Source organism: Olivibacter sp. SA151 (genome assembly GCF_054130995.1).
This window is the reverse complement of the sequence record NZ_CP096391.1, coordinates 1,211,104-1,326,446: the sequence shown is the minus strand read 5'-3', so window position 1 is coordinate 1,326,446 and position 115,343 is coordinate 1,211,104. Positions and strand designations below refer to the sequence as shown.

87 protein-coding genes, 4 tRNA genes, 3 rRNA genes and 1 riboswitch (1 of these 95 running past the window's edge) are annotated in these 115,343 nt (G+C 41.9%); of the genes, 46 read left to right on the top strand and 48 right to left on the bottom strand.

Features of this window, described 5'->3' with window-relative positions; all coding sequences use genetic code 11:
- Positions 1–27: 27 nt before the first annotated feature.
- The 7 genes from M1D52_RS05095 to panB form a co-directional block, all read right to left on the bottom strand.
- The gene (locus tag M1D52_RS05095) at positions 28–903 is read right to left on the bottom strand and encodes a DUF808 domain-containing protein (protein ID WP_130857977.1); all 876 of its coding nucleotides are present in this window, start codon (positions 901–903) and stop codon (positions 28–30) included.
- A gap of 236 nt (positions 904–1,139) precedes the next feature.
- Positions 1,140–1,211: transfer RNA gene (locus M1D52_RS05090), tRNA-Glu, on the bottom strand.
- Between the two features lie 142 nt (positions 1,212–1,353).
- Complete coding sequence (gene treY / locus M1D52_RS05085; RefSeq protein WP_437394446.1) at positions 1,354–5,580, bottom strand: malto-oligosyltrehalose synthase; 4,227 nt, start codon at positions 5,578–5,580, stop codon at positions 1,354–1,356.
- 1 nt (position 5,581) lies between these two features.
- On the bottom strand, positions 5,582–7,411 hold the full coding sequence (gene treZ / locus M1D52_RS05080; RefSeq protein ID WP_437394447.1) for a malto-oligosyltrehalose trehalohydrolase: 1,830 nt from the start codon (positions 7,409–7,411) through the stop codon (positions 5,582–5,584).
- A gap of 15 nt (positions 7,412–7,426) precedes the next feature.
- A complete protein-coding gene (gene glgX, locus M1D52_RS05075) occupies positions 7,427–9,553 on the bottom strand; it encodes a glycogen debranching protein GlgX (RefSeq protein WP_437394448.1) in 2,127 nt (708 codons plus the stop codon).
- Positions 9,554–9,810: 257 nt separating this feature from the next.
- Positions 9,811–11,289 (bottom strand): S10 family peptidase, encoded by a 1,479-nt coding sequence (locus tag M1D52_RS05070; protein ID WP_013663629.1) that lies wholly within the window; start codon positions 11,287–11,289, stop codon positions 9,811–9,813.
- Between the two features lie 113 nt (positions 11,290–11,402).
- Complete coding sequence (gene panB, locus M1D52_RS05065; RefSeq protein WP_013663630.1) at positions 11,403–12,218, bottom strand: 3-methyl-2-oxobutanoate hydroxymethyltransferase; 816 nt, start codon at positions 12,216–12,218, stop codon at positions 11,403–11,405.
- 58 nt (positions 12,219–12,276) lie between these two features.
- Here panB and M1D52_RS05060 point away from each other — a divergent pair, with 58 nt between their 5' ends.
- Complete coding sequence (locus tag M1D52_RS05060; RefSeq protein WP_013663631.1) at positions 12,277–12,933, top strand: metal-dependent transcriptional regulator; 657 nt, start codon at positions 12,277–12,279, stop codon at positions 12,931–12,933.
- 16 nt (positions 12,934–12,949) lie between these two features.
- A complete protein-coding gene (gene smpB / locus M1D52_RS05055) occupies positions 12,950–13,399 on the top strand; it encodes an SsrA-binding protein (RefSeq protein ID WP_130857894.1) in 450 nt (149 codons plus the stop codon).
- Between the two features lie 48 nt (positions 13,400–13,447).
- Here the strand turns inward: smpB and M1D52_RS05050 are convergent, their stop codons facing one another.
- Positions 13,448–14,104 (bottom strand): protein-L-isoaspartate(D-aspartate) O-methyltransferase, encoded by a 657-nt coding sequence (locus tag M1D52_RS05050; protein WP_013663633.1) that lies wholly within the window; start codon positions 14,102–14,104, stop codon positions 13,448–13,450.
- A 160-nt stretch (positions 14,105–14,264) separates the two neighbouring features.
- On the opposite strand from M1D52_RS05050, the gene M1D52_RS05045 reads away from it, so the two are divergent.
- Positions 14,265–14,996, top strand: a complete 732-nt coding sequence (locus tag M1D52_RS05045; RefSeq protein WP_130857892.1) for a hypothetical protein — start codon at positions 14,265–14,267, stop codon at positions 14,994–14,996.
- Here the strand turns inward: M1D52_RS05045 and priA are convergent.
- Both priA and M1D52_RS05035 read right to left on the bottom strand, forming a co-directional pair.
- Positions 14,993–17,482: a replication restart helicase PriA gene (gene priA / locus M1D52_RS05040; protein ID WP_130857891.1), complete on the bottom strand. Its 2,490-nt coding sequence runs from the start codon at positions 17,480–17,482 to the stop codon at positions 14,993–14,995. The genes M1D52_RS05045 and priA overlap by 4 nt on opposite strands.
- A 31-nt stretch (positions 17,483–17,513) precedes the next feature.
- Positions 17,514–17,900 (bottom strand): DUF423 domain-containing protein, encoded by a 387-nt coding sequence (locus M1D52_RS05035; RefSeq protein WP_013663636.1) that lies wholly within the window; start codon positions 17,898–17,900, stop codon positions 17,514–17,516.
- Positions 17,901–17,989: 89 nt separating this feature from the next.
- On the opposite strand from M1D52_RS05035, the gene M1D52_RS05030 reads away from it, so the two are divergent.
- On the top strand, positions 17,990–20,644 hold the full coding sequence (locus tag M1D52_RS05030) for a hypothetical protein (protein ID WP_437394449.1): 2,655 nt from the start codon (positions 17,990–17,992) through the stop codon (positions 20,642–20,644).
- Here the strand turns inward: M1D52_RS05030 and tsaB are convergent.
- The 5 genes from tsaB to mscL all read right to left on the bottom strand — a co-directional run bounded on the left by tsaB (position 20,641) and on the right by mscL (position 23,077).
- On the bottom strand, positions 20,641–21,348 hold the full coding sequence (gene tsaB / locus M1D52_RS05025; RefSeq protein WP_130857889.1) for a tRNA (adenosine(37)-N6)-threonylcarbamoyltransferase complex dimerization subunit type 1 TsaB: 708 nt from the start codon (positions 21,346–21,348) through the stop codon (positions 20,641–20,643). The genes M1D52_RS05030 and tsaB overlap by 4 nt on opposite strands.
- Positions 21,349–21,375: 27 nt before the next feature.
- Positions 21,376–21,630 (bottom strand): membrane protein insertion efficiency factor YidD, encoded by a 255-nt coding sequence (yidD, locus tag M1D52_RS05020; protein ID WP_013663639.1) that lies wholly within the window; start codon positions 21,628–21,630, stop codon positions 21,376–21,378.
- Positions 21,593–21,997 (bottom strand): ribonuclease P protein component, encoded by a 405-nt coding sequence (locus M1D52_RS05015; protein ID WP_130857888.1) that lies wholly within the window; start codon positions 21,995–21,997, stop codon positions 21,593–21,595. Before M1D52_RS05015 ends, yidD begins: the two co-directional genes overlap by 38 nt.
- 79 nt (positions 21,998–22,076) lie before the next feature.
- The gene (rpmH, locus tag M1D52_RS05010; RefSeq protein ID WP_041387836.1) at positions 22,077–22,235 is read right to left on the bottom strand and encodes a 50S ribosomal protein L34; all 159 of its coding nucleotides are present in this window, start codon (positions 22,233–22,235) and stop codon (positions 22,077–22,079) included.
- Positions 22,236–22,687: 452 nt separating this feature from the next.
- On the bottom strand, positions 22,688–23,077 hold the full coding sequence (gene mscL / locus M1D52_RS05005; RefSeq protein ID WP_013663642.1) for a large-conductance mechanosensitive channel protein MscL: 390 nt from the start codon (positions 23,075–23,077) through the stop codon (positions 22,688–22,690).
- A gap of 183 nt (positions 23,078–23,260) precedes the next feature.
- Here mscL and rpoN point away from each other — a divergent pair, with 183 nt between their 5' ends.
- The 7 genes from rpoN to M1D52_RS04970 all read left to right on the top strand — a co-directional run bounded on the left by rpoN (position 23,261) and on the right by M1D52_RS04970 (position 30,314).
- Complete coding sequence (gene rpoN, locus M1D52_RS05000; RefSeq protein ID WP_013663643.1) at positions 23,261–24,733, top strand: RNA polymerase factor sigma-54; 1,473 nt, start codon at positions 23,261–23,263, stop codon at positions 24,731–24,733.
- Positions 24,734–24,822: 89 nt separating this feature from the next.
- A complete protein-coding gene (locus tag M1D52_RS04995; protein ID WP_013663644.1) occupies positions 24,823–25,692 on the top strand; it encodes a carbon-nitrogen hydrolase in 870 nt (289 codons plus the stop codon).
- Position 25,693: 1 nt separating this feature from the next.
- Entirely contained in the window at positions 25,694–26,734 is a 1,041-nt protein-coding gene (locus tag M1D52_RS04990; protein WP_437394451.1) for an agmatine deiminase family protein, read from the top strand.
- Positions 26,735–26,756: 22 nt separating this feature from the next.
- Positions 26,757–27,188, top strand: a complete 432-nt coding sequence (locus M1D52_RS04985) for a Dabb family protein (protein WP_013663646.1) — start codon at positions 26,757–26,759, stop codon at positions 27,186–27,188.
- A gap of 216 nt (positions 27,189–27,404) precedes the next feature.
- Positions 27,405–28,505 (top strand): glutamine-hydrolyzing carbamoyl-phosphate synthase small subunit, encoded by a 1,101-nt coding sequence (carA, locus tag M1D52_RS04980; protein ID WP_013663647.1) that lies wholly within the window; start codon positions 27,405–27,407, stop codon positions 28,503–28,505.
- Between the two features lie 114 nt (positions 28,506–28,619).
- Positions 28,620–29,912: a phosphopyruvate hydratase gene (gene eno / locus M1D52_RS04975; protein ID WP_437394452.1), complete on the top strand. Its 1,293-nt coding sequence runs from the start codon at positions 28,620–28,622 to the stop codon at positions 29,910–29,912.
- A gap of 102 nt (positions 29,913–30,014) precedes the next feature.
- Positions 30,015–30,314 (top strand): FtsB family cell division protein, encoded by a 300-nt coding sequence (locus M1D52_RS04970; RefSeq protein ID WP_041387025.1) that lies wholly within the window; start codon positions 30,015–30,017, stop codon positions 30,312–30,314.
- Between the two features lie 38 nt (positions 30,315–30,352).
- Here the strand turns inward: M1D52_RS04970 and fabG are convergent, their stop codons facing one another.
- The 7 genes from fabG to M1D52_RS04935 form a co-directional block, all read right to left on the bottom strand.
- On the bottom strand, positions 30,353–31,096 hold the full coding sequence (fabG, locus tag M1D52_RS04965; RefSeq protein WP_130857885.1) for a 3-oxoacyl-[acyl-carrier-protein] reductase: 744 nt from the start codon (positions 31,094–31,096) through the stop codon (positions 30,353–30,355).
- 142 nt (positions 31,097–31,238) lie between these two features.
- Positions 31,239–31,625: an acyl-CoA thioesterase gene (locus tag M1D52_RS04960; protein WP_041387838.1), complete on the bottom strand. Its 387-nt coding sequence runs from the start codon at positions 31,623–31,625 to the stop codon at positions 31,239–31,241.
- 1 nt (position 31,626) lies between these two features.
- Positions 31,627–31,842 carry a cysteine-rich CWC family protein gene (locus M1D52_RS04955; RefSeq protein WP_246860328.1) on the bottom strand — a complete coding sequence of 72 codons (216 nt, stop codon included), beginning with the start codon at positions 31,840–31,842 and terminating at the stop codon, positions 31,627–31,629.
- Between the two features lie 165 nt (positions 31,843–32,007).
- Positions 32,008–34,386: a ribonucleoside-diphosphate reductase subunit alpha gene (locus M1D52_RS04950; protein ID WP_013663652.1), complete on the bottom strand. Its 2,379-nt coding sequence runs from the start codon at positions 34,384–34,386 to the stop codon at positions 32,008–32,010.
- 95 nt (positions 34,387–34,481) lie between these two features.
- The gene (locus M1D52_RS04945) at positions 34,482–35,453 is read right to left on the bottom strand and encodes a ribonucleoside-diphosphate reductase small subunit (RefSeq protein WP_013663653.1); all 972 of its coding nucleotides are present in this window, start codon (positions 35,451–35,453) and stop codon (positions 34,482–34,484) included.
- A 334-nt stretch (positions 35,454–35,787) separates the two neighbouring features.
- Positions 35,788–37,605, bottom strand: a complete 1,818-nt coding sequence (locus M1D52_RS04940; RefSeq protein WP_437394453.1) for a MutS-related protein — start codon at positions 37,603–37,605, stop codon at positions 35,788–35,790.
- A 112-nt stretch (positions 37,606–37,717) separates the two neighbouring features.
- The gene (locus M1D52_RS04935) at positions 37,718–38,608 is read right to left on the bottom strand and encodes a DUF3078 domain-containing protein (RefSeq protein ID WP_130857882.1); all 891 of its coding nucleotides are present in this window, start codon (positions 38,606–38,608) and stop codon (positions 37,718–37,720) included.
- A 256-nt stretch (positions 38,609–38,864) separates the two neighbouring features.
- Between M1D52_RS04935 and rlmH the strand changes: the two genes are divergently transcribed.
- The gene (rlmH, locus tag M1D52_RS04930; RefSeq protein WP_013663657.1) at positions 38,865–39,341 is read left to right on the top strand and encodes a 23S rRNA (pseudouridine(1915)-N(3))-methyltransferase RlmH; all 477 of its coding nucleotides are present in this window, start codon (positions 38,865–38,867) and stop codon (positions 39,339–39,341) included.
- A 316-nt stretch (positions 39,342–39,657) separates the two neighbouring features.
- Here the strand turns inward: rlmH and M1D52_RS04925 are convergent, their stop codons facing one another.
- The 5 genes from M1D52_RS04925 to lpxK all read right to left on the bottom strand — a co-directional run bounded on the left by M1D52_RS04925 (position 39,658) and on the right by lpxK (position 44,642).
- Positions 39,658–40,113: a DUF5606 family protein gene (locus M1D52_RS04925; protein WP_437394454.1), complete on the bottom strand. Its 456-nt coding sequence runs from the start codon at positions 40,111–40,113 to the stop codon at positions 39,658–39,660.
- Between the two features lie 33 nt (positions 40,114–40,146).
- Positions 40,147–40,584, bottom strand: coding sequence for a peptidylprolyl isomerase (locus tag M1D52_RS04920; protein ID WP_013663660.1), 438 nt, complete (start codon positions 40,582–40,584; stop codon positions 40,147–40,149).
- Positions 40,585–40,685: 101 nt separating this feature from the next.
- A complete protein-coding gene (locus M1D52_RS04915) occupies positions 40,686–42,755 on the bottom strand; it encodes a putative porin (protein WP_013663661.1) in 2,070 nt (689 codons plus the stop codon).
- Positions 42,752–43,570 (bottom strand): purine-nucleoside phosphorylase, encoded by an 819-nt coding sequence (locus M1D52_RS04910; protein ID WP_437394456.1) that lies wholly within the window; start codon positions 43,568–43,570, stop codon positions 42,752–42,754. Before M1D52_RS04910 ends, M1D52_RS04915 begins: the two co-directional genes overlap by 4 nt.
- 31 nt (positions 43,571–43,601) lie before the next feature.
- Positions 43,602–44,642 carry a tetraacyldisaccharide 4'-kinase gene (gene lpxK / locus M1D52_RS04905; RefSeq protein WP_437394457.1) on the bottom strand — a complete coding sequence of 347 codons (1,041 nt, stop codon included), beginning with the start codon at positions 44,640–44,642 and terminating at the stop codon, positions 43,602–43,604.
- 120 nt (positions 44,643–44,762) lie between these two features.
- Here lpxK and pruA point away from each other — a divergent pair, with 120 nt between their 5' ends.
- On the top strand, positions 44,763–46,397 hold the full coding sequence (gene pruA, locus M1D52_RS04900; RefSeq protein WP_013663664.1) for an L-glutamate gamma-semialdehyde dehydrogenase: 1,635 nt from the start codon (positions 44,763–44,765) through the stop codon (positions 46,395–46,397).
- Positions 46,398–46,455: 58 nt separating this feature from the next.
- On the opposite strand, the gene M1D52_RS04895 is transcribed toward pruA, so the two are convergent.
- Positions 46,456–47,664, bottom strand: a complete 1,209-nt coding sequence (locus M1D52_RS04895) for a porin (protein WP_013663665.1) — start codon at positions 47,662–47,664, stop codon at positions 46,456–46,458.
- Positions 47,665–47,864: 200 nt separating this feature from the next.
- Between M1D52_RS04895 and M1D52_RS04890 the strand changes: the two genes are divergently transcribed.
- From M1D52_RS04890 to M1D52_RS04880, 3 genes are all read left to right on the top strand, one after another.
- Positions 47,865–48,281, top strand: a complete 417-nt coding sequence (locus M1D52_RS04890) for a GNAT family N-acetyltransferase (RefSeq protein ID WP_013663666.1) — start codon at positions 47,865–47,867, stop codon at positions 48,279–48,281.
- A gap of 39 nt (positions 48,282–48,320) precedes the next feature.
- Positions 48,321–48,941: a hypothetical protein gene (locus M1D52_RS04885; RefSeq protein ID WP_013663667.1), complete on the top strand. Its 621-nt coding sequence runs from the start codon at positions 48,321–48,323 to the stop codon at positions 48,939–48,941.
- Positions 48,942–49,003: 62 nt separating this feature from the next.
- On the top strand, positions 49,004–49,387 hold the full coding sequence (locus M1D52_RS04880; protein ID WP_437365503.1) for an SRPBCC domain-containing protein: 384 nt from the start codon (positions 49,004–49,006) through the stop codon (positions 49,385–49,387).
- A gap of 245 nt (positions 49,388–49,632) precedes the next feature.
- On the opposite strand, the gene rrf is transcribed toward M1D52_RS04880, so the two are convergent.
- The 6 genes from rrf to M1D52_RS04850 all read right to left on the bottom strand — a co-directional run bounded on the left by rrf (position 49,633) and on the right by M1D52_RS04850 (position 55,069).
- Positions 49,633–49,744: ribosomal RNA gene (rrf, locus tag M1D52_RS04875) — 5S ribosomal RNA — on the bottom strand.
- Positions 49,745–49,878: 134 nt separating this feature from the next.
- Positions 49,879–52,755: ribosomal RNA gene (locus M1D52_RS04870) — 23S ribosomal RNA — on the bottom strand.
- A gap of 197 nt (positions 52,756–52,952) precedes the next feature.
- Positions 52,953–53,027: transfer RNA gene (locus M1D52_RS04865), tRNA-Ile, on the bottom strand.
- Positions 53,028–53,035: 8 nt separating this feature from the next.
- Positions 53,036–53,109: transfer RNA gene (locus tag M1D52_RS04860), tRNA-Ile, on the bottom strand.
- A 114-nt stretch (positions 53,110–53,223) separates the two neighbouring features.
- Positions 53,224–54,745: ribosomal RNA gene (locus M1D52_RS04855) — 16S ribosomal RNA — on the bottom strand.
- Together the 16S, 23S and 5S rRNA genes with 2 tRNA genes alongside form the textbook arrangement of a ribosomal RNA operon.
- A gap of 162 nt (positions 54,746–54,907) precedes the next feature.
- Positions 54,908–55,069, bottom strand: coding sequence for a hypothetical protein (locus M1D52_RS04850; protein ID WP_157622172.1), 162 nt, complete (start codon positions 55,067–55,069; stop codon positions 54,908–54,910).
- Between the two features lie 489 nt (positions 55,070–55,558).
- Between M1D52_RS04850 and M1D52_RS04845 the strand changes: the two genes are divergently transcribed.
- Positions 55,559–56,590 carry a mechanosensitive ion channel family protein gene (locus M1D52_RS04845; protein ID WP_437364762.1) on the top strand — a complete coding sequence of 344 codons (1,032 nt, stop codon included), beginning with the start codon at positions 55,559–55,561 and terminating at the stop codon, positions 56,588–56,590.
- Between the two features lie 20 nt (positions 56,591–56,610).
- Here M1D52_RS04845 and M1D52_RS04840 read toward each other — a convergent pair whose 3' ends face one another.
- Positions 56,611–57,171, bottom strand: coding sequence for a type 1 glutamine amidotransferase domain-containing protein (locus tag M1D52_RS04840; RefSeq protein ID WP_437364764.1), 561 nt, complete (start codon positions 57,169–57,171; stop codon positions 56,611–56,613).
- A gap of 169 nt (positions 57,172–57,340) precedes the next feature.
- Complete coding sequence (locus M1D52_RS04835) at positions 57,341–57,637, bottom strand: SRPBCC family protein (RefSeq protein WP_437394208.1); 297 nt, start codon at positions 57,635–57,637, stop codon at positions 57,341–57,343.
- A gap of 354 nt (positions 57,638–57,991) precedes the next feature.
- On the opposite strand from M1D52_RS04835, the gene M1D52_RS04830 reads away from it, so the two are divergent.
- The 3 genes from M1D52_RS04830 to M1D52_RS04820 all read left to right on the top strand — a co-directional run bounded on the left by M1D52_RS04830 (position 57,992) and on the right by M1D52_RS04820 (position 61,714).
- The gene (locus M1D52_RS04830; RefSeq protein ID WP_437364766.1) at positions 57,992–59,638 is read left to right on the top strand and encodes a L,D-transpeptidase family protein; all 1,647 of its coding nucleotides are present in this window, start codon (positions 57,992–57,994) and stop codon (positions 59,636–59,638) included.
- Positions 59,639–59,709: 71 nt separating this feature from the next.
- A complete protein-coding gene (locus tag M1D52_RS04825) occupies positions 59,710–60,207 on the top strand; it encodes a DinB family protein (protein WP_289552503.1) in 498 nt (165 codons plus the stop codon).
- A 298-nt stretch (positions 60,208–60,505) separates the two neighbouring features.
- Positions 60,506–61,714, top strand: coding sequence for a TCR/Tet family MFS transporter (locus M1D52_RS04820; protein WP_437394209.1), 1,209 nt, complete (start codon positions 60,506–60,508; stop codon positions 61,712–61,714).
- Between the two features lie 67 nt (positions 61,715–61,781).
- Here the strand turns inward: M1D52_RS04820 and era are convergent, their stop codons facing one another.
- On the bottom strand, positions 61,782–62,660 hold the full coding sequence (gene era, locus M1D52_RS04815; protein WP_437394210.1) for a GTPase Era: 879 nt from the start codon (positions 62,658–62,660) through the stop codon (positions 61,782–61,784).
- A gap of 115 nt (positions 62,661–62,775) precedes the next feature.
- On the opposite strand from era, the gene M1D52_RS04810 reads away from it, so the two are divergent.
- The 6 genes from M1D52_RS04810 to M1D52_RS04785 all read left to right on the top strand — a co-directional run bounded on the left by M1D52_RS04810 (position 62,776) and on the right by M1D52_RS04785 (position 69,376).
- Positions 62,776–62,848, top strand: a tRNA-Met gene (locus M1D52_RS04810).
- Between the two features lie 189 nt (positions 62,849–63,037).
- On the top strand, positions 63,038–65,272 hold the full coding sequence (locus M1D52_RS04805) for an NADP-dependent isocitrate dehydrogenase (protein WP_437364770.1): 2,235 nt from the start codon (positions 63,038–63,040) through the stop codon (positions 65,270–65,272).
- Between the two features lie 139 nt (positions 65,273–65,411).
- Positions 65,412–66,248, top strand: a complete 837-nt coding sequence (locus tag M1D52_RS04800; protein ID WP_377612883.1) for a universal stress protein — start codon at positions 65,412–65,414, stop codon at positions 66,246–66,248.
- A 137-nt stretch (positions 66,249–66,385) separates the two neighbouring features.
- Entirely contained in the window at positions 66,386–66,646 is a 261-nt protein-coding gene (locus M1D52_RS04795; protein ID WP_013663679.1) for a hypothetical protein, read from the top strand.
- Positions 66,647–66,922: 276 nt separating this feature from the next.
- Positions 66,923–68,224: a ribosome biogenesis GTPase Der gene (gene der, locus M1D52_RS04790; RefSeq protein ID WP_437394211.1), complete on the top strand. Its 1,302-nt coding sequence runs from the start codon at positions 66,923–66,925 to the stop codon at positions 68,222–68,224.
- Between the two features lie 138 nt (positions 68,225–68,362).
- Positions 68,363–69,376, top strand: coding sequence for a LacI family DNA-binding transcriptional regulator (locus M1D52_RS04785; RefSeq protein ID WP_437394212.1), 1,014 nt, complete (start codon positions 68,363–68,365; stop codon positions 69,374–69,376).
- 14 nt (positions 69,377–69,390) lie between these two features.
- Here the strand turns inward: M1D52_RS04785 and M1D52_RS04780 are convergent, their stop codons facing one another.
- From M1D52_RS04780 to M1D52_RS04755, 6 genes are all read right to left on the bottom strand, one after another.
- Positions 69,391–70,122, bottom strand: a complete 732-nt coding sequence (locus tag M1D52_RS04780) for a glucosamine-6-phosphate deaminase (protein ID WP_289552509.1) — start codon at positions 70,120–70,122, stop codon at positions 69,391–69,393.
- A gap of 45 nt (positions 70,123–70,167) precedes the next feature.
- Positions 70,168–71,616 (bottom strand): Gfo/Idh/MocA family protein, encoded by a 1,449-nt coding sequence (locus M1D52_RS04775; protein ID WP_437394213.1) that lies wholly within the window; start codon positions 71,614–71,616, stop codon positions 70,168–70,170.
- Between the two features lie 19 nt (positions 71,617–71,635).
- The gene (locus M1D52_RS04770; RefSeq protein ID WP_437364779.1) at positions 71,636–73,624 is read right to left on the bottom strand and encodes an alpha/beta hydrolase family protein; all 1,989 of its coding nucleotides are present in this window, start codon (positions 73,622–73,624) and stop codon (positions 71,636–71,638) included.
- Positions 73,625–73,654: 30 nt separating this feature from the next.
- Entirely contained in the window at positions 73,655–75,214 is a 1,560-nt protein-coding gene (locus tag M1D52_RS04765; RefSeq protein WP_437394214.1) for a SusD/RagB family nutrient-binding outer membrane lipoprotein, read from the bottom strand.
- An 18-nt stretch (positions 75,215–75,232) separates the two neighbouring features.
- The gene (locus tag M1D52_RS04760) at positions 75,233–78,346 is read right to left on the bottom strand and encodes a SusC/RagA family TonB-linked outer membrane protein (protein ID WP_437364781.1); all 3,114 of its coding nucleotides are present in this window, start codon (positions 78,344–78,346) and stop codon (positions 75,233–75,235) included.
- Between the two features lie 125 nt (positions 78,347–78,471).
- Complete coding sequence (locus M1D52_RS04755) at positions 78,472–80,091, bottom strand: S41 family peptidase (protein ID WP_013663687.1); 1,620 nt, start codon at positions 80,089–80,091, stop codon at positions 78,472–78,474.
- A 436-nt stretch (positions 80,092–80,527) separates the two neighbouring features.
- Between M1D52_RS04755 and M1D52_RS04750 the strand changes: the two genes are divergently transcribed.
- From M1D52_RS04750 to metF, 5 genes are all read left to right on the top strand, one after another.
- Positions 80,528–81,094, top strand: coding sequence for a hypothetical protein (locus M1D52_RS04750; protein WP_013663688.1), 567 nt, complete (start codon positions 80,528–80,530; stop codon positions 81,092–81,094).
- Between the two features lie 197 nt (positions 81,095–81,291).
- Positions 81,292–81,846 (top strand): DUF4833 domain-containing protein, encoded by a 555-nt coding sequence (locus tag M1D52_RS04745; protein WP_013663689.1) that lies wholly within the window; start codon positions 81,292–81,294, stop codon positions 81,844–81,846.
- Between the two features lie 98 nt (positions 81,847–81,944).
- Positions 81,945–82,047, top strand: a riboswitch (SAM riboswitch).
- A 100-nt stretch (positions 82,048–82,147) separates the two neighbouring features.
- Entirely contained in the window at positions 82,148–85,840 is a 3,693-nt protein-coding gene (metH, locus tag M1D52_RS04740) for a methionine synthase (RefSeq protein ID WP_437394215.1), read from the top strand.
- Positions 85,841–86,014: 174 nt separating this feature from the next.
- The gene (locus tag M1D52_RS04735) at positions 86,015–86,392 is read left to right on the top strand and encodes a four helix bundle protein (RefSeq protein ID WP_013663691.1); all 378 of its coding nucleotides are present in this window, start codon (positions 86,015–86,017) and stop codon (positions 86,390–86,392) included.
- A gap of 7 nt (positions 86,393–86,399) precedes the next feature.
- Positions 86,400–87,356 (top strand): methylenetetrahydrofolate reductase [NAD(P)H], encoded by a 957-nt coding sequence (gene metF / locus M1D52_RS04730; RefSeq protein ID WP_437394216.1) that lies wholly within the window; start codon positions 86,400–86,402, stop codon positions 87,354–87,356.
- Between the two features lie 4 nt (positions 87,357–87,360).
- Here the strand turns inward: metF and M1D52_RS04725 are convergent, their stop codons facing one another.
- Entirely contained in the window at positions 87,361–87,888 is a 528-nt protein-coding gene (locus M1D52_RS04725) for a hypothetical protein (RefSeq protein ID WP_013663693.1), read from the bottom strand.
- 177 nt (positions 87,889–88,065) lie between these two features.
- On the opposite strand from M1D52_RS04725, the gene M1D52_RS04720 reads away from it, so the two are divergent.
- From M1D52_RS04720 to M1D52_RS04710, 3 genes are all read left to right on the top strand, one after another.
- Entirely contained in the window at positions 88,066–88,479 is a 414-nt protein-coding gene (locus M1D52_RS04720; protein WP_013663694.1) for an OsmC family peroxiredoxin, read from the top strand.
- A 758-nt stretch (positions 88,480–89,237) separates the two neighbouring features.
- Positions 89,238–92,306, top strand: a complete 3,069-nt coding sequence (locus M1D52_RS04715) for a SusC/RagA family TonB-linked outer membrane protein (protein WP_437394217.1) — start codon at positions 89,238–89,240, stop codon at positions 92,304–92,306.
- A complete protein-coding gene (locus tag M1D52_RS04710) occupies positions 92,306–93,967 on the top strand; it encodes a RagB/SusD family nutrient uptake outer membrane protein (RefSeq protein ID WP_013663696.1) in 1,662 nt (553 codons plus the stop codon). The genes M1D52_RS04715 and M1D52_RS04710 overlap by 1 nt, the downstream gene beginning before the upstream one ends.
- A 60-nt stretch (positions 93,968–94,027) precedes the next feature.
- Here the strand turns inward: M1D52_RS04710 and M1D52_RS04705 are convergent, their stop codons facing one another.
- The gene (locus M1D52_RS04705; RefSeq protein ID WP_013663697.1) at positions 94,028–94,903 is read right to left on the bottom strand and encodes a thioredoxin domain-containing protein; all 876 of its coding nucleotides are present in this window, start codon (positions 94,901–94,903) and stop codon (positions 94,028–94,030) included.
- A 156-nt stretch (positions 94,904–95,059) separates the two neighbouring features.
- On the opposite strand from M1D52_RS04705, the gene M1D52_RS04700 reads away from it, so the two are divergent.
- The 8 genes from M1D52_RS04700 to M1D52_RS04665 all read left to right on the top strand — a co-directional run bounded on the left by M1D52_RS04700 (position 95,060) and on the right by M1D52_RS04665 (position 108,045).
- Positions 95,060–96,499: a phytoene desaturase family protein gene (locus M1D52_RS04700; protein WP_437394218.1), complete on the top strand. Its 1,440-nt coding sequence runs from the start codon at positions 95,060–95,062 to the stop codon at positions 96,497–96,499.
- Between the two features lie 386 nt (positions 96,500–96,885).
- A complete protein-coding gene (locus tag M1D52_RS04695) occupies positions 96,886–100,002 on the top strand; it encodes a SusC/RagA family TonB-linked outer membrane protein (RefSeq protein WP_437394219.1) in 3,117 nt (1,038 codons plus the stop codon).
- A gap of 14 nt (positions 100,003–100,016) precedes the next feature.
- Complete coding sequence (locus tag M1D52_RS04690) at positions 100,017–101,582, top strand: RagB/SusD family nutrient uptake outer membrane protein (protein ID WP_437394220.1); 1,566 nt, start codon at positions 100,017–100,019, stop codon at positions 101,580–101,582.
- A gap of 49 nt (positions 101,583–101,631) precedes the next feature.
- The gene (locus M1D52_RS04685) at positions 101,632–103,464 is read left to right on the top strand and encodes an arylsulfatase (protein ID WP_437394221.1); all 1,833 of its coding nucleotides are present in this window, start codon (positions 101,632–101,634) and stop codon (positions 103,462–103,464) included.
- Positions 103,465–103,497: 33 nt separating this feature from the next.
- Complete coding sequence (locus tag M1D52_RS04680; protein WP_437394222.1) at positions 103,498–104,202, top strand: thioredoxin domain-containing protein; 705 nt, start codon at positions 103,498–103,500, stop codon at positions 104,200–104,202.
- 312 nt (positions 104,203–104,514) lie between these two features.
- A complete protein-coding gene (locus M1D52_RS04675; protein ID WP_130858538.1) occupies positions 104,515–105,471 on the top strand; it encodes a sterol desaturase family protein in 957 nt (318 codons plus the stop codon).
- Positions 105,472–105,568: 97 nt separating this feature from the next.
- Positions 105,569–106,885, top strand: coding sequence for a YeiH family protein (locus M1D52_RS04670; RefSeq protein ID WP_013663705.1), 1,317 nt, complete (start codon positions 105,569–105,571; stop codon positions 106,883–106,885).
- Between the two features lie 65 nt (positions 106,886–106,950).
- Positions 106,951–108,045, top strand: coding sequence for a formylglycine-generating enzyme family protein (locus tag M1D52_RS04665; RefSeq protein ID WP_437394223.1), 1,095 nt, complete (start codon positions 106,951–106,953; stop codon positions 108,043–108,045).
- Positions 108,046–108,112: 67 nt separating this feature from the next.
- Here M1D52_RS04665 and recN read toward each other — a convergent pair whose 3' ends face one another.
- Positions 108,113–109,768: a DNA repair protein RecN gene (recN, locus tag M1D52_RS04660; RefSeq protein WP_437394224.1), complete on the bottom strand. Its 1,656-nt coding sequence runs from the start codon at positions 109,766–109,768 to the stop codon at positions 108,113–108,115.
- 21 nt (positions 109,769–109,789) lie between these two features.
- Complete coding sequence (gene porD / locus M1D52_RS04655) at positions 109,790–110,692, bottom strand: type IX secretion system protein PorD (protein WP_437394225.1); 903 nt, start codon at positions 110,690–110,692, stop codon at positions 109,790–109,792.
- 259 nt (positions 110,693–110,951) lie between these two features.
- Between porD and M1D52_RS04650 the strand changes: the two genes are divergently transcribed.
- The 4 genes from M1D52_RS04650 (at position 110,952) to M1D52_RS04635 (ending at position 114,794) form a co-directional block, all read left to right on the top strand.
- Positions 110,952–111,770, top strand: a complete 819-nt coding sequence (locus M1D52_RS04650) for an enoyl-ACP reductase FabI (RefSeq protein WP_013663709.1) — start codon at positions 110,952–110,954, stop codon at positions 111,768–111,770.
- A gap of 665 nt (positions 111,771–112,435) precedes the next feature.
- Complete coding sequence (locus M1D52_RS04645) at positions 112,436–112,666, top strand: hypothetical protein (protein WP_437394226.1); 231 nt, start codon at positions 112,436–112,438, stop codon at positions 112,664–112,666.
- The gene (locus M1D52_RS04640) at positions 112,663–113,598 is read left to right on the top strand and encodes an IS3 family transposase (RefSeq protein ID WP_437394227.1); all 936 of its coding nucleotides are present in this window, start codon (positions 112,663–112,665) and stop codon (positions 113,596–113,598) included. The genes M1D52_RS04645 and M1D52_RS04640 overlap by 4 nt, the downstream gene beginning before the upstream one ends.
- 287 nt (positions 113,599–113,885) lie before the next feature.
- The gene (locus M1D52_RS04635; protein WP_437394228.1) at positions 113,886–114,794 is read left to right on the top strand and encodes a hypothetical protein; all 909 of its coding nucleotides are present in this window, start codon (positions 113,886–113,888) and stop codon (positions 114,792–114,794) included.
- Positions 114,795–114,960: 166 nt separating this feature from the next.
- Here the strand turns inward: M1D52_RS04635 and M1D52_RS04630 are convergent, their stop codons facing one another.
- Positions 114,961–115,343, bottom strand: the 3' portion of a protein-coding gene (locus tag M1D52_RS04630; protein ID WP_377612920.1) for a hypothetical protein. 22 nt of this gene lie beyond the right edge of the window; the window shows 383 of its 405 coding nt (coding positions 23–405); the start codon falls outside the window, past its right edge — the gene reads right to left on this strand; it ends in the stop codon at positions 114,961–114,963.

The following is a 115,343-nucleotide window of genomic DNA, read 5'->3' as shown; positions in this document are numbered from 1 at the left end:
TCAATCCAATTGGCTTTATGTATAGGATCAGTGATTGGTGGCTGTTCCGGAAGAAAACATCCTTTTAGCGACCGTAAAAATTCCCACTGCGATTAAGCCTACTGCTAACCCAATTACAAATTCTTTGAGAATGGATGGTATGTTCGGCAAAATATGGTGCAAATATTCAATATTGTGAACAAAGATACCACCTGAAACCAATATAAGGGCGATTGTACCAATCACACTCAAGAACTTGATAACCAAGGGAAGCGACTTAACCAATAAGTGCCCAAGCGTCGACCATAATCCCTTATCATTGGAATACTTGATTAACCTGTACCCCGTGTCATCCATCCTAACAATGAGCGCAACGATGCCATAAACTCCTATGGTTGCCAAAAGAGCTACAACCGAAACGGTTAAAATTTGGATGGTTAGACTTCTATCTAAAACAGCACCTAATGCTATAATTACAATCTCTATTGAAAGAATGAAATCGGTAGTGATGGCGGATTTAATTTTTGCTTTTTCAACATCTCCATTTTTTTCTTCACGTTCTTCAATTACCTCATGTCCTGGTTTCTTTCGATGAAAAAAGTACTCAACTATTTTTTCAGCACCTTCAAATGCTAAATAAATGCCGCCCAACACCAGGAATACTTTTATCGCAATGGGAAAAAACACATTTAAGGTCAATGCAATTGGAACAATAATGAGCTTGTTGATCAAAGAACCTTTCGTAATAGCCCACAGCACCGGTAATTCACGTGTTGAAAGAAAGCCCGTTGCTTTTTCGGCATTGACCGCTAAATCGTCGCCCAATATACCGGCTGTTTTACGCGTTGCTATTTTACTGGTTACCGCAACATCGTCCATTAATGAAGCTATATCATCTAAAATCGCAAAAAAACCTGATGCCATATGTGTTTGTCTATAAAGCTATAAAAATATAAATTAAATTCAATTCTTGGTTAACCAATATTAGGCGCGAGCTATAACTTGCCTCGTCTCGCCCATACGCCGAGGATCTTTTCGGACAACCATTCATCATAATGAAAATATGGCGCTCTATTACCTTTAAAAACAAACACCTTTTAATTCTTTCAATTAGAAGAAACAACAAAAAAGGGAAAGATTCGTTTTGAATCTTTCCCTTGTAGCCCGTAGGGGAATCGAACCCCTGTTTCAAGAATGAAAATCTTGCGTCCTAACCCCTAGACGAACGGGCCATCATTGCTTTCTCCGTTTCGGGACTGCAAAAATACATCTAAGATTTATAATTCAAAAAAAAATTTAAATTATTTCCAAACCTTCGCAATAGCCCACTTATTATCAACCATTTATTTTTTCTCCTGCCTAATATTTGCACGCTTACCGGGCGTATGTTTTAGCAAGTTCTCTGAGCCATTTAATATGCTTTAAGCGGAATTGACTGTCTAAAAGCCGCCACTTCCAATTTATTCCTGTTGTTGCCGGTGTATTCATTCTTGCCTCTTTGCCCAAGCCAAGCACATCTTGCATAGGGATAATAGCCAGCTTAGCGACAGAGGCATAAGCCATTCTGATCATTTCTTCATGGATGTTAGCGCCCTTAACCTTATGACCTTGATAATACTGCAAGCGGTCTTTTCCTGCTCGATCAAGCTCTTCCTGATACCAGCCAATGACCGTGTTGTTATCGTGTGTGCCTGTATAAACAACACTGTTTATCGAATACTGATGAGGAATATGAAGCGAATAAGGCGCATCCTCTCCAAAAGCGAACTGTAAAACCCGCATCCCCGGGAGACCAAGCCGGTCTCGCAGTTCGTAGACGCCTGGACTTATATCGCCCAAGTCTTCAGCTATTAACGCAACGGCTCCAAGCTTTTCTTTCACTAATTTAAAGAGTTTCTCACGTGGCCCAATTTTCCAAGTGCCCTCCACGGCATTTTCTTTAGATGCCGGGACTTCCCAATAATCATAGAAAGCTCTGAAATGATCTAAACGAATGGAATGATACCACTCGAGATTTTTTTTAAATCTGGCTAGCCACCAAGCATACTTCTCTTGCTCGTGGGCTTTCCAGTTAAAGGTTGGCATTCCCCATAGCTGTCCTTCGGCATTAAAGTAATCGGGAGGTACGCCGGCAACTCCGCGCAAGTTTCCGTTCTCGCCTAAACTAAACAGGTGCCGGTTGGTCCAAACATCAACTGAATCGTAATTAACATATATCGGAAGATCACCCAACAATTGGATTGACAATGCTTCGCATTGCGCTTTCAGAGCTTTCCACTCGTTAAAAAATTCATATTGTTGCCATTTCAGCTCCAAGAGGTCCATCTTATACTTCTTTGCAAGATCAGCGAGGGTTTGTCTATCTCGTAATTTCAATTTATCGGGCCACTTATACCAAGGTTGTCCCTCTTGCTGTTTTTTCAGTAAGAGATAAATTGCAAAATCATCTAACCAATCACGCTCAGTCCGCATGAAACGCTCAAAGCCTTCCTGATAGCTATTTCGTTTCCCTTCAATAAAGCGTAAAAATGCTGCATGAAGCAGCTTTTGTTTGCTTGCTGAAACTTCATCATACGAGACTTGGGAATGCATAGGTAGCCTTGCATCTGCCAATTCCTTAACCGTTAGTAAGCCTTTTTGAACCAATACTTCCGGGCTGATTAAAATCGGGTTCCCTGCAAATACCGAATAAGCGCTGTAAGGAGAATAATATTCCTTCGCTCCGGTAGGATTTAATGGAAGTAACTGCCAAAAGCGTTGGCCCGCACGCGAAAGCTGTGAAGCAAAGCGTTGAGCCTCTGGCCCTAAATCGCCTATACCGAACGCAGAGGGGAGAGAAGTGAGCGACAACAAAATGCCAGCGGCTCGCGTTTTCTCCTCTTCTTCTATATGCAAAACTGTTAGCGGCAAGCGGTTCTTAAACAGATCAGCCAAATGCAGCGCTCGCTCTACTTGTCCATTTTCATTATTTAATACATCAACAAAATCGAGGGGAATATCTTCAGGCCAGTCGATCCTAGTGTCTTTCCAATTAATATCCTCAATTGGGCAAGCTTGATCTATACATAACTCAGCGATATATAAAGGGATAATGGCAATACTCCATTGTTGGCCGAATCGACGACAAAAAGCTAGTATATGATTCCGATACCGCCCTCTAACCTTCAATGGCAAATAAAGTCCTTGCTCAAACAACTTAGCGTATTGTGATCGATAATGGAGCAACTTTACGATCATCGCCATTTTTATATTGCCATTGGGATGTTCGCGCCAATATGTGAGCAAATCAATATCTTTCTTCTCAATCGACTTTAAAAATCGGTAGCGTAGCTTGTAGTCAACCTTGCGTCTGTTGTCGGGATCAACAAAACTAAGGTCTTGGTATTCCGTACCTTGGTAAAAATCCGGGACTCCAGGAGCTGTTGTTTTTAACAATACCTGTCCCAGTGAATTAAGCATTCCATACCTATCCACTTCTTCCAATAGCGATGCCCATAGCGGCCATAAACCTGCTTCCTCATCGAGCATGGAAAGAGCAAAATTAATACACTTTTCTTCGTATTCCTGATCTGGTTCCGCCCAATCGCTATGCACTTTCCCTTCTCTTAGTGCCTTTTCCAGATAGGCTGATAACCTTGTAGGATAATCCTCACGTTCTTCTTCAATGAGTGGATAAGTCGCCAATAACGTTTGATAAATAAAATAGCGGTCATTCACTTCAGGAACGACGATCTGCCTTGACTTTACCGCATTCTCCAGATTCGATACCGTTGTCTGCCATTTTTTGGGCAAACAGCTCAATGCTTGCAGTCTAGCCCGCGCATCCTCTCCGCGCTTGGTATCATGCGTGGCTGTTCCGTTCATGGCCAGCGGCCAATGTCGCTGCCGTTCTTCCATCTCCATATGGAAAGCTTTCTTTGAAAACCCGAAAGTTGACAACGAACTCCCCACTTCATTGTGGCCGATAAAGCGGTTATACGTATACATCAGCGTATCTTCCACACCTTTTGCCATCAAAGGGCCGGAAAACTGCATGAGTCGTTGATAAAAATATAATAGCCGCTCGTTAAAACGTTTATTATTGTTTTTCGGCACTGTCAACAGGAGTTCTTCCAAAACGTCAAGCGCAGCAATGAGATTTGGCTTGTTAGCTCGAATAGCCTGAAAAAGTGCTTTTAATTGCTTTCTTTCGCTTGACTCTAATGGAAAGCTGTTACCATAAAATCTATAGACTGGACAAAAAATTAGGATGGAAGAGATCGCTTCTTTCAGCAGGGTAACATCAAGCGATTCGAGTTCCACATCCGATAAAAACTTAGACCGTCGAAAAAATTCAAATAGATTGGCGGCCTCACCCTGCATATGTTGGTGCAAAATATAAGACTTCTTTTCTATCGTCTGTTGACAAATATCATCGTTATGACGACCAACCACTTGGTTGTAAATTTTATTGAAAGCACGTTCCCTGTCTGCGGTGAAAAGTTTGTTTGAAAGGGCTAAATAATCGTAGCCGGAAGTCCCTTGGATAGGCCAGACGGCCGGAAGCTTCTCCTTATCTTCAAGAATCTTTTCAACAACAATGTATACCTCGGGTCCTACAAGCTTTCTTAAATCGTACAAATACTTTTCCGGATCGAAAAGTCCGTCAATATGGTCTACACGCAAGCCTTGAAAGCAGGCCTCGTCAACCATTTGTTTTATGAATTGATGTGTTAGCGTAAATACATCATCTCGTTGCACTTGTGTGCAGATCAAACTATTAACTGTAAAAAAACGACGATAATTAATTTTTAAATCCGTTTCCTCCCAGCTGCACAGGCGGTAGTATTGCTGCTCACATACCGCGATGAGTGCCTCCTGGTCATGATTTATCTGCTCAAGTAAACGTTTCAATCGGCTTTGCACTCCCGGCGCTTGCGTATATTTATTCCATTCATCCAAAAAGTTCAGCCATGATGTTTCAAACCCCGACGCACTCCCTTTTCTTGTTTGTTCTGCTTTATCCAAAGCACTTTTCGCTGATTTTGCTTCATTTGGACTGCGTTTGAGTAAACGATCCATTATTGCTCGATAGGCATTCAAGTTTACAGGATAAAGCTGATCATAGTAAGCTAACCATAATTTGCTTTTCTTCCATACCAATTTAATTTCCTTTTGATCGATGGCTTTTTCTAAAGTCGACCCTAAGAAGGGCACCATAATAGCTCCCTGAAAAAAAACATTACCGAGCCCGGTATCAAACACATTGGCAAAGGGCGAGTTAGTCCCCTTTTCCATAACATCCATTAGCCAAGTGTTTGCATCATGAAAAGCCATATGATTAGGAACAATATCTTGTATCCACGCAAGTCCATGCGCTTTACATTTTGCCGTGAGTGTTCGCAATTCATCGAGCGTTCCTATTTCCGGATTTACTGTAAGCGGGTTTATGACATCATATCCATGGGTACTTCCAGGCACCGCTTCGAAAATGGGAGATGCATAAAGACTTTTTACACCCAAAGCTTGCCAATAAGGAACTAATTGCAGTGCATCTTTGAAGGTAAATCCTTTATGGAACTGAACACGATAAGTAGCTACAGGATTAAAAACAGTATACATGTTATTTGCTTGTTTGGTAATAAATAGATGCGCTCTGCGGAGCTAAGTGCAAAATTGGTGGGCTTGGTATTACAAAATCGTTCTGGAAGAACCGGGAATCAGAAGTATCAAAAATTTTAGCACTGGGATATTGCAGAAAGTGATCCTTTCTTTCTTGGATCTTATCACTGAAATTAAAATAAAAAAATAACGACTCCCGATCGGTCCATCGATTTAACAGCAAAACACCTGAATCGCTGCAGACCTCAACATTTATATGCTTACGGTCTAATCGATGCCATGCTTCGTATTTCTTTCTTAATTGAATTAATCGTTTATAAAAGGTAAAAATTTCCCGATGGTTCGATTCATCTAAGGCTGACCAGTTAAGCTTCGACTGTTCATAGGTAGCCACGGCCATTGGATCAGGAGCATCTTCTTCGCCATGAAAGTCCTTAAATTCAGCACGTCTACCCTTTCTTACGGCCTCTGCAAGTTCTTCATCGGTATGACTGACGAAATATAGGAAAGGTTTTTTCTCCCCATATTCTTCCCCCATAAATAACATAGGAATATAAGGGGACGCCAACACAGCAGTAGCCATTACCTTCTGCAATCCCTCACTGTATAAGGCACTACTGCGTTCGCCCAACATACGATTGCCAATTTGATCATGATTTTGAGAAAAAACGACAAACTGACTTCCACTAGCTTCGGACGCTTTATTGCCGAATGTTTTTTTTCGATGAGGTGAATACGTCCCGTCATAAACATACCCATCGCGAAAAGACTTTGCCAAGTGAATTAGCGGTTCGAAATCGGCATAGTATCCGTTTCGGGGCTCGCCCACGGTAACTCTCAAGGCATGATGAAACTCATCGATCCATTGCGCATGCAGTCCATAACCGCCCTCGTTTACCGGAGTTATATAACGGACATCATTTAAATCGCACTCGCCGATAAGGTAATACGGCTTTCCACTGACGGCTGAAAGCTCATCCAGCTGTTCACGCATGGCTGCCAAAATATGCTTTGCTCCGTAATCCTTGATAGCATGTACGGCATCCAGTCGAAGTGCGTCAATATGAAAATCGCGAAACCACATCCGCATATTCTCAAGAATAAATTGCCGTACGCCATCGCAATAAGCATCATCCACATTGATGGCTTTTCCCCATGGCGTATGGTATTTATCGGTAAAAAAAGGCCCATATGATTCGAGATAATTCCCTTCCGGTCCGACATGGTTATAAACGACGTCTAGAATAACGGCTATCCCTTTGCGATGACAGGCGTCAACTAAGCGTTGCAAAGCGCGCGGCCCACCGTAACTTGCTTGGACAGCAAAAGGAAAGACACCGTCATAGCCCCAGTTTCTTTCACCGGGAAATTGGGCTACCGGCATGATCTCAATCGCGTTTACACCTAATTCAATTAAGTGATCAAGCTTGCCGACAATCCCGTCAAAAGTTCCATCAGAAGTAAACGTACCCACATGAAGCTCATAAATAAGATAGTCTTCCAATGCCAGGTTATGCCATTGTTGGTCTGACCAATTGTGTTTGCTTAGGTCGATAGCCTGAGAATACCCTTGGACGCCCTGAGGCTGAAAACGAGAGGCAGGATCCGGCAAAGCGGATTCCTGATCTAAAGCTACCTTGTATAAGGTACCATCTTTTATTTTTTCGGTATTGGCAGACCAAAAACCAAAGCCGGCCTCCTTCAGGTCGATTACGTCACCATTTTCGATATGTACGCGGACTTCCTTACTACTCGGTGCCCATACTCCTATTGTGGTTTGACCGGTATGAATATCTACTCCAAAAGCATTAAAATTAAGTGATCGGCTCATAATATAATCGTGAAGTTAACCCTGTAAAGGGGCATGAAAAAGAACAACGGAACGCCCGGCCACTTTGATGACATCACCCGGTTGATAACCATTCTCATCTTCTACCTGTGCATCGTCGGTATTTAATACTTTAGTCCACTTACTTCCATATTTTTCATTTGGAAGCTTATAATCAATCGGCTCATGATGAGCATTGAAGATTACATAAAAATGATCGTCGTAAATTTTATTGCCTTTAGGGTCTACCGACCTAATTCCTCTACCATCTAGATAAACCGCGAGCGATTTAGCAGTATCATTATCCCATGCTTCGTCCGGCATAATATTACCTTCCGGCAAAAACCAAACGATATCTTCAACACCGGCACCCTTTATCTTCTGTCCCATGAACCATTTTCGGCGGCAAAAGGTTGGATGACTTTTTCTTAAGTTTATTAACTTTTTGGTAAAGGCTAACAAGTCCTGATCTGCCTCTTTCCAATTATACCATGATATTTCATTATCCTGGCAATAGCCATTGTTGTTCCCTTGTTGTGTACGTCCCAATTCATCGCCACCCAATAACATAGGAATACCTTGAGATAAAAACAAGGTGGTTAAAAAATTCCGTTTTTGTTTAGACCGCAACGCCAAAACTTCCAAATTATCAGTTGGACCTTCTTCTCCACAGTTCCAAGAGCGATTATGGCTCTCCCCATCGTTGTTATCCTCGCCATTGGCTTCGTTATGTTTTTCGTTATAAGAAACCAAATCATTCAGGGTAAAACCGTCGTGCGCAGTAATAAAGTTTACACTGGCTGTCGGTGTTCTGTAATCATCCCGATACAAATCGGAGCTACCGGTAAATCGAGAGGCAAATTCACCTAATTTACTTTCCTCTCCGCGCCAGTAATCGCGTATACAATCACGATATTTTCCATTCCATTCCACCCAGCCTGCAGGAAAGTTACCTACCTGGTACCCCCCTTCTCCGATATCCCAAGGCTCTGCAATCAACTTTACCTGCGAGATAATTGGATCTTGGTGGATAATATCAAAAAATGCGCTCAGCTTATTTACGTCATGAAACTCGCGCGCTAACGTTGATGCCAAATCAAAACGGAAGCCGTCAACACGCATTTCTAAAATCCAATAACGAAGACTATCCATAATCAGTTGCAGCACATTTGGCAGATTGGCATTCAAAGTATTTCCGGTACCGGTATAATCTACGTAATAACGACCATCTTCAGTAAGCCGATAATAAGAGCTATTATCAATGCCACGAAAACTTAGCGTTGGCCCTAATTCGTTGCCCTCAGCTGTGTGATTGTATACTACATCTAAAATCACTTCGATACCTGCTTCATGTAGATTTTTTACCATCTGTTTAAACTCTGTAACCTGCTCACCATTCATGCCACTGGAGCTATACTTTACATCAGGTGCAAAGAAACCTATCGTATTGTAGCCCCAATAATTGCTTAGGCCAATATCCTGGAGATGCCAGTCATTTACAAAATGGTGAATGGGCAAGAGTTCTATGGAAGTAATTCCAAGATCTTTTAGATATTGAACAGTTGTGGGATGACCGATAGCTGCATAGCTACCTCGGATATTATCCGGGATATCGGGATGTGTATAAGTGAACCCCTTAACATGTGCTTCATAGATGATGGTCTGATGGTACATAACATTAGGCTTTCGATCGTTCCCCCAATCGAAGGAATCATCGATAACAACCGATTTGGGAACATATGGGGCACTATCCTGTTCGTTAAAACTTAGGTCTTTTTCGTCATCTTTGATATTGTATCCAAAAATAGACTCGTGCCACTTGATAACACCGGCTATTGCCTTGGCGTAGGGATCCATCAAAAGCTTATTTGGATTAAAGCGATGTCCTTCATCCGGTTTATAGGGGCCATGGACCCGATAGCCGTATTTCTGTCCGGGTTTCACATCCGGAAGGTAGATATGCCAAATATCATGGGTTCTTTCTTTGATAGGTATTCGTTCTTCATTGGCATCTGATTGATCTGAATCAAAGAGGCAAAGTTCAACGCCTTCTGCGTGTCTGGCAAATAAAGCGAAGTTCGTTCCTTTGCCATCATAGGTGGCCCCTTGCGGATAGGGACTACCAGGGTAGACTTTTCGTTCCATAGTTTTTAAATCTCATTATATCTGTAACAAGGATTCTGCGTAAGCTTCTTCGATATCCTGCAAATAATTGCCGTGGTGACGAACTTCTTAAGATATCGACTCTCATTGAACAAGCGTATCGGGCTTTTGTTTAGGGAATACGGACTACTGGGGCGCTTTTTTTTTCAACTCCCGAAAGGTGTTCAATTCTATATCACCTTCAAAAAAAAACGCCTGAACAGCATGTTCAGGCGTTTGTATTATTTTTAATAATATTATTAATATTTTGCAGGAACGCCGCTCTTTACGGTCGACTTAGCAATAAATTCCCGCAGATCATCATTTGCTTTTTCTAAATCCACCTGCCGCATGTAAATCATATGCCCTGTGCGATATCCCTTAAAAGACATTCTATCCTGAAACTTCCCGGCAGGATCCATTTGCCACAAATTATATTTAGCATTAAAATAGTCGCAAGCACCGTCATAATAGCCGGATTGCACCATGACATGCAGATAAGGGTTTTCTGCCATGGCTTGTTGTAGATCGTTGCCTGTATGATCATCACTACGATCCCAAGGATATACAGAACCAAAGACATTATACTTTACGTCGGTTTTGAAATTCAGTTCGTTGCGAACATAATAGTTGATTGCGGGAGTAAAGGAGTGCATCCAGGAGCTAAGCTCAGCATTATAGTCCGGCCGCTCGCCCCCATCTTTTTTATCTTTACCAAGATAGCGCGAATCCAAACGTCCAATGGTTAAACCTCTATCACGCAACAGTTCTTTCCAAAAAAACTGAGTAGATATGTCGAAATTATTCTGAAGTATTAACTTTTCCGATATTCCTGCATATCGCGCCATTTTCGACGCAATTTGTTGTTTCTCGGCCATCGGTACCGAACCACCTCGCGTTACCGTGGGCAACAATTCGTTTACGGTGAATTCTTCAACTTCAGGCAGTAATTGATCCAAGTCTTTTTGCTGCATATCGCTTCCAAGCGCCTTATGATACCAAGCCGTAGCCGCAAAATAAGGGAGCCGCAAGGCAAGGTCTACCGGCCCTTCTCTTTTTAATCCGAGGTCGGTTGGAGACACCAAAACGACTCCATTAAGATACATCCATTGCGCATCCTGAAGCTCAAGTGCCAAGCCCGATACACGCGTTGTTCCGTAACTCTCTCCAATTAGATATTTGGGAGACTGCCACCTATTGATTCTGGTAACAAAGGTATTCAACCAGGCAGCCAAGTATTTGATATCGGCATTTACTCCGAAAAACAGTGACTTATCTGTTTTTTTATCCAGAATTCTTGAATAGCCGGTGTTTACAGGATTAATGTAAACGATATCGGCTACATCTAAAATAGAATAGGGATTATCGCGCATCTCTCCATATGGCTGCACCGGATAGCCCTCATCATCCAAAGTCAGAATCCGCGGTCCTGTATAACCAATTTCCATCCATAAGGACGCCGAACCGGGCCCTCCGTTAAACGAGATCACCAAGGGTCGATGCTTTTTGTCGTTTACGTCCGATCGTTCATAATAGGTATAGTTGACCGTTGCAATGGCTTTGCCTTCGTCATTCCATATCGGCTGCATACCGATGCTTGTATTATAAGCAATTTTGCTCCCTTTAATGACGGTGGTATGCTTCGTGGAGATAACCGTATCGGCCGGTGGATCCGGTTGCGCAAAGGATTTACTAAAAAATAGATACAGGCATAAAGCAAGTAGACAGATTTTTTTCATGTAAGCTGATTTGATTGCTATAAAAATAGCGATTAGTTCAAAAAGGCTGTGTGTTCTACAACAATATTACAAACTATCTTAACACCTTTGGTTACGAAGCAGCTTATTCATACTTAATACTGCTCACTATCATTCGGAAATTCTACGGCCTTTACATCCGCGATGTATTGTTGAACCGCGGAGGTAATCAGTTGATCAAGTTGCAAATACTGGCGAACGAATTTCGGTTTAAAATGCTTATTCAACCCTAATAAGTCATGAACAACCAGCACTTGTCCATCCGTTGCCGAACCTGCGCCTATACCAATGGTTGGTATACGCAAATGATCCGTTACTTCTTTCGCCAGTTTGGCGGGAATTTTTTCTAACACAACGGCAAAACAACCCAACTCATGCAAAAGTTGCGCATCTGTATTCAATTTATGCGCTTCATGTACACCGGTCGCCCTTAAACCGTAACCACCATACGTGTTTATCGACTGAGGCATAAGTCCGAGATGTCCCATTACCGGTATACCGGCATTGATAATTAATTTGATAGCTTCTTTGATTTCTATCCCGCCTTCCAATTTCAGCGCATGGGCGCCCGTTTCTTTCATAACCCGTACGGCTGCTTTTAGAGCATCATATGGGTCTCCCTGGTAGCTTCCAAAAGGTAAATCAACCACCAGCATGGCTCGTTTGATTGCCCGGGAAACTGAGGCGGCATGGTATATCATCTGATCTAAGGTTATTGGTAACGTGGTATCGTAACCTGCCATTACATTGGCAGCCGAGTCACCCACTAAGATTATATCAACACCCGCTGCATCTAAAATACTTGCCATGGTATAATCATAAGCCGTTAATACCGAAATTTTTTCACCGGTAGCTTTCATCTCTAAGATGCTATTTACCGTAACTTTTCTAACTTCTTTATGTATCGACATATAGCAAAGGTAATAATAGGTAGGTATAGTTGACCACTTTTTCTTTACCTTTGCCCCTATGTTATCGATTACTGAAGAGAATTATCTGAAAGTATTGTTGCATATTGCAGAGGACAGCAATGGCCAACAAGAAGCTGGCACGAATCAAATTGCCTCACAGCTTCACGTGCGACCTGCTACCGCCACAGATATGCTAAAGAAATTAAAGGAAAAGGGCTTAGTAGATTACCAAAAATATGGCAAAATCTCCTTAACGGATCAAGGACGCGCTCATGCAATTGCCGTGGTGCGAAAACATCGCCTTTGGGAAACGTTTTTATTTGATAAATTAGGGTTTAGTTGGGACGAAGTACATGAAGTTGCTGAACAACTTGAACACATCAAATCTGAAAAACTGATTGAGCGATTGGACAAGTATCTCGGTTGTCCACAATTTGATCCTCATGGTGATGCAATTCCCTCTGCTAAAGGGGTGCTGGTTACAGAAAAAAGAAAGACCCTGGCAGAAGCCACGTTGGGAAGCAAGAAAAAGGTAAATGCAGTGAAAGATAACAGTCCTGAATTTTTACAATATGTCTCTCAACTGGGCATAGCTATTGGTGACCCCATCCTGATCAAGAAGCGCTTCGCTTTTGATGGATCAATGGAGATTGAAATAGATGGGAAAACGACTACCATTTCGCAAAAGGTTGCCGAGAACATTTTTATTAAATAGATTAAGATAAAGAGTTATGTCTAACGACATTAATATAAGGAATAAAAAGGCTTATTATGAATACCATATCCTTGAAAAGTATATTGCCGGTATTCAATTATTGGGAACCGAGATAAAATCGATCCGGCAGTCCAAGGCGAATATAGGGGATGCGTTTTGCGCGTTCTTAAATGATGGCTTGTATATTCGGAATATGCATATAGCTGAGTATTCACATGGCTCCTTTTATAATCATGAATCAAAGCGCGACAGAAAACTTCTGTTGACCAAAAAAGAGTTAGCTAAATTAAAAATTAAAGGGGAAGAAAAGGGCTTCACGATAATTCCGCTAAAGATTTTCGTAAATGAGCGGGGGTATGCGAAAGTCGAAATTGCACTTGCTCAAGGAAAAAAAGATTACGACAAAAGGGAAAGTATCAAAGAACGGGATACAAAAAGGGAATTGTCACGAACTTATAAGCTGTAACATCGGTAACCACGCCTTTGCATCCTGACGGCGCACAGGATGTAAAACCTACCAGGCCTGATCGCCAACAAGCGGAACGAATCGAAAGGTATCAAGTTCGATCTTCTCAAAATCTTGTTCACCTGTACGAATAACCGTCACCATTTTTTGCGTCTTTGCATCACCTACCGGAATAACCAATATACCTCCAATCGCCAATTGTTTTAACATGATTTCGGGCACAAAGGGTGCACCTGCTGTTACAATAATTTTGTGATAAGGAGCATGTTGAGGCAATCCTTTTGAACCATCTCCTAAAAAAAAGTGGGCTTGGTATCCCATGTAGGGAAGCACTTTAATAGTCCTATTATAAAGATTAGTTTGCCGTTCAATGGTAAAAACTTCGGCTCCAAGTTCGAGTAAAATACATGTTTGGTAACCTGAACCCGTTCCAATTTCAAGCACCTTATCCCCTCTCCTAATATGCAACAGCTCCGTTTGATAGGCTACCGTGTAAGGTTGAGAGATTGTCTGTCCGTCGCCTATAGGAAAAGCGATGTCTTTGTACGCTTGTGTCCAAAAGGTCTCATCAAAAAAAAAGTGGCGTGGCACCTTTCCAACAGCGCTCAATACGGCCTCATCAGCAATACCTCTTTTTCTTAGTGTTTCAACCAGTTGCTTTCTGGCACCTTTTTCCCGATAGTTGTCTACAAATTTATAAGCCATTACTCTTCCAAAAATACGTTTGTTTTGGCATTAAAAGAAGCTCGTTTGGATGGTCTAATCCTAATTAATTCAGGACTTGGGTATTATTTTTTACTTTTTTGGCGCATTCGACAAAATCTTCATATCTTTCTAGCGTCTTTGGATCGTTAAATGTAATAACATGAGGAAAGTACTTTTGGCCTTAGTATTCTTTAGTATAAGTTTTCCATTGTGTGCGCAAATTACACGTATTGATACGCTAGCATACAAACCGATTCATATCCCCCAAAAGCAAGGACCTCGTTTTTCCGAGTTTTTATATTCAGTTGGATTACGAGCCTTCGCCTACGAACAATTCCCCAAAATACTGGACCAAACTACACGTGAACATTTTTATTCATCGGCATTTAATGGTTTATTTTTCAAGTTTAATGACAACCAAATAAGCTACCGAATCGCCGGCTCGTATTTCGACAAAGATGTTTCGCTCAATGGCAATTGCATCAATTGCAGTGGCAACGGAAACTTAAAAAACACAACCATCAAGATTGGGTTTGAAAAAAATATAACCTATACGCGTTTACAGCCTTACTTTGGTCTGGATCTCGGTTATACATACCAGAAATACAAAGGCTCATACATGAATGGCAGCGATATAAACGTTACAAATGATGCTGTTATCGATCGGAAAGATGCGATATTGGCATCTCCCTTTATCGGCCTAAAATTTAATATTATCCCTACAGTGACCATAGCCGCCGAGAGCAACCTAACCGTTGCTTACAGTTTTCAAAAGATAGAAATTGCCCACGATGAAACGACTGAAAAAAGACCAACTGAAAAAGGTTGGGAGTATTATTTCGGCCCTGTTGGCATCCTGAGTGTACAATTTAATTTTGGCAATCTATATTAATAAGGATCCACATCCAGTTGCACAAAAACTCCTTTATTTGCCTTGTTACTTTCAAAAGTGATGAGTAGCTGGCGAAGAGCCGTCTTTACTTTTTGTATACTGGTTCCATCACGTTCGACTTTAATCAGCAGGGTATTAATAAAATAATTTCTGATGCGCGAAATGAGTGGCGTTTCGGGACCTAAAACCCGATTACCGAAGGCCTCCTTCAGTAAGGTACCCAAACGTTGGGCAGCATTATACGCCTCGTTTTGATCTTTGTGTTTTACGTCAATCTTAATCAATCGATAAAAAGGTGGGTAAGCATAATGTTTCCGCTCTTGAACCTCAGTCATAAACATCCCTTCATAATCATGATGTACGACCTGCTCGAGTACGCGATGCTGGGTTGCGTAAGCCTGTATAATAACATTTCCTGCGGAACTTCTCCTTCCGGCACGACCGCTTACTTGCGACAACAAAGAAAAGCTTCTTTCAAAAGCTCTGAAGTCGGGATAATTAATCAAGGCGTCTGCATTGATAATTCCAATAACGGTAACCTTACCAAAGTCCAATCCTTTTGCTACCATTTGGGTACCAACAAGCACATTGAACTGCTGCTCATCGAAGTCGGTAATTATCCGTTCGAAGCTATCCTTCCCCCTTGTGGAATCCAAATCTAGACGGCCGATTTTGGCTTCCGGAATCAACATGGACAGTTCCTCTTCAATCCGCTCCGTGCCAAAACCTTTATTCTCTAAGTGCGTGGATCCGCAAGCAGGACATACCTGGATCTGCTCTTCTTTAAATCCACAGTAATGACAATGTAATTTACCTGTACTCTTATGAAAAGTTAAACTAACATCACAGTTTGTACATTTCGGAGTGTATCCACAAGTGCGGCACAACAGCATCGGGGTATACCCTCTTCTATTCTGGAAAAGAATTACCTGCTCTTTATTATTTATTGCCTGCTTAATCTCATTTAATAACACTTCACTGAAATAAGACTGCAGTCGCTTATCACGACCTTCTTCCTTTAAGCTCACAATACGGATCGTCGGAAGCTTAGATTCACCATATCGTTGCGACAAGGTCACTAATCCATATTTGTTTGACTTGGCATTGTAATAGGTCTCAATAGAAGGTGTAGCTGACCCTAACAGCACTTTTGCATGATGTAAATGTCCAAGATAGACCGCTGTGTCCCTGGCATGATAACGAGGGGCGGGATCGAATTGCTTAAAAGAAATTTCGTGTTCTTCGTCTATAATGATCAAGCCCAGGTTTTGAAAAGGTAAAAAGACGGCCGATCGAGCACCTAAAATTACTCTAATCTCGCCCTTTAAAACTTTTTGCCATACTTCTGCCCGCTCATTATCATTAAAACGGGAATGATAGACCCCCACTTCCTGTCCGAAGTATATCCGGAGACGTTCTACTATTTGTGAAGTTAAAGCGATTTCGGGTAGAAGATACAGGATCGTGTTTCCTTGTGTAAGCGCCGCTTCAATAAGGCGAATATATAGCTGGGTCTTACCGGAAGCGGTAATACCGTGAAGTAACACGACGTCTTTTTCTAAAAATTGACGCTGTATTGATTCAATCGCCTCTTGCTGCGCTGCACTTAAATCAAAACCGGACTCCACGAAAACATCTTCACCATATAACCGGCTTACAACGCGCTCCTCAATGATAAAAACGCCTTTATCTATCAAAGCCTTTAAGGCCGACTGCCCACAGCCGCTTGCTTCCAATAATTCACTCTTTGCTATGTGCTCTTGTCTTTTACGCAACTGTAAATAAGCTAATACGGCATCTTGCTGTTTAGGGGCACGCTCTAAACTATCCAAAAGCAGATGCCGCTCCTCGCCCTGATCAAAAAAGGAGCTGAGAACGACGAACGCCTTTTTCTTTGGCTTGTAGCGTTCCCGCAGCTCTTCAGATATGACAATGGCATCTTTATTAAACAGGCTTTTTAATATAGGGAACACCGTTTTTTGTCCTAACAACTTCATGATGTCGCTCACCTTCAGCTCGCCGGCCAAATCAAGAGCATCCAATATTAGAAATTCTTTATCATTGAGGGAAGTTCTGTCTACCAAAGCCAATCGATCGGATGCCATTACTTTCGTCTCGGAGGCCAGTTTGAAAACGGCCGGCATGGCAGCCTGCATGACCTCGCCTATATGACACATGTAATAGTCGCTCACCCAATCCCAAAGCTTCAACTGATCTGCAGTAACGACCGGTGAATCATCTAAAACATCCAATATATATTTCGCCTCATAGCGTTCGGGTGCTTTTGATGATATAGCATAGACAATTGCAGCGTATATCTTACTTTTTCCAAATTGTACGATAACCCTTTTCCCAACAGCCACCGACGACGTCAGTTCATAAGGTACACGATAAGTGTAAGTTTTCGAAATAGCTAATGGCAGTATAACATCAACAAACTTTGTAGTTCTTTCCTGTTGATGTCCTTCCGCCTGAAGTTCTAACATAAATAATAAGATTATAAAAATGTGGAGCCAACTACCTCCCTTTCAGGGTAGCTAAAAACAAACTGGCCCAACCTAAGATGAAGGCCAATCCTCCCAAGGGTGTTATAGGCCCCAAAATATGTGTGGCACTGATTCCTGTTAGCTCACGTGTAGATAACAAATACAATGAGCCCGAGAAGAAAAATATACCGATTGTAAAAGCAATATAGGAAAGATTGATCAATATGTTCTTTGCGCGCGAAAAAGTAGCTAAAAAGAGAAGGGCTAACGTATGGTAAAATTGATAGTTAACGGCCGTATGCCAATTATCCAGGCTCTGGTCGCTTATTCGACCCGAAAGACCATGTGCACCAAATGCCCCCAAAACAACCGCTATCATCCCAAAAAAAGCAGCTGTAAGTATAATACGTTTGTTCATGTAGTCAGTTCAGTTTTATCCGCTAATTTAATAAACCTATTACATATTCGCTTGGTGCGATGTTAATTTTTTAACTTTGCTTATATCCCATGAGAAAGCTAATAATAATTACCAGCATATTATTCGTTGCAGTAATTGCAGCGGCCATACTATATTTTACAAGTTTACAAAGTAATAGTCGCAATCAAAACAACGCTTTGGCCTATATCCCGGCAGATGCCGCTTTTTTGGTATCTTTCCAAAACGATAAGTCTTTCTATAACATCTTCAACGATTTTAAAATCTTTGAAGCAATCCTTGGCAAGGAAACACAACATGAACTTAGCTATCTACATAAACAGTTTTTAAAGAGTCCTGACTTTTCGGAACCTACGACGAAGCAAACGCTCTATTTTTCTTTTCATCCCACAAAGGACCGCATCAACTGGCTATTGACGATTCCTTTTAAAACAAAATTGACGCCCGAAAACGCCGCCTCAATGTTGCAGAAAAACCTGGAAGGTGTGGGAACAATTACAGCCGATTCAACATCTTCTTATCTCTATAGCATTAAAATACGAGCGCTTGACAATTCCTTTTACGTCGCCTTTAGATCAGGAGTAGCGTTTTTCAGCCATCAACGTGATTTAATTGCTCGGGCCACAGACGATAAAGCGACACATCTATCGGCCGATTTTCTTCAAGAATTAGCCAAAAATGGGCATAAGAACGACAATTCCATACTTAACCTTCATTTGAACCATAGCGAAGTGTTTAAGTTCGTTAATAACTTAATAAGAACAAAACCGGGCAATAACATACAATTATTGGAAGGACTGAAGGGCATGTCATCGCTGAATATGAATTTCAAAAGTGATGCCCTCATGTTTAGCGGGTTGAGTAGTATGGACCATGCCATGGCGAAGGGTAATTACCTATCGATCTACGCCAAGCAGTCGGCTGTAGAAGGCGAGCTGAAGCGAGTGCTCCCGGCAAACACCGCAGCTTATGCCGCCTTTGCCCTTTCTAACTATAAGGGCTTCCATCAAGAATTGACTGAACTGCTAAAAAAACGCAATCAATTAAATCGAATCAATGACCAACTAGCACTGATAAAGTCGTCTAAAAAAATCGATCTCGATACAGCCTTATTAAATCAGTGGGGCAATGAATTCGCATCGATTGAGTTAAACACAAGGGAAACTTTAGGAATTATTAAAGTGAAGGACTCACTTATTTTCGAAAGAAATATGGAAAAACTCACCACTGCCGTTACAGAAGATATACGCAGGTTCGACAATTCCAATCTATTGTATTATTCGTTTGGTGATCCGATGCTTCCCTTTCAACGGCCATACTTCACCTTAATCAATAATTATTTAATTTGTGCGAACACCATTAGCACGCTTCAGCAACTCAGAAAACAATACGAAGAAAAGCAACTCTTAATAAATACCATTCCCTTTATAGAATTCAGCCGACTGCAGGCAAACAAATCTAATGTCACGTTCTTTATTCATAACGAAAACGCAAAACTGAATATCAAGCGACTTTTAAAGCCGGCATTTGAGAAGGTGTACAACGATACGGCAAATTTCAATTTTAAAGATTTTCAGGCATTTTCTTTTCAACTGAGCGGATACAATGGGAATTTCTACAGCAATTTAAGCGCAAAATATCTTTCTGCTGATAAGTCGAATTTACAAGCGGAGTGGGTTGCCGATTTGAGCAGTGAAATTGCCTATCCCCCCAGCGTTTGGACTTATACCGACAGTACGAACTTTATTGTTACGCAGGATAAAAGCAATAGATTGTACGCCTTCTCAACCGAAGGTAAAGAGTTGTGGAGAACTGCTTTGTCAGGACCGATCCTTGGGCCTATTTCCCAGCTTCCTGATAAAAGTTTGGTTTTCAACACAGCGGAACGACTGTATAGATTTGCTCCCAATGGCTCTCCTATGTTTGGCTTCCCCATTGTGCTAAACCATCCCGCAACGGCTGGTATGACCCTATTTCGTGTCAATAAGGATTATGAAAAAATATTCATTCCAGCCGAGCAACGGATTCTTGGCTATGACAGTAATGGAAAAGAATTACCCGAATGGAAGAACAAAACTGTTAAGGGTCATATTTTATTTAACTTGAAAACGGCACTTTTAGAAGACTTCAATTATGTAATAGCGCTGACAAGCAGTGGCCAGGTCTACTTATTCAATCATAACGGCAATTTAGTTTCGTTACTTGAAAGCACCGGCAACGATGTTTTTCGGAATAACTTTGGCGTAGAAACAAACCCAAGCGACCAATCTGAATCACGAATTGTTACAACCGATACAAGCGGCATGCTAGTAAGTTTTTACTTCGATAAAAGACAAACCAAAACGAGCCTCGGAAAATGGACGGAAAACTTTCATTTTGCTACTGAAAACATACAGGGCGACAGCATTCCTGAGCTTATATTTGCTGATGATCGACAGCTTTATGCCTACTCAAGTAAAGACAGTACGCTCTTATTCAGTCATAATTTCAATACCGAAATTGCAGGACCTCCCTTATTTTTTCCGTCAGCCAACAAAACGCATACCATTGGTATAACCACTAATGCCAAGCTTTTGTACGTATTTGAAGACGATGGCTCAATCGCTAAGGGCTTTCCGTTGGAAGGGTATGCTCCGTTCTATTTTGGCGGATTGAAGAACGATGGACATAGGTACGCGCTAATCAGTAAGGATGGCCGTAAATTAGCAGCTTATAAGTTAGACTAAGACTTTAAGTGCTTTTTTGGCGTGGTCGGAATAAAATCTTTTAAGTAAAAAGGTTCAAAATACGCGACATCTTCGAATGCCTCACAGTGCCACTTTCGACAAGATTCATCAACAAGATATTTTGCCGAGTTCAGAAAATTACCGGACACTACGACCGTTTCGTTTCCTTCAAACAGCGATGAAAATTTGTTAGCGCCATCACCAAAAAGAACAATCTTTTGTTGTCGCTCCGAGAACTCCTCAAAAGAATCCGCGCCAATAATCCGAGCCTCAACAGGTCGGATTTGATTCCCTTGCCCACTGTAGATGGCTGAGTAAACTTCCATCCTTCGTGCATCAATCATTGGACAAAAGAAAAGATCCGATTGTCCGCTCGTTTTAGCAACCGTTGAGCTGAATCCTTTAAACATCGCTTCCAAGGTATCAACAGCAATTAGCGGGATGTCTAAGGCAAAACAAATGCCCTTTGCCGTGGACACGCCAATACGCAAACCCGTATAAGATCCTGGGCCCTTACTGATTGCCACAGCATCCAAATCGTTAATTTTACAATTCGCTTGGTTTAAAACCTGGTGAATAAAAACCGTTAATTTCGAAGCATGAATATTAGGTTCATGCCGGTCTATAGAGGCTCGCACTACCCCATCAGTGCTTAGCGCTACAGAGCAAACCGATGTTGCCGTTTCAATATGTAAAATATTCATTTTCTAAAAAACATTCAAGCTATTCCGTCAAGGTACAGGATCATGTCCATGCCCACCCCAAGGATGACATCGGCCAATACGTTTTAATGTCAACCACCCACCTTTAAATGGGCCATGTTTTTTAATTGCATCTATACCATACTGAGAACAGGTGGGTGTATACCTACAAGTTCCGGGAAATAAAGGAGAAATAAATAATCGGTACGCTTTGATTAACATTAAAAAAATGAAACCTATTATGCTTTTAATTCCCCTTTGCCATATGATGCGTATTATATTCATGCTGAATTTTCGCTAATGCAATCCCCATTCGCTTATGAATAGTTTGATAATCGAGGATTTCCTTGCCTATATATTGGAAAGCAAGCAATAGTTCCTCCTCATGGTGCGTGATAAAAGTATGCAGAATATGCTTTTGTAGCCTATACGCCTCCCTGGTACGTCGCTTTAAAAGATTTCGGTCAACCGCTCGTTTAAAACGACGCTTTGGAACGGAAACAACAATTTGAATAGGATGTGGAAGGTGTTGGCTTGGTAAAAAAGAAATTCTGTATGGGTATAAAATAAAGGAAGAACCACTTTGAAAAAGCTTCGTTAGAAGTTTTTTGTTACAAAGTCGTTCTTCCTTTTTGAATGTGTATCTCACCATAAATACCAAATGCTATTTATTATACAGCGAAACCGGCGCTGGCTTCGGCGTAAAAAAGCAAGGTACCGGAGAAATAAACTTATGCTTTGTGACGACGTTCGTCAGAAACAGTCAATTTTTTTCTGCCTTTTGCTCTTCTGGAAGCTAATACTCTACGACCATTAGCAGTGGCCATACGCTCCCTAAAACCGTGCTTATTTCTTCTTTTACGTTGCGAAGGTTGAAATGTTCTTTTCATTACTATTAATTTTATATTTTTAAGCTGCCCCTGTATTATGAGGAGTAGCACCCTATACATCTTTCTGTTCTTAAAACAAGATCGCAAAGGTAAGGCTTATTCCTTAATATTCAAACCTAAATAAATTTATTTTTCATGCAAAACAATGGCTTCTACATAGAAAATGAATTTATTTTGCTCTTTTCCGCTATTTGAAGGCTATTTTATAGCGGAAATATATTATTAAAATAGATTCCTATACTGGCTATCCATACCTGTCGAGCTGAAATATGTGAGCGAAAAATACCCGGTCGATCCGTCATCAAATTATCTTGCCTGCTTTATTTATATTATCTTAAGCGCCGAGCAGGATCTTACACCGTCATCATTATCTACCAGGCTGGAGCCGGCGGGCAATGATGGGCTTTTATCAGTCCACTATGCGTCTTGGGTGCTTCAAAGTATAAAAAACATCAATTCTTAGTTTTTAATATATCCCTGATTTCTGCCAAAAGAACTTCCTCCTTGCTAGGTACAGGCGGTGCGGACGGGGCAGCTTCTTCCTTCTTCTTCAACGAATTAATTCCCTTTATGATTAGGAAAAGGGCAAAAGCAACAATAATAAAGGAAATTACCTGCGACAAAAAGTTGCCATATTTAATTGCCGTCCCCGGAATCACCAGTTCAGACAAATTTTTCAAATTGGCGGCCTCCAAAGCCGGGGTAAGAATAGCGGGTGTAATGATATCTTCCACCAGGGAACTTACGATTTTTCCAAATGCTCCTCCGATGATAACACCGACAGCTAAATCAACCACATTGCCACGCATGGCAAATTCTTTAAATTCTTTTGCGAAACCCATATTTCGTGTTTTTAGTTCAACATTTCTGTAACACTAAAGTAAATATTTTTGTTTATTCAAATAAAAATTTAAGCAAATAAATAGTATTTTAATACCAAAGGGATCGCCTTATCGTTTAAAAAATCTGTACTTTTGCACCAAAGGGTGCTGATCATAAAGCAATAATGTACCCATTAATTTGATATGCTAAAACAAAGTTTACAGCAAAAATTACTTCAAAAATTATCACCGCAGCAAATCCAGTTCATTAAGCTGCTGCAGGTACCAACGGTATCATTGGACGCCCGTATTAAGGAAGAGCTTGAGGAAAATCCTGCACTGGAAGACATGAGCTTAACGAACATGAACGAACCGGCAGAAGAATACCCCGACAAAGATCCCGAGGACAATTATAATGAAGAAGAACAAGGAAGTGAAGGGGACGAGTTTAACGTAGATGATTACCTGCAAGAAGAAGATGTTAACGATTATGGAAATAATCTTAACAATAGCAGCGATGATGAGGAAGACCGAAAAGAAATGCCCATTGCTATTCAAAATTCTTTTTTTGAAAATCTGCAACAACAACTTGATTTGCTGGCACTGAACGACAAAGACTTTTTAATTGGCCAACAGATAATCGGCAGCCTAGACGACGACGGTTATCTTCGGAGACCTATACTATCTTTAATAGATGACTTGGCATTTTCACAAAACGTCATGGCAACAGAGGAGGAGGTTGAAGAAATTCTAAAAATCATTCAAACATTTGATCCTGCCGGTGTAGGCGCCCGTGATTTGCAAGAATGTCTACTAATCCAACTCAGAAAAAAAGATCAGGACAACCCCGTCATTCGGGAAGCTATTTTAGTGGTAGAGAATTATCTAGATGAGTTTACAAGAAAACACTATGATAAGCTTGAAAAAGCGTTGAACATCAATTCCGACGAATTAAAAAAAATTGTAGATGAAATTTTAAAGCTAAACCCAAAACCTGGTGACGCCGGATCTGCTTCTGAAAAGCAACTGCATATTATACCTGATTTTCATATTACGAACAATGACGGTATACTGATTCTTACGCTGAACGCGCAAAATGCCCCCGAGCTGCGCGTAAGCCGATCGTATCAGGAAATGTTCGAACACTACGACAAGGCAGCGCAAAAGGATAAAAAAATGAAGGAGGCTGTTCAGTTTGTAAAACAAAAGCTCGATTCTGCAAAATGGTTCATTGATGCTATTAAGCAGCGTCAACAGACCTTATTGAAAACCATGAATGCGATTATGAATTATCAATACACCTATTTTCTGACGGGTGACGAGCGTAACTTGAAGCCAATGATCTTGAAAGATATTGCTGATAAAATCGACATGGATATTTCAACGGTTTCGAGAGTAGCCAATTCAAAGTATGTTCAGACAGAATTTGGCACTTTTTTATTAAAGTCGTTCTTTTCAGAGGCCATTCAAACGGATAGCGGTGAAGAGGTATCAAATAAGGAAGTTAAGAAAATCCTCGAGGAGTGCATAGCTAATGAAGACAAAAGAAAACCTTTAGCCGATGAAAAGTTAACGGAGATTTTGAAAGAAAAGGGTTATACAATTGCTCGCCGGACAGTAGCCAAATATCGCGAAGCAATGAATATTCCAGTTGCTAGGTTGCGAAAAAAGCTTTAAAATCACCCGTGGCATAGGAAAAAAAACTGGCTTCGGGAAACTAAAAGCATGCTTTAAACACGATTTAGAATTCAAAAAAATATCATTACATGTCTAAGGTTAAAATAGGAACTGTTCAAATGAGCTGTGTAGCCGATAAAGCTACCAACTTGGCAAAAGCCATTGAACAAGTAAAAGTGGCAGCGGAAAAAGGGGCACAAATTATATGTTTACAGGAGTTGTTCACATCACTGTACTTTTGTGATGAAGAAAACTATGATAACTTCGTCTTGGCTGAAGCAATCCCGGGACCATCTACCGATGCATTGAGTAAAGTAGCAGCCGAATATCAGGTTGTTATCATCGCTTCACTCTTTGAAAAAAGAGCGCAGGGTCTTTACCATAACACAACCGCGGTAATCGATGCAGATGGAACCTATCTAGGCAAATACCGCAAAATGCATATTCCGGACGATCCGGGTTTCTACGAAAAATTTTACTTTACTCCCGGAGACCTCGGCTACAAAGTTTTTAAAACGAAATTTGCAAAAATAGGCATTTTAATTTGCTGGGATCAGTGGTATCCGGAGGCTGCTAGAATCACTGCGCTGATGGGTGCTGAATTACTTTTTTATCCAACGGCAATTGGTTGGGCTCTTACGCAGGATGCGGGGACCAATGAAGAACAATATAATGCGTGGCAAACGATACAACGCTCGCACGCTATAGCAAACGGCATCCCGGTGGTTTCCGTTAACCGCGTTGGAATTGAGGCGGGTGTTCGCTTTTGGGGAGGTTCTTTTATTGCCAACCCTTTCGGTGCTTTAGTTTATAAGGCCTCGCATGAAGATGAAGAGACGGTTGTAACGGAAGTCGACCTCAATCAATCTGATTATTATCGATCCCATTGGCCATTTTTGCGAGACAGAAGGATTGACAGCTACGAATCGATAACAAAAAGATTTATTGACGAAGAGTAAAATGAATTACCCTAAAGATAAAGGCTATTTTTTTCCTGCCGAATGGCATAAACATCGGGCAACATGGTTGAGCTGGCCGCATAAGGAAGCTAGCTGGCCGGGCAAAATAGACACTATATATAGACCCTACTGCAAATTCATCAAGGCGATATCAGCAGGAGAACAGGTATGCATCAATGTCGGGAGTGAAAAGCTAAAACAAGAGGCTACAGAACAATTAGAAAAAGAAGGCGTTGATCTAAGTAAGATTTCGTTTTTTGACCACCCCACTAATGATGCTTGGTGCCGCGACCATGGGCCTGCGTTCCTGATCAACCCGCATGCAGACATACCCAAAGTCATTGTAGATTGGGGATACAATGCCTGGGGCGGCAAATATCCGCCTTTTGATTTAGACGATGTTATACCTACCCTTATTGGGAAAGCGTTAAACCTTCCCGTAGTTCATCCACAAATCGTCATGGAGGGTGGTTCAGTAGACTTTAATGGTACAGGGACCTTATTAACGACTACATCTTGTTTGTTAAACCCAAATAGAAACCCGCATCTCAATCAACATGAAATTGAAGCGTATCTCTATCAGTATTACGGTGTGGAGCAAGTCCTTTGGCTGGGAGATGGTATCGTTGGAGACGATACAGACGGACATATTGATGATATTACCCGTTTTGTGAATGATAGTACCGTTGTTACCGTAATAGAAGAAAACAAAAGTGATGAGAATTATGCTCTTTTGCAGGATAATTTAAATCTTTTGAAGGAGATGCGTTTACTCAACGGAAAACAGTTGGATATCATCGAATTGCCTATGCCCGCTCCTGTCATTCATGAAGATCAGCGCTTGCCTGCGTCCTATGCTAATTTTTATATCAGCAATGCAGCGGTTGTTGTGCCTACCTACCATGACAAGAATGATCAAAAGGCACTGGATATCTTAGCTGATTGCTTCCCACACCATCATGTAATCGGTATTGACAGTACGGATGTAATATGGGGGCTTGGTAGCTGGCATTGCCTTAGCCAACAAGAACCGGAAGTATAACATGGCAACTAATAAATAAATAATGAAAAGGCGTCTCTTTATTAAACGATCATCGGGCTTAGTAGCAGCCATAGCTGCGACTCCTATGCTAACACAAGCCGGCATTAATAACCATATCAGTAAAAACATGAGCAAAAACAAACAGGAAGTTATTACGCACTACGTTCTTTTCTGGTTAAAAAAAGGACTATCTGAAAAAGAAATTAATGATTTCACCGGATTTTTCGAAGAACTGCGAAAAGTGCCGAATATCAAATCGCTCCACTATGGCAAAGCAGCAAATAGCACACCACGGGATGTAGTGGACAATAGCTTTACCTATAATTTATTGGTATATTTTAATTCGCTTGAAGATTTGGAGACCTATGGAACGCATCCAATTCATTTGAAAGCAATTGAACAATACAGTCAATATTGGGAAAAGGTGGTCGTACATGATTCGGTTCTTAAATAGCTTTTTATTTTTTTCGCGGATATGATAAATTTTGCGTATCTTTGTCCCTCGTGAAAATTGAAGTAAGCGGCTTCATATCCTTATCGATTTTAACCGGATTTATTCCGGCACACCCATTATTTTTTATTCATATTAAAAGTCTATCGGCCTCTAAAGGCCGTTTTTTTTGTATGGATGATCAGAAGGAAACAAAGAACATAAATCAGTATATAAAAAATGAGTAATTACACTAAACTGCCTGCAATTTTACTTTTAGAAGATGGCACAGTTTACCATGGTAAAGCTGCCGGAAAAATTGGCACCACTACCGGAGAAATCTGTTTTAATACCGGTATGACAGGTTACCAGGAAATTTTTACGGATCCTTCTTACTTTGGCCAAATCATGGTAACCACAAATGCGCACATTGGTAACTACGGAACCGCTGAGGAAGAGATCGAGTCAAATCAAATACAGATTGCAGGACTTGTTTGTAAAAATTACAGTGTGCCCTTTAGTCGTAAACTTGCAAAGGAATCAATACAGGGTTATTTCCAGGATGGAAATTTGGTTGGAATTTCGGATGTTGACACTCGCGCACTCGTAAGACATATCAGAAATAAGGGAGCCATGAATGCTATTATTTCTTCTGAAATACTAGACATTGATGCGCTCAAAGCAAAGCTGAAAGAAGTGCCTTCTATGGAGGGACTGGAACTTTCGACACAAGTGTCTACTAAACAAGCTTATCACTTCGGGGATGAAAATGCTCGTTACCGGGTTGCCGTACTTGATTTGGGCGTAAAGAAAAATATACTACGCAATTTTTGCGATAGAGATGTATATGTCAAAGTGTTTCCTGCTAAAACTACGTTTGCCGAAATGGAAAGCTGGACTCCTGACGGCTACTTCATTTCCAACGGTCCCGGAGACCCTGCCGCAATGCCATATGCACTGGAAACCGTTAAAGAAATACTAAAAGCCGACAAACCTATGTTTGGCATCTGCTTAGGCCATCAACTATTAGCTTTAGCTAATGGAATTAGAACAGAAAAAATGTTCAATGGTCATCGTGGCATCAACCATCCTGTCAAAAACATCATCGCGGATCGATGTGAAATCACAAGCCAAAACCACGGCTTTGGGGTCGTAGCCGATGACGTGCGTAATTCGGATACAGTTGAAATTACGCATGTTAACTTAAACGACAAATCGATTGAAGGGATTCGCGTAAAGGGGAAAAAAGCATTCTCTGTTCAGTACCACCCGGAATCGTCGCCAGGCCCACATGATTCAAGATATCTTTTTGACGATTTCACAGCCATGCTGACAGCGTAAATTAAGGTGGTTTAATTTTGTTATTAAGCTGTAAAAGAATATATTTGAAATAGAATACGCTTCGTGTAAAAAAGACACGAAGCTAGCTCAAACCCATATTAAAAAAAATTCAAAATGAGTTCAATTATTGATGTACATGCGCGGCAGATATTAGATTCGCGCGGAAACCCAACAGTAGAAGTAGATGTAACAACTGAGAACGGTTTCGTTGGACGTGCAGCTGTTCCTTCCGGCGCGTCTACGGGAATGCATGAAGCGGTAGAATTGCGCGATGGCGATAAATCAAGATATTTAGGGAAAGGGGTATTGAAAGCTGTCGAGAATGTAAATACTAAAATCGCAGAAGCTTTAAGAGGTATCGACGTTTTCGAACAAAACGCGATAGATAAAATCATGATTGAGCTGGATGACTCTGAAAATAAAGGAAACTTAGGTGCGAACGCTATTCTAGGCGTCTCTTTAGCCGTTGCAAAAGCCGCAGCACAAGAAAGTCGTCAACCCCTATATAGATATATTGGCGGTGTGAATGCAAACACTTTACCGATCCCAATGATGAATATTATTAATGGCGGATCGCACTCCGATGCACCTATTGCATTTCAAGAGTTTATGATCATGCCTGTTGGTGCGCCCTCTTTTTCTGAAGCGCTTCGTTGGGGAGCAGAGGTCTTTCACAATCTAAAGTCGATCTTACACGATAGAGGCTTGTCAACCGCGGTAGGCGATGAAGGTGGTTTCGCTCCGACCTTTGATGGAACAGAGGATGCGATCGAGACGATTCTAAAAGCGATCGAAAAAGCCGGTTATAAACCAGGCGATCAAATTTGCTTGGCGCTTGATTGTGCTTCATCAGAATTCTATAAAGATGGTCAATATGACTACACAAAATTTGAGGGAGATAAAGGGGCCGTACGTAGCAGTGCAGAACAAGCGGACTATTTGGCACAATTAACAGAGAAATATCCTATTATTTCAATTGAAGATGGTATGGCCGAAGACGATTGGAATGGCTGGAAATTGTTAACCGAGAAAATTGGTGCAAGAGTTCAATTAGTAGGCGATGATTTATTCGTTACAAATGTAAAACGCCTTCAACAGGGAATTGACAACGATACAGCGAACTCTATTTTGGTGAAAGTAAATCAGATAGGTTCTTTAACAGAAACTATCGATGCGGTTAGCTTAGCACAAACGAATAGTTACACATCAGTTATGTCGCATCGTTCGGGCGAAACTGAAGATAACACTATTGCAGACTTAGCAGTTGCATTGAACTGTGGACAAATCAAGACAGGTTCAGCATCCCGTTCTGATCGGATGGCGAAATATAATCAATTATTACGTATTGAAGAAGAGTTAGGCAGTAATGCTAAGTTTTTAGGAAAAAGCTTCAAATTTGCTAAATAAACAACTTTTAGCAGTTAATAAAAGACCTGTAATCAAATTGATTGCAGGTCTTTTTTATTGTAAAATTTTATGCTTAGGTTTGCGAAGGAAAGGAGCACAGACATGAAACAATTAATCAACATTGCTAGAAACAAATACATCATTGCAACTATCGCATTTATCGTCTGGATGCTTTTCTTTGACCGAAATGATATCACTTCCCAGTACAAATATCAATCGCAGTTAAAAAACTTAAAGGATGAAAAAGAGTTCTATATACGGGAAACAGCCATCGTGAAAAAAGACTTGGAGGAACTTACCTCCAATCTTACAAGGCTTCAAAAATTTGCGCGAGAAAAATATTTGATGAAAAAAGACAACGAAGACATCTTTATCATTGAAAATAGCAAGCCTAGCGAATAGGCTTACTGTTTGTGCTCGTTCTCGTCACTGTACCTTTCTTACAACATACCCCCGCAAACGGAGACTACCTGACCATTTATATAAGAAGATAAATCTGAAGCTAGAAATAAGCAAGCATTTGCGACGTCTTCTGTTTCTCCTGCACGCTTTAGCGGTATATTTGCTTCCCAACCTTCTACAACTTTCGGGTCCAGTACATCGGTCATTTCTGTTCGGATAAATCCTGGAGCTATTACATTGGTTCTTATATTACGCGACCCCAATTCCTTTGCCATTGATTTGGAAAAACCAATGATTCCGGCCTTGGACGCCGCATAGTTTGCTTGCCCTGCATTTCCCTGCACACCAACTACTGAACTCATGTTTATGATAGAACCTTTTCTAGCCTTCATCATAACCTTCGAAACGGCCTTTGTTATATTAAAAACAGACTTTAAATTAACATCAATAACCTCGTCCCAATTTTCTTCTGTCATACGCATCAACAAACCATCTTTGGTTATACCGGCATTGTTCACCACAATGTCTATAGTACCAAATTCCTTCACAACATTACCTATAAGCTCCTCTGCTTCATCAAACTTGGATGCATCTGAACGATATCCTTTAACCTTCGTACCAAAGGATTGCAGCTCCTCTTCCAGCGCTTGCCCTTTTTCAACTGAAGACAGATACGTAAAAGCCACATTGGCTCCCTGTTCGGCAAACTTCTCAGCTATTTTTCTACCAATACCTTTGGACGCACCGGTCACCAATGCCGTTTTTCCTTCGAGTAATTTCATTCGTTGTATTCTTAAAATTTTAGACGCTAAAAATAAGATATTCCTGACAACTTTGGAATAAGCTGCCATTAATTTATTGTGAGACTGATTGCATGCAATCGTGAACTTGCAAAACCTAGCGAATGGCTAATATAAAATGGAGCTAGTCTAGAACAGGTATTGGGTTCTTATCTTGATCGATTGCTACGAAAGTGAAAGTTCCTTTTATAGCGATTTCGCGATGTTCTTCGTACATCTGCTCGACAAAGATTTCCACCCCTATTTTTAAACTTGTACGTCCTACTTTTTCTACTTTTCCAATGAGTTCAACAATGGTACCTGCCGGTATTGGCTTTGTAAAATCAATCCGGTCAGAGGAAACAGTGACCAATCGCTTTCTACAAAAACGTGTTCCGGTAATGAAAGCAACTTCATCCATTAAAGCCATAGCCGTTCCACCGTATAGTGTATCATAGTGATTCGTTGTATTAGGAAAAACAGCTTTAAAAATACTTGTCTCTGATTGTTTTATTTTTTCTTCCAGGGTCATTTTATAGTTCATTCGTTTCTATATATTCTTGCTTCAACGCTTGCAAGCACGCTGCGCAGAGACAATTATCGTATCGTTCACTTATATATTGTACCTCATTGACAGACAGCTCCACGGCGCTGCATTGACATTTGGAATACGAGTTTGCCCGACATTCGATCGAGGTGCCACAACGTTCACAGAGAACAATTTCATGTTTGACGAAAGTTGATTTCAAGGTTTCCAAACTTAGATAAATTGCATTTCATATGCAAGATGAATACCGTATATAAAATTGATTATTCATCATGGGAAAAATTTACCTAAAAAAGCTCCCAAGATGATTCTTAGGAGCTTTTCCATTTTTTTGAGAGACCTATATACGAATAAGCGCTTTCTGACCCTAAGAGCCGCAGGTTATGCAGCCTTCTTCCATTGAGCATACCGCTCCTGTTGGAATATCGTCCGGAACTGATTCTATTTTTGCAGGAATAACCGGTTCCATATTCTTACCTGCTTGATTTTCAACTGTAAACTTAACTGCTTGCGTAGCCGCTTGAGTGCGCAGATAATACATACCTGTCTTAAGCCCCTTTTTCCATGCATAGAAATGCATAGAGGTTAATTTCGCCGTCGTAGGTGTATTAACGAATAGATTAAGTGATTGCGACTGGCAGATAAAGGCACCTCTATCGGCAGCCATATCAATGATGTTTCTCATTTTAATCTCCCAAACAGTCTTGTACAATTCCTTGATATCTGCAGGAATTTCGTTGATGTCCTGAATAGATCCATTGGCCGCAATAATACGGTTCTTCATCTCATTATTCCACAAACCGAGCTCCACAAGATCACGTAAAAGATGTTTGTTAACAATTACAAATTCTCCACTCAATACCCGACGGGTATATATATTAGAGGTATAGGGTTCAAAACACTCATTATTACCTAATATTTGCGAAGTCGATGCTGTCGGCATCGGTGCAACCAGCAACGAATTTCTTACACCGTGTTTCTTAATTTCTTTACGTAAGCCTTCCCAGTCCCATCTACCACTATCCGGTTTAACATTCCACAAATCAAACTGGAATTTACCTTGTGAAAGTGGGGAACCTTTGAAGCTCTCGTAGGGGCCTTCTTTCACTGCCAAATCTTTCGAGGCAGTCATTGCTGCAAAGTAAATCGTCTCAAAAATATCCTTATTAAGTTGCTTCGCAGCCTCGCTTTCAAAAGGCATACGCATTAATATAAAGGTATCTGCTAATCCCTGCACGCCCAATCCGACAGGGCGGTGACGAAGATTGGAATTACGGGCCTCATCCACCGGATAATAATTATTATCAATAATACGGTTGAGATTGATGGTCACTTGGTACGTGATATCAAACAACTTTTGATGATCGAATTCACCATTATCTACATATCTCGGTAAAGCAAGAGAAGCCAGGTTACAAACAGCTACTTCATCAGCCGACGTATATTCTATAATTTCAGTACATAGATTGGAACTCTTGATGGTACCGAGATTTTGCTGATTCGATTTTCCGTTAGCCGCATCTTTATACAAGAGATAAGGGGTTCCTGTTTCAATCTGGGCATCCAAAATAGCAAACCAGAGATCCTGTGCCTTTACTATTTTCCTAGCCCTTCCTTCACGCTCATACTGCTCATATAGTTTTTCAAAAGCCTCTCCATGGCATTCTGCTAGGCCTGGAGCTTCATCAGGCGAAAACAAACTCCATTCGCCATTCTCTTCCACGCGTTTCATGAATAAATCCGGCACCCATAGGGCTAAAAATAAATCGCGTGCCCTTAATTCTTCCTTACCGTGGTTCTTCCGCAAATCGATAAAATCATAAACATCTGCGTGCCAAGGTTCAAGATATATAGCAAAGGCTCCTTTACGTTTACCACCACCTTGGTCAACGTACCGAGCGGTATCATTGAAAACACGTAACATGGGGATGATTCCATTACTTGTGCCATTCGTACCACTGATATAGGCTCCCGTAGCGCGTACGTTATGAATGCTTAATCCAATACCACCTGCACTTTGGGAAATCTTCGCTGTTTGTTTCAAGGTATCATAAATTCCCTCGATACTATCATCTTTCATAGTCAACAGGAAACAAGATGACATTTGCGGCTTCGGTGTACCCGCATTAAACAGTGTGGGTGTTGCATGCGTAAACCAACGTTCACTCAGCAAGTCGTAGGTTTTGATAACACTTTCGATATCATGTTTATGAATACCTACTGCTACACGCATAAATAAATGCTGTGGTCTTTCGGCAATTTTCCCATTCAGCTTTAACAGATACGACTTTTCCAGCGTTTTAAATCCAAAATAATCGAAACTGAAATCCCGATCGTAAATAATATGGCTGTCTAGCTCCATGGCATTCGCCTGAATCACCTCGTAAACATCATCTGCTATTAACGGAGCTGGCTTTCCTGTTTTCGGGTCGATGTAATGATAGAGCAAGCTCATCGTTTCCGAAAAAGACTTAACTGTATTTTTATGTAAGTTGGAGACGGCAATTCTAGAGGCCAATAAGGCATAATCCGGGTGTTTAGTGGTTAAAGACGCAGCTGTTTCAGCAGCCAAATTATCCAGCTCTGAAGTGGTAACCCCATCGTATAAACCCTCGATTACCTTTCGTGCAACATCAATAGGATCCACTAAATCAGGATTTAAACCGTAGCACAGCTTTTCAATTCGTGCCGTTATCTTGTCAAATTTTACGGACTCGGAACGTCCATCTCGCTTAATTACATACATATTTTTCTCCTTTATTAGCTTTTAGCTGTCAGTATTTAGAACATTTTCTTTTTTCCAGAAACCGATTTCCGACTTCCGATCGCTGATGGCTTTAATTAAAAATCCTCATCCAAAGAAAAGCTGGCTTTTCCTTTTTCTCCGGTAACGCCGCTCTTCTGATAATCTCCTACACGTTTCTCAAAGAAATTTGTTTTGCCTTGCAGGGATATAAGTTCCATAAAATCAAATGGATTAGTAGCGTTATAGTATTTGCTATTACCAAGTTCTACCAACCACCTATCGGCCACAAATTCGATATACTGCTTCATCAAATCGGCGTTCATTCCGATAAGTTTAACAGGCAAGGCATCCGTTATAAACTCTTTTTCAATTTCTACTGCATCAATAATGATCTCCTGTACGCGTTCTTTCGGAAGCTTAGCTTCCAACATACTATACAATAAGCATGCAAATTCGCAATGCAAACCTTCGTCACGTGAAATCAATTCATTACTAAATGTCAAACCAGGCATCAACCCTCTCTTTTTTAGCCAGAAAATAGCGCAAAAACTACCGGAGAAGAAAATGCCCTCCACCGCTGCAAAAGCAACTAGGCGTTCAGCAAAAGAGCCATTTTCAATCCAACGTAAAGCCCATTCCGCCTTTTTCTTAACACATTCAACCGTTTCTATGGCATGGAATAACCGATCTTTTTCAACGGGATCTTTTACATAAGTATCGATCAGTAGAGCATAAGTTTCAGAATGAATATTCTCCATCGCGATCTGAAATCCATAAAAGCTCCTAGCCTCCGGCAGTTGCACCTCGCTCATAAAATTTATGGCCAGGTTTTCGTTCACAATCCCATCACTCGCCGCAAAAAAAGCAAGAACATGCGATATAAAATGGCGCTCTCCATCATTTAGGTTTGCCCAATCCTTTAAGTCGCCGGATAAATCAATTTCTTCAGCCGTCCAGAAACTCGCTTCGTGCTTTTTGTACATATCCCAAATCGCCGGATAATTAATCGGAAGGATTACAAATCGATCTTTATTTTCTCTTAACAATACTTCATTTTCTTGGCTCATAGTTTTACGTTTTATGTATAGGCATTTATAAAAAGATAATCGTCCTCACGGCTAATCTCCTTTACCCAAAGAAACCGTCAATTAAAATTTAATAGAAACGATGATTACTTATTCAGCGGAAATCTAGTACTTGTACCGGCTTTTGAAATGCTTTTAAACCAGGGAAACAGCTTAGAAAATGGTTACAAGCCCGTGCTTTATTGGAAATTCATTAACAACATAATCGCTGACTAAGTATTTCAAAGAACATATCCTTGATCTTCTAACAAAGATAATCTTTGAAAGCTTCGAGCGTTAATCGAAGTTTTGCACAATGTGTTAGTTATTCACACACTTAAAGTGAAATGTCAATTCCAATCTTTTTGAGAAGCATAGAGGCATTGAAAATCTTACAAGCGCCTTCTTTCAACTTATAATCGAAAACCATTTCCCCCTCTATCACCTGTATATCGAAATGATAATTTTTCAAATAGCCGGGATTGGTGTCTTCTAATTTCGCTAACTGAAGATCATGAGTGGCAACCATACCAACCCCCCGGTCTTTTATTAGCTTTTCTATAACTGCTTTAGAGCCTAAATATTTGTCAACTGAATTGGTGCCTCGTAACATTTCGTCCACCAAAAAGAAAGTGTTCTTTTGCGTATTAACCACTTTTAGAATCATATCCAATCGATCTAGCTCTGCCTTAAAGGTTGAAGTACTTTCATTCAATGAATCCCGGATACGCATGTAGGTAATAATATGCATTACTGAAAGCTCTAAATGCAGCGCACAAACGGGTGCCCCGCTAAGCGCTAATACCATATTGGCGCCTACTGTTCGAAGAAAGGTGCTCTTCCCCGCCATATTAGACCCGGTGATTAAAGCCAGACGATGACCATCTAAAGAATAGTCATTTGGCACAGAACTGACCGTAGGAATGAGCGGATGTCTTAGACCTTCGGCCTGCAGGATATGAGCATCGGTTGGTATAATACGCGGATAATTCCACGAAGGATCATTAATCCTTATAAAAGCAAAACTTACCAAGGCCTCTAAGCAAGCCAATTCATCAAACAACTTTGCCATCTCATAATGATGGGTTTTACGCCAATCCAAAATGGCGAAGACTTGCCTAAAGTCCCAAAGGAAAATACCGTTCAGAAAAGTCGCTACCAGTATGTTTAAACGGTAGTCCAGTTTGTTAATCAACGATCCGAGCTCTCTAATGCTTTGTGATATGGTCTTCTCCCCTTCCTTTTGTCCTTTAGACAGCAAACCGTCTTTTAGCAAATCGGCTTGCCATCCTCGACGTTCAACGCTTTCATATACCTTTCCAAAACGTTCCAGTAAGTTTCCCATCCGACCAATACCGGCGGCGATCTGTGAAACCTTTCCGGCATAGGCCATCGTAAGCAAAATATTAAATATAAACAAAAGCGGGGCAATGTTTGAAAAAGGAGTCCCATAAAAGAACGACAAGGCAATATTTATTGACAAAATATAAGGCGCTACCTTTGTATAAAAGCGCAACAAGCTATTTCCAAAATCGGCATAGGGTTTATTCAAATAGCTGACCAGGGTATCTTTGAAATTAGATTGTTCTTTTAGGGCGAAAACTAATCGAGCTAAAAAGTTCAACCCCCAAGAAGGATCTTCTTCGAGTTCTTTCACCGCTTGCTGGCGATCTGCAATCTCTTTATTAGTTGCTGCGACAGACAACCAACGAGCTAGCATACTTCTCCCGTCTATTGTCGCAGCCCGATTTATTCTGTGATAAATTGAATTGATTCCAAAAACATCTAAATCACTGGTATATCCATGTTTATCATTAATAAATTCGGCGCCATCACTATAAATGCTCGTCGTCCCAGCTTGGCAATTCAACTCATTCTCTACTATTGTTAAATCATCTTCTGCTTCCTCCTTATCTTTGGTCAACTTACTTTGCTTCGCTACCAGCCACATAAATACAATGAGAATCAGAAAAGAAGATATAAGCGTCAACCAGACACTTTCTGATTGTACCACCTTAAATAAAACTACACCTCCTCCTAGAATTAATGCTAATCGGGCGAAAGATAGCCGATTAATAATACGATTAAAGCGCTTGATTTTATCTTGTGTCAGCTGGCGTTTTTCTTGGTAAAATGCAACAATAGGGGTATTCATAGCTTTCTAAGATAAGGCTTAAAATTGAATTACCGATAGGTGAAATAAAAAAATCCCGAACTGCAGCTAACGGTTCGGGATGTAAAAAAACCAATATCGGCTCTATGTACGTCTAGAATTTATAGGTAAAACCAGCTCCAAAAATTTGCTTAACCTGTAAACCTTTTCCTTTGTAATTCACACCGTCCCTTTCTTTTGGAACATCCGTATTATCATCATAGATCATTTGAACGCCGGCGTTCACGGAAACAAATCGATTGACCTTCATGAAAATATTGAGCGTATAATCGACATCCACATTTTTTGGGTCTTCTAAATAGTTAGAGTATAAGCGTAGGATATTTTCTATGCCGATATTTTCCATGATATTTTTACGATAGTAAGCGTCAAAAGAGGCACCAAATTCAAAGCGGCTTTTTTTACCTGGATCAACTCCAAAGGCCCCTTGATCTGCAAGTTCCTGATTAGTTACAAAAACAAACCTAGGGGATGCAGGTGATAAATTGAAACGGAAATTATCCGATTCTTTATAGGCAATACCAGGGCCAAAACTCAGGTACGCAGGTGCCAATCCGGCAGAAATTAACGCTTCTCTGCTTCCATCCGCATTATAATTGTATCCATTTGCAAACTGCGAGTTGAAATTCATAAAGAAAGTATATAGCCACTTAGGCGCGGCCTGATATCCCAATAAGCTGTTTAGTAAAATACGGTCATCATTCTTCCGCCAGCCTAAATCTTTTTGTTTGGTCAAACCATATGCCGCTAAAACTTTGTTATCCCAGCTCCATTTATCTTTCTTATAGTTGAAATCATAGTTCAGCACTAAGTTGGCCGATAAGGAATTTATTCCTCCTGCAGCCCAGTTGGAAAACGTGCTCTGATTGATTAGAAATGTATTCTCACCATGAATTTTCCAAATAGAATCAGGATTTGTTTCTTGTGCATGTAGACAACATAAAAGTGACACAAAAAGAGATGTTAACAGTACGACTTTTTTCATCGGAAATGATTTTTAGGTGCGCTTAGACTGGCACCGATGGTTTAACAATTGTAAAAACGCCCGAAGCAAACGCCCCTAAGCCTTCACATTAATTAATTTTCCGCAAAATTAAAAAATAAATATATTTATTATTTATAAAAAAAGGATTTGTGTATTAATATCCTTTATTTTGTGTATTAATTTCCAATTGTACGAAATTTAACATCGTAAAAAACGGCATATAAAACGCTGCACTGCACGCAACACTTGAATACAAATGAAAATCACCTTGCTTTGTATAGGAAAAACGGATGAGTCATATCTAAATACAGGAATTGACAAATACCTGCAAAGACTTAAGCATTACATAAATTTCTCGATGACTATTATCCCTGATATTAAGAATACGAAGCATCTATCCCCTGATCAGCAAAAAGCCAAGGAAGCTGAACAAATTTCAAAACAACTGAACGCAACAGATACCATTGTCCTTTTAGACGAGAAAGGAATGGCTCCCCGGTCGATTGATTTTGCTAAGTATTTAGAAAGGCACATGTTGAATGGAACCCAGCATTTAGTCTTCATAATTGGCGGACCCTACGGCTTCGATAACAGCCTATATGTCCGTGCTCAGAAAAACAAGCTTTCTCTGTCCAACATGACTTTTTCTCACCAAATGATTCGCCTATTTTTCGTCGAGCAGTTATACAGGGCGTTTAGCATTCTTCGAGGCGAACCTTATCATCACGAGTAATTTTTTACTTTTTTATGGAATTTTTGATGAGTTTTCATCAAACAAATGAGGGAGTAGAACACTTAAGTAAAATAATTCATCACAAAGCTACCAGGTTTTCACCATTTTGTAAAGGAGGATCTCATGAAATTACCAAGCACAAGAAAATATCACTATAAGGGAATCAATACCGGTAAAGAAAGTCAAAATATGTGGATAATGATTGTAATTGGCATTGCTTTAGCCGCATTGATTATTTTCATTCTTTAATCAGCGATTACTTTTAAAACGTAACGGGGGCCTAAAAAGGACACCCCCGTTTATTGGATGCAGATCGCTATTTCGCGAGTTCTTCTCTTTCTACTTTTTTATCCTCCCCTACAACTTCAGCCTCAAGCGGAGCAGGAGCTTCTTCATCAAACAAAGGAAATCCCTTTAAAATGACAAACCAGTTAATTATTTTCTTAATATCGGAAGAGTATACACGTTCTTCATCGTGATCCGGCGCAACTTCATTAAAAAACGCACGCAACTTGTCACCGCTATCTTTCTTTGCATCCGGCAACGACGATAGACCTTTCATTTTTTCAAAAATGTCGACAAGTTTAATATCGTCTTCCGTTCCAAAAATGGTTATATCTTCCAAGGAAGCCATTTTTGCAGTTGATATATTAACAACAATCTTCACACGTTTTTCATCCAGGCTTTCCAAAATGAAACCTGTTTTGTTTTGTCCTATCAGCTTAAATAAACCCGGACGTCCTGTGACGGAAACTATTCCTCTTAAATTCATCTATATCCCTTTTTAAAACGTTTACAATATCACTTATTCCTCAATGACTTCGACACTTAAAATTTTGTCTCCCTGACGGATGTCATCAATAACATCGACATTTTCGACAACCTTGCCAAAGCAGGTATGATTGCGATCCAGGTGAGCGGTATTATTTCTGCTATGACAAATAAAAAATTGCGATCCACCTGTATTTCTACCGCGATGAGCCATCGATAATACACCGCGATCGTGGTATTGATTCTCTCCATCTAATTCACAGTCGATGGTATATCCCGGTCCCCCTGCTCCCGTACCGGTTGGGTCTCCTCCCTGAATTACAAAATCAGGAATCACCCGATGAAATACCGTACCATCATAAAAGCCGGATTTCGCGAGTTTAATAAAATTTGCCACATGTCCAGGTGCATCTTTATCATAAAATTGCACCGTCATATCACCTTTCTCAGTTTTTATAATTGCTTTACTCATATCAGTATTATTAAATGGCAAAGGTAATCATTTGATCCTTTCTCTTTCTGTAATTTTATTTATTTATTGCTGTGAAGGGATTAGATAGGGACGATAATATACTAATCGTAAAACTTCCAGCTAACGCCGAACCGCATGCCGGCAGGAGCCATCGGATAGCGCCTTACGGTGTAATACCCTCTTGAGAAGAGTCCCTGACTGGCATTATCATATCTCAGAAAGAAATTTGTTCTTTTTAAGGTTGCTGTCACCCAAGGATCCACAATCGGATAGCTAGAAAACTCAATTGGTGTAATCTCGTTCCCGTTTGCATCTACACCTCCATAATAGGGCCGATAAAATTGCCCTATGTTGATTGCATAAGCAGGCGCAACATAAGGGGTGTTAAAACGGATGTCAAAACCAATATTAAGATTGATTACTTTTACCAAAATGGTATTATAATAGAAGCTATGCCAAGTATAAAACTCCGGTGTCATCAATATATCGTTGTAATCTGATTTTTGGTATACAACGTAATTATCAAAATGCAATTTGTCAAAAAAAGTAAAATCCTTACCTAAGGTCAACTTCAATAAATTGATGGGCGATTCGTGTTGAGCCACTTCAATAACCCGTAACAATTCGGATCGATGATCCGGGTTGTCAACTTCTTTGTAATACGTATAGTTGTTTATTAAAAAGTACTCAGCTTTTGCTAAAAAACGAAAACGGGGATTTTCATAAGCAGCCGATAAGTTGGTTGTTTTGATTTTATCTAATCGATCATTATTGTCCCATTTGTGGTATGTATAGTTTACAGACTCTGCAAGGTATTCCGGTGATTGATTCTGAAAATACCCTGCGAGTACGAGTCGGCCAACAGTATTGTTATACAGAAGATTAGCTTGTGCTCCATAATGGAAATCACCAAAATTCCGCCCGGTAATTATCTGTCTAAAGTCTGTCGTAATATTTACACGATCGCTAAAGCGATACCCCAATCCAGCTTTTAAAGTAATGTTTTGAAAAGACATATCCCGGTACCGATTGGAAGCAAGCGTATCCTGAACGCTTAACGAGTCTCGCCCTTGTTTATAAAACATAAGATCATGTTGCAACCCTAAATCGAGTTTTACCTCATTTTTAATAAATGAAACGGACTTTCCACGCAGCGAGAAACTATAAACAAAGTCATTGGTAATGGTTGTCAACATGGTCGAATCATTGGTTAAAACAGATTCACTAAAAGGCAATGCTCCATTAGGATCAGCTTCGTTCTTGAAGAACTTGTATTTCTTACGATTGAGTTTCAAACTATGTGCCACTGACATGGTTGGCAATACTTGTTGTTCTTGCGTTCCTTTATTAAGCGTATCGAGTCGACCAATAAACATGCTTTGTCGTAAAAAAAAGCTGTGATCTGTCCAGGTATTTCTCGGACGTTGTTCTCGTTGTTGACTTAAGCGTACCTCAAAGGATTCAGGATTCGAATTTTCCGGCTGTACCCGGAATATGCTATCGTTTAGAATTGAGCCATTCTCTGTAGCGACGAGCGTATTAAATATCAACGCTGATTGCAAGTTGTACCGCAGGTTAGGCGACTCATACCAAGTATAAATTGCAGGCTGTATATCGTTGTAACGCTGATTTTGATAAAATCCTCGTGCTAAAGATGCGTTAAAATTAGCGCCAACACTCCAATTTGGCTTGATATTCTGACCTATTTTTGCACTAAAAACCTGATCTCCGGTAACAAAATACAATTCGGAAAAGGGTGATCTCGCCCTGTAAAAGCGAATAGAATCAAGCGTCAAAAGATAGCGATCCATAGCTGTAAACCCCGTTCTGAAACCAATTTCTGTTGTAGGAGAAAACAGTAAATCACGCGTAGCTAACCCATAGTTCCCAAGATTCATTGTCGGACTTTTAGGCTTCGTTTGGGGATTGTAATATTGAAACCCCTTTAAGGTTGTATCCAGTGGAACCGTAAATGTCCCCTGTTTCAAACGATCTAAAGTTGTATACCGTATATAAGACGCATTGTAAATAATCGAGTCCTGTTGTGCCTCTTCCGCTCGACGAAGCGAATCCAAATCGGCGCCCCACTCCTCTTGCTCTTGAGCAAAGCTATGACCGGCGAAAAGACACAAAACAAAAAGGAAAAAACAGGCACGCAAATGCTTAATCATTCTGGCAAAGCTAGTAATTCTTTTAAAATTAACGTCATCTTTGGTTCTGCCGTTTTAGCTACCTCAATGATATCTTCGATTGATACGACTTCCAAATTTTCATGAAAACCCTCATCAGTAACTACCGATACAGCAAAAACCGGTAAGCCCATGTGATTAGCCACAATAACCTCCGGAACTGTACTCATTCCTACAATATCGCCACCTATTAGGCGCATATACTTATATTCAGCACGAGTTTCCAGATTAGGGCCAGCCGTAGAAACATAAACGCCTTTATGCACTCGGATGTTACTTCCCGCCGCAATATTTAACGCTTTTTGTATAAAATCTCTGTTATAGGGTTCGCTCATATCCGGAAAGCGAGGGCCAAGATCATCGTTATTCGGACCACGTAATGGACTTTCAGGCAACAAGCTAATATGATCATCAATAAAGACAAGATCACCTTTCTTTATCGCTGGATTTAATGATCCTGAGGCATTCGATACGAACAACTTTTGTATACCGAGCAGCTTTAGAACACGTACGGGGAATGTAATCTCTTGCATATTATAACCTTCATAATAATGAAGTCTACCCTGCATTGCTACTACCTTTTTACCGCTTAAGGTACCGAAAATCAATTTACCCGAATGGAATTCAAGGGTAGAGACAGGAAAGTTCGGAATATGAGCATACATAAGTTGGTGCTCAACCGCTATATCTTTCACGAGACCACCTAAACCGGTTCCTAAAATAATGCCCACTTCGGGTTTAAAATCTCCTATTCTTTGTTCAATATAAGTAACGGTTTCTCCTAATGATCTATACATATAATCACTTTTATCTTTTAAAAAGGGTTATTTACACCTGCTTGCCAAATACTTGACCTTTAATTAAGTTGTCGAAACTTGGTCCACTCACATTATGGTGAAATTTCGTTTCTATCGGTATATAATGTAAAGGCAAATCTTCAATATGCGAGCGCAGTTCCGGATCTCGTAAACGCATGGCATCTTTCTCTGTCGTTACGATTAAACAATCGCCCAATGATTGCCAATACCTTTTTATCTTAAGTAAATCACCAGCTGTATAACGATGATGATCCGGAAATTCAATCATTTTCAATACGTTGCCTTTTGTTGTTAAATAATTGCAAAACGATGTTGGATTGGCAATACCCGTCATTACTATTAGGCGGGCGTTTATTGGAAAAGACTCTTTTTCATCCGTCATCAAATTTACCAAATCGCCATATTCAATATAAGAGAAAAATGTGGGGAGTTCTCTTTCTAATTTTAGTAATTGTAGGCATCGCTGCCTATCCGTTTTTGAAAGTGCCTCCGGCGACTTAGTAATAACGATAATATCAGCGAAATTTCGTCGCATAAATAAATCTCTATAATTTCCGGCGGGGAGTACCCATTTGTTTTCCTGAAGGCTTTCAAAATCGAACAGTAAAATACTAATGCCTGGCTTTAGTCTTCTATGCTGAAAAGCATCGTCTAAAACAAAAATATCGTGGCTTGGCATCAGCTGTCTCAATCCCTCCACTCTATCCTCGCAAACAGCGACTGTAACGCCTGGAAATTTTCTTTTAAATTGCAACGGCTCATCCCCTACTTTTTCAGCCGTACTGCCTCCCTGCACTTCCAGGTACCCGGTGCTTTTCCTTCCATAACCTCGACTTAGCGTCGCTATGCTTACACCGGCAAATAAACGCAAAAGGTATTCAGTCATCGGGCTTTTACCTGCCCCACCAAGTACTAAATTGCCAATAACAATGACCGGTTTATCAAAACCATAACTATTTGCGAAACCCCGGTCGTAAATAAAATGTCTGAAAAATAAGATAGCGCCATATAGCCAAGAGAGCGGAAGTAATAAAAGGCGCAGTTTTTTCATCTGTTTTTTTCGATACCAAGTAACAAAGGTAATAAACAAACGGTTAAATACCGATTTCAATTGCAGAGCTATCGGGCTTTTGGTACCTTTGCCAAGTATCACACAAAATAAAAATATATTATGTTAAAAGGATTTTTTAGTGTCCCTACCCCTATAAACGAGCCGGTATATGCCTATGCTCCCGGAAGTAAGGAACGCGCTTTATTGCAAGAAGCCTTGCGTACTGCAAGATCGCAGGAGGCGGATATTCCCATGTTTATAGGTGGCCAAGAAATAAGGACTGGAAATAAGGGCGAGTTAAGACCTCCGCATGACCACAAACACTTATTGGGATATTATCATAAAGGCGGCAAGAACCACGTAACCGACGCCATTAACGCTGCTTTAGAAGCAAAGAAAAATTGGGAAGATTTGCCGTGGGAACATCGGGCTAGTATCTTCTTAAAAGCCGCCGATTTAATAGCCGGTAAATACCGTTACAAGCTAAATGCGGCCACTATGTTAGGGCAGTCAAAAAATGCATATCAGGCAGAAATCGATTCAGCTTGCGAAATCGTTGACTTTCTCCGATTTAATGTGAAATATATGAGCGAAATCTATTCGCAACAACCTCCTGTTTCTTCTGATGGCGTGTGGAATCGCGTAGAGCAACGGCCTTTGGAGGGATTTGTATTCGCATTAACTCCCTTTAACTTTACTGCAATAGCGGGAAACTTACCTAGCTGTGTTGCTATGATGGGAAATGTGGTTGTATGGAAACCTGCTGACACGCAAATCTATGCAGCTCATTTGTTAATGGAAATTTTCCACGAGGCAGGCGTACCGGCAGGCGTTATCAATTTGATTTATGCACATGGGCCGGATGTAGGTGAGGTGGTTTTTAATCATCCGGACTTTGCCGGCATACACTTTACCGGATCTACTGCCGTTTTCCAAGAAATATGGAAAACGATTGGGACAAACATCCATAAATACAAAAGTTATCCACGTATAGTTGGTGAAACCGGTGGTAAAGATTTCATTTTAGTTCATCGATCGGCTGATATAAAAGCGGCGAACACCGCCATTGTTCGAGGGGCTTTCGAATATCAGGGCCAAAAATGTTCAGCGGCGTCACGCGTGTATATTCCACAGTCACTATGGCCTGCGCTTAAAGAATTAATGACGAAAGATATCAATTCCTTTAAGGTAGGACCTACTGAAGATTTTTCAAATTTCATCAACGCCGTTATTGACGAAAAGTCTTTCGATAAGCTTACAAGATACATTGATCAAGCAAAATCAGATGAAGATGCAGAGGTAATTATCGGTGGCGAGTACGATAAAAGCGTTGGCTATTTCATTCAACCTACGGTAATCCTTGCCAAAACACCGGATTATGTAACTTTAAAAGAAGAGTTGTTTGGCCCGGTACTTACTGTTTACGTCTATGAAGACGAAAAATGGGAAGATACCTTACGATTAATAGATCAAACTTCGATTTATGCCCTTACCGGTTCTGTTATAGCACAAGATCGTTATGCCATAGCGCAAGCCTCTGATGCATTAAAAAATGCCGCAGGCAACTTTTATATAAATGATAAATGTACGGGCGCTGTGGTTGGCCAACAACCTTTTGGAGGTGCAAGAGGTTCCGGTACGAACGACAAAGCAGGCTCAATGATCAATTTATTACGTTGGGTTTCTCCACGCACCATCAAAGAGTCATTTAACCCACCAACGGATTATCGTTATCCGTTTTTGGAACAGGAGTAAACTAAAAAAGAAGAGATCACTTTGCGCAAGTGATCTCTTCCTATTGTATGCTAAAAAGTTAAATACCTAATTCTACCTGAAAAACCCCTCCCCATCGATTTCCCTTACCATCAAGCGCAAAGACTCCCTGCTTAGTCTGATAATTCACATTCAGTTGAAATTTGATCCGATGTTGATGTAGGTATTTTGTTGCGCCTAATTCAATAACTTCGGTTTCTTGCTGGTAATCCCCGATGCTTGCCCCGGGTTCCAACCATGAATAGCGTCCAGCCAGCTCATAATTGCTCTTGAATAAATAGGATATTTGTTGATTGATACCTTGGCCGTTAAAAGCATAAGCCGATTCGCCTGCTTCATTATAAGTAATTGCTTTATCCACGGTACGCTTTATGTACTCGAACTGGTATGCCCAACCATTATATTTAAAAATAGCATCTGCGAAATAGGTTTGAAGGGTAACAGGTTCATATAGATAATACCCAATCTGCCCACCACTCCTCGTTGTACCCACATTTTTACTATAGCCACCGCCAAATGAAACCTTTGGCGTTCTTTCCCGCATCAAATCACCTTCGGAATAGTCGCCGTCATCGGTGAATGCCCCTAAAGGTAATAGTTCCGCACGCCCCGTGTAAGCAAGCCCCTTGTCGGTATTATTGGCAACACGACCTTCGCCTGTGGTTATAGCACCTTTTAAATGATAAACTGCGGTTTCACCTATCTTATTTTTATAGTAAGCCTTTATACCGAAGTCACGATCGATATTCATCGCAGCATTTACGATTGACCGATCGGCAAATTGCAACTGACCTGACGAATTAACTCGCTGCCGATTGCCAGGCAATTTATTTAAGCCAAAAGCTATATAAAAATTAGGGGTAAAGTTATAAAAGACAACCGCGTCACGAACTATATTTGCAACACCTGTATCATCGAAGTCTTGATCTCCTCGAGTAAAGGCAAGCTGAATGGTGTAAGAGAATTTAGGTGAGTATAAATATCCATCCACTCGCATACGGAGGCGTCTAACCCTGGCATCAAATTCCCGAATACCAAGATTATCTCCATCAATTGTTGATGCACCTAATCGATTTTGCATCCTGAAGCGAAAATTCATGTAGATTGTAGAGTCACTAGACTTAAACTGCAATCCTTTAAAATTTTTTAATGTAGGAAACTCGTCTCTCTCCCGCTGTGCCAATACTTCATCTACACAGAAAGAGAATACCATAAAACACACAATACGTGATAGCCGAATTATTTTCATCTTTATATTAAATAATGGTTACGAAAATATAGACTATATGTTAAGAAAACGTTAACAATAGATTAAGTATTTTGCAAAATCCGATTTATTAATAGCAAAGTAATATACAAATTACTACTCAAGTCCGTAATTAGTGAAAGAAAATAACGAATAAGGTTTAAAAAGCTGTATTTTTGCTCGCGTAAATTTTTGATGTAGACATGACACAAATCGAACAAATAGCCCCGACAGTAACCATGCAATTACGCCAAGCGGTTCTCTATCCGGAAAGTTCGATTGAATCGATCATTCTGGATGAAGATGACCTAGGCATTCATTTTGGTTTATACGATAATAACGAACTTATCGCTGTCGTATCGTTATTTGTGAGAGGTGAGGAAGCGCAATTCCGAAAATTCGCAACGGATAGTAGATATCAAAATAAAGGCTACGGGTCGACCCTATTAAATCACATTTCTCAATATGCTTATCAACAAGGATCGAAGATCATTTGGTGTAATGCACGCATTTCGGCTGTTCCCTTTTATAAAAAGCATCATTTTGTTGAGATTGGCGAAATTTTTAGAAAGGGACAGATAGAATACCTAAGAATGGAAAAAGCGCTGACAGAGAATTAATTGTTTACGACAAGCTTGTAATAATCAACCGTATAGAAGATGACTAAGAAATTTTTATTAATGTTTGTTTTTTTTCTCTTTTCAGTCCATGCATTTGGACAGAAAATACTCGTATGGTGCCCACCGACAGCTGAAATTGGCACTGGCAACGACAAGTTACGGGGAATTAATTTAAATATTGTATTTTCTGATCTGAGAAAAATCACCGACACAACACGTGTGGAATGTTCATCACAGGACATAATAAATCATATAGCTCAAGGGATTATGACTTCTTACCCTAGTGCAATTATTAATATATTAGATACAACCCAGTTTCATTCACCTGCAGAAAAGAATAAGATTACTGTCCGAATTGCTATAACAGCATATCATTCGGCCTCAGGCACTGATGCATCATCAGCTATTGGTAATAGCGAAGGTGATTTCAGTTGGGGGGCCTTACCCAAAAACAAATGGAATTCCGTCGCTGGATTTCATGTTGTTATCGAAGACAATCGGACAGAAACTAGCAAAACACTTACACGGAATATTGCGAACATTGTTTCGAGACCCAATATTGGCGGATCACTTACGGCAAAAAAAGCACTTTTCGAAGCCTATAATGAAGCAAATAGGGAATTACTTTATTTTATCGAGAGTACAATTCAACCGAATTAGTTGCTTGATAATATTCTTTTTTCCTAGTCAATATCTTGTTATTATCGAAGACTTAACATGAAATGAAAGAGTTTAAGCAGTATTTTATTATTCCCGCAAACCCTGAGGAGGTTTATTTAGCATTGACTATGGAACAGGCTATTAGGTTATGGTCTGGCGATGAAGTAAGCATGTCCAATACGCCAAACTCAGAATTTTCTCTTTGGGATGGTAGTATTACCGGAAAAAATTTGATTTTAGAAAAGGACAAGAAGTTAGTCCAACAGTGGTATTTTGGTGATCAAATGGAGCCATCCATCGTTACGATCAAGCTTCATCCCCATAAAAAGGGAACATCTCTCGAACTTCTTCATACAAATATTCCTGATACAGATTACCAAGACATTGTAGAAGGATGGCAACAAGTATATATGGCTTCTTTGATTGACTTTTTCGAAGGTGAATAAGCTTCTTGTAATGACAACTTGTTTGTATCTGCTATAACGGTCTGCTCCCCTTCACTTAGCGCTCCTTAATAAGAGTCATATAGCCATTTCCTAGATTTCCTAGAACATAGAACGGAAGGTCTATATTTTTTACGATAATGATACAGTATGGAGGAATACGTGTCTTGCTTTCGACGGCACGCTTTGTTTTGGGACGGGATATAATAAGAAAGGCCGTCGTGCAATGCACGGCGGCCTTCTGTAAAGATCGGCACCGACCTACTCTCCCACATGTTACTGCAGTACCATCGGCTCTGGCGGGCTTAACTTCTCTGTTCGGGATGGGAAGAGGTGGACACCGCCGATATAGGCACCTGAATACCTTTCTAAGTAAAAATTCAAAATTCAAAAATCCGGCACACCGGCCTTTCTACCTTTTACCTTTTACTTTTCAATTTTTTATTTGACTGATAACGGAAGAAAAAAAACAGGAAGACAACAGCCTGCTGCGCTTGAGAAAGCTTCGGGCTATTAGTACGGCTCGGCTGTGGTATCTCTACCTTTACACCTGCCGCCTATCGACGTGGTAGTCTCCCACGGCCCTGTAAGGAAGTCTCATCTCGTGGCTAGTTTCGCACTTAGATGCTTTCAGCGCTTATCTATTCCCGGCATAGCTACTCTGCCGTACACCTGGCGGCATAACAGATTCACCAGCGGCCGGTCCAACCCGGTCCTCTCGTACTAAGGTCAGCCCCACTCAGACTTCCTGCGCCCACAACAGATAGGGACCGAACTGTCTCGCGACGTTCTGAACCCAGCTCGCGTGCCACTTTAATCGGCGAACAGCCGAACCCTTGGGACCTTCTCCAGCCCCAGGATGTGACGAGCCGACATCGAGGTGCCAAACCTCCCCGTCGATATGAGCTCTTGGGGGAGATCAGCCTGTTATCCCCAGAGTACCTTTTATCCTTTGAGCGATGGCCCTTCCATGCAGAACCACCGGATCACTATGTCCGTCTTTCGACCCTGTCCGACTTGTATGTCTCACAGTCAAGCAAGCTTTTGCCATTGCACTCCGCGTACGGTTACCAAGCGTACTGAGCTTACCTTTGAAAGCCTCCGTTACCTTTTTGGAGGCGACCACCCCAGTCAAACTACCCACCAAACAATGTCCCCCCCCAAGGGGGGTTAGGAACCGGATACAGAAAGGGCGGTATTTCAAGGACGATTCCGCGGATCCTGGCGAACCCGCTTCACAATCTCCCGCCTATCCTACACATCCTGCACCCAGTCCCAATGTTAAGCTATAGTGAAGGTTCATGGGGTCTTTCCGTCCCGTTGCGGGTAACCGGCGTCTTCACCGGTACCACAATTTCACCGAGCTCATGGCCGAGACAGCGCCCAGATCGTTACACCATTCGTGCAGGTCGGAACTTACCCGACAAGGAATTTCGCTACCTTAGGACCGTTATAGTTACGGCCGCCGTTTACCGGGGCTTCGATTCAATGCTTCACCCGAAGGTTGACATCCCCTCTTAACCTTCCGGCACCGGGCAGGTGTCAGGCCTTATACGTCATCTTTCGATTTGGCAAAGCCATATGTTTTTGTTAAACAGTCGCCTGGGCCTTTTCACTGCGGCTTCTCCGTCGCCGGAGGAAGCGCCCCTTCTCCCGAAGTTACAGGGCCATTTTGCCGAGTTCCTTAGCCATGATTCACTCGAGCACCTTGGGATTCTCTCCCCGACCACCTGTGTCGGTTTGCGGTACGGGTCTTATATGCCTGGAGCTTAGCGGCTTTTCTCGGGAGTATGGTTACCCGCGCTATCGGCGCCCCCGGAGGTTTGCCGTACTTTCGGCCTTCGGCACACGACCCGGATTTGCCTGGGTCACGTTTACCTACGGCCTTCAACGCACTATTCCGTCAGTGCGCGGCGGTGTCACTCCTCCGTCCCCGCTTCGCAGCATACAAGAGTACGGGAATCTTTACCCGTTGGCCATCCGCTGCCCCTTTCGGGTCCGCGTTAGGTCCCGACTTACCCTGATCCGATTAGCGTTGATCAGGAAACCTTGGTCTTTCGGTGGGCGGGTTTCTCGCCCGCCTTATCGTTACTTATGCCTACATTTGCTTTTCCGGAACGTCCACGGATACTCACGTAACCGCTTCTCCCGTGCCGGAATGCTCCCCTACCGATATTTCTATCCCACGGCTTCGGTGGTACACTTCATGCCCGTTTATTATCCACGCCCGGCCGCTCGACTAGTGAGCTGTTACGCACTCTTTAAATGAATGGCTGCTTCCAAGCCAACATCCTAGCTGTCTGGGCAACCGGACCTCGTTAGTTCAACTTAGCGTACACTCGGGGACCTTAGCCGGTGGTCTGGGTTCTTTCCCTCTCGGCGCAGGACCTTAGCACCCTGCGCCTCACTGCGGACCATATCTCCCGGTATTCGGAGTTCGTCTGGATTTGGTAGGATGTGACTCCCCCGCACCCAATCGGTAGCTCTACCTCCGGAAGACTCAATGTCCACGCTGTTCCTAAAAACATTTCGGGGAGTACGAGCTATTTCCCAGTTTGATTGGCCTTTCACCCCTACCCACAGGTCATCCGGAAACTTTTCAACGTTTATCGGTTCGGTCCTCCAGTACGTGTTACCGCACCTTCAACCTGCCCATGGGTAGATCACAAGGTTTCGCGTCTACCTCCACTGACTGTACGCCCTGTTCAGACTCGCTTTCGCTTCGGCTGCGCGGCTTAACCGCTTAACCTCGCCAGTGAAGTGTAACTCGTAGGCTCATTATGCAAAAGGCACGCCGTCACCCCATTAAGGGCTCCGACAGTTTGTAAGCACACGGTTTCAGGTTCTCTTTCACTCCCCTGTTCGGGGTTCTTTTCACCTTTCCCTCACGGTACTGGTCCACTATCGGTCTCTCGGTAGTATTTAGCCTTGGCGGATGGTGCCGCCGGATTCCCACAGGGCGTCTCCGACCCCGCGGTACTCAGGAACTCACTAGGCCGGTCTTCATTGCGTGTACGCAGCTCTCATGCTCTACGGCGGGCCTTCCCAGACCCTTCCACTTCTTCCGACTGTACCACATTGCGGTCCTACAACCCCGCATATGCCGTAACATATCCGGTTTGGGCTCTTTCCCTTTCGCTCGCCACTACTCAGGAAATCATTCTTATTTTCTTTTCCTGCGCCTACTTAGATGTTTCAGTTCGGCGCGTTCGCGTTGTTAAACGGCATGTCTTCAACATGCCGGGTTTCCCCATTCGGAAATCGCCGGATCTCATCTCATTTGCAGATCCCCGGCGCTTATCGCAGCTTATCACGTCCTTCATCGCCTCCGAGAGCCTAGGCATCCCCCGTGTGCCCTTTCTTACTTTCTTCTCCCCGTACCCTTTTGCCGTACGGGGATGCTTTTGTATCATGTCCCTTCCCCGTAGGAAAGAAACGTCTCTGCTGTTGTCTTCTCTTGTGTTTTTTCTTCCGATATGTCAAAGAACTTTTTTAAGGTGAACGGTACAAGGTATAAGCGCCAAGGTTTTACCTTCCGCCTTTGTCCTTTACCCTTCCGCCTCAATCGCGGAGAATAACGGATTCGAACCGTTGACAGCACCCTGCATTATATCACTGCGGCCTGTCCCCGTGACCATCCTCCCTTTCAGGTAGTCCCGAGCAGATTTGAACTGCTGACCCCTACATTATCAGTGTAGTGCTCTGACCAACTGAGCTACGGGACTGCTTCGCTTCCGCACCGGTGACCCCGAAGGGGCACTGTGGCACTTTCCTCTTTTTTCTCTCTCTTTTTTCAAGAAATCTTCATGGCGTAACAGAACGGCCCGAGGGCCCTCTAGAAAGGAGGTATTCCAGCCGCACCTTCCGGTACGGCTACCTTGTTACGACTTAGCCCCAATTACCGGTTTTACCCTGACACGCTCCTTGCGGTTACATGCTTTAGGTACCCCCGGCTTTCATGGCTTGACGGGCGGTGTGTACAAGGCCCGGGAACGTATTCACCGCGTCATTGCTGATACGCGATTACTAGCGAATCCAACTTCACGGGGTCGAGTTGCAGACCCCGATCCGAACTGTGAGGGGCTTTCTGAGATTGGCTTCACCTCGCGGTGTCGCTGCCCTCTGTACCCCCCATTGTAGCACGTGTGTAGCCCCGGACGTAAGGGCCATGATGACTTGACGTCGTCCCCGCCTTCCTCTCTGTTTGCACAGGCAGTCTGTTTAGAGTCCCCACCTTTACGTGCTGGCAACTAAACATAGGGGTTGCGCTCGTTGCGGGACTTAACCCAACACCTCACGGCACGAGCTGACGACAGCCATGCAGCACCTAGTTTCCTGTCCCGAAGGACTTGCCCATCTCTGGACAATTCAGTAACTTTCAAGCCCGGGTAAGGTTCCTCGCGTATCATCGAATTAAACCACATGCTCCTCCGCTTGTGCGGGCCCCCGTCAATTCCTTTGAGTTTCACCCTTGCGGGCGTACTCCCCAGGTGGAACACTTAACGCTTTCGCTTGGACGCCGACAGTCTATCGCCGACATCGAGTGTTCATCGTTTAGGGCGTGGACTACCAGGGTATCTAATCCTGTTCGATCCCCACGCTTTCGTGCCTCAGCGTCAATCGTACTTTGGTAAGCTGCCTTCGCAATCGGTGTTCTGTGGCATATCTATGCATTTCACCGCTACTTGCCACATTCCGCCTACCTCAGGTACATTCAAGCGCGCCAGTATCAAAGGCACTGCGATGGTTGAGCCACCGTCTTTCACCCCTGACTTAGCGCGCCGCCTACGCACCCTTTAAACCCAATAATTCCGGATAACGCTCGGATCCTCCGTATTACCGCGGCTGCTGGCACGGAGTTAGCCGATCCTTATTCTCACGGTACATTCAGCCCGGTATACATACCGGGGGTTATTCCCGTGCAAAAGCAGTTTACAACCCGTAGGGCCGTCTTCCTGCACGCGGCATGGCTGGTTCAGGGTTCCCCCCATTGACCAATATTCCTTACTGCTGCCTCCCGTAGGAGTCTGGTCCGTGTCTCAGTACCAGTGTGGGGGTTTCTCCTCTCAGAGCCCCTAGACATCGTCGCCTTGGTGGGCCGTTACCCCGCCAACCAGCTAATGTCACGCGAGCCCATCCGTCCCCTATAAATATTTAAATGAAGGCCCATGCGGACCTGCATTCTCATGCGGTATTAATCCGGATTTCTCCGGGCTATCCCCCTGGGACGGGCAGGTTGCTCACGCGTTACGCACCCGTGCGCCACTCTCACGGGGACCGAAGCCCCCGATCCCGTTCGACTTGCATGTATTAGGCCTGCCGCTAGCGTTCATCCTGAGCCAGGATCAAACTCTCCATTGTATAATGTTAAGTTTCCGATCTCGGCATTCGCACTTCTTTCAGTGCAGCCTTCCGATCTTTTTTGTATCTTCCGGCCGACGGACCGTTCAGGCCTGTCCTTTTGACTTTCGCCAAAAAACAGGCCGCCCGTTACGCTACATGAATCTGATTTCTTAAAGAACTTTAAACGCCTCCGCTCACGCTTCGGCCTCCGCCGTATCCATCGGGTCTCCCCTCCGGTACTTCCTGTTTTTTCCTTTCACCTTCCCGGGCATCGCGCCCGTTCCGTCGTCCCCTCTCTCCCGATTGGGAGTGCAAAGGTAACAGCTTTTTTCTTTTCTCCAAAATATTTTTTTAAAATATTTTTTCCTCCCCTGCCGTTTACCTCCGTACTTCAAAAAACAACCGCATCCCTTCGTTTGCGGAGTGCCCGCCTTCCGAACGGGATGGCAAAGGTACGAATCTCCGCCGTTCCCGCAAATGTTTCACGCCCCGGACTACAGATTTTTTTACAACAAACTGGAAATCAAACCGTTTTTTTTACCTTTCTTCTACTTAAAGCCAACAGCAGAACATCCAAAAGATTTTTTACTCTTCAGCTATGCGCAGCGATCAGTCATTACATCATTTTGTCTGTTCGAAAAACAGAAACTAATCACCGGTTCAGCCGGCTTAATCAGTCAAAGTCGAGTTGTTTAATACCCCGCTTTTCCCTCTTCGGCAGAAGAAACGAAGAAATTTAAAACTCCAACCCACACCTATTGTTCTATTATTGTCTGTTTTTATACAATTGAATATACAATGCTTGATTATTTGCAACACCTTTCACAAGAAATGCCAGATTGGATTTGGAATTTAACCGTAATTCTGTTCTCGATATCCATTGGCATCATTTTGAAGTCTATACTTCTTCCCTTAGCTAAACAACAGTCAAAAAAAGAACTATCGTATTCAATTTTCAGATCCATTATTCGTCATTTCAATAAAATTTTCACCATTTTCATTCCTCTTTTGACCTTTAGTTCCCTACTTCCATTAACTAAATTCAATGCTTCTAGCTACGTAGTTATTTCTAAAACAACAGAGATTCTAATAACGCTATGTTTTGCGATCATTATTATCCGAATGTTACGCGTGTTCGAAGATTATCTTTACCACCGTTTTGATATAAGTAAAGAAAACAATCTTCGGGAGCGGAAAATTCGTACGCAAATTGTCTTTATTCGAAAATTGTTGATAACGCTCATTGTTGTCATTACGGTATCCATTATCTTACTAAGCTTTGAGAGCATGCGCAAAATAGGCGCAGGACTACTAACCGGTGTAGGAATAGGAGGAATTATCGTCGGTTTTGCAGCTCAGAAGTCCCTCGGAAATCTGCTAGCCGGTTTCCAGATTGCTTTTACCCAACCTATACGCATGGACGACGTACTCATCGTTGAAGGTGAGTGGGGGAAGGTCGAGGAAATCAATTTAACTTACGTAGTTTTGAACATCTGGGACAAGCGTCGTCTCGTGTTGCCAATCAATTACTTTATCGAGAAACCCTTTCAAAATTGGACTCGAACAACTGCCGAAATTTTAGGTACTGTATTTATCTATACTGATTTTCTGGTTCCAGTTGAAAATTTACGCCAGAAATTTGCCGAACTGCTGAAGGGTAACCGCCTGTGGGATGGCAAAGTGAATGTATTACAAGTAACCGATCTAAGAGAGCAAACAATGGAGATTCGATGTTTAATGAGCTGTAGAAACTCAGGAGATGCATTCGATCTAAGATGTTATATACGAGAAGAAATGGTAAAATATATCCGTACAAACTTCCCCGAAGCCTTCGCCAGAACAAGAATTACAATGATTGAATAATGGGGGATACTCCCCCAAAACTATGCGTGCTGCCCTTCATGTTTGCCTTCTGCAAATTCTTCCACGATTTTACCATTAAAAGCCGGTAAATCTTTCGGGGTTCTGCTAGTGACCAAGCCCTGATCGGTAACCACTTCGCTATCTTCCCACTGAGCGCCTGCATTGATTAAATCTTTTTTAATAGCAGCTACTGAAGTCATTCTCCTACCCTCTACCACTTCGGCATCGATTAATGTCTGCGGGCCATGGCAAATGGCAGCAACCGGTTTTCCCGCTACAAAAAAATCTTTAACGAACTGAACCGCGTCCGGATTAGTGCGTAACTTATCGGGATTGATAACGCCGCCCGGCAAAAGCAGTCCGTCATAATCCGAAGCGGATGCTTCTTTTAGATTTTTATCAACCGGATATGTTCCCGTCCATTCATCGCCTTCTTTTGCTCGCACCGTTCCTGCTTTTGGAGAGACAATGTGAACAGTTGCTCCCGCCTTTACCAACGCTTCCTTCGGACTGGTCAATTCAACCTCCTCAAACCCATCTTCCGTTAAAATCGCAATTTTTCTTTCATTAAGTGTTCCCATAATACATGTTTTTAATATAATAAATGTATATTAGGTTACGCTTATCCAAACTATTTTGTTTAAAAAACTTTAATTTTTAATCGTTTTTCAGCAAATGCAATACTTAAAGTCGATTGGAAAGTAGCAGCCAAACCATCACCATGTGACCGTGTAAACCATTTAATACTTATCAAGCATTAAGCTGCACAAAATTGCGATGCAAAAAAGCTTCGCGATAGCCAAAGATCGTGCGCAATTTACTTTCTATAAACCTTCCTGCTACAAACCGGCCCACTGTCCCTAACGGAAGCTTATACACTACTTTATCATGAATTAGGGTACCTTTGTCCGTCTCTTTAAAGTGGTGTTCATGATGCCATAACGCATAAGGTCCGAATCGTTGTTCGTCTACAAAGTAAGTTTTTGCTAAAACATGCGTAATTTCAGTCACCCATTTCGTTCTCATTCCGGGCAGAACCGAAACCATATATGTGATGATCTGTCCTGCATAAATCTCGTCGTACTCTCCATTGGTGATTCAAAATTCATCGTTGTAGGGGTAAGCTTAGTTAAATTTTTCGGCGCAGAAAAAAAAAGACCAAGCTTCGTCGATCGATAGAGGAAGAATCTGCTTATTTAGCAACGTGTATATACCTGATGTTTGCTTTATTTCGATCATGGTAATCAGAACCTCTCCTCCAACAATTTGGCCCCCTATTATGTTTGAAATATTTCTTTACTTTATAAGAAATATTTTTTTAGATATCTTCGATGAGATTTATGACTTTACAGGAGAAAACCGCATGATAGAAATCAGTCTTTAATCCTAAATAAGCAATATATGAACCTTCAAAAAACGCTACTCTACTTATTCATGTTATCCGCTTTGTGGTCTGGATGTAATCAAGGCACCGAGCAAAAGAAAAAAAATCCCATTGATTCATTGCATAAAAAAGCTTTAAAAGAGTGGAATAAAACCATACCGGGAAATTTCAGCGAGCAAACTGAACTAAGTTTTGATAGCGCACGATTGGATACATTCTTTAATGCGTATAAAAACCTGGGTCCCTACCAAGAAAAGGTAAGGAAGTTTTACCGGAACAGGAACTATCATTTCGCTTGGTTCGATGATAAAGGGCTCATTGAACAAGCAGGAAATTTAACTGACAGGATGCTTAATCTAAAAGACGAAGGAATTGATGGGGAACTTCCATATAGTAAACATTTGGATTCGTTGATAGACGCATACAGTCAGCATAAAGGAACTAAAATAACCAATGAGGAACTGGAATTCATGCTCACATCGCAGTACTTCCTCTTTGCCGATGTCGCTTGGCAGGGCATGGATGACGCCAATGTGAAAGCGAACGATTGGTTTGTTCCTAAGAAAAGAGTATCTTATTCCGACTATTTGGATAGTCTCCTAAAACATCCTGTTAATGAAACAGGCGCCTCTATCGAGCCTGTATACCGGCAGTACGAACAACTACGAGGATACCTGAAGAAATATAGGGAATTAGCGGCCAAACACAAATGGAATCCTATTATCGCCGACAAGAAAAGTTACAAAATCGGAGATTCATCCACCGTCCTTAGACAGATAAAGACACGATTGTTTCTTTTAGGCGATCATCAAGGAGATACCCTCACCAATTTATACGATAGTACACTATTTTCCGGTGTGAGATCTTTTCAATCCCGACATGGATTACGTCCTGATGGTGCAATTGGAAGCGGTACCATTAATGAGCTTAATGTACTTCCGGCAGCGCGCTTAAAGCAGATAGCCGTGAATATGGAGCGCAGTCGATGGCTACCGGTAAGTCTAAAAACCGATTATTTGGCCGTCAATATTCCCGAATTCAAATTGCACGTCTATCATGCAGATAGTTTGCTCTGGAGCTGTAACGTAGTGGTGGGCAAAGCCATGCATAAAACCGTTATCTTTCACGGTGACGTAAAATATGTTGTTTTCAGCCCCTACTGGAATGTGCCACCCAGTATCGTAAAGAACGAAATACTCCCTGGCATGCGGAGAGATCGTAACTATATTGCTAAACATAATATGGAAATCACAGGAAAAAGCGGTGGATTACCTAATGTCAGGCAAAAGCCCGGCCCCAAAAACTCGCTAGGTTTGGTAAAATTTCTATTCCCGAATAGTTATAATATTTATCTGCACGACAGTCCTGCAAAATCTTTGTACAACGAGTCCAGCAGAGCCTTTAGCCATGGTTGCATCCGAGTAAGCGAGCCGGAGAAATTAGCCAATTTCCTTCTAAGAAGCGATTCAACCTGGAATAAGGAATCCATCTATAAAGCCATGCATGCAGGAAAAGAAAAATACGTAACCTTAAAGAAAACGGTTCCGGTCTTTATTGCTTACTTTACTGCGTTCATTGATCGAGAGGGAAAGATTAACTTTAGAAAAGACATTTACGACCGGGACGACCGTTTAGCTAAAATGCTGCTTACTGAAAATAAATAACAAATGATTTAAGTATACTGACATAGGGTTGTCAATATACATTCTTTCTTTGTTTCAAAAAACAGAATATTATGGACTTGATAAAAGCATTAAAACAAGAATTGATAGGTGAGGCGGAAACCACTAGGAAGTTTCTGAAACTTATCCCCGAAGACAAATACGACTGGGCCCCGCACGAAAAAAGTATGAAAATGCAACATCTTGCGGTTCACATTGCTGAATTACCTTCTTGGATTGCTTTGGCTGTCGACACCGACGAATTGGATTTCGCTGTCAGCGGATATAGTCCTAAATCCTGCGCTAACAATGAAGAATTACTATCCATGTTTGAAGCATCCCTTCAACAAGGCAACGAGGCACTTAATAAGGTTCGTTTGGAGGATCTTGAAAAAAGATGGGTTTTACGTCAGGCAGAGAATATATTATGGGATGGTACTAAATATGGCATGATACGGCTTGCATTCAGTCAAACTTCCCATCATCGTGCACAGCTGGGAGTTTACTTAAGGCTACTGAATATTCCCATTCCGGGCAGCTACGGCCCTAGCGCAGACGAAGCAAAATTTTAATTTTAAGTATACTACCTCCCAGGCGGCACCTCGGAGGTAGTATTTGTGCTCAAAGCACGATTCTCGTGTTATACAACCTTTATATAAAGTATTATATTGGAAGAAATTTGTCAATTATTTTTGCCACTACAAATCTTTAGCTATTTTTGCATCATTATGATAGCAACTCCCCTTCGATAAACAAACTGGTATGAGTTTGTACGGATAGGAACAAATGTTTTACCCTATCTATTCACTTATTACATTTAGCGTTTACTAGAAAAGAGAAACGCATATCTGCTATAACTTACTATATTAAATGAAATCTACATCTCGCGCAGCTTTTGCGTTTATTTTTATTACGGTGCTTATTGACATCACCGGGATTGGCTTAATTTACCCTGTTTTACCGAAACTGATCTCCAACCTGATTCACGCCGACATAAGCATAGCAGCTGAATACGGCGGTTGGCTCACCTTTGCCTATGCGATGATGCAATTTATATGTGCTCCTATCATGGGCAACTTAAGTGATCGGTATGGCAGACGTCCTATCCTTCTTTTATCGCTCTTTGGATTCGGGATGGATTGTCTTTTGATGGCCTTCGCTCCTACTATCTGGTGGTTATTTTTAGGCCGCATTATAGCTGGCGCTATGGGCGCCAGCTATACCGTCGCTTCTGCCTATATTGCCGATATCAGCAGTCCTGAAAAACGCGCACAAAACTTTGGTTTAATCAGTGCAGCTTTTGGTGTTGGCTTTATTATCGGACCCGTTATAGGAGGACTACTAGGAAAATATGGTACACATGCCCCCTTTCTTGTAGCGGGGCTGCTTAGTTTTCTAAATTTATTGTACGGCTTCTTTGTTTTGCCTGAGTCTTTAAAAAAAGAAAATCAACGTCCATTCGATTGGTCTCGTGCTAACCCAATCGGTTCCTTCAAACATCTAAGTAAATTTCCCGCAGTTGCCGGACTCATACTTAGTTTGCTGCTAATCAACATTGCAGGCCACTCCATGGAAAGTATATGGTCGTTTTTTACGATCGAAAAATTCAAATGGAACGAACAGGAAATTGGTTATTCTCTTGGTTTTATGGGGGTGGCTTTTGCCGCTGTTCAAGCAGGTTTAACTCGTATTTTGTTACCTAAACTGGGGGAAAAACGTGCCATCGGCATTGGCATAATGCTCTATACGATTAGCTTAACGTTATTTGCTTTTGCTAGCCAAAGTTGGATGATGTACGCCTTCCTTATCCCTTATGCCTTAGGCGCGATTGCCAATCCTGCGCTTCAAGGTTTCTTATCCAACCAGATACCGGATAATGAGCAAGGTGAATTACAAGGCGGCTTAACGAGTTTAATGAGTATGGGCGCTATTATCGGACCACCGATTATGACCTTTTTATTCGCCAGATTTGCAGGGGCTAATGCACCGATATATTTTCCGGGAGCACCCTTTTCTTTCGCGGCCTTATTAATGTTCGCTAGCCTGCTACTCGTTTTCAAGAGTTTGAGGAAAGGGTAGCTTAACCCATCGATTCCCTAATTGTAATAATGGAATCGATGGTCTATTCAACGCAACTTGTCACCCTCTATTGCTCATAGCCAAAGCGCTTAAGGTAATTCTTCTTGCTTCGCCAGTCTGAAATTACCTTTACAAAAAGCTCTAAAAAAACCTTTTTCTGCAAGAACTCTTCAATGTCTTGTCGTGCATAGGTGCCCACTTTCTTGATCATACTCCCCCCCGTACCGATAATGATATTTTTTTGTGAATCACGCTCAACAATGATTTCTGCACTAATTCTGACCAATTGTTCCTCCTCCTTAAATGATGTGACAATTACCTCTGTACTATAAGGAATCTCCTTTTCATACAATTTAAAAATTTTTTCCCGAACCATTTCAGACACAAAAAAACGCTCCGATTTATCAGTGAGTTCGTCTTTTTCATAAAAAGGGGGGTGAACCGGTAAATGCTCCAGCACAAACTGGAAAACAGCCTGAATATTATGTCCTAAAAGAGCAGAAATGGCGAATATGGCGGTCGGATTTAGTGTCTCTTGCCAGTAGTTTATCTTCGCCTTTACATCGTCTTCATTTGATTTATCGATCTTATTTACTAAGACAACCACCGGCGAATCTGTTTTTTGTAGTTTTTCTATCACATCTGTTTCGTCATACTTTTCGTTAATATCAGTAACAAAAAGAATAATATCAGCATCCACTAACGATCCGTGAACAAAATTCATCATGGATTCTTGTAAACTGTAGGCAGGCTTGATAACACCGGGTGTATCTGAAAACACAATTTGGTAATCTTCCTCATTTACAATACCCAAAATACGATGCCTCGTTGTTTGTGCTTTAGGTGTAACAATGGACATCTTCTCGCCTACTAATGAGTTCATTAAGGTTGACTTACCAGCGTTTGGCTTCCCTACTATACTTACAAATCCAGCTCTGTGTGACATTTTTTTTAAATTTTATTTGCACAGCAAAGAAACAAAATATATCTTTGCACTCCAATCAAACGAAAACAAATATTGTTTTTCAGCAGTAGGAAAGCAATTTTAAAATAAAATATACTGCGGGGTGGAGCAGTTGGTAGCTCGTCGGGCTCATAACCCGAAGGTCGCACGTTCGAGTCGTGTCCCCGCTACTACAGTCGATCAAAATTTTGGTCGGCTTTTTTATTTTTGGCTTCCCTTATTCTCCGTTATTAAATCCCTATCTACATTCATCTTTTAAATTGCATAATAAAAGCAATTTACATAAGTTTGTGCTCCGCATACGTGTAAGTGTAACACGAGCAAGCTTTAGTTTCAAAAAGTAAAAATTTAAGTATATTATGTCAAATACATCCAAGATTATCTACACCAAAACCGATGAAGCTCCTGCTTTAGCAACTTACTCTCTACTTCCAATTGTTAAAGCTTTTACAGCATCATCCGGCATTGATGTAGAAACCAGAGATATTTCTTTGGCCGGCAGAATCCTCGCCGTCCTTCCGGAATTTCTTACTGAAGAGCAGAAAGTCTCTGACGCATTAACCGAATTAGGCGAATTAGCAACTCAACCGGAAGCCAATATCATTAAGCTTCCTAATATTAGCGCCTCTGTTCCTCAATTAAAAGCAGCTATCAAAGAGTTGCAAGCAAAAGGCTATAAATTACCTGATTATCCCGAAGAACCCAAAAACGACCAAGAAAAGGATATTAAAGCGAAATACGACAAAGTAAAAGGAAGTGCGGTGAATCCGGTATTACGGGAAGGAAATTCAGACCGCCGTGCACCAAAGGCAGTAAAAAACTACGCAAAAAAGCATCCTCATAGCATGGGAGCCTGGAGTGCCGCTTCAAAGTCGCACGTCGCAACCATGAGTAGCGGTGATTTCCGTCATAATGAGAAATCGTTAACAATTAACGAAGAAACGGACGTGAAAATAATTTTCACGGACAAACAAGGGAATCAAACCGTACTGAAAGAGAAAACGCATTTATTGGCAGGCGAGATTATCGACGCTACCGTTATGAGCAAGAAAGCACTCTTGTCTTTTTTGGATGCCCAAATCGCTGACGCTAAAGCAACGGGAGTTTTATTCTCGCTACACATGAAGGCAACGATGATGAAAGTTTCCGATCCGATTATTTTCGGACATGCGGTAAAAAGCTTTTTTAAGGATGTTTTCGCGCAATACGGTGAAGATCTTAAAGCTGTTGGAGCCAATCCAAACAGTGGTTTAGGGGATGTATTAAGCGCTATAGATAAACTTCCCGGCGACAAAAAAGAAGCAATAAACAACGCGATACAGAACGTATTGTCTAATGGTCCTGCCCTTGCTATGGTCAATTCAGACAAGGGAATAACCAATCTTCATGTTCCGAGCGATGTAATTGTTGATGCATCCATGCCTGCCATGATCAGAAGTTCAGGGCAAATGTGGAATGCTGACGGTAAGCTTCAAGACACCAAAGCGGTTATTCCTGACAGTAGCTATGCAGGAGTTTATGATGCAACCATCGAGTTCTGTAAGAAAAATGGTGCTTTCGATCCGGCGACTATGGGTACGGTTCCCAATGTTGGTTTAATGGCACAAAAAGCGGAAGAATATGGGTCGCATGATAAGACCTTCGAAATTACCGGGGATGGTAAAGTTGAAGTCATTGACACCAAAGGAAACGTCTTATTAAGCCATGAGGTAGAAACGGGTGACATTTGGAGAATGTGCCAAGTAAAGGATGCCCCTGTTCGCGATTGGGTAAAGCTTGCTGTAACACGTGCACGCGCCTCTGAAACACCTGCTGTATTTTGGCTAGACGCGGAGCGCCCACACGATGCCGAGCTTATCAAAAAAGTAAATGCTTATTTACCTGAATACGATACTACAGGCTTAGACATTCGCATATTATCACCTGTTAAAGCAACTGAGTTCACATTAGAACGAGTTAAAGCAGGACAAGATACAATTTCTGTAACGGGCAATGTGCTTCGCGATTATTTGACGGATTTATTCCCAATCCTTGAGCTTGGAACGAGTGCAAAAATGTTATCCATTGTCCCCTTAATGAATGGTGGCGGGCTCTTTGAAACCGGGGCCGGTGGATCTGCTCCAAAACATGTTGAGCAATTCCTGGACGAAGGCCATTTACGATGGGATTCATTAGGTGAATTCCTTGCACTCGCTGTTTCACTAGAACATCTAGGAACAAATTATAACAACCCTAAAGCCCTTGTGCTTGCAGATACCTTAGACCAAGCAACCGGCAAACTTTTAGATAACCAAAAATCACCATCTAGAAAGGCCGGCGAACTTGATAACCGGGGGAGCCACTTCTATTTAGCTTTATACTGGGCCGAAGCACTAGCTGCACAGGATCAGGACACTGAGCTGAAAGCACAGTTTGCTGATTTGGCAGAAAAGCTAATTAGTAATGAAGGCAAAATTAATGAAGAGCTAAACGCTTCTCAAGGCAAAAAGGTAGATATAGGAGGATATTATGCGCCTGACGATACGCTGGCCTCAAGAGCTATGCGTCCGAGTGCAACACTTAACGAAATAATTAATAGCCTAGTATCGCATTAAGCTTTGCGATCAAATAAAAAAGGAGGTGTAAAACATCTCCTTTTTTATTTAGGGTTCTTTTCGTTTCTGCTATTTTTCAAAAAAACTGTTGATTCCCGCGATTTTTCCGTAACTTTATAGTATACCAATGCTATGTATTATGAAGTCGATCATTATAGCAACGGATTTTTCAAAAGCAGCATATGCTGCAGCATGTTACGCTGCTCATCTAAGCGCAAGTCTCCTTGTTGACACCCTCATTATTTATCATTCATACGATAATGAATTGTATGTAACAACAGACATTCCAATTCCTAACCGACAGCAACTTCAAACACAGCGTGAGAAATCATTAATTGCACTGGAGGAACTACGGGTAGCGCTCAAAAAAATTGCCCCAAAATCAATCAGTATAAAATCGGAAGCAAATGACCAGACATTGGTTTCAGGCATTGAAACAATGATTGCGGAAAATCAAACAGAATTAATTGTGATTGGCACAACAGGCAAAAGTAATCTTGAACAAGTATTAATGGGGAGTAATGCTCTAACTGTAGCTAAAGAAATCAGCACGCCCGTACTACTCGTACCTGCCACACACACGTTCAGTCCGCCGAAACAAGCCGTTCTTGCTTGCGATTTGAAACACACGGAAGACACACTTCCCCTGGAACATATCCGTCATTTTGTTAGTACCCTGAGCTTAAAGCTTCATATCCTTAACATACAACCCACCGCATCTGAACCAATTGCCGACACTATACCTGAGCAATACAAGCTTCACGAGTTGCTGGATGATTTGAATCCGACATATAACTATATTGATCACGAAGATACGGCCTCAGCGATTATTCACTTTGCAAATGAACATGATATAGATCTGGTTATTTCTGTAAGAAAAAGCTACGGGTTCTTCAGGGATTTATTCCACAAAAGTATTACGAAAAAACTGGCTTTTAAAACTACGATACCACTCCTCTTGCTCGGCAAAAAATAAAGTAAGTTCAAAAAAGTCAAAGGCTAAATAAATGAGCTTCAAGCGAGAAAAAACGTTCCAAAACCGTGCGAAAAAAACTGCAAAAACTTGTGCTCTTTTATTCGCCAATATTCGTATTTTAGCCACACGGATAGATTATGGAAAGCAATCACACAGAAGATATATTAAATAATAAGGGTCAACTATTTAGAATTACCTACCAACACCTCGATTATTATTTTAGGGTAATTAAACCAACGAAAATCACCGCCTCAACTAATGAGATTGAAATTTTGCTGGATGAAAACACCTATGTTATCGAGCGGGAGGGCCGCACATGGGTATTCAAAGGAGCTGGCTTAGATAGTGACTTTGCGAATGCAATCGGCAGACTAATCTGTCTACGATACCGCCTTTAAGTTTATTAAGAGCTTATACTACTTACCTTGACACAATTAAAGAACATAAGTAGCAAGACATAAGACTACAGGATATGTGATAGAATAATATAGTCGTCTTGCTACCCGATACCTATGTCCTGTTGCCTTGTACTTATGTCTTGCTACTTGATCATACAATATATCCATCATAGCCTAACAATGTCAATCCTTATCCTTAACTTTGCGGCTTTATGAGACGTCTCTCGTCAAAATCGGAGAGATGGGAAACAACACTTAAGGGATAAAGGGAACAAAATGTCTAATATCATTGCCATAGTCGGCCGACCAAACGTTGGCAAGTCAACATTATATAATCGTTTAACAGAAAGTAGAAAAGCAATCGTGGATGACATGAGCGGGGTAACTCGCGATCGGCATTATGGTCAAGCTGAATGGGTGGGAAAAACTTTTACGGTCATTGATACAGGCGGATATGTGCATGGGTCTGAGGACATTTTCGAAGCTGCTATCCGAGAACAAGTGTTAATAGCCATTGAAGAAGCATCGGTCATTTTATTCATGGTTGATGTAACTGTCGGAATCACCGATTTGGATGACGATATAGCGCATCTATTACGTCGCTCAAATAAACCCGTTTTTGTCGTTGTCAATAAAGTTGACCACCATCAACTACATACGGATGCGTCCACTTTCTATGCTTTAGGACTAGGTGAAATCTACAATATTTCTTCCATGACCGGTTCAGGCACCGGCGAACTATTGGATGAAGTCGTAAAACACTTTGACGAAGTGCAGGAAGATGAAGGCAGCCTACCCAAATATGCAATTGTTGGTCGGCCTAATGTCGGCAAATCATCCTTCATTAATGCCTTAATAGGCAAAGAACGCAATATCGTAACGCCTATTGCCGGCACAACACGAGATTCAATACAAATTCACTACAATCAATTTGGGCACGAATTCATGTTAATAGACACCGCCGGACTGCGTCGAAAAACAAAAGTGAAGGAGAATATTGAGTTTTATTCGGTCATGCGTACCATTAAAGCATTAGAAGAAGCGGACGTTGTTATTCTTATGATCGATGCGACTGAAGGACTAGAATCACAAGATGTAAATATTTTCCATTTAGCAGAAAAAAACAAAAAAGGTGTTGTGTTGCTCGTAAACAAATGGGATTTAGTAGACAAGGATCATAAAACCCTTAAAAGATTTGAAGAGGAGATCAGAAATAAAACGGCTCCATTCACGGATTATCCCATTGTCTTTACGTCTGTTATCGAAAAACAACGGATCTTTAAAGCAATAGAAGTAGCAACAAAGGTTTACGAGAATAAGTATAAGAAAATCTCGACTTCGAAGCTGAACGATGTTATGCTTCCCATTATCGAGAATTATCCACCCCCAGCAACTAAAGGAAAGTACATCAAAATCAAATATGTTACGCAAATTACAGGACGATCACCTATGTTTGCTTTTTTCTGTAATCTCCCGCAATATATTAAAGATCCATATAAACGCTTTATCGAAAATAAATTACGTGAGCATTTCGATTTCACCGGCGTACCGATTCAGATATTTTTCCGACAAAAATAAGGCTATTCTATCGTTTTATTGGTATGTAAGCAGATTATCATTATCTTTATCGGGCAGACCAATTGAGATTAAAACTGAGGCTATTTATCGGTAGCGTTGGTATTTTCCTCGAAAACCGAAAGCTTATTTTTTATCAACATGTCTAATCTCGTAACAATAAAGGATATAGCTCGGGCACTGAATATATCTGTTTCAACCGTTTCGAGGGCACTACGAGATGCCCATGACGTAAGTTTGGAAACCAAAAGTAAGGTCGAAGCAATGGCAACCGCCCTACACTACAAACCGAACTTTAATGCCATGGGCTTAGCTAACGGAAAATCCCACAATATCGGCATTGTGTTGCCATTTATAACTAATTACTATTTTTCTACAGTTATTACAGGCATACAGGAAGCCGCCTATAATAATGGGTATAATATCGTACTTTATGTAACAAACGATTCGCCGGAGCGAGAACTGGCAATTATCAACAATCTTTCTATTGCGAATTTAGACGGCCTTTTAATTTCTACCTGTTGTAAAACCGGCGATCACTTACAGCACCTTCTTCGTAATAAAATACCTATTGTATTTTTTGATAGAGTAATTGAAAAGGTAGAAACTTCCAAGGTGGTACAAGATGACTACAATGGAGCTTTTCTTGCCACCAGTCATTTGGTTGAGCAAGGCTACACCAAAATAGCACATATCGCCGGCCCCAGAAATCTTCCATTAACGGAAAAGCGGCTAACAGGCTACCTTGACGCCTTAAAAAAACATTGTCTACCCATTAGAGAAGAGTGGATTATCGCTTCTGGATTTTCACAAGAATGTGGTGAGTCAGACGCAATGGAATTGCTACAGTTGGCAAAAAACATGAAACCGAATGCTATTTTCGCCGTAAACGACAGAAAGGCTGTCGGAGCAAGTATAACCCTGAAGAAGCAGGGTATAACAATTGGAAAAGAAATAGGGATCATCGGTTTCACCAATGATCCTATTTCCTGTTTAGTAAGTCCAAGTATCAGTACGGTCGCTGAACCCGCTTTTGATATCGGCTTCATAAGTTGTGAATTGCTTTTAAAACATATAACTAAAAAGCAAACTCCTTGGCAGGAGATTATACTACCTGCAGAATTAATCGTCAGAGAGTCGACACAAAGAGCTTAAAGCGAAAATCCTACTTATTTTAATAAACTTGCAGCTGCTTCGTCTAGATATAACGAACAGCTAGCATGTTTCTGCAGAATACTGGCAGGATAAGCATTGCTAACATTTTGTTCAACGCTATCTTTAACGGCTTGCGCTTTTCTGGCGTCCGGTACTGAGCAAATGATATGCTTTGACTTACAGATTTGCCGCACCGACATGCTGATAGCCTTTGAGGGCACCTCATCAAGCGAGTTAAACCAGCCCTCTCCTAATTGCTGCATCCGACATTGCTTGTCCAAGATAACTTCCAAATAAGGCTCTTCCGTATCAAAATCAGCTGGTGGGTCATTAAATGCCAAATGCCCGTTTTCCCCAATCCCTACCAAGGCCACGTCAATCGGATGTTGACGAATCAAGTCGTTCAGTTCTTTTCGTACCTCGCCCGAATCCGACTCTCCGTCAATTAAATAAGCCGCTTTCAGCGACGGAACATGAGCAAGAAAGCGCTCCTTCAAGTACTTCCGAAAACTGGCGGGGTGACTGATCGGTAGATTAATGTATTCATCTAAATGAAACATTGTAACCTTTGACCAGTCCACCTGCTCTTTTATCAACTGATTAATCGTTTCAAATTGACTGGTACCTGTTGCTAAAATTATATTAGCAAATCCCTTCTCATTAATCGCTTCATTAATTAATTTGGCAGCTTCTTTCCCGGCAGCCTGCCCCAGTTCCCTTGGGTCTTTTAATATACGAATATCCATAGTTTTTATTTTCTACATATGTTATGATTGTATCCATTACCAATACTAAACCCTTGCGCCCGTTGTTGCTCCTTCCGCTAACGACATATCTAAGGGTTGATTTTCCTTCCACTTGCCGGAAGTAAAATCCGGTATACGGATGGGTTTGCTTCCGTTTGCTACTGACCATTCGCTCAAAGGACCGATAACACTCCAGCTCGCTGCATCGTAAACATCCATATCTAGCGGTAAACCATTTCGGAGGCAGTCGATCAAACGCCAATCCATCATAAAATCCATTCCTCCATGTCCACCGATTTTTTTCGCCAATTCGCCTATCTTTTTCACGATGGGAGGCGTGTACTTTTCTTCCAGCAACTTCATTTCCTTGTCTTCTAACCACCCTTCATGGCTTGTAGCAATCTTGCCGGGTAGTGGATATTTTTGTGCCGTCGCCTTTGTTCCACTCAATAGATGGATACGGGAGTACGGTCTTGGTGATGACACATCGTGTTGCAGCATAATGGTCCGTCCCTTCCCTGTCCGTATAGTACTCGTATTGATATTTCCCCTAAAAGGACTGTTGATGAATTCTTTGAAACTTGAATCCTCCTTAGCCTTCTCTTCGGCTAAAGGCTTCAAGAGAAAATCATTGGACGACATAGACACCATATAGTCCAAATAATCTCCGCGATTTATATCCATTGCCTGACAAACAGGACCTATACCATGTGTCGGATATAGATCACCGTTCCGTTTTGCATTCTCCCGTAAACGCCAGAGATTCCATCTAGCGTCTTTATCAAAAAAACTATCTAAAATATCGTGTATATACGCCCCTTCACCATGAATGAGTTCCCCGAAGAAACCTTGCCGAACCATATTGAGCGTTAACAATTCAAAGAAATCGTAACAACAGTTTTCAAGCATCATACAATGCTTCTTCGTTTTCTCCGATGTTTCTACCAGTTTCCAACAATCTTCAACGGTAGTTGCTGCAGGAATCTCGACCGCTACATGTTTTCCATGTTCCATTGCGTAAACTGCAACCGGTGTATGAAGAGCCCAGTGCGTACAAACATAAATCAGATCTATATCATCCCGATCGCACACATGCTTCCAAGCTTCGGCACCATCATGATACAAAGTGGCTTCATGCCCCGGAAATTGAATACGATCCTTCGCTTTTTTTGCTTGCTCGGGACGTATGTCACATATCGCTTTAATCTCTACACCATCCAACCTACTAATACGTTCAACTGCCGCACCTCCTCGATTTCCCACACCTATGAATCCAATTCGTACAACATTCATCTTAGGCGCTGCATAGCCACACATATTGAATGTTTGGTGATGATCTTTTTGACTCGCTTTTAGAATGTGCATCAATGCCCCATCTTCCTCCTTTGCTTTCGAACCATCTTTATCATTACATGCACTTAACCCTGTTCCACCCACTACGCCAAGGCCCGTTATCCCTGCATATTTTAAAAAATCTCTACGGTTACTTTTCATATTATTTTAGTATTTAACATTAGTTAATGATAAAATTGATATTATGTTCCTGATCCCATCTTGCCTTCAAAACAGCTATTTCTTTCTCCAACTGCTGTTTTGTTTCAAGGTCAATCAACCTACCCGACATACTTCGAGCACGAACAAATTCTATGGCCTCCGCTTTACTTAAACCGGCCATCGTCATGATATCTCCCCAGTAAAGGACACCCGGAAGATGAATAGACATACTATAATAATCTACGCCCTCTCTACTATCAAAAATATAGCTATAAGGCGAGTCATAAAGCACTAAAGACTTCAAATTGTGCATCGTGGAGAAAAGCAGCGCCGCTACACTTGGTTCTTTAAAACAGACAAAGGTCAATGATCCAAATTGCTGATCGATTAGCCATCTATACACGACTTGCATATCCGAGAACCACTCGCCAAGCGCGGTTCGTCCCAACCATAAAGCCGAGCGTGCCAATGTATGGAAAGGAGGCAGATGTTCGTCTAATTTTAACGCTGCAGGCGACCCTTGTTCACCTAAACCCCAAAGATCTACTAATAGTAACATGCTCCCTTCCTCGAAGGCCTGCTCTAGTAGTTGAAGAGGAATTGCTTCTTTTCCCTCCCCATGAAAGAATACTTTACAAGATGTGGTACAGCCCTTGGCCGGCTCATATAAAAGCAAAGGTATTTTCTGGTTATTGGTGCATTCCAAAACGACTTTTTGCCACAGCCCTTCTTTTCCTTTTTTTATAATCTGTCTAAGTTTTTTGTCCTCAATGTGTCCAAGTACATCCTCTAGTTCTTTAAGCTTATCCGGAATCGATGCCTCATCCAATAAACTTTTGCTGTGTAAGATCGATCCTCGTTCACGACAAAAATGTTCAGTAGTTTCCACAAATACCGGCCTCGCATGATGGTAGGTTATCAATACTTCCTGATCGATTTCTTTGCTAATCGCATCTTCCATTCTATGCACCTGTTTTCTACTATTTGTTAAATGAAGATCAAACCAATCGACAGCGGCTCGAAGCATTTCTACTGAATAGGTATGTTCTTGATCAAATAATTCATATGCCAACTTCTCTTTTGCTCCCAATTTAGCATATATCGCTTCTGCATATTTATAACAATTTAGCATCTGACTATGATAAAAGGAGGGATTATCTTCTCTTAATGCGCTCAATACCTTAAGTGCCCTGGGTGCTATCAATCCTAACGCATGTGATTCTTCCAAAAAAGTCAAGCCATTTGGCAATAGCTCACAAACACAATTACTATTCATCACATAAGATTCAAAGGTCCCCACACTTACTACGGGAACAACTGCTTTAATGCGCTCATCTAAAGCCGCTAACCACATGGCCTGGTTTCCTCCCCCACTTGCGCCGGTAACACCTATTCGCTGTGTATCTACCATGGGGAGCGAGCACAAAAAATCCAACGCTCTCACATTGTCGGTCAGTTGCATGCCCATTAAGGTTTCTCCTATATTAAATAGGGATGCCCCTAAGTTGCCACCATGATATTCCTCTTGATGCGCCACGCTGCCCCGTTCGCCGGCCCCCCAAGCATCCATGGTCAATACAATATAACCAGCGTTTACTAAACCAAGTGCTACTTGACGAAATAGGCCAGCATTTCTTGCTCCGGCCCAATGTCCGTGGGCAACTAAAATTGCCGGTAACCGCCCTTCTATTTTTGGCAGATATAGATTCGCAGTAGCATAAACAGACGGTCTGGTCTGAAAGGCAATATTTTTGATATGAAAAGTTGACCGCTCAATTTTGGCCGTTTCTTTCACATCAAAGTCTAAGGTCTTGAAAAAACTTAGGTTAGCTTCTTTAATGACCTTTTGCCTTAGAGCCGGCGCAATGTCCTTCCATTCTTTTCTTTTATTTGCAGACAAGCAATGGTTAGACGCGCGCGATGCCAAGTCCCGATAATGTTCCAGGATATAATCATTCGCTGCTTCCTTTTCTTCAAATACCGCGGGAACTTGCACTTGCTGACGCATTGATATTATCACCTTTCGTTAATTTGATCATTAATCCACATCCCACCATACACGGGTAGCGGCGTTATCGGGGCCTCCTAATAACTTCTTCCCTTCTGCTAAGGCTGCACCATTTGTGGAAGCCTCCACTGACGAGTATGGCAGTCTTTTAATAAATGTCCCCACCGGCAAATCGGCGTTATCCGATTGTAAAAGCGGATACATCGTAGGGTAGCCCGTGCGCCTGAACTCTGCCCAAGCTTCTATCCCATCCGGAAACACGGCCAGCCATTTTTGTGTAGCAATCTGTGCTCGCTGCATAGCTTCGTTGTTGGCCCAGCGAACCGGTATTTCACTCACTGCTTGCGAATTTGCCTCATCACCCGGCGCCATAGGTCGAGCATCACTTTGTATGTAAGCATTGATTGTGGATGCATCATTAATACCCCATTGTTGCAGGCTTAATTCGATTCCTTTTTCATAATAACTTTGCGCCGTACCACCTCCCATATTCCATCCATTCAATATCCCCTCGGCTAATAAAAAATATGCTTCCGCGGCTGCCATTACCTCTTGCCTTGCACCTAATTGCGCAACCCATGCCGTATTATCCGTATTCCGTTGAACCCATTTCAGGCCTAAGTTTGAAGTCTGATTAGGCCTGTTTCCCGGCAGATTGATTGCCGTCGGTGAGGACCCATTACGAAGTCCTTTAAATTCTCCGGTGGCCACCGCTGCTTGAAAAAAAACAGGAAGCCGAGGATCCTGATAGCCCTTTAAGTATGACGCCATGGTAGAACTCATGCTAAATTCATTGTTTGCTGCATTAAAGGCCAAGCCATTGGCATCGTCTCCATTTAATGAGCGTTCGATGCTGGCGGTTTCACTATTAGCTACCATGACACCGCCAGCAACCGCAGCTTCCGCTTCTTGTTTTGCCCGGTCGGGAGCCACTTTGGATATACGCATAGCCATTCGCAATCGTAATGTATTCGCAAATCGAATCCATTTGGCAACATCGCCACCATAGATCAAGTCCTGACAACCAAAGATATTCGTTGCTGTACCGTTCTTTAAATTGGTGACGGCAGAATCAAGTCGCTTAAATAGGTCATCATAGATTGCTTCTTGCGAATCATAGGGAATGCTACTATCCGTACTACCGGCTTTAAAATAAGGAACAGGTCCATATTGATCGGTGTATCTATGAAAAACATAGGCTTTCATGATATTGGCCAAAGCATATTCCCCCGAACTCGGTTCTGTATTATCAAAGATTGCCTGAAGTTGAGGCATCGTAAGAACGTAGGTAATAATAGCAGGTCGGGAAAGCCAGCCATCATTCATGGCATATCGATCGGTAGTGAAACTGGTCGTTGTGAGCGCATAGTACTGCGCGTACAAGTCCGGCATTAAGATCGATATCGTCTGATAGTAAGGGCGATGTATGGTTGCTGCCGATTGTGCTCTCGAAAACATAAAAGGAAGCTCACGTGCACCGGCTTCGGTCAGTTTGGAAGGATTGGTATTAATTTCGTCGAAGTCGCCAGTACACCCTGCTATTGCCAGTAACCAAATGGATGCGACTATATAGATAGCTCTTATTTTCATAATTGCAGATTTTGATGATTAGAAAGATAGATTTACATTAAACCCGAAGCTGCGTGTGGACGGTAATATCCCACTTTCAATACCCTGAAAGTTGCTAGTTCCTATGGCTACCTCGGGGTCAACCGGCAAGGTTCTTTTTCCAATACCCGGAATATCGAGCTTTGATTTCCCGCGATAAAAAAAGAACAAATTCCGAGCCGTCAATGAAAAACGAGCCGTTTTAATAGGAGATCGTTTCATGTTCAACGTATAACCTACAGAGAGTTCTCGAAGTCGGAAATTGGTAGCATCATAAGTGAAAAATTCACCGTAGGCATTTGTACCTCCCTGCGAAACCTGAGTCCAAAGTTGTTCAGCGGATATAGCGGTCGTATTCCGGCTTCCATCTGCATGAACACCTGCTAAAACTAGCCCGCCATCCCGGTAAGCGGTCGTATAATCACCTAAACCAAAATAGGCTAACATAGCATCTGTTCCCGAAACAACGGTACCACCAACACGACCGTCAACCATAAAGGAGAAATTAAATTGTTTGTAATCGAACTGGTTCAACCAGCTTAACGTGTAGTCGGGATTAAAATTTCCGATCTTCTGCAATTGCTCGACGACAGGAAGACCATTCGCATTGATTTGATACTGTCCATCCTCATTTCTTGCCCACTTATAGCCATAAATATCCCCATAGGCTCCCCCGGGCTTGATTAATAAGCTCCCAAAATTGGTTGAAGGGGAAATGCTCGCTTGCTCAATTCCTGGAAGTAAGGATAACACCTTATTTCGATTCATCGCAAAATTCACGGTCGTATTCCAATTAAATCCTTCCTTTTTAACTGGATTACCCGTTAACATCAATTCCATACCTTTATTCTGAATATCACCTACATTAACATACTGATTATTGTAGCCAGATGGTTGAGGAAGTCCGATAAAGATTAATTGGTTTACGGTATTCGTTTTATAGACGGAAGCGTCCAAACCTAATCGCCCATCAAAAAATCGCCACTCAGTACCGATTTCCCATGCCTTTGTTTTTTCGGGTTTCAAGTTATCAATATATTTAATCTGATCACGTGCTACGAAACCACTACCGGCGCCCGGACTATAAGAATAGGTCTGTTGAAGCAAGTAAGGATCCGCATCATTTCCCACTTGTGTATAAGCTCCTCTCACCTTAGCATAACTCACCCATGATGGGAGCTGAACCATCTCAGAAAGCAGACCCGACAACCCAAAAGATGGATAAAAATAACTATGAGGTGCGGGCAGTGTGGACGACCAGTCGTTTCTTGCAGTGACATCCAGGTATAGTTGTTCCTTATAATTCAATTGCGCACTTCCGTAAACCGACTGGATTTCCTTCTTTGCCACGATGTTACTGAAAGCAGGTGTGCTCGCAAAATTTAAATCAAACATGTTCGGTATACGCAATCCATTCGCCAGAGCCTGCGTATTATAGCCGCTATTGTTCAAGACTGCTGCACCAATGTTATAGTTCACTCCAAAATCAGCTCCAATTTTATTCGTTCCCGATAAGAGGAAGTCTATATTGCGTTCCCACCTATTCACATTGTTCTCCTGATACCTGCCGCCGGTAAGCGTTGGAATAGGAAGCGTTCCGGCATAAAAAGAACCTGTTATTTTATCATCGTACCGATCTAAACTGAAGCGCCCCTGAGCAAACAACCAATCGGTCAATTGATATTTAACGGATCCAACCAACATGATACGATTGCGTTCTTCATTTAAAGACATGCGATAGATGTCCCAATAAGGATTTTGAAAAAAGGAACTGTTTGTCCAATATTTTGGTTGTGGTTGTAGCGTTTCCTCATTGATGGTTTCAAAATCCCTTAACTCTTCCGGAGATAGGTCCCGAGGCATAATGAGCGCCTCATTCGTTACACCATTGTCCCCTAATCGGGGTTTATTCTTTATTTTTTGATTGACATAGGTAAGTTTGATATCTGTCGTCAGCCCTGGTAGTATTTCATTGTTTAAGCGTAAATTCAGCGTATTTCTATCCAATCGATTTTTTGGAATAATACCGGTGATGATGTTATTGGTATAAGAAGCATAACCTTGCATCTTTCCGGTACCACCTGAAACGCTTATTGAATTATTCAGTGTCGTTCCGGTATCATAGAAATCACGAACATTATTTGGATATGTTTGCGTAGGCGCACCCCAACTTCCGGCCGCATCCGCTCCGAACACACCACCGTTACCCCTACCGAAACTGTTTTGTAGATCCATTAACAGCATAGGCTTATCTATTGCCACGCCTCCACTGTAATTAAGGCGTACAGCTCCCTCTTTACCTTTCTTAGTCGTGATCATGAGGGCGCCATTTGCAGCGCGGCTTCCGTAAAGTGCCGCCGCAGCCGGTCCTTTCAGCACAGTTACCGATTCTACATCTTCCGGATTGATACTTGCACCGCCATCACTTCCTGAATATCCGCTGCTTAAGCTCTTTTGCTGTGTAGCCACCGTGTTTGCCGATCCACCGCCCCCTTGTTCGGTGGTCATCGTATTATCGATGGGTACCCCATCTACCACAATCAATGCGTTATTGTTCCCGCTTATTGAACGGTTACCTCGTAAAACTACACGCACAGCGCCACCCGGTCCTGTGGCCGCGGGCGTAACAACCGCACCGGCTACCTTACCGTTTAAGGCATTCATTACATTGCCGCCAGGATCTTTAACGTTTGTCAGATCATTGTTTTTCAATTCTTGGGTGGCATAGGTTAGTGATCGTGTTTGTCGTTCTATACCCAATGCGGTAACAACAACTTCGCTTAATTGAGCAGCATCTTCTACCAAGGTGATATTTAGCATTTGATCGGAACTAATAGGCACTTCCTTAGACTGGTAACCAACGGAAGAAAAAACCAGTACATCACCCTCTTTTGCCGCTAAACTAAAATTTCCCTTGGTATCAGTAGAGGTACCGGTTTTCGCTCCTTTTACTTTTACACTTACACCGGGGATTGGTTGTCCGTCGCTTTGACTCTTAACGACGCCCCCTATGTTGCCGCGTTGCTGTGAACATACCACAATAGGCATTAAAAACACCATCCATATTTGCAAAAATGTTCGCAGAAAGGCTTTAAAAGGCAAGATTCTTTTCATAATTTCTCACTTAGGGTTGGTAATACGAAGGGATCTATCCCTTTGCATTATTCAAAAAAATGAGAAACCGCTCTGAATGGCAAAAATTTAGGAGGAAATCACCGAGAACGTTATCGAAAAACAAATCAGCGTTTCAACGCTTCTATGGTTCGTGCGAGCATATGGTCTGACCCGTTTTTTATCTTAAAATAGGCTTCACTCCCGAAGAAAAACCTCGCTATCAGCGCTTTCATATCGAGTTCTATGAGTTTACGAGCGACCTCAACTTCCCTTTTATTAAACTCGATTTCATTACGTCTTGCCAACTCCACGAAATTACTATATGTGTCCTTTGGTAAACTATAGTGAGTTAAAAAATGATCAATCGAAAAGTCCGCGGGAGTTGAAACCAGCCGGCTATAAACGTAATCATTTATCAGGTTAGTCTTCAGCACTTTTTTATAGAAGCTATTGGCACCCAGCGTATCGATCGGCACGTAAATATCCGGCATAATGCCCCCACCACCATAAATAGGGCGACCCGAACTCGTATGATAAAGCATTCCTTTCAATAAGGATGTATCAAGTGGACTAGTGTTTTCATTCTGGGTCAGTTCTCCGGAAATGTACCTCCGATTGATTTCGTTAAAATACTTTTCCAATCCGTCTTTATAGGATTTTTGGATACTCCTACCAGATGGAGTATAATATCTCGCAATCGTTAAATTAATGGCTGAACCATCGTCAAAATCAAATTGATCTTGAACAAGCCCTTTTCCGAAAGAACGTCTACCAACAACGATACCTCGATCTAAGTCTTGTACAGCTCCTGCCACAATTTCACTGGCCGATGCGGAACGTTCATCGATTAAAATGGCAAGCTCACCTTCTTCAAAAACACCATCCCCTTTTGAATAATATTCAGTTCGGGGTTCGTGAGCTCCTTGCGTATAAACCAACAACTTCTTTTCCTTAAAAAATTCGCTTGCCAAAGCCGTTGCTGCACGCAAATAGCCCCCGCCATTTTCCCTTAAATCGATAATGAGCTTATCCACACCATATTGCTTCATTCGATTTATATGTTTTCTAAAGTCACTGGCCGTTTGCGCACCAAAACGCTTAATTTTGATATAAGCAATAGCCGTGTCAATGATATAAGCTGCATCAATGCTACTTACGATGATCTTGTCGCGGATTACTTTAATCGGTTCTGTTAAATCGACCCCCTTTCGATTGATCCAGAGATTAACCGTACTGCCTCTTTTTCCCCGAACTCTTGCCGCAACCTCCTGTTCTTTCATATTTACACCGGAAATAGGTTTATCATCCACACCTATTAGCTTGTCGCCTATTTCCACACCAGCCTTCTCTGCAGGACCATTAGGCGTCAATGCCGTAATCATAAGTGTATCGCGAAGGCGATAGTATTCTAAGCCTATACCATCAAAACTGCCATTCAGTTCTTCTCCCATCGCCTTTGCAAGGCTAGGCGGCATATAGGTTGAATGTGGGTCCAGATGAGATAAAACTTGCTTAATCGCAAAATCCTGAAGAGTATCGATGCCCACTACGTCTACATACCGGTCATTTACAACTTGGATCAATCGTTGTAGCTTGCCACTTTTATCAACCAAAACGGAGGGTAGAATTCCTGAAGAATTTTTTGACTCCTCATCCACAAAACTTTGCCCCAACAATAAACCTACGAAAAGCACCCCGGCATAAGTGGCAGCGGTTAGTAAGTTTTTTCTAGTTTCGGGACTCATAGTGTTTTAGTGCTGCTAAGTTAACTATAATAAAGAAAATTCTAACAGAAAGGGAGGATTTTACAGGGATTTCGCTTTAGCATTTTTTTGTTTTAATAGCATAAATATGTGAGTTTATAGCACAAGTGAATATAGGTATCAGTATCAAGACTTAAGTTTCAAGACTATATTATTCTATCACCTATATCTATTGTCCTATGTCCTGCTACTTACCTGCCTGCCGGCAGGCAGGGGTCTTAGGTCCTTATCAAGACAACACTTCAGCTCGCAGCGTCTTATTGTATATCAAAGCAATTTTATCTAATTTTGTGTAGAATATTTGCATTATTGGACTGTCTTTTAACAAGCCTGTTAAACTACTCCGTTAACATACACCAGTCAATAAAATATTTATTACAGAAGAAAAGTTCTTTATTGGCAAAACACTGAACAAACAATGCACGAGATTGAACCCTTTTATCGTTGGCGAGACGACTACGTCGCATCAGAAGATGAACTTTCGCCCTTTTACGGTACCGAGTATAACGAATTTGAATTCGATAAGCAGATTTATAATTTTCTATTACATCCCCAATGGGATTACTTCGGTTCCAACACCTTGTATCTGAAGATACTTTTTGCTGATTATGATCATCAATATGCGATCATTGAAATGATTGGCGAATGGAATGATGCCATTAACAACGACATCATGTTACTTAAAAGAGAAGTTATCGAACTGATGATTGCGCAAGGAATTAACAAATTTATTCTCATAGGTGAAAACATATTGAATTTCCACGCTTCGGATGATTGCTATTATGAAGAATGGTTTCAGGAAATAGAGGATGGCTGGATTGCAGGACTTAACTTCAGACACCACGTAATTGATGAATTCAAAAATTCAAACATCGATTATTTTATCAATTTTGGCGGCCACCTAGACGAAATGAGCTGGCGTAACCATAAACCAATTCAAGTCTTTCGTGCCGTAGAAGAGCAATTAACGAAACGGCTCTACTAACTCTTTCAAATCCGGGTTTAGCTAAAAATTGACACTGCTTTTCATATAATACATCTCCTCTCTATCGTCTTCCCCGCTTGTAAGCGCTCTTTTCTCCAGATTTGCAAATGCAAGACATTTTCGTTAAGTTTGGTACAAAGCTTGCTCCTAAATCCAAAAAGATAATAAATTAAAGCATCATATTAAACCAATGGCCTATGAAGACTTTTGTTTTATTATTGGTTGCATCCTCTCTTTATGGCAATCATGTCTGTGCACAGGATTCCAGCAAACAAGTAGACAAGACGAAGTTGCCGGTTCCGAATGAAAAGGAGCAATTATTTTATCTACAACGCGATCCCAACAAGAACACGGTCGTTTATACGCTGAACAAAAAAGATGGTAAAATTGACGAAGATGAGCCCGTTAGCGCCTATTGGATCTTATATGAAGAAGATGGCGAGCGGAAAGATCTATCCTATATTCAACGAAAATTTGCCTATGGAATTGACCACAAAAAGGTAAGCGATAATGAATACGAAATCCGCTTAACTTCATGTAAAAGCATCCCCTTCCGTTTGGCTTATTGCCCTTTAAGCAAACAATATGAAGCCTTTACTTCCATTAACAATAAGCCGGCTATCGTTGAACGTATATTTGTGCGGATCAATGGTGGCTCGCTTTTTAAACCAAACGTTGATTATATTGAATTAATCTGCAAAGACAGCCAATCCGGTCAGAAACTTAAACATATGATCCCTATGGATGAATAGACGGCCAATAGACCGGACAGCAGCATTTTAAAAAATTCGCCTAACCACATCATTCAAATAACATTTGATAATCATCAAATTATTACCGACATTTGCAATGCTTATTGAGAAAGACGGAGGGATTAGACCCTGCGAAGTCTTGGCAACCTGTGCTTACAAGGTGCTACATTCTACCTGATTCAATATCGGGAAAGATAAGCAAAAGTCATTTTCTAGGCTTTTTCTCAATGCAAGCATCATTTTAACGATAAAATATCTATTTGGGAGATAGATAACAACCTGTATATGGTTTAAGTGCCGTATGAGTATTAGAGAAGAATTGAACAAACGCATTTTGATCATCGATGGTGCAATGGGCACGATGATTCAACCCTATGGACTCAGCGAAGCTGATTTCCGTGGCGAACGGTTTATAAATCACCCCTGTGAAGTAAAAGGCAATAATGATTTACTGAACATAACCCAGCCGCTTATCATAAAAGAGATACATGAGGCTTACCTCGAAGCTGGCGCTGATATTATTGAGACGAACACTTTTAGCTCGCAGGTAATATCAATGGCAGATTACCAAATGGAATCTTTGGTGTATGAGTTAAACTACGAGGGAGCTCGAATTGCCAAAGAGGCTGCCACGCAGTTTACACACAAAAATCCGGCGAAACCCCGCTTCGTAGCGGGTGCAATCGGTCCAACCAACAGAACCGCGTCCTTGTCGCCCGATGTTAACGATCCCGGTTATCGGGCAGTAACATTCGACGATCTAGTAAATGCTTATTATGAACAAGTACGTGGCTTGATTGATGGCGGTGCTGATGTCCTGCTGATTGAAACGATCTTCGACACCCTGAATGCCAAGGCAGCCATTTTTGCTATCATCCAATATGAAAACGAATTAAAAGCGGCCGGTAAACGCAGTGAATCGATCGATATCATGATCTCCGGCACCATTACCGATGCCAGTGGCAGAACACTCTCCGGTCAAACCGTAGAGGCTTTCCTTAATTCTATTAACCATGGAAATATCCTAAGTATAGGTCTCAACTGCGCCTTGGGAGCAAAAGAAATGCGTCCGCATATTGAAGAGCTTTCAGAAAAAGCGGGCTGTTATGTTTCCGCTTATCCCAATGCCGGATTACCAAATGAATTTGGCGGTTACGATGAACAACCGCACGAAACTGCGCACTTAATAGAAGATTTTATTGAAAGTGGCTTTGTCAATATCGTTGGTGGATGCTGTGGTACCACGCCAAAACATATTCGGTGTATTGCCGATAAAGCGGCGAAAGCAAAACCAAGAAAAGTACCGAAACCGGAGCCGTTTTTACGTTTAAGCGGCTTAGAACCCATTACCTATACCCCAGATAGCGTCTTTATGAATATTGGCGAGCGCACCAATGTAACTGGTTCGCCCAAATTTGCCAAACTCATTCTCAGCGGCGATTTTGAAGCGGCGTTATCAGTTGCCCGCCAACAGGTAGAAGGCGGAGCGCAAGTAATTGATGTCAATATGGACGAGGGAATGTTGGATTCAGAAGCCGCTATGACCCGCTTCTTGAATCTCATTGCTTCCGAACCGGACATTGCCAAGCTTCCTATCATGGTCGACTCATCAAAATGGTCAGTCATTGAAGCAGGTTTGAAATGCTTACAAGGTAAAGGCATCGTCAATTCCATTTCTCTGAAAGAAGGGGAAGATTTGTTCAAGGAACGAGCTACGACCATTATGCACTACGGTGCCGCTGTTGTAGTTATGGCTTTTGATGAAGTTGGCCAAGCTGATTCGTACGAACGCCGCATCGAAATATGTAAGCGTTCTTACGATATACTTGTAAATGAGGTAGGCTTTCCTCCACAAGACATTATTTTTGATCCCAACATCTTAACCGTTGCTACCGGCTTAGAAGAGCACAATAATTACGCGGTCGACTTTATAAACGCGACCCAATGGATCAAGCAAAATCTGCCGCTGGCGAAGGTGAGTGGCGGTGTAAGTAATATATCTTTCTCCTTTAGAGGCAATAATGTTGTTCGTGAAGCGATGCATGCAGCATTCTTATATCACGCCATCAAAGCCGGGTTAGATATGGGCATCGTTAATGCCGGCATGTTGGAAGTATACGAAGAAATCGATCCAACCCTACTAACTTATGTGGAGGATGTCTTACTCAATCGTCGGGAAGATGCTACCGAGCGCCTAGTCGAATTTGCAGAAACCGTTAAAAGTAAAGATAAGGCAGAAGTAAAAAGTGCCGAGTGGCGCAGCGGCCCGGTTGAAGAGCGATTATCACATGCGTTGGTTAAAGGAATTATCGAATTTTTGGACGACGATGTGGAGGAAGCCCGCCTAAAGTACCCTCGTCCTTTGGAAGTCATCGAAGGTCCATTAATGGACGGAATGAATATCGTGGGCGATCTTTTCGGAGCGGGAAAAATGTTTTTACCCCAGGTTGTGAAATCGGCTCGCGTCATGAAGAAAGCTGTTGCTTACTTACTGCCTTTCATTGAAGCCGAAAAAGCGAAGAACCCTTCGGCCGGCGACAGAAAAAATGCGGGCAAGATTCTGATGGCTACGGTAAAGGGGGATGTGCATGATATTGGAAAAAACATTGTCGGCGTGGTCCTAGCCTGCAACAACTTTGAAATAATCGACTTAGGCGTTATGGTACCTAGCCAAAAAATATTGGACGAAGCCCGAAAACACCAAGTTGATATTATAGGTTTGAGTGGTCTTATCACACCCTCCCTTGATGAAATGGTGCATGTTGCCAAAGAAGCTGAACGAGAAGGTTTTAAAATTCCGATTATGATCGGAGGGGCCACCACATCCCGTATTCATGCAGCCGTGAAAATCGCTCCTAATTATTCGGGCACCATTGTGCATGTATTAGATGCTTCCCGTAGTGTTACCGTTGCCAGTAACTTACTCAACCCGGAAAGTAAAGAGAGTTATGCTGCCACTATTCGCGCCGAATACGATCAAGCCAGAGAGAATCACCTTCGAAAGAAATCGGAGAAAAAGCTAGTACCTATTGAAGAAGCGAGAGCAAAGAGATTTCAAATTAATTGGGAAAGCTACCAAGCTCCCAAACCCGCCTTTTTAGGCACTAAGGTGTTTGATGACTTTCCGCTTGACGATTTATTACCTTATATCGATTGGACTCCCTTCTTCCATACGTGGGAGCTACGCGGCAGCTATCCTCGTATTTTAACCGATAAAACCGTCGGTACAGAAGCAAGCAAACTGTTTGATGATGCGAAAAAGTTATTACAAGAAATCGTCTCCAACAAATTGTTAACCGCTAAAGGTGTGATTGGCTTTTGGCCGGCTAACACTGCTGGCGATGATATCGTTTTATATAAGGATGAAGAGCGAAAGGAAATACTAACACGGATCCATACCTTACGTCAGCAGGCGGAAAAAGCAAAAGACCAACCCTATTATGCCTTATCGGATTTTATTGCTCCGGTCGGCAGTCGCGTAAATGATTATTGGGGAGGCTTTGCCGTTACCACCGGTATTGGCTGTGATAAACTTGTCGCCGAATATGAAAAGAATTATGACGATTATAACAGCATTATGGTAAAAGCCTTGGCTGATCGACTGGCTGAAGCTTTCGCCGAAAAGATGCACGAAATGGTGCGCAAAGAATACTGGGGTTATTCCAGCGATGAACAACTTAGTAATGAAGAGTTGATCAAGGAACAATATGCCGGAATCCGCCCGGCACCAGGATACCCTGCCTGTCCGGAACATACAGAGAAAATTACGCTTTTCAATATTTTAGATGCCGAAGAGAACACCGGCATTTACCTAACCGAAAGTTTAGCCATGCATCCAACCGCTGCCGTTAGCGGTTTCTATTTCTCCCATCCTGAATCCAGGTACTTCGGTGTTGGGAAGTTAGGAAAAGATCAAATAGAAGACTATGCCAAACGGAAGAATGAAACGGTAGAGGTCGTTGAAAGATGGTTGGGCCCGAATTTGGGGTATTAGTTGCGGGTTGTGAGTTGTGAGTTGTGAGTTATTGGTTATTGGTTAACCTAACTAAAAGTTATTAGTGTAAAAAAGTTGCATAATGATTATTTTGAGCGATACATAAATACAAATTAACCAAAATAAGAACATTAAAATGAAAAGTGGTAACAAACCTTATACTGAACTCGACGTATGGAAAGAGACCAGAGGCTAGTAAAAGAAATATATCTAGCAACAAAAAACTTTCCTAAAGAAGAACAATACGGAATAACAAACCAGATTCAACGAAGTGCTGTTTCAATTCCATCCAATATCGCTGAAGGGTGTGGCAGAAACAGTCCAAAAGATAGCTTACAATTCTTTTATATTGCTAGAGGCTCACTTTACGAATTAGAAACACAATTAATATTATCTTTTGATTTAACATATTTATGCCAAGAACATCTTAATTTTTGCTTACATCTAGTTGAAAAATGCAAGAAATTACTTAACGGGTTCATAAGATATTATAGAGGCTTTCTGAAGCTAAATCGAAATTTAAACGATCAACAAATAACTAACAACGAATAACCAATTAATGAAAATCACCGATCATATCTCAAACGCGAAAAACAAAACCCTCATCTCCTTCGAACTGCTCCCTCCCATCAAAGGGCAAAGTATTCAAGGCATCTTTAATACCATTGATCCCTTAATGGAGTTCAATCCCCCTTTTATCGATGTTACTTATTTAAGAGAAGACTATATTTACAAGCAACATCCAAACGGTTTGCTGGAAAAGGTGGCATATCGCAAACGGCCAAGTACCGTTGCAACCTGTGCAGCTATTATGAATAAATACAAGGTAGATGCCGTACCACATCTCATCTGTGGTGGATTTACAAAAGAAGAAACGGAAAATGCTTTAATTGATTTACAATTTTTAGGTATTGATAACGTTCTTGTACTACGTGGCGATGCACGAAAAAGCGAAAGCTCCTTTGTACCAACTCCCGGAGGCCACGCCTATGCATCCGATCTGCTACAACACGTCGTTAACATGAATAATGGTCAATACTTGCATGACTATATGGACAATACTGAGAAGACCGATTTCTGCATTGGGGTGGCGGGATATCCGGAGAAGCATTTCGAAGCGCCGAACCTTGAAACTGATTTCCAATACCTGAAACAAAAAGTGGATCTAGGCGCCAATTTTATTGTGACCCAGATGTTCTTTGATGTCAATAAATATAAAGCCTTTGTTGATAAATGCCGTGCTAACGATATTAACATCCCCATTATTCCGGGATTAAAGCCCCTTACCACCAGTAAACAGCTTACAAGCCTGCCGAAGGTTTTCCATTTGGATATACCTTTAGAGTTAAGCAAGGCCGTACAAGCCTGCAAAAGTGAAAAAGAGGTAAAAGATGTTGGCATTGAATGGATGATCCAGCAGTGTAAAGACCTTATAAAAATGGAAGCACCTGTATTGCATTTTTACACAATGGGTAACCCGGAACCGACCAAAAGAATTATACAGGGGGTATTTTAACCCCCTACTCTTTAACTCTTGTGTCCGTATAATAGGCAAGTATCCGGTATTCGCCATTGACTTTGCCAAATACAAAAGCAAAATAATTATCTCCTACTGTATCATATTCTCCGTATTGGCAGTACAGTTCCAGCAACGTACTACCAGGGTCAATTAATTCAGCAAGCCTTTTATAATAGTCGCCACTCGATTCAATATCAATTTGCTGCACTTGCTCCACTTGTCGCCGGGGAATTATTCGCTTTACATCTTCATTGAAGATAACCGATCGATAACGATCAAAATCCTCAGACTCTAATAAACCATCTCGCTTTTCTTCTTCACTTAGGTTATTCAGCTCGTCTACCCAATAAATCGTTTGTAAAGGAAAATGTACGATATTTGTTATCGCATCCAGTCTATCCGTCTCTATATTTCGCTGAAGCCCCTTGTAAAAACTTCGAAATTCTTTATCGATTTTCTGGGCTTGGGCCGTCAAAGTCAACATACTTAAACAAGAAAGAAAAACAAAACGTAATAAATTCAATTTCATCCTATTATTTATTTTAATATGCGTCCGGTTTACATCTCGATTTCATCTGTAAATAATTAATTCGTTCGAAGCTTCCACCTTGCTCAAGATCGGACCTACGTACTTCTTTGAAAGAAACAAAACTGCATTATATTTGTTGTTAATCAAACTTTATAGAAAAATTAAGACAATTTTAAAATGAAAAGAAGCGCAACGGCCGTTTGGCAAGGAACAGGAAAAGAAGGAAATGGCACACTAACCACACAAAGTAATGTACTTGAGGAAACTCCTTACTCCTATAAAACCCGTTTCGAAGATGCAAAAGGCACCAATCCGGAAGAACTCGTCGCGGCAGCTCATGCCGGATGTTTTACCATGAAACTTGCCTTTAACATTGATGCGGCAGGTTTTGAAGTAGAAAAGTTGGAAACTACCTGTAACATCGAATTAAAGGACGGAAGCGTTACGAGCTCTTTTCTAACGGTTCGGGCAAAAATCCCCGGTATTCCTAAAACGAAGTTAGATGAATTGGTAACCGATGCAGAAAAGAACTGTCCCATCTCTAAATTGTTAAATACAAATATTGCTGTAGACGCACATTTAGAAGAGTAAATAAAGGATAAATCCTTTACCCAATCATTTTTATTCTCAACCTGAGCGTCGTAAAGGATTTATCTTTGTAACATTTCTCGTTATTTTCTCAAAAAACGAGACCCGTATTCGTACTTATTAAATTAAATCCTACCTTTGAACCGTATGCTTGCTAAAAGCTTTTAACAACATACTAAAACAAACACATTTTACTTTTCTGAGATTTCTTTCTGCGTGCACGGAACCGTTGATGCGAAAAGATTATGTATGGCGTTTTATTATCACACATGGCTAACTATTTTTCAAAACTGAGATTCACCCAATTTAATCTCTATTTGTTGTCAGCAACCAACTGGCAATATACCCTTTTACCTGTTTCAACTTTTTACACGTTTGCACCTCATACGAATCCCCCTCCCGTTGAGGCGATAACCCTTCAAACCTAAGATTATGATAAACTGAACCTGCCAAATATAGCACAGGCAGGAATGCAACGGTAAAGCGTGAGGCTTTATCGAAAGAGCTTTTATATCATAAATGTAACACAGATGAAACCTGCATAAATTGCAATACTGAAGACAGTAAATAACTGAACGTAGTGAGTTCATGAATGTCATTGAACCGCCGAAGGTAGCACGAACCGAGTGACATGAGCTCATGATACCATTGAACATAAATGTTCATGAATAACACCTTTGGATTAGACACGAAATGAATAAACAAATGCAAATGAATAATTTATGCAAGCTTCATTGCCATTAAAAAACAAATTCATTCCAATGAAAATCAATAACCAAACGTTGTGTTCATTGAAATCGCTGTTTTTTGCGATTTTGATGTTAACTATGCCCCATTTGAGTGCATTTGCACAAACACGACAACTAACGGGTACAGTAACCGATGCACAGGATCAATCTCCTATTATCGCGGCAACTATTAAAGTGGTCGGAACCAATATCGCTACATCAACTGATGTCAATGGCAAATTTCAGCTAAATGTACCCGAAAATGCCAGCTCTTTAAGTATCAGTTCTATTGGGTATGACGCCAGAACGATGCCGATCAATGCGCAGACCACTACCTTAAATATTACGCTAACCGCTTCGGCACAAGAGCTTGAAGGTGTGGTAGTAACTGCACTTGGTATTAACCGGGCGCAAAAATCGCTGACCTATTCCACCCAACAGGTCGGTGCTGAGGAATTAAATAAAGCAAAAAGCCCGAATCTCATTAATACGCTGAATGGTAAAGTGGCGGGTGTTAATATTGCTCCTAGCTCGTCCGGACCGGGAGGTTCGGCCAAAGTTGTACTCCGTGGGAACAAATCGGCCTCCGGAAACAATCAGGTATTATATGTGATAGACGGTGTGCCTATTAATAACAATACAACCGGTGCACAACCGGGGAATGTGTTCGGAGGTGAACGTGATCCCGGTGATCCCATTTCTACAATTAATCCAGAGGATATAGAGAACATATCAGTCCTGAAAGGTGCCTCAGCGGCCGCTTTATATGGCAGTCAGGCAGCAAATGGGGTTATTCTGATCACTACCAAATCCGGTAAATCCGGCAGAGCGGTCATTAACTTCTCTTCCAGCGCTTTAATAGATCGAGCAGCTTACACGCCCGAATTCCAGAACAGCTTCGGCCAGGGAATGGATGGGGTTTCCAATACCTCTTCCTTAAACAGCTGGGGTGCCGCAACTGACAGCAGGAAGTACGATAATGTGTCTGCGTTTCTGCGAACAGGAAGTAATCTAACAAACTCGCTGAGCCTGTCTGGCGGCAATGATAAAATGCAGACCTATTTTTCGTATGCCAATACACAGGCAAAGGGTATACAGCCCAACAACGACCTAAGTAGACATAACCTCAACTTTAAGGAAACGGCTAATTTTTTGGACGACAAACTACAGGTTTCGGCCGGTGCGAACTACATCTCTCAGAAGTTGGATAATGCACCGCAAACGGGCTTCTATTTCAACCCGATGGTAGGATTGTACCTATTTCCACGGGGCATGGATATTGCCCCTTATAAGACCTTTGAGCAATTCAACGCACAGAAAAACCTGAATGATCAGAACTGGCCATTTCTTTCGGACAGCGAAACCACTCAACAGAACCCTTGGTGGATTGTTAACCGCAACCAGAACTATTCGAACAGAAACCGGTTATTACTGAATGCCAGCGCCAAATACAAAGTGGCTCCCTGGCTTTCTGTTCAGGCACGTGGAAGTCTTGATCGTACCAGTGAAGTATACGAAACAAAGATCTTTGCCGGCACACATAACATTTTAGCTCGCCCGGGTGGCGCCTATAATTATACAAATACCACAATTACGCAACAGTATGCCGATTTGATCGCCAACATGAACTTCCAGGTGGCGGATAAACTAAGCATTACCGGTGTAGTAGGTACAAGCATTACTGATTGGAAAACAGAAGGGTCAAATTACAACAGCGGCACGGCCGGTTTATCAACCGCTAATGTGTTTACCATGCAAAACTCCGAAACACCAAATATCAGCACCCTAGCCAGAAATAGAAGGCAATTGCAATCTATATTTGCCAGTGCGAACCTGTCCTATGACAACTGGGTATTTTTGGATCTTACCGCGAGAAACGACTGGTCGAGTACATTGAGTTTCACGAATAACAGCTCCTTCTTCTACCCGTCTGTAGGTTTGGGACTTGCCCTGAATGAAAAACTCAACTTCCCGGATTTTATCAATCTCGCGAAAATCCGTGGTTCGTACGCCCAGGTCGGTAATGATCTTCCTCCATATACTACCTATCTGTTGAACACATTGAATCCATACGGTGTAATCGGAATGAACACCACTACCTTCCTGAAAGAGTTGAAACCGGAGATTACCAACTCGTTGGAAATCGGTACGGAATGGAAATTCTTTGATAGCCGCTTGGGGATAGACTTAACCTATTACAAGACGAACACAAAAAATCAATTCTTTAAAATTGCCGCCAGTCAGGCTTCATTCTATGACACCTACGCAATCAATGCAGGAAACATCCAGAATCAGGGTGTTGAAGCACTCATCAGTTTCGATGCCATTCGATCAGAAAATTTCAACTGGACAACGAGCCTGAATTATTCCTATAACAAAAACAAAATCATCGAACTTTCCGATAACATTCAGGAGTTTGCTTTAACGGGTGAAAGTAGAAATAACTTTGCTTCAAAATTTGAAGTTGGAGGCTCTTTTGGCGATATCTACGGGCAGGATTTCCAACGGGATGATCAGGGCAGAATTATGATCAGCGCGGACGGCATCCCCTTGAAAAATTCGGAATATACCAAGCTTGGTAACGCCAATCCGCTCTGGCAAATGGGGTGGAACAACAATTTAAGTTATAAGAAATTTTCGCTTTCATTTTTAATTGACGGAAAGTTCAACTATGATGTCCTGTCCGTAACCCAATCCGTTATGGACGGTTATGGCGTATCAAAGGCGACCGGCGATGCGCGTTTAGCAGGCGGGGTATCCATCAACGGTGTAGATCCGCAAGGCAACGCAGTGAATACGATCGATCCGCAGGTTTGGTATACTTCAACCGGTGGTATCGGGCCTGTAACCAGCAATTATATCTATGATGGAACGGTAGTCCGTCTACGCGAACTTACACTCGGATATGACATCCCATTGAAAGAAGGATTTATCAAGAACCTGAAAGTGTCAGCCGTTGGAAGAAACCTTATCTATTTCTACAAAAAGGCTCCTTTTGACCCCGAGGTAACGATGTCAACCGGCAATACATTGAGCGGTCTGGATATCTTCATGATGCCCGCTACACGCAGCTATGGTTTAACACTAAATGCAACTTTCTAATGAATACGACAAAAATTTTGAATAAATATATGGTCCTTTTTACAGCGTTGGCGATCGGATTTAGCAGCTGTACAAAAGATTTTGAGGATCTCAACACCAATAATACCGGCGTTTCGGATGAAGATCTGAAGCCGAATGGTCAGGATCTGGAAATTTTCTTCCGTCAGGCGCAAATGTCTATCTATAATTTTTCAGGTGGCGGCGATCCGAATTCGTACCAGGTGCAGCAGAATCTGAATGCCGATGTTTACAGTGGCTATTTTATGTCACCCACACCTTTTAACAGCGGACAGAACAACCTCAATTATGCGATGGTCAACGGCTGGAACGGTGAACCTTTCAAAGTGCTTTATGTAAACGTTCTGAATTCGCTGAATAAGCTTAAAAACAACGGCCTTGCAGAAACATATCCGGCAGTATGGGCAGCCGCCCTGGTAGTAAAGGCAGAAGCAACCAGCCGTGTAACTGATATCTACGGCCCTATTCCATACAGCGGTGTAGGTATTACCGGCAGTATTCCCTATGATAGTCAGGAAGATATTTATAAACGTCTGTTTCTGGAACTCGATACGGCACGTAATTTATTATTAACCTTCAATAACGGTACCGACACAACACAGGTGCCTGCGAATATCGGGGAGGCAGACCTGGTCTACCAAGGAGTTGATAACAAAACACGCTTTCAAAAATGGCTTCGTCTGGCCAACTCGCTCCGTTTACGTTTGGCGATGCGTATCGTAAAAGCAAACCCTCAGTTGGCGCAAACCGAAGCTGAAAAGGCACTGGATCCCGCCAATGGTGGTGTCATCGACAATAACGCCGATAATTTCCGCATAACGGTTCCATCGGATGCCAATTTTTCCAACCCACTTTACTTTATAGCTAAAAACTGGGGGGATACCCGAATCAATGCCTCCCTGGAATCTTATATGGTGGGCTATAAAGATCCGCGCATAGCCAAATACATGGACAAGGCAACCGACAAGGTCATAACCGGTCAGTACAAAGGGATTCGGGCAGGTGCTGCGGGGCTAACGAAAGACGCCTATATCGGTTATTCTTCGCTCAACATAAACGACGGTACGCCTACCTTTAGCGCAAGTACCGCACCGATGTTGATGACCGCCGCTGAAGTATATTTCCTAAGAGCAGAAGCCGCTCTTCGGGGATGGGCCAATGCCGGTGGATCCGTACAGGCTCTTTATGAACAGGGCATCCAAAGCTCCTTTAGTCAATGGGGTGTACAAGGAGCCAACGCTTATATACAAAATAACACCAATACACCTATTGCCTATGTTGACCCTCGGAACAGCCGCAATAATGCCCCCGCACCGACAACCATTACCGTACAATGGAACGAAGGCGCGACAGCAGAAGAAAAACTGGAGCGCATTATCACACAGAAATGGTTAGCTATCTTTCCTGAAGGTCAGGAAGCTTGGAGTGAATTTAGACGGACCGGCTATCCGAGGATTTTCCCGGTGGTTGTTAATAACAGTGGAGGCCTGATCGATACTGAAGTACAGATTAGGAGGCTACCTTTCCCTCAGAACGAATACAATACAAATGCTGCTGAGGTTCAAAAAGCCATCCAACTTTTAGGAGGCCCCGACAATGGCGGGACCCGTCTTTGGTGGGATAAAGAAGGAACCAATTTTTAATACTCGATTCAATCGATACAAAGGGAAATGTAACGTTTCCCTTTGTATCGATTGAATTATTTATATAGATTTCAATAAATTTCTCAATTGCTCTTCTTGCTGAAAGCCTTGCGCTTCCTTTACTAACTTTCCTTGCTTATAAAGATGAAAAACCGGTATTCCCTCCACCTTCATCGCACGGGTCAAAGCCTTGGCTTGATCAATATTTAACCGATAAATGAACACCTTTCCTTCATACTCCTTAGCTAATTTTTTCAAAGTCGGTTCCATCTCCTTGCAAGGGATACACCAATCTGCATAAAAATCAATCAGAACAACTTTGTTTTCATGCAAAATCTTGTCAAAATCTGTCTTGGTGAATAAGTCTTTCTTCACTGGCTTCTCTCCGGGTGTTACAGGCAAATTTTCATTTTTCCAGGCCATAATACCACCTTTTAAATCGTATATTTCCTTAAATCCAAGCTCTTTTAATGTTGCCGTTGCCTTTGCACTTCTACTTCCTCCCAGGCAGTATACAAATACAGGCTTTGTCCGATCCAAACGACTAACCTCTTTGTCGAAATCATTATCCTTAATATCAATGTTAAGCGCATGCTCAAGATGTCCATCCGCAAACTCATCAGCAGTCCGCACGTCGATCAACTGAACAGTCTCAGAGGAGTTATCTTTTAGTTTTTGTTGATACTGTTTGGCCGTCAAAGGTCCTTCTTCCTGCGTGGCCATTGCACACCCTTGTAGATACAAAGCGTACAAACAACAGGTCAACATATACCTAAATTTTATTCGTAATCCCATAACACTTTCTAAATTAATATTACAAAAGTAACAGATCCGATTTTTAAATACTAAATAAAATTCGCCACGGTGATAATGAGGCGGCCTGTGCAAGTCTAACGCCCATTGCTTACCGCTGCCATTTCGAAATTTATATTCCATGCATCTATCTTTATAAAATGAACCCCCATGTTTAAAATTTCATGTTCATCACACAGTGGAATGTAAATTTATTCACGTAATTTACAATATCCGGTTGTGTTTAAACCACAAAGGGTTCATAAATAAAACAAACACGAACGAACTAATTATTTACAGATGACAAAGGATTCTTACGATGCGATTGTGGTGGGTTCCGGCCCCAACGGGTTGGCAGCAGCCATCACCATGCAGAAAGCCGGATTGGAAGTTTTACTGATAGAAGCGAAGGAAACAATAGGAGGCGGCCTACGATCCGCACAATTTATGGATTCAGGAAATATATATGATATATGTTCTGCTATACACCCGATGGCACTTCAATCTCCCTTTTTCAAGAGGTTACCCCTTGAACAGCATGGGTTAACTTACATAAATCCGCCGATTATGGCGGCTCATCCCCTAGACGGGGGGAAGGCTGTAGGGCTTTTTTCTTCACTAGAGCAAACATCCGGTCAGTTCAATACAGATAAAAACGCCTACATTCATTTATTTAAACCCTTAACAAAGTTATGGCCCACACTGATCAGCGACTTATTAGCCCCTTTTCATATACCTTCGAATCTTTTCCCGCTCATACGTTTTGGTAAGAACGCACTTCTATCGGCAACGCAACTCGCAAAACGCTTTCAAACCGAAGAACTGAAAGCTCTATGGGCAGGTATGGCGGCTCACTCCATGTTGCCCTTAGATTATATGACTACATCGGCGGTGGCATTGGTGCTATCTATCGCCGGTCATACCGGAGGTTGGCCTATTCCCCGAGGCGGATCGCAGCAAATTGCAAATGCCTTGGCTTCATATTTTAAGTCGATTGGTGGGGACATTGAAACAAGTTTTTATGTAGACTCGCTTAAAAAGCTTCCTACGGCCCGAGCATTTCTTTTTGATCTAGGGCCAAAGCAATTGATACAAATTGCGGGAGATCGATTTCATGCCTCTTATCGGAGACAACTTGGCAGATATCGCTATGGGATGGGTGTTTTTAAAATTGACTGGTTGCTTGACGGCCCTATACCCTTTCAGTCAGAGCAATGCAGAAAAGCCGGCACTGTACATCTCGGTAATAGTCTACAGGAAATTGCCCATGCAGAACGACAAGTCTGGGAAGGGAAACATCCGGAGAGACCTTTTGTACTGCTTGCCCAACAGAGTTTGTTCGATACCACCCGCGTAATGGGGAATCATCAAATTGCCTGGGCCTATTGCCATGTCCCAAACGGTTCAACCGTTGATATGACCATGGCTATTGAACAACAAGTAGAACGATATGCTCCGGGATTTAAAGATCGAATAATTGCCAAGCAATGCATGAATACACATGCCTATGAAATCTACAATCCAAACTATATAGGTGGCGACATCAATGGAGGCGTAATGGATCTTAAACAATTATATACCAGACCCGCTTTGAGGTGGTCGCCCTACGGCACGCCCGCGAAAGACATTTATATTTGTTCTTCTTCAACGCCTCCCGGTGGAGGTGTGCATGGGATGTGTGGATACCATGCCGCAAAACAAGCATTAAAAAAGCGTTTCGGAATTGAAGTAGATTTTTAGCATTACATAAGCGATCTTAGGCCAAATAGGTAAAATTTATAGCCTAAATAGGAAGTTTTTATTCCTAACGATGCATGTTCCATGCCTGTATATTTGTGTTGAGTTTAATGTCTACTAAATAAGTAGTCTATTTATTAAAATCAGCAAAAACATACAAATGAATACAATTGAACAAAGAACGACCTTAAAGAAGGAAGAGGTCATTAAAAAACGCCTAAATAGTCCCGCCTTTACGATCCATTCTATGCAATCAGCCATGTGCTATTCCTGTTGTTGCTAACAACCCATCTCCGCAAATTATTCCATTTTCTAACGATTTCATCTTTTGCTTTTCCTAATCACTTCGTGTCGATTACGAAGCTGTATGCAACTAACAATAATATACAATGATTAATCATTTTGCTAAACTATATAGGCTTGTTTTTCCGTTCCACAAAAATTTATGGCAACTATTTTTGTCAACTCTTCTTTTATTTTTAAGCGGAAATCTATGTGCACAGGTTACAAAGCCTTTGATCAATTCCACACTCGATGGAAAAGTGTTTGATAGTAACTCAAAAGAGCCACTCCCGGGCGCCACTGTCTCGATTGAAGGAACCACCCATAAAGCTAGTACGGATGGCGATGGGAAATTCAATTTTATCACCGGACAAAAGTTCCCCTATACACTTATCATTAACTATATTGGTTATAAAGTTAAGAAAGTGGTTGCAACGGGAAGTCCAATAGCCATTGGATTAGAGCCCGATTTCAACCAATTGGAAGACGTGGTAGTGGTAGGTTATGGTACACAAAAACGTGGTGACCTGACGGGATCGGTTGCTTCTGTTCCGGCAGAGCTAAAGAGCCAACCTGTCGCTTCTCCGGAGCGCCTATTACAAGGATCTGTACCGGGCGTGGTTGTTACGCAAACCTCTGGTCAGCCAGGCGGCGGAGTGAGTGTGCAGATTAGGGGGAATAACTCCATTACGGCCGGCAGTGATCCCTTATATGTTATAGACGGCTTTCCGCTTAATAACGACTATTCACTAAACGACGCCGGCGTCACTACGGGTTCCAAAATAAACCCTTTATCTACCATTAACACCTCTGACATTGAGTCTATTGATGTATTGAAAGATGCTTCGGCAACTGCGATTTACGGATCGAGGGGCGCTAACGGCGTGGTGATTATCACTACTAAAAGCGGGAGTCGGAATAAATCTTCTATAAATTATGATGGGTACTATGGCTTCCAGGAGGTGATAAAAACCATCCCTTTATTGAACGCCGGGGAATGGTGGCAGTTGCGAAAGGATGCGGCCGTTAACTCAGGTAAATCAGCTTCGCTCCCAGCGGTGTCGGGCTATTCATTAGATACGAGTGGCGTGGGGACCGACTGGCAGGCGGCCGCTTTTCGGGAAGCACCTATTCAAAACCACAATTTGTCTATTTTAGCAGGGAGCGAAAAAACCCGGTTAGCTATCTCAGGCAACTATTTTGATCAAGATGGGATTCTACAAAATACCGGATTTAGAAGAATATCCGGACGAATAAATGTTGCCCACGACTACAATGAAAAATTAAAGTTTACAAGCAATATTTCAGCAAGCCAGTCGAAAGCCGATGTTGCCCCAACAGCAGTTGTCGCTAATTTATTATTGACCCCGCCGTCTCTTCCCATCTATCAGGACGACGGTTCGTATGTAATTTATAGTCCTTTCGAATCAAGTTTACAGAACCCTATCAACTCCCTATACAATCAGTTAAATGAAACAAAAACCAATCGCTTGCTGGGGAATATCGCGGGTGAATATGAAATCATTACAGGATTAAAAGCGAAAGTGCTGATAGGTGTCGACATTGTCGATAATAAACAGAATCGTTATTTACCAAAAACCACCGCCGAAGGTTTGGATTTAGGTGGCTTGGCACAAGTCGGCTCTGTTTTTACCTCCAACTGGTTAAACGAAAACACGTTAAGTTACGACAAGGTGATCGGTGAAAAGAACAGGATCAATGCCGTGGTAGGGTTTACTGCACAGCAATCGAACAGTGAAGGCACCGTTGCGGAAGCAGCTGGATTTGCGACCGATGCCTTTAGCTTTAACAATTTAGGGACGGGCGTAACCAATAGAACACCGAGCTCGATTGCCAATGAATGGTCGCTTGCCTCCTATCTGGCAAGAGTGAACTATGCTTATGACAGTCGATATCTATTCACCCTAACGTTTAGGGCTGATGGATCCTCTAAGTTTGGGGCTGGGAATAAATGGGGATATTTCCCTTCAGCGGCGTTTGGTTGGAATGTGAGTAATGAAGCATTCTTTAAGAATGTAAAACAGATAAGCCAGCTTAAATTGCGCTTAAGCGCGGGTACAACAGGCAACCAAAATATCCCGTCCTATCAGTCGCTATCGCGATTGAGCTACTTTAGATATAATTTCTCCAATACAACCGTACACGGTTTCGCACCTATCACGGTCCCAAACCCGGATTTGGGCTGGGAGAAGACCTTTCAATTTGACGGTGGAATTGACGTAGTTTTTTTTAACAATCGGATCAGTTTAGTTGCAGACTACTATTATAAAAAAACGACCGATCTGCTCCTAAGCCGTACCGTGCCCGGGACGTCAGGCTTAGCCGAGTTCGGAGGCGGACAAGCGTCCACCATCTATCAGAACATCGGAGCGGTGTCTAATCAAGGAATAGAGGTATATGTCAACTCGAATAATTTGATCGGAGATTTTAGCTGGAAATCTATCTTGGTTTTCGCTAAAAATACAAACAAGATTCTTGACTTGGGAGAGGGCGTCGATCAAATTATTCCGGTAATCTCACAACCCTCCATTGCTAAGGTAGGCTATCCATTGGGCTCGTTTATCGTTTACCAAACCGATGGCATCATTCAAGAAGGCGACACGCCCCTAACACCGCAACAAAACAAAAATCCAGGTGGACAAAAATATAAGGATATTGACGGTGATGGCCAAATTACACAGGCAGGGGATCGGGTTGTGATCTCCAATCAACCTGGATTCACGGCCGGATTTACCAATAACTTTTCTTATAAAGGTTTCGATTTATCCGTTTTCTTTCAGAGTTCTGTAGGCGGGAAAATTTACAATGCCAATCGGGCTAATTTGGAACTAGGTACCGGTTATGTAAATGCGTCCAAAGTGCTGCTAAACCGCTGGACGCCTAACCACACCGATACGGATGTAAAGGCTGCTTTTCAAGACCCGGCAATTACCATTTCCGACCGCTTTATTGAAAGCGCAACTTACCTCCGTTTGAAAAATCTATCATTTGGATATACCATACCTAAACGAGTTTTTGGGAATTCGGGCTTCGATTCTCTTCGCATCTATGTATCAGCACAAAATTTATGGACGTGGACAGACTACACAGGCTTCGATCCGGAGGTGAGCTTAAACGAACAATCTTTAATTAATAAGGGAATTGACCAAGGCGTTTACCCTAATAGTCGATCTTTTCAACTTGGACTCTCATTGGCATTATAAATAACGTGTGAAATATGAAAATTCTTAGCTATATCTTAATACTCATTATCGGACTTAGTTTTTCTTCTTGCAAGAAATTTCTGGAAGAGGAGCCGGCCTCCGTTATATCGGAAGATCAGTTTTATAAGACACAGGATGATGCACTCAATGCGGTAAATGCGGTATATTTTTTTCTTAACTCGGGCGGATCTTCTGTTCAAACACCTTACAACACCTTATTTAATACCGGGATGAACATGGCCGGTGATGATGAGGATCCGGGCCCTGGAGCGACGAACCCGGATGTACGGTCACTTTCCGTTCTGGCCCACTCATCTACCAATCTCCGAATTTATGAAATCTGGCAGCAGCATTATGCGGCTATTAAGCGTGCCAATGTGGCTTTAGCAAAAATCCCCAACATAGATTTCGACAGCAGTTTAAAAAACAGGTTACTGGCCGAGACAAAATTCTTACGTGCCTTATACTACTTTAATCTCGTTCGCTTGTATGGCGACGTTCCATTAGTACTTAGTTATGAAACCTATATTGATGCCAACGATTATGCAATTGCGCGGACACCTAGCACAGCGGTCTACGCACAGATTGAAAAGGACCTAAAGGAAGCTGCGGAAGTATTGCCGGATCGCTATGCAGCACCCGATATTGGGCGGGCAACGGCTGGCGCGGCGAAAGCTTTATTGGCAAAAGTTTATTTAACAGAGGCTTCTTTTCCATTGAAGCTGGAGGACAATTATGCTAATGCAGTGCTAACAGCTGAAGAAGTGCTGTCTGCCCAAGACGGTGGTACCGGAAATTACGGATACGATCTTTTCGAAAACTATGCCGAGGTATTTCTTCCCGATTTTAAAAACGGAAAGGAACACATCTTTTCAGCCCAGTTTAAGTCAAATTCCCTTAATCAGGGTAATAATGAAAATCCACGTGCCATATTGAGCGGTGTTCCGGGATTGCGAGGGAACTATGCGCATATGGTACGTTATTATAAAGAAGGTAGCGATAATTTTTTCAGTATCTATAAATTGTATAAACCATCCGATAAACGCCGATCTGTCACTTTTGTTACCAGTTTCATCAGTCCAACCAACGGACGTCAATATGCGCTTCCGCTTAACAACCCCGCCGTACCGGGAGATTCGACACCGTTTTTTCATAAATGGTGGGATCCCAATTCCACGGCTGTCCCAAGTGAATCAGCCGCCAATGTACCTATTATTCGGTATGCGGAACTTTTATTGATTCATGCCGAAGCAGAAAATGAGCAGAATGGCCCTACCCTTAAAGCGTATCAGTCGATCAATCGCGTGCGAAGGAGAGCAGGACTACCCGATTTGACACCCGGCCTCACCAAGAATCAATTTCGCGATTCGGTTTACCTTGATCGAAGGCTGGAGTTAGTATACGAATATCAACGTTGGTTTGATCTGATCAGAGAGAAAGATGCTTCAGGTAACAGTGTTTTTGTGAAAAGTCTACATAAGGTGGGTAAGACCAACGCTGCAGAGAAACATCGATTATACCCTATTCCGCAATCAGAAATCGACAACAATCATTTGCTAACACAAAACCCCGGTTTTTAAAAACATTGTATATGCAAGATAAAATGACTCCCAATAATCAATTATTATTATGAAGAAAATAATCAATACTTCTCTCTTTTTGCTAGGTACGCTCTCGGCAGTACAGGGGCAAAATATCACGCAACAGCAAGAACCCTTCAAAGGTGTCGTTGGCACCAATTATGCGAATTCAAAGGAATCTTGGGTAGACCCCATAAAAGCCCCCTCGAACGCGCCAAATGTCATCTGGATTTTATTGGATGATGTTGGATTTGGAGCAAGCAGTACGTTCGGTGGTTTAATCAATACCCCAACTTTTGACAGTTTAGCGAACAATGGTTTGCGTTATACCAATTTCCATACCGCAGCCATCTGTGCGCCCACGCGAGCGGCTCTTCTAACAGGCCGTAATCACCATCGTGTACATGAGGGTGGTTTCTCCCACCGATGGTCAGCATTTGGCTTTCCGGGCTGGGATGGCCGAATACCTGCTGACAAAGGTACCATCGCCGAAATATTAAGAGAACAGGGTTACAGCACTTTCGCCGTGGGGAAGTACGGATTGACACCTGATCAGGACGCAACGGATGCAGGCCCTTTTGACCGATGGCCTTCCGGTAAGGGTTTCGAACATTTTTTTGGTTTTCTTGGGTCGGCAACAGACCAATATGAACCGGATTTAGTAGAAGACAATGCACACGTCACGCCCAATGGCAAACATTTGAGTGAGCAAATAACCGATAAAGCGATCAGCTTTATTGACCGACAAAAAAGTGCAGCGCCTGACAAACCCTTCTTTTTGTATTATGCACCGGGAGCCACGCATTCACCGCATCAAGTGGAACCTAAATGGCGGGATTTATATAAAGGAAAATTCGATAAGGGCTGGGATGATTACCGAGAACAAGTATTTAAAAGGCAAAAGGAATTGGGTATCATACCGGCTAATGCCAGCTTGCCTGCACGAAATCCCAATATCAAAGCCTGGGACAAATTATCGGCTGACGAGAAAAAGGTATATGCTCGCTTTTTTGAAGTCTATGCAGGCTATTTAACTTATACCGATTATGAAGTAAGTCGTTTAGTGAATCACCTAAAAGAGATCAATCAGTTGGATAATACGTTAATTTTTGTCATTCTCGGAGATAACGGAGCCAGTAAAGAGGGAACTTTATACGGTACCATCAAGCGCTCACCGACAGCTGCCCTACAGCAAGATTTGAGCGAAGAGGAGGCGCTTAAGGTTAATTTGGCAAATTTCGATCTGATCGGCACTCCTCAAGCCACCAATGGAAACTATCCTTTAGGGTGGGCCCAAGCTGCCAATACGCCATTTAAATATTGGAAGCAAGATGCGCACGCAGAGGGCGGAACACGAAATCCGTTAATTGTTTTTTATCCGAAATCGATTCAGGATAAAGGAGGGATTCGGAATCAATACGGCCATGTGAACGATTTATTGCCCACAACGCTGGAATTTCTCAATATTAAAGCGCCTGCGTATATCCGTGGTATTAAACAGGATACCATTCAAGGAACATCTTTGTTGTATTCTTTTGCTGAAAAGAACGCTCCATCACGTCACTCCGTCCAATACTATTACATTTTCGGTTCACGGGCTATCTATAAAGACGGTTGGAAGGCAAGCTTGGCCTTTAAGATTGCCGATGGTAAAGGGGGGAAAAGTCGCAATGTGAGCTTTGAAGACCCCAACCATATCGACTGGCAGCTATTTAACCTTCATGAAGACTTCAATGAACAACATGATTTGGCTAAGAAAAATCCCGCTAAACTCGAGGAGCTGAAAGCGTTATTCGAGGAGGAAGCAAAGAAAAACAATATATACCCCTATATAACCTGGGATGATGTTGCTGATAGGCGAAATACATTGTCAAAACAATAATAACTCGGTGTCAAATAAATCAGATATAGAAAGATGAAACAATTAATCTTAGGCGTGCTATTACTGTTCACGCTAGAGGCAGTAATGGCACAAGAAAAAACAACTAACCTATTGCCTTTCGAGACATTTGAAAAAAAGCTATTGGCTGCCGGACCTGATCCCCAAATTTTGGACGCTCGTTCTGAAGAAGAGTTTATACAAAATCATGTAAAGGGAGCGCTGAATGTATCCGATGAAAAGCAGTTTAAATCAATAGCATCGAAATTAAGAAAGGAGGCGCCCGTATTTATTTACTCTATTGGCAACGGACGAAGTGCTAAGTTGGCTGCGGTTTTGCGCGCACTGCATTTTAAGGAGGTGTATGAATTTCCGGGAGGACTTAGTAAATGGATAGCACAGGGGAAACCCGTTGAATCGACAGTGGGAGATGGTTTGTCATTGGCAGGATTTAACGAGCAAATTACATCAGAAAAGTTGGTATTAGTTGATGTCGGATCTCGTTATTGTGGCGGATGTAAAAAACTGAAACCGATCGTGGAGAAGTTAGCGGAAGAAAATAAGGGTAAACTTAAATTGGTTAATATCGAAGCCTACGATAATAAGCAGCTAACGAAAGCGCTAGCTGTGGACGCATTACCGACACTCATCTTATACAAGGGAAAAGAGGTGGTTTGGAAAAAACACGGACTGAGTTCGGAAGAAGAAATTCTTACCGAGTTGAATAAACATAAAATTTAATGACATGACTTTTCAAGATATTGTTTTGTTGGCAAAAAAAATACTGGTAGGCCTTGTAGTAACAGCCATTCCCGTGTTGATTATCTTTTTTACGATTAGCTTTTTACAAAAACTTATTGCATAGGAGGTATTGAAATGAAATTGGAAAAAGAAGTTAAAGATCGGATTGTAAGAAATGTCCTGCTTAGTATATTTATTTATGCACTACCCATTTTGCTCATGTTTCTTTATTTCTATTTGACCGGTGAAAAACCTTGGGTTAAGTAGATGCGTGTAGAACTATTATCCATTATCCCTTAATGACACATTATTATGATACAATTTATTGAAGCCATATTTGAAAATTTAAACACATGGGGGCTTGCGGTGCTGACGCTGATTGTCGGTATTGCTGAGTTTTCGTTAGGCCTTTACGGAAAGGAATGGAATCGAAATGAAAAAATACTTGACCTTGCCTGCTATGCTTTGCCTAGATTGGTGACAAGGCCGTTAGTGGCTTATTTTGGGTTGAAACTTGTTCCCTTCGTTTTACCGCACGCAAAGGATGCATTTGAGTGGGTTCCCTTTTTCTGGGGCTTTGTGATTATCTGTATTTATGACGATTTGACGCAATATTGGTATCATCGACTTCATCATGAAATCCCCTGGCTTTGGCGATTTCATCGAACACACCATTCGGCTTCGTATATGGGAATGGCCATGGCATCCAGACAAAATATTATTTATACGATCTTTTTCTCGCAAACTTACTTAACAGTTATTTTAGTGTATTTAGGTTTAGGTTACCCTGCTTTGTTTGCAAAGGGAATAAAGTCATTGATTACTAAAATGGCACATTCGAGTATTAAATGGGATAAACCTTTTTATGAAAAAAAATGGCTTCATCCACTTGCATGGATACTTGAAAGAACGATTTCCACACCGGCAACCCATCATGCTCACCATGCAGATACAACCGATGATGGGATAGGATATTACAAAGGAAATTTCGGTAATATGTTTTTCCTTTGGGATGTTATTTTTGGGACGGCGTTAATAACCCGGCAATACCCGAAATCTTATGGTATTTCTCATTATGAAGGTGATGAGTGGTACGCACAGCTCCTTTGGCCCCTATTAAAATCCAGCGTGCCCGGAAGCGAATTGGCTGCGCATGGCCCGATGGTACGCGAAGACATCCAACCAAATGAGGTGGAAGTAAATAACACAAAGGAAGAAGTAACGGCACCCTTGGAAACCGACGGGATTCAACCGAGGTTCACCGCTTAAGCTGGTAATGAGAAAGGATTTTTTAAAAAATCCTTTCTCATGTTAACATATTATGATAGATTTGATTCCATACTAATCAAATCAGATACTAAAAAATATGAGTGAAGGAATAACATCGGCCGAAACCGTTCTTCAGGAACAAGATTTATCGCCGGAATTACAAAATCTACCGAAGCGGAATTTTCTTACAGAGGATTGGACCGTCGTGATATTGGGTTTCATCATTATCGGCCTTGCTATTTTAGGTTTTCACGTGGAAGCACCCAAGTACAAATGGTCAGCTATTGAGAGCTTGTCTTCCGTATTTGAAGCTGCGAACCTCCTCAAGCTATTCAAGCAGCTTATTTTTACTTTTGCGCTGCTGATTCTGGGGGGGCTGTTAACAGGTAGAAGAATAAAGCCATATTTGCTCGGTTTTCCCGTTGTATTTTTCTTAACGGCACTCGCCTTGCTATTAGCAGGCAATAAAACGATGGAAGATCTGGGATTGGAAGCCGTTATTTTCAGTCTGCTTGTAGGCCTATTGGTAGGCAATACGGTTAAACTGCCTGTTTGGCTTAAAGAAGCCTTATCGGCCGAACTTTTGGTGAAAATAGGCTTGGTATTGCTCGGAACAAATGTGATCTTTTCCGATATCCTCAAAGCGGGTTCACTAGGCCTCATCCAATCCTTAGTTGTTGTATTGTCGGTGTGGTATTTTTCTTTTTGGCTATGTAAGAAGTTTAAGATAGATGAAGAATTGGGTTTAATGTTATCCAGTGCCGTATCCATTTGCGGGGTTTCTGCCGCCATCGCTACATCAGGCGCTATACAAGGCGACTCCAAGAAATTATCATATGTTGTCTCTATGGTGTTAATTACGGCTATTCCCATGATGATTATCATGCCTTACATCGCGAATTATTTTGGTTTCTCGGAAGAAGTAACAGGAGCTTGGTTAGGCGGAAGTATCGATACCTCGGGAGCGGTGGTAGCCTCCGGTTCCCTGGTAGGCGAAACGGCGCTAAAAATAAGCACGATCGTTAAATTTTCTCAAAACGTTTTATTGGGAGTAGCTGCACTTGCTATTTCTGTTTATTGGACCTATACCAATCATCCTGCAGGAAAGGAAGCCGCCAACAAACCGAGTTTAGGTGTCATATGGGAACGTTTCCCCAAATTTGTTTTAGGCTTTATCGCCGCGTCTTTATTATTTTCATTTTTCTTGCAACCCGATACGGTGGCGTCGGTAAAAGGGGATATAAAAAGTATACAAGGCTTATGGTTTGCCCTTGCGTTTACAAGTATCGGTTTAGAAACAAACTTTAAAGATTTAATCAGAGAGAATAGCAAGCGCCCATTTTGGGTTTTTCTAATCGCTCAGTTATTTAATATCATCCTTACCTTAGTACTGGCGATGCTTCTTTTCGGATAGATGAATAGGACAAGGAGTGAAATTTACGACAGGTTAAAGAAGGAGCAAACAGTGCAAGCGATATTATGCAATCTATGAACAACTATAGCAATCGGTGGATTCAGGCTTTGGTAGGCGGAGCAATGATATTATCAGCCTGTAATTCAACTGCGGATAAATCAGCCAATCAAAAAGACTCCGTAGCAATGTGTGTTTCAGAAGGGATTCCTTCACGAGCTGCAGCCGTAAAAAAGACACAAGAAAACCTGTTACAAGGAGCTGATGATGCGAAGATGGTTTTTATTAAAGGAGGGGTTTTTCAAATGGGTTCAAGCGAGTTTGCTGATACCCAGCCGATTCATGAGGTGAAGGTCCATGATTTTTGGATGGATGAGCACGAGGTAACCAATGCGCAATTCGCTAAGTTTGTAGAGGCTACCGGTTACATCACCGTAGCGGAAAGGGCTCTGGACCCGGCCGACTTCCCCGGAGTTTCGAGGGATTTACTCGTTCCGGGATCGGCGGTATTCACGCCCCCCAAAGAGCCGGTAAATCTAAATAACCATCTACAATGGTGGAAGTATGTGCCCGGAGCTTCTTGGCGACAGCCTAAAGGGCCTGGGAGTAACATTAATGGAAAGGAAAACGAACCCGTTGTTCAAGTAAGCTATGAAGATGCAGAGGCATTCGCCAAATGGGCCGGAAAGCGCCTGCCCACCGAAGCGGAATGGGAATATGCTGCACGTGCCGGACAAGTGGGAAAAAAGTATTATTGGGGGGATGAATTAAAACCGCAAGGTAAATGGGTTGCCAATACCTATCAGGGAAATTTTCCAGTGAGTAATGCCGCAGAAGATGGCTTTGCGGAGCTTGCTCCCGTAAAATCCTTTCCAGCAAACGCATATGGTTTATATGACATGGACGGAAATGTTTGGGAATGGTGTGCTGATTTCTATCGTCCCGATGCTTATGAGCATGCGGAGAAGGATAATCCCAAGGGCCCAAGTGATAGTTATGATCCCGCCGAACCAGGATTGGTAAAGCGTGTCCAACGAGGCGGCTCGTTTTTATGTAACGAGCAATATTGTGAACGTTACAAAGCAGGTAGCAGAGGAAAAGGAGAAGTGAGTAGTGCAAGCAATAACCTAGGCTTCAGGTGTGTACAGGATCAAGCACCTTAACAGCCCTATTGTACAGGAATGTACAATGAATAGAACATCGATGAAATGTTTTATAAATAAAAACATTTCATCGATGTTTCAGCAACTCGCTGGCATGTTTCAAAGCCGCTTCGCCCGGATTGCTGCCACTTAACATTTGCGCAACTTCAACCACCCGTTCTTCATCGTTTAGCCTCCTCATGTTACTGCGTGTTACATCCCCTTCTTCTGCTTTATAGACTTTGTAATGGGCATTTCCCTTCGATGCAATTTGCGGTAAATGGGTGATGGCAATAACCTGCATGTGTTTAGCCATTTCTTCCATAACATTTCCGACTTTAAGGGCAACCTCGCCCGAAATACCGGTATCAATTTCATCAAAAATGATGGTTGGAAGTGCTGAACTTTTAGCAATGAGCGATTTAATGGCCAGCATCAATCGCGACAATTCCCCACCTGAGGCAACTTTATTTAATGGCTGTGGCACCTGTCCCTTATTTGCTGTGAAAAGGAAACGTACCGTATCTGCTCCGGATAAACGCAATGTACTTGAATCCAGCTCAATAGACAAAACACTATTTGGCATGCCTACCTCTGATAGCGCCTCAATTACTGCTTTTTGTACCAATGGGATGGCCTTTTGTCGATTGGCCCTTAGTTCTTCGGCTAGCTTTTCACTAGCCTCACGAAGCGCATCGCTCTCTGCCTTAAGTTTTGCAATCTCCTCATCATTGGACGAGAGTTTAATAAGCTTGTTTTCCAAATCTTTCTGTATGGCTAAAAGCTCTGCAACACTGCTTACATGATGTTTCTGTTGTAATTGATAGAGTAAACTCAGGCGCTCGTTTACCTCGGTTAGACGCCCCTCATCAAAAAGAATGTGCTGCTCGGTCCGTTCTACTTCTTCCGCAATGTCCTTAATTTCTATCAAAGCACTTTGCAAGCGTTCACTTAACTCATGGAGATTACTGACATAACGCTCCGCTTGCTGTATCTGCAGTCCCGCCTCCTTCAATGAATTAATAACGGGCTGCTCTTGCTCACTTAACAAAAAGTTGGCAGCTAATAAGGCGCGCTTAATTTCTTCCGCATGGCTCAGTTGATTCTGCTCCTGTTCCAAGGCCTCCTGTTCATCGCCATTCAATTTGGCAGCGGCCAGTTCGTCATATAAAAACTGATGATAGTCGGCCTCGCTTTGCGCCTGCTTACTTTCCTCTATCAAGTCATGAAGAGCCTGTGTTACCTGTCTATATTTCCTAAAGGTTTCCTGATAGGTTTTTAAGAGCGATCCGTTTTCACCAACACTATCAAGGGTCATAAGCTGAAAATCCTCTGTATTGATTTCCAAGGTAGCGTGCTGCGAATGGATATCGATCAGCCGTTCGCCCAATGCTTTAAGGGTGCTAAGCGTAACCGGGGTGTCATTTACAAAAGCTCGTGATTTTCCGTCAGCACTTATTTCCCTACGGAGGATGGTTTCAGGCTCGTAATCCAGATCCTCTTCCTGAAAAAAATCATCTAGATTATATTCTTCAATTTGAAAAAAACCTTCGATTACACATTTCTGCGCCTGATTATAGAAGTATTTGCTTTCGGCTCTTTGCCCGAGAATGAGGGATAAGGCTCCTAATATAATGGATTTCCCTGCACCGGTTTCACCCGTCAATATATTGAGTCCTTTGGCAGGACTGATATCAAGTTCATCTATTAAAGCGTAGTTTTTTATTAATAAGCGCTTAAGCATCTGTATCGGATCGTGTTTTTTTTAAAGACTTTTTATTGTTTCGTACTTATTGCTATTTCCCGGGTCGGCCTCTGATAATATATTGATTGCCTTTATTTTCTCCGGTCCTGTTAATCCGCCGATTAAGTTTGCTAACTCATCGGATTTGGCAGTGAAAAAAGCTTGGTTGTACATGGCCCCCTGCGCCATCCGATCTACCTTTGCCAGTAGCGGTAGCAAGTCGATCAACTTTCGTTTCGAAGCATTCTGATTATCTGCCATTTTATCCAATACATCTAAATGATAACGATAAGAAAAGCTACGTAGCGGTTCATAATTATTGTCGAGCATGTTATTTACCAACCAGAAACGGTTGTTCATGCTCTCGATCGATTTCCAGCCTGCAAAATTGGCTGTCTGCGCATTGTTCAGTACGTTCTGCGCCAGTGTATAATAGGGTGTTCCACCTTTCTCACTAAACGAATCAGCGTCGAGCCCCACAATAAGGTAGGCGTAATAGGCTAACAACGAAGTGATATTGCTCAGATATTGCTGCGCGGAAAAATCCAAGGGCTCTCCTTCTGTATAGATGAAATCGAAGTTCTTATCGGATAAAGTAAGAATAGGGCTGTTATAGGTGGTGTTGTAGATTGGGCGTGTTGAAATAATCTGCGCCTCGGCTTTGTAGTTGCTGCTACCGTCCCACTCTTTCACCGTAATAACGAAGCTGCAGTCGATACGTTCTTCAGGTAGGATTTGCTGATTACTCCATTTTTTATTATTAAGGAAGTCCGTCATTGCTTGCTGCAATACATCGAAAGCACGCTTATTGGTTGCTTGAACCTGCGGTGACAAAATCTGCACCCGCGCATTTAAGTCTTGCGCCCATGCCGGTGCCAGCGTCGCAATGCTGAATAGAAGAAAAGAAACGAAGGTTCTTGTCATATTATACATGATTAGCATCAAAGGTACGTAATAAGGTAAAATTAAAAATTAAAAATTAAAAAAGCTGACAGCAAAACTTCATCTTCCCTAAAGAGCGCTTCTCAATAGATGAAACCTGCATGAGTTGCAACTCAAAAAAGATAAGAATAAATCTAAGCTCATGCAGGCTTCATTGCCATTAAAAAATAGATTATTCTAATGAAAAAAAGTGTAATTTTACCCCCTTATATAAATACAGTTTACAATAAATCAAACCGATATGGCATACAACCTACTGAAAGGTAAAAGAGGTATTATATCCGGCGCGTTAAATTCCAGTTCTATTGCATGGAAGGTTGCCGAGAAAGCACATGAAGAAGGTGCTACATTTGTGTTAACTAACGCTCCTATCGCTATGCGTATGGGCGAACTCAATGAACTAGCTTCAAAAACAGGTGCGGAAATTATTCCTGCGGACGCAACCAGTGTAGACGATTTAACCAATCTATTCACCAAATCCCAAGAGATTTTAGGCGGTAAAATCGATTTTGTGTTACACTCCATTGGTATGAGTGTAAACGTGCGTAAAAGCATTCCTTATACCGAAGCTAATTACGACTTCTTTCAAAAGGGCATGGACGTATCAGCTTTGTCATTGCATAAAATGCTTCAAGTAGCGATGAAATTAGATGCCATTAATGAATGGGGAAGTGTAGTAGCCTTAACCTATGCAGCCGCTCAACGCACCTACTCCTTCTACAACGATATGGCTGATATCAAAGCTGCCTTAGAATCCATTGCGAGAAGCTTCGGTTATCATTACGGCGTTGCCAAAAAGGTACGTGTTAATACCGTTTCACAGTCGCCTACCAAAACCACTGCCGGACAGGGTATCAAAGGCTTTGGCGATTTCTTTGATTTTGCCGATGCCATGTCACCACTAGGCAATGCCAGCGCAGAACAATGTGCTGATTACTGTATTACCTTATTCTCAGACTTGACCCGCATGGTGACCATGCAGAACTTATACCACGATGGTGGATATTCTTCTACCGGTGTTACCAGCACCATTTTGGAGAAATTCGGTATTGAAGGGTAAGTGTTCAATGATCATATTTTTCAGCAAAAGCAACGGGGATTTCCGTTGCTTTTTTGTTTAGATAATGCCTTAGCGTTAACAGCAAGGACTCCGCTACGACATACTCAGTCAGGAGGTTTTTGCCATCCTCCGATAACTAGGAGGAAGACATTCAAGATGAATAAAATATTTTGGTAAATGTATATAGGTTTATACTTTAAATTTTCAGTTTCGCCTGTAAATTATTATCTTGTCTTCGCGTTTAATACAATAACGCTCCTTTCAAATACCTATTAAAAACAGCAAATTTCTTTGAACTATAAAATGGCCAAGTGTCGATTCCTAAAAAAGCTATACACAAAAAATTAGTGTATGGAAACCAAAGAGGTAGAAATTATTTTCACGGAAAGGACCAGTAAGTATCAGAAATATGACAGGCGTTTAATAGATCATGTAGTTGAACTCTCTGTCCAGGGTGTTCCCACCAGGGACTTAATTCGGCAATATGGGATGTCTGCCGATACGCTGAGAGATTGGATGCATAGATATGGTCCGGTCACCTGCAAACGCAAGAGTTACACCCCGGCAGAAAAGCGTTCGGTAGTCAGGGCATAGAGGCGGGTATGGGTGTCAGGCAGGCACTGGTTTCTTTTAACATTTCATATCCCAGTGTAATACGCCGCTGGATGAAGGAATTTAAGGAAGAAAATGCCGATCTTAGTGTTATCAAACCGATAGTGGAAGTGTCTAAAAAGAAAACAGATCCGTCCGAAAGCGCAGAGGTACAGGCCTTAAAAAAAGCCCTGGAAGCAGCCAATCTGAAGATCAGAGCACTTAATACAATGATCGATATTGCCGAGGACCGACTTAAAATTGATATCAGAAAAAAGTCTGGTGCCAGGCAGTCATCAAAATGAAACAGGACTTCCCCAGACTTGGGCTCAAGTTATTGTGCAGACTGTTTGGCAAGACCGGGCATGCTTATTATGACCATCAATGGCGGGTGCAGGACCTGGGCCTGAAAGATGAGATCGTTTTGCAGCATGTACTGGATATCCGTAAGAAACAAAACAGAATAGGGACTTTAAAGCTCCTTCATATGTTAAAGCAACCTTTGGGACAACATGGCATCAGGATCGGTCGGGACTACCTGTTCAATCTGATGAGGGAACATGGACTGCATATCAGGAACCGTAAAAGAAAAGTGATCACAACCAATTCAAGGCATTGGATGCAAAAATACAGAAACCTGATCAGGGAACTGCCCATCAATGGCCCTGAACAGGTATGGGTAAGTGACATCACCTACATCCAGCTGAAAAAGCAGTGGGGGTACCTCTGCCTCATCACCGATGCTTATTCCAAAAGGATCATGGGATGGGCTTTCCGAAAGGACCTTTCTGCCCAGGGTTGCATTGATGCTTTACAGATGGCGGTAGCGGAGCGCAGATACCCCGGAAACAGGCTTATTCATCACTCGGACAGAGGATCGCAATATTGCAGCAAAGCCTATGTAGACCTGCTTACCGATGAAAATATCGCCGTCAGCATGACCGAAAACGGAGACCCTTATGAAAACGCAATCGCTGAACGGGTAAACGGCATCTTAAAAGCAGAGTTTGGCCTGTACACAGTCCGGTCCGGGTGGAGGGAAACTACAAGAAAGATCAGCGAAAATATACAAACATACAATCAGATAAGACCACATGCCAGTTGCGATTATCTCACTCCCGAACAAGCGCATCTTAAATACGGTGAATTGAAAAAAAGATGGAAACCAAAAAAATATAAAGCAGAGAAAAATAACACTTGTATAACCCAATCAGGAATTACAAATTTGTGTGTATAGTCAATTCAAAATTAATTCAATAACCTGTATAGCTATATCAGGACAAGACAAAGTAGCCATTTGCTAGGGACCTTCTTCGGGGTGAGTCCAGGGTGAGTCCACATTGAGTCCAGGGTGAGTCCACGTTTTAAGTTAAAAACCTGGACTCACCCTGGAAATGATATAGATTGCATGTTCAATAAAGGCGAAGAAGGTATGAAGAAAGTATAGACTTGGTATGAGGAAAAGAAGAACCGGGATTAATAATTGAAACGGCCAAGTATTGGCTAAAAGCGAATATATAAATTATGGCGAAGATTAACAAAAACGGACGACTGAGCGGAAAAAAAGGACATGAAGTTTATCGGGATGTAAATGGCGAATCCATCGTACAAAGTATGCCGAGAGTGGTAAAGCAAACCACCAATACCCGCATTGCTGCGCACGAATTTGGTATCAGCAGCAATGCAACCAAAATTATCCGACAGATAGGGAGTTTGCTTTTTGAGTATATGGATCCTTATGTTTCGGGCAGGTTAAATGCGGTTATGCAAAAATGCGTCAGTCAACTCCCGGAAGCCGCTGGCCACAAAAACCTAAACCAAATAGATCCTAGCCCCTTTATCGGTTTCCAATTCAATCCGGATGCTCCTTTTGAGAAAACCTTGCATGTTTTTCCCCGCTGTTCGGTTCAGCCAGACGGTACCGTAGAGATCACTATCGATGCCATCACACCGAAACAAAATATTCCCTTCTTGCAACGCGATATCAATCCCGATCCCGGGGCTTTTCTCCGGGTCGCATTGGTAAGTATCGACTATGCGCAGGAAGCATATCAAATACTGGCACAGGAAGAAATTATGCTCGTTAAATCAAAAATGGAACAGCCTCCGCTGCCCGCCACCTTTGATGTACAATGGAAATGCCTTAAAAAATTACCTAGAGAAGCCTTGGTATTTGTCTATTTTTCTTTGCATTATTATCAACTCGACTGGCTAGAACAACGAAAAATGATTGGTGAAAAAACAATGAATCCCGCCGGTTTCTTACACGCTTTTTGCGTTAATGAGGAAATGTATATAAAAAATCAGGCAACGGCCATCGGCCCTAACCATCAACCACTAAGAAAAGCTGAATGGTTTTACACCATACTTTCAGAAAAGAAGACCGAAATCGATCGTATTAAAGCAAAGGCAGAAAAAACGAAGAAGAAATGATTAGATGATAAAGAGTAAGTAAATGTACGATTTGGCTGGAAATTGATAGAGCTGATTTATTTAGACCTTGCTTGAGTTATTAGCAAGCCTTGTAACACCAACAGTTTTAGGGTTAGCGGAGAAGTAACAATATCAAGTTTATTCTCCGCTAATATTATTTGATTTATTACCAAGATTCTGATAATATTATTTTCACATATCTTGTTGGAGGACGGTTTTCCATTACCCCTCCCCTTCCGTCTGCCCATTTGGCGTCTAATAGTATGCTGCCAATTGCATAATCATAGCGATAAGCGATCCCGTTATATACCGTCGTTAACGGTTCATAAATTTCGTCCTCAAACATAAGATGAACCGAAACGTCGTCGTTCTCAAAAACTTCACTTGTCAACTCATCAAGTGGTATTTCAACCTCCCAAGCTTCTCCATTATCAATAGACCTCCACGAAGACGAAGGTAATTCCATTACAAATGTTCTATTAGGATTAAAAGTTGGATCATCATCTTTACTACACCCACTCATACCTACCAAACCTACTAAGGCAATCA

What these genes read in the sequence shown, in the direction of transcription:
- M1D52_RS04755 (WP_013663687.1), bottom strand. Translation starts at nt 80,091, where the DNA reads ATGAGTCCCGAAACTAGAAAAAACTTACTAACCGCTGCCACTTATGCC.
- M1D52_RS04685 (WP_437394221.1), top strand. Translation starts at nt 101,632, where the DNA reads ATGAAGAAAATAATCAATACTTCTCTCTTTTTGCTAGGTACGCTCTCG.
- M1D52_RS04695 (WP_437394219.1), top strand. Translation starts at nt 96,886, where the DNA reads ATGATTAATCATTTTGCTAAACTATATAGGCTTGTTTTTCCGTTCCAC.
- rlmH (WP_013663657.1), top strand. Translation starts at nt 38,865, where the DNA reads ATGAAAATCACCTTGCTTTGTATAGGAAAAACGGATGAGTCATATCTA.
- M1D52_RS04895 (WP_013663665.1), bottom strand. Translation starts at nt 47,664, where the DNA reads ATGAAAATAATTCGGCTATCACGTATTGTGTGTTTTATGGTATTCTCT.
- M1D52_RS04985 (WP_013663646.1), top strand. Translation starts at nt 26,757, where the DNA reads ATGAAAAGGCGTCTCTTTATTAAACGATCATCGGGCTTAGTAGCAGCC.
- smpB (WP_130857894.1), top strand. Translation starts at nt 12,950, where the DNA reads ATGTCTAACGACATTAATATAAGGAATAAAAAGGCTTATTATGAATAC.
- M1D52_RS05030 (WP_437394449.1), top strand. Translation starts at nt 17,990, where the DNA reads ATGAGAAAGCTAATAATAATTACCAGCATATTATTCGTTGCAGTAATT.
- M1D52_RS04765 (WP_437394214.1), bottom strand. Translation starts at nt 75,214, where the DNA reads ATGAAAATAAGAGCTATCTATATAGTCGCATCCATTTGGTTACTGGCA.
- yidD (WP_013663639.1), bottom strand. Translation starts at nt 21,630, where the DNA reads ATGAATATAATACGCATCATATGGCAAAGGGGAATTAAAAGCATAATA.
- M1D52_RS04950 (WP_013663652.1), bottom strand. Translation starts at nt 34,386, where the DNA reads ATGTATGTAATTAAGCGAGATGGACGTTCCGAGTCCGTAAAATTTGAC.
- M1D52_RS04990 (WP_437394451.1), top strand. Translation starts at nt 25,694, where the DNA reads ATGAATTACCCTAAAGATAAAGGCTATTTTTTTCCTGCCGAATGGCAT.
- M1D52_RS04880 (WP_437365503.1), top strand. Translation starts at nt 49,004, where the DNA reads ATGAAAGAGTTTAAGCAGTATTTTATTATTCCCGCAAACCCTGAGGAG.
- M1D52_RS04670 (WP_013663705.1), top strand. Translation starts at nt 105,569, where the DNA reads ATGAGTGAAGGAATAACATCGGCCGAAACCGTTCTTCAGGAACAAGAT.
- M1D52_RS04750 (WP_013663688.1), top strand. Translation starts at nt 80,528, where the DNA reads ATGCACGAGATTGAACCCTTTTATCGTTGGCGAGACGACTACGTCGCA.
- M1D52_RS04645 (WP_437394226.1), top strand. Translation starts at nt 112,436, where the DNA reads ATGAAGGAATTTAAGGAAGAAAATGCCGATCTTAGTGTTATCAAACCG.
- pruA (WP_013663664.1), top strand. Translation starts at nt 44,763, where the DNA reads ATGTTAAAAGGATTTTTTAGTGTCCCTACCCCTATAAACGAGCCGGTA.
- M1D52_RS04640 (WP_437394227.1), top strand. Translation starts at nt 112,663, where the DNA reads ATGAAACAGGACTTCCCCAGACTTGGGCTCAAGTTATTGTGCAGACTG.
- M1D52_RS04820 (WP_437394209.1), top strand. Translation starts at nt 60,506, where the DNA reads ATGAAATCTACATCTCGCGCAGCTTTTGCGTTTATTTTTATTACGGTG.
- M1D52_RS04745 (WP_013663689.1), top strand. Translation starts at nt 81,292, where the DNA reads ATGAAGACTTTTGTTTTATTATTGGTTGCATCCTCTCTTTATGGCAAT.
- M1D52_RS04805 (WP_437364770.1), top strand. Translation starts at nt 63,038, where the DNA reads ATGTCAAATACATCCAAGATTATCTACACCAAAACCGATGAAGCTCCT.
- M1D52_RS04885 (WP_013663667.1), top strand. Translation starts at nt 48,321, where the DNA reads ATGACTAAGAAATTTTTATTAATGTTTGTTTTTTTTCTCTTTTCAGTC.
- M1D52_RS05035 (WP_013663636.1), bottom strand. Translation starts at nt 17,900, where the DNA reads ATGAACAAACGTATTATACTTACAGCTGCTTTTTTTGGGATGATAGCG.
- M1D52_RS05095 (WP_130857977.1), bottom strand. Translation starts at nt 903, where the DNA reads ATGGCATCAGGTTTTTTTGCGATTTTAGATGATATAGCTTCATTAATG.
- M1D52_RS04920 (WP_013663660.1), bottom strand. Translation starts at nt 40,584, where the DNA reads ATGAGTAAAGCAATTATAAAAACTGAGAAAGGTGATATGACGGTGCAA.
- M1D52_RS04690 (WP_437394220.1), top strand. Translation starts at nt 100,017, where the DNA reads ATGAAAATTCTTAGCTATATCTTAATACTCATTATCGGACTTAGTTTT.
- glgX (WP_437394448.1), bottom strand. Translation starts at nt 9,553, where the DNA reads ATGGAACGAAAAGTCTACCCTGGTAGTCCCTATCCGCAAGGGGCCACC.
- M1D52_RS04715 (WP_437394217.1), top strand. Translation starts at nt 89,238, where the DNA reads ATGAAAATCAATAACCAAACGTTGTGTTCATTGAAATCGCTGTTTTTT.
- M1D52_RS04665 (WP_437394223.1), top strand. Translation starts at nt 106,951, where the DNA reads ATGCAATCTATGAACAACTATAGCAATCGGTGGATTCAGGCTTTGGTA.
- M1D52_RS04945 (WP_013663653.1), bottom strand. Translation starts at nt 35,453, where the DNA reads ATGAGCCAAGAAAATGAAGTATTGTTAAGAGAAAATAAAGATCGATTT.
- M1D52_RS04960 (WP_041387838.1), bottom strand. Translation starts at nt 31,625, where the DNA reads ATGACCCTGGAAGAAAAAATAAAACAATCAGAGACAAGTATTTTTAAA.
- eno (WP_437394452.1), top strand. Translation starts at nt 28,620, where the DNA reads ATGAGTTCAATTATTGATGTACATGCGCGGCAGATATTAGATTCGCGC.
- lpxK (WP_437394457.1), bottom strand. Translation starts at nt 44,642, where the DNA reads ATGAAAAAACTGCGCCTTTTATTACTTCCGCTCTCTTGGCTATATGGC.
- rpoN (WP_013663643.1), top strand. Translation starts at nt 23,261, where the DNA reads ATGCTAAAACAAAGTTTACAGCAAAAATTACTTCAAAAATTATCACCG.
- M1D52_RS05060 (WP_013663631.1), top strand. Translation starts at nt 12,277, where the DNA reads ATGTTATCGATTACTGAAGAGAATTATCTGAAAGTATTGTTGCATATT.
- M1D52_RS04910 (WP_437394456.1), bottom strand. Translation starts at nt 43,570, where the DNA reads ATGTATAGATCATTAGGAGAAACCGTTACTTATATTGAACAAAGAATA.
- M1D52_RS04845 (WP_437364762.1), top strand. Translation starts at nt 55,559, where the DNA reads ATGCCAGATTGGATTTGGAATTTAACCGTAATTCTGTTCTCGATATCC.
- treZ (WP_437394447.1), bottom strand. Translation starts at nt 7,411, where the DNA reads ATGAGCCGATCACTTAATTTTAATGCTTTTGGAGTAGATATTCATACC.
- M1D52_RS04840 (WP_437364764.1), bottom strand. Translation starts at nt 57,171, where the DNA reads ATGGGAACACTTAATGAAAGAAAAATTGCGATTTTAACGGAAGATGGG.
- M1D52_RS04720 (WP_013663694.1), top strand. Translation starts at nt 88,066, where the DNA reads ATGAAAAGAAGCGCAACGGCCGTTTGGCAAGGAACAGGAAAAGAAGGA.
- M1D52_RS04925 (WP_437394454.1), bottom strand. Translation starts at nt 40,113, where the DNA reads ATGAATTTAAGAGGAATAGTTTCCGTCACAGGACGTCCGGGTTTATTT.
- M1D52_RS04725 (WP_013663693.1), bottom strand. Translation starts at nt 87,888, where the DNA reads ATGAAATTGAATTTATTACGTTTTGTTTTTCTTTCTTGTTTAAGTATG.
- metH (WP_437394215.1), top strand. Translation starts at nt 82,148, where the DNA reads ATGAGTATTAGAGAAGAATTGAACAAACGCATTTTGATCATCGATGGT.
- M1D52_RS04710 (WP_013663696.1), top strand. Translation starts at nt 92,306, where the DNA reads ATGAATACGACAAAAATTTTGAATAAATATATGGTCCTTTTTACAGCG.
- der (WP_437394211.1), top strand. Translation starts at nt 66,923, where the DNA reads ATGTCTAATATCATTGCCATAGTCGGCCGACCAAACGTTGGCAAGTCA.
- fabG (WP_130857885.1), bottom strand. Translation starts at nt 31,096, where the DNA reads ATGAAATTACTCGAAGGAAAAACGGCATTGGTGACCGGTGCGTCCAAA.
- M1D52_RS04890 (WP_013663666.1), top strand. Translation starts at nt 47,865, where the DNA reads ATGACACAAATCGAACAAATAGCCCCGACAGTAACCATGCAATTACGC.
- mscL (WP_013663642.1), bottom strand. Translation starts at nt 23,077, where the DNA reads ATGGGTTTCGCAAAAGAATTTAAAGAATTTGCCATGCGTGGCAATGTG.
- M1D52_RS04705 (WP_013663697.1), bottom strand. Translation starts at nt 94,903, where the DNA reads ATGGAATATAAATTTCGAAATGGCAGCGGTAAGCAATGGGCGTTAGAC.
- M1D52_RS04635 (WP_437394228.1), top strand. Translation starts at nt 113,886, where the DNA reads ATGGCGAAGATTAACAAAAACGGACGACTGAGCGGAAAAAAAGGACAT.
- M1D52_RS04935 (WP_130857882.1), bottom strand. Translation starts at nt 38,608, where the DNA reads ATGAAAAAAGTCGTACTGTTAACATCTCTTTTTGTGTCACTTTTATGT.
- M1D52_RS04800 (WP_377612883.1), top strand. Translation starts at nt 65,412, where the DNA reads ATGAAGTCGATCATTATAGCAACGGATTTTTCAAAAGCAGCATATGCT.
- treY (WP_437394446.1), bottom strand. Translation starts at nt 5,580, where the DNA reads ATGTATACTGTTTTTAATCCTGTAGCTACTTATCGTGTTCAGTTCCAT.
- M1D52_RS04940 (WP_437394453.1), bottom strand. Translation starts at nt 37,605, where the DNA reads ATGAATACCCCTATTGTTGCATTTTACCAAGAAAAACGCCAGCTGACA.
- panB (WP_013663630.1), bottom strand. Translation starts at nt 12,218, where the DNA reads ATGTCGATACATAAAGAAGTTAGAAAAGTTACGGTAAATAGCATCTTA.
- M1D52_RS04735 (WP_013663691.1), top strand. Translation starts at nt 86,015, where the DNA reads ATGGAAAGAGACCAGAGGCTAGTAAAAGAAATATATCTAGCAACAAAA.
- M1D52_RS04675 (WP_130858538.1), top strand. Translation starts at nt 104,515, where the DNA reads ATGATACAATTTATTGAAGCCATATTTGAAAATTTAAACACATGGGGG.
- recN (WP_437394224.1), bottom strand. Translation starts at nt 109,768, where the DNA reads ATGCTTAAGCGCTTATTAATAAAAAACTACGCTTTAATAGATGAACTT.
- M1D52_RS04795 (WP_013663679.1), top strand. Translation starts at nt 66,386, where the DNA reads ATGGAAAGCAATCACACAGAAGATATATTAAATAATAAGGGTCAACTA.
- M1D52_RS05045 (WP_130857892.1), top strand. Translation starts at nt 14,265, where the DNA reads ATGAGGAAAGTACTTTTGGCCTTAGTATTCTTTAGTATAAGTTTTCCA.
- M1D52_RS04760 (WP_437364781.1), bottom strand. Translation starts at nt 78,346, where the DNA reads ATGAAAAGAATCTTGCCTTTTAAAGCCTTTCTGCGAACATTTTTGCAA.
- rpmH (WP_041387836.1), bottom strand. Translation starts at nt 22,235, where the DNA reads ATGAAAAGAACATTTCAACCTTCGCAACGTAAAAGAAGAAATAAGCAC.
- M1D52_RS04680 (WP_437394222.1), top strand. Translation starts at nt 103,498, where the DNA reads ATGAAACAATTAATCTTAGGCGTGCTATTACTGTTCACGCTAGAGGCA.
- M1D52_RS05015 (WP_130857888.1), bottom strand. Translation starts at nt 21,997, where the DNA reads ATGGTGAGATACACATTCAAAAAGGAAGAACGACTTTGTAACAAAAAA.
- M1D52_RS04775 (WP_437394213.1), bottom strand. Translation starts at nt 71,616, where the DNA reads ATGAAAAGTAACCGTAGAGATTTTTTAAAATATGCAGGGATAACGGGC.
- M1D52_RS04770 (WP_437364779.1), bottom strand. Translation starts at nt 73,624, where the DNA reads ATGCGTCAGCAAGTGCAAGTTCCCGCGGTATTTGAAGAAAAGGAAGCA.
- M1D52_RS04785 (WP_437394212.1), top strand. Translation starts at nt 68,363, where the DNA reads ATGTCTAATCTCGTAACAATAAAGGATATAGCTCGGGCACTGAATATA.
- M1D52_RS04700 (WP_437394218.1), top strand. Translation starts at nt 95,060, where the DNA reads ATGACAAAGGATTCTTACGATGCGATTGTGGTGGGTTCCGGCCCCAAC.
- era (WP_437394210.1), bottom strand. Translation starts at nt 62,660, where the DNA reads ATGTCACACAGAGCTGGATTTGTAAGTATAGTAGGGAAGCCAAACGCT.
- carA (WP_013663647.1), top strand. Translation starts at nt 27,405, where the DNA reads ATGAGTAATTACACTAAACTGCCTGCAATTTTACTTTTAGAAGATGGC.
- M1D52_RS04780 (WP_289552509.1), bottom strand. Translation starts at nt 70,122, where the DNA reads ATGGATATTCGTATATTAAAAGACCCAAGGGAACTGGGGCAGGCTGCC.
- M1D52_RS04915 (WP_013663661.1), bottom strand. Translation starts at nt 42,755, where the DNA reads ATGATTAAGCATTTGCGTGCCTGTTTTTTCCTTTTTGTTTTGTGTCTT.
- porD (WP_437394225.1), bottom strand. Translation starts at nt 110,692, where the DNA reads ATGACAAGAACCTTCGTTTCTTTTCTTCTATTCAGCATTGCGACGCTG.
- M1D52_RS04835 (WP_437394208.1), bottom strand. Translation starts at nt 57,637, where the DNA reads ATGGTTTCGGTTCTGCCCGGAATGAGAACGAAATGGGTGACTGAAATT.
- M1D52_RS04830 (WP_437364766.1), top strand. Translation starts at nt 57,992, where the DNA reads ATGAACCTTCAAAAAACGCTACTCTACTTATTCATGTTATCCGCTTTG.
- M1D52_RS04650 (WP_013663709.1), top strand. Translation starts at nt 110,952, where the DNA reads ATGGCATACAACCTACTGAAAGGTAAAAGAGGTATTATATCCGGCGCG.
- M1D52_RS04825 (WP_289552503.1), top strand. Translation starts at nt 59,710, where the DNA reads ATGGACTTGATAAAAGCATTAAAACAAGAATTGATAGGTGAGGCGGAA.
- tsaB (WP_130857889.1), bottom strand. Translation starts at nt 21,348, where the DNA reads ATGAATATTTTACATATTGAAACGGCAACATCGGTTTGCTCTGTAGCG.
- priA (WP_130857891.1), bottom strand. Translation starts at nt 17,482, where the DNA reads ATGTTAGAACTTCAGGCGGAAGGACATCAACAGGAAAGAACTACAAAG.
- M1D52_RS04995 (WP_013663644.1), top strand. Translation starts at nt 24,823, where the DNA reads ATGTCTAAGGTTAAAATAGGAACTGTTCAAATGAGCTGTGTAGCCGAT.
- M1D52_RS04970 (WP_041387025.1), top strand. Translation starts at nt 30,015, where the DNA reads ATGAAACAATTAATCAACATTGCTAGAAACAAATACATCATTGCAACT.
- metF (WP_437394216.1), top strand. Translation starts at nt 86,400, where the DNA reads ATGAAAATCACCGATCATATCTCAAACGCGAAAAACAAAACCCTCATC.
- M1D52_RS05070 (WP_013663629.1), bottom strand. Translation starts at nt 11,289, where the DNA reads ATGAAAAAAATCTGTCTACTTGCTTTATGCCTGTATCTATTTTTTAGT.
- M1D52_RS05050 (WP_013663633.1), bottom strand. Translation starts at nt 14,104, where the DNA reads ATGGCTTATAAATTTGTAGACAACTATCGGGAAAAAGGTGCCAGAAAG.